This is a genomic window from Campylobacter sp. RM16190 (genome assembly GCF_012978835.1).
Lineage (GTDB): Bacteria > Campylobacterota > Campylobacteria > Campylobacterales > Campylobacteraceae > Campylobacter_A.
Genome location: NZ_LIWS01000008.1, coordinates 1 through 90,585, shown reverse-complemented (window position 1 = coordinate 90,585; position 90,585 = coordinate 1). Strand labels below are relative to the sequence as shown.

Below are 90,585 nucleotides of genomic sequence, written 5' to 3'. Positions count from 1 at the left end.
CACGAAGATCTTTATACGAAAGATTATGCCGAGATTATGAGGCTGTTTTTGAAAGAGATAAATATCACTCCAACTCTTATCGTCGGACACTCGTTTGGCGGAAAGGTTGCAACCTTGCTTAAGCCTGCAAATTTAGCTCTTTTAAGCAGTGCTGGCATAGTTACCAAAAAGCCGTTTTTCGTGAGGTTTAAAATCGCCGTTTTTAAAATTTTAAAAGCTCTTGGATTTGGCTTTTTATATAAATTTTTTGCCACAAAAGACGTAAAAGGCATGAGCAAGCAGATGTATGAAACACTTAAAAACGTAGTTAATGAGGATTTTACAAATAAATTTAAAGAATACAAGGGCAGGGCGCTTATATTTTGGGGGGAAGACGATAGTGCGACTCCGTTAAAAAGCGGCGAGAGGATACATAGCCTCATCTCAAACAGCGATTTTCATCCGCTTAAGGGCGATCACTTTTTCTTTTTGCTTCATGCAAGATACATCAGCGGAGTTATCGATTCCGAGCTAAATTTAAATGAGAAAGAGGAGCTAAAATGAGCGAGAATTTAACTGAAATTTTAACAAGCGGCGGATTGATTATTACTCACTCTTTATTTACTCTTGCGATTGGATTTTATCTTATCACCTGCTTGCAGTGGTTTTCGTACAAATTCGAGCGGGTGCTGTTCCACTTCACAAAGCCTGCCTGGCACGTATTTTTTGCGATAATTCCTGTTGTGCTTTACTATACGACGGGCAAGTTTTTTTGGATATATTTTTACTTTGCGATGGTGCCAAGTCTATATCTTTGGCATAAAAGGCTTGATAAGAAGCTAGTTTTTACTCCAAGAGTTAAGCGATTTTTCATTATACTTATAATCGCCTTGGTGCTTGAAAATATATTTTGCTACATCTCGGTTAAGTGTCAAAATTTAGGCGTTATACTTCCGCTTGCAATTTCATTTATACTTAGCTTTATGCTTGAGAAGATGAATTTTAAGATGTATGAAAAAGCGGCTTTTAAAAAGCTTGAAAACATGAAAGAGCTTAAAATCGTTCTGATAACGGCAAGTTTTGGCAAGACAAGTATTAAAAATTTCTTGTTTGAAATTTTAAAAGATGACTTTAAGTGCCACAAAACTCCTCGCAGCGTAAATACTCTAGCAGGCTTGATCCAAGACGTAAATTCAAATCTTGCTAGCGATACGCAAATTTATATCGCAGAAGCAGGAGCTAGACTGAAGGGCGATATAGCTGAAATTACCGCGTTTTTGCGTCCTCAAATCGTAATCGTAGGCGAAATAGGGGCTCAGCACATAGAATATTTTAAAACTCTTGATAATATCCGCGCAACCAAGCTTGAAGCGCTTGGATCAAATCGACTTGAAAAAGCCTTCGTGCATAGCTCAACACTGGCAAAAGAGAGCGAAAAAATAGAAATTTTTGATAAGAATTTAAATGAGATAGAAGCGAATTTAGAAGGCGTAAAATTTAGCCTTGACGAGTTTAAATTCAGCTCCCCGCTACTTGGTAAATTTAACTGCGCAAATTTAGCAGCCTGCATAAAAATAGCTCTTTATCTAGGGCTGAAAGCGGACAAAATACAAAACCTAATATCCAAGCTTAAAAACATCGAGCATAGACTGCAACGCATTGATGCAGGGGGTAAAATCATCATAGATGATAGCTTTAATGGAAATTTTAACGGTATGAGTGCATCTTATGAGCTTGTCGCAAGCTATGATGGCAGAAAAGTGCTTATAACGCCAGGAATAGTAGAGAGTACTTCGGAAGATAATGAAAAACTAAGCAAGATCATAAATGAAATTTTTGATGTAGTGATGATATCAAGCTCTTTAAATGCGGCTTCCTTGTTAAAATACCTAACAAAACCAAAGATAATCATCATAAAAGATAAGTCAAAAATGCAAGAAATACTAGCTCAAAAAACCAAAGCAGGGGATCTGATACTATTTTCAAACGACGCGCCTAACTTTATGTAATAAATTTGGGCTTTTATAAAGCCCAAAAATTGATTATAAGGCACGTTAAAAACTACCTTAAAAAGCCAATACTTTCCAAAATCTTTAGAAAAATAGAGCTAAAATTTCAAAGATAAATTTTTCATTTGCATTTTTGTGTAAAAGTTCGTTTTTTAGGCAAAAATTTAAAAGCACTGTGTTTATATCTAACACACAAATTACTTCAGATTTCTCAAGCCAGAAGAGCTCATTTATAATCTAGCTTCACTATTGCCAATCATCAATTATGACTGATATAGTGTGTTATGTTGGTGTTTCTTAAAAGCAGATTTTGGTTTTAAGCAAAAGAGAAATTCCTCTGCATACACATCAACACATCCAACAAAAAGTTGCATTTTACTCATTGCGTTTTATGCTGTTTTATTTTATGATAAAATCTATAAAAAGGTTAAATGCAAACTATTTTCATCATTTTGTATTGAAAACTATAATTTTCAAATTAATATTTATATTTTCAAGATACGCTTTTCGAATATAAATCAAAGCTCTATATATACGATATTTTATAAACTTTACATTTTGTATATTTTAAATTTATCCATTAAATTTAATGTGATATTTTACGCTTGATTTCATATATTTTTCTATATATTAACAAAAACCTTCTCTTTTATAAAATTCCTAAAAATTAAATTTATGCAACTAATGATAAAATAAACTTTGAAAAAACTAAGGAGATTATTAAAATGGAAATAAAACATATCGAAGAGAGCTACGATAGCATACCTTATGTATCACAATCTTTCAAATATTCCCACCCTTATAAATTAGAAGCTATAGCAAAACTTTTGTTGCTTGATCCACCTAATGCTTCAAAAGCAAAAATTTTAGATATAGGATGTTCTTTTGGCGGAAACCTGATACCTTTTGCTCTGAATAATCAAGAAGCAACGTTGGTTGGAGTTGATTTATCCGGTACTCAGATAGAAAAAGGAAATAAGATAATTAGCGAACTTGGAATAGAAAATTTAAAACTATATCAAAAAGATATATGCGAAATGAGAGATGAATTAGGAAAGTTTGATTACATAATAGCTCACGGTGTATACAGCTGGGTTCCAAAAGAGGTTCAAGACGCTATTTTAAAGACCATAAAAAATTTACTATCCCCAAATGGAATCGCTTACGTATCTTACAATACATACCCTGGGTGGAAAAACAAGTCGATTATAAGAGATTTTATTGATATTTTTATGCCAAAAAATAAATTTTCCCCGCAAGAACAAGTTAAATTTTTAAGAGAAAATCTGAAATTTCTAAAAAGTTATATGAGTGCTATAGGTTTTTCTGACAAACAAAAAAACCTTATAAGCACCATAGACAGCTTAGATACGAATGATGACAGCTATATATTTCACGAGTATTTTGAAATTTTCAATGATCCTTGCTTTTTTTATGAATTTATAGAACATATAGAAAAATACGAGCTTGGCTATCTTGTTGATTCCAATCTAATATTTTCTTTAAATAACACACATGATCAGCAACTATCAAATATAGTTAAAAATTTTAATAATATGGAGCCAAGAATAGCCATAGAGCAATTCTTTGATTTTACGACAGGGATGTCCTTTAGAAGAAGTATCATAACACATAAGGAAAATTTAGCGAAAGCAAGACTTGATAAAACATTTAGTAAAAAAGTTTTAGATGAGCTAAATTTACTCGGATCATTTACGATTAAGGACAATAAAATATTTGATTCGAAAAATAAAGAGATAAATAGTAGAGTGATAAAAATAGTAAATATTTTAAACTCATCCTTCCCTTCTACAATCTCTATCAAAGATATTGTAGGGATGTTTGATGAAAATGATAAAAATCAAGTTTATGCAGATATTGTATCGCTGATCATTAACGATAGCGTGGATATACTACCAAATCCCATAGTTTGCGTTAAATACAACCCCGGAAAAAGCAAAATAAAAGATATCTATAAAAGATACATTAAATATTTTTTGAATAACGATGAGCGAATAATATCATTTTCCAACTATCTAAACGAAATAATAGGAAAATTTGCCAAAGAAGAATTTGAGATAATGCTAGCCTTTGACGGACAAAACAGCATAAAAGATATCAAAAGACTACTGAAAGAAAAAAATATACAGATGCAAAGAAGAAATGAAAAAGGAGAGCTTGAAATAGTAGATAAAAATGAAGCAGTAGACATCTATATAGTCGGACTCATTGAAAAGATGGTCAGAAATAATATGTTTGAGTTAATTTAGTCCTTATGTTTTTTTGGATAGTCAAAAAACAAAGCGCGATTTGAATGCTCTTTAATATCTTTAAAAGAGCATTCAAATTCTATACAAAATATCCCGCAAGTAGGGATATTGCCTATTACGGCATCGCTTAGAAGTTCGCAAATTTCAGTTATAGTGTCATTGTGCGATACGATAAATACGCTATTTAGCCTATCATCAAGCCCTCTTATAAACTCAAGCATATCGCTCACACTAGCCTCGTAAAACATATCTATAAACTCTATTTTACCTTTAAATTTAACAGCGTCAGCCATCTTGCTAGCAGTTTTTGCGCAGCGTTTTGCAGGGCTTGAAAAGATCGCATCCACCCTCACCTTATGCTTTTTAAGCCTATCGCACATCAAAGCCAAATCTTTCTTGCCTCGTTCGTTTAGATCTCGCTCAAAGTCGTTTTCATAGTCTTTTTGAGCTGCTTTTGCATGCCTTATAAAGTAAATTTTTTTCATATTCACTCCTATTTATACGCCCTATTTTTGGCTATTTGCTTGATGCGCTCTATCTCTAAAGCGCTAAATCCGGACTTTAATCTAGCCTCTTCGTTTAGCTCCCTGCTTTGCATAAATGAATTTGGATAAATTCTCTTAACGATAGCGATATATTCGTTTGGATCAACGTTTCTACGCTCACACTCAAATTTAAACCACCTATCGCCCTTGCTGACATGTGAAATTTCTTCATCCAAAATCACTTGCAAAATCTCTTTTAAAGCAGCTTTCGTATCGTCATTTTCAAGTTTTTTAAGCATAAAAGCATTTGCATCAAGTCCGTTTGCCTCCATGTATCTTGGAAGCACAGCCATACGCTCAAGCAATGAGTTTTCAGTCATCTTAAGTGCTATAAAAAGCCCGTTATGAACTTGTATATCACCGTATTTTACACCAAAATTTTGCATATATTTTTCAATCATCTCAAAGTGCCTTATCTCATCTTCAGCCACCTCAAGCCAGTCGTCATAATAACGCCTAGGAAGACCTCGGAAGCGATAAGCCGCATCAAGCGCTATATCTATGGCGCTATATTCGATATGAGCGATCGAGTGAAGGAAGGCTGCGTCTTTGTTTTGTTTGCTTGATTTTTTATCCAGATTTTTCATCTCCACGACATCACAAAATTTAGCGTAACTAGGCTCCTTAAGAGGTAAAATTTCGCCATCATCCACTATATCATAATGTCCCGCCTTGTAGCCGTCGTAAAAATTTTTAAATGTAGCAAATTTCTTATCCTTATCGCCACATCTTAAAATTTCGCCAAGCTCTTTAAAAAACCTCATAAAACTCTCGCTTTCATTATCAAATACCCAACGCCAAAGCCGATTATGTGAGCGTACCAAGCTATATTTACTCCCATCATCAAAGGCACAAAACTCATAAGCAAGATAGCTATCAAAAGCCCTTTAGCGCTACTTCTATCAAGAAATGCCATGATGCCAAGAAGCACGCTTATGGCTCCGCTTGCTCCGACTAAATTTATAAAATTTCCGTTAAATTCATAGACAAAATAGATATAAACGAAGCTTAAAAGCGAAGTAGTTATGCCTCCAAGCAGATAAACTAGGCTAAATTTTAAAGCTCCAAGTTCGCGTTCCAAAATAGAGCCAAACTGAAAAAGAACCGCCATATTCATAAGCAAGTGAGTTAAATTTCCATGCATAAACATCGAGCTCAGTAGTTGCCAGAAAAAATTTTGATCTAAAAGTAGCAAATTTAGCCCGAAAACCAAATTTAAATCACTATCTTGAATAATGAAATTTATAAGAAAATATACCAAGCAGTTAAAAGCTATCAAAAAAGAGGTTACATACAATCAAAATCCTTTTAAAAGCCTTTAAATTTTAACTCTGCCAAAGCCTGCAAATCTATTTGAGCTAAGATATGTAGAGCTACATTTTTTACAGCTTACCACATAGGAATTTATCTTTTTTCCGCCTGCTTTATGCTTATTTTTTTGAGAAAAATTTATGACTCCTTTTTTACTTTCCTTCCCGGAATGATGTATAAATTCTATAGTTCCATCGCTATATATATCGCTTACTATGCCTATATGCGTAATTATTTTTGTCTTTTTGTAGTTTTTTGTTTTGCTTGTAGTGTTGTTAAAAAATATCAAATCTCCTACTTTTGGATTCTCTTGAAAAATCATATCCTGATTTTTATATAGATTAAAAATAGCCTCCGATTTAAAACCATATTTAGTATAAAACTTTTCTAAATTAGCCTCTTTAAAATATATATTGTTATTTTTTTTATTTATTAAAGATACAAACCCAGAGCAGTCTTTGCCACTTTTCTTTCCAATATATTCATTTATCATTTTTGAAATATACGATGCCTTGGCTGCATAATACACTCCGGTATGATCAAATTCTGCAAATTTAATATGGCTTTGCTCATCTTTTATTTCTTCTATTGTATCTGGTGTTCGTTTTTGATCTAAATTCGGAGTTAAGTGAGAACAACCTGATAGAAAAAAGCAGCTTAACATTGTGGCTAAAATAGACTTTTTAAATTTCAATTTACATCCTAAGTTTTTATTAAGCGATTAAAATTATATAGATAATTGGGTAAAAAAGGCTTTAAATGTCTTAAATTTTCTTTTTATAAGTTAAGTTGCGTTATAATCGCTATCTTATAAGGATTTAATTATGTTTTATTTGGAAATAGAAGGAAATAGTAAATTAAGCGGAGAGGTCGCTATAAGCGGTGCTAAAAACGCGGCATTACCGCTTATAGCATCAACGTTGATAATAAAAGATGATGTAGTACTAGAAAATATCCCAAATGTTGCAGATATAAAGACTCTTGCGACTTTACTTGTAAATTTAGGTGCGAAGTGTGATTTTTTAGACTCTCATATACTAAAAATCAATACAAACAATATAAACTCTACTAAGGCAAACTACGATATAGTCCGTAAAATGCGCGCTTCCATCTTGGTTCTTGGACCCTTACTGGCCAGATTTGGACATTGCGAAGTAAGCTTGCCCGGAGGTTGCGCCATAGGTCAGCGTCCGATTGACCTTCATCTAAGTGCGCTTGAAAAAATGGGTGCAAACATAGAAATAAAACAGGGCTATGTAGTAGCTACCGCGCCAAATGGCTTGCACGGAGCCGATATTGTATTTGATAAGATTACGGTCACAGGAAGCGAAAATATCATAATGGCGGCCGCCTTAGCGCACGGTACCACACGTCTTACAAACGTAGCAAAAGAGCCTGAGGTAGTGCAGCTATGCGAGGTTTTAGCAGATGCCGGAGTGTATATAGAAGGAATCGGGACTAATGAACTTACTATTAAGGGCACGGGCCAAAACCTCATAACCTCTAAAAATATAAGAGTAATTCCAGACAGAATAGAGGCTGGCACCTACCTTTGCGCAGGTGCTATTACAAATTCTAAAATCACAATAACAAATGCCAATGCAAGTCACCTAAAGGCTATATTAACCAAATTTAACGAGATGGGCTTTGGCATAGATATTAATGAAGACAAAATAACCATACTTCCTACGGATAAAATAAAGCCTGTAGAGATAGTAACAACAGAATATCCCGGCTTTCCAACCGATATGCAAGCTCAATTTATGGCTCTTGCGCTAATTGCAGACGGAGTTAGTGTGATTGATGAAAGATTATTTGAAAATCGTTTTATGCACGTAAGCGAACTTAGCAGAATGGGCGCTGATATACGTTTAAACGGACATATAGCAAGCATATATGGAGGAGAGAAGCTAAACGCAGCAGATGTCATGGCTACTGATCTTAGAGCCTCTTCAGCCCTAGTATTAGCAGCTCTTGCAAGCGATGGAACAAGCAAGGTGCATAGAATTTACCATCTTGATAGAGGTTATGAAAATTTAGAAATAAAGCTCGCAAAACTTGGGGCTAAAATAAAAAGATTGGAAGAATAATAATGATAGTAAATGAAGCCTTAAAAACTATATTTGATAGTGTAAAATCGAGTAATAATAGTGAATTTGTAAGCATATCCATGGCAGTAGGAGAAATTTTAGCCGAGAATATAATCGCCGTAAAGGATTTGCCTGCATTTGATAACTCGGCGTTGGACGGCTATGCTATGAAATTTGCCGATAAAAACAAACCTCTAAAAGTTATAGACGCTGTTTTTGCAGGAGATAGCAAAGATACATCGATAAAAGATGGCGAGTGTATAAAGATAATGACAGGCGCAAAAATGCCAAAAGGTGCAGATACCGTGGCTAGACTTGAGGATGTTATCATAGAGGATGAAAAAGTCATAGTAACCGATAAAACAAGAGCCTATGATGCATTTAGGCATAGAGGAGAAGAGGTAAAAGTAGGAGATGAGCTTATCAGCGCAGGCACCAGACTGGCTCCAGCTCATATAATGATGCTCGCGGCTCAAGGCATCTCTCGTGTAAAAATATTGGTAAAGCCAAAAATAGGTATTTTCTCAAGCGGAGATGAGATAATAGAACCTTGGCAAACAGCCAATGAGAATCAAATTTATAACGCAAATGCCGAAGCAATAGCTGCCATACTGTTAAATTTCGGTTTCAAAAGTAGCTATTTGGGGATAATAAAAGATGATTTAAACGAGACTATAAATTCGTTTCAAAATGCAAATTTTGATGTGATTATTTGTTCTGGTGGGGCTAGTAAAGGTGAAGCTGACTATATGAAAACCGCTCTACTTTCGCTTGGTTTCAAAGAACTTTTTGAACATATAAATGTTAGACCTGGTCGCCCATGCAAGGCATACTCTAAAGATTCAAAATTAGTTTTTATACTTCCTGGAAATCCTATGGCAGCCTTTTTACTCGCATTTTTGCTTGTAGTGCCATTTTTAAACGGCAAAAATTTGATGCAAGTTGAAGCGGAAGCCTATCAGGATCTAAAGATAAAGTCCGGACGTCAGAATATAGTATTAGGAACGCTAAAAGATGGTAAATTTCATATAACAGATAACAATAAATTTGGTTCAGGTATGATATTGCCTCTAGTAAAAAGTAACGCCATCCACCTTTCTGATTTCGATCAAAACGAGATAAAAAAAGGTGATAAGATTTTTATTTATAAAATTTCTTGACAAACGGTGATGATTTTGATAAAATTGCGACTTCTTATCCGCGGGAATAGCTCAGGGGTAGAGCACAACCTTGCCAAGGTTGGGGTCGCGAGTTCGAATCTCGTTTCCCGCTCCATCTTTTTTTTAATCTTTTTTTCTGTATTTTTATCCGCTAACTCTATTGCTTTAAACCCTATGTATTGCATAAATAGTGACTCTATAACCCTTAAAACATTAGGATATGATGGAAAAGATGAAGAAATTTTAAATTTAAACGGCAATAAGGCAGCTAAAATAAGCTCAAACCAGATAGCCAGTATCGCAAAGTCTCGCCTTATTAATTTTGAAGACAAAAGCGGTGGCGAGATGATTTTTGTAAAAGATTGTAGTGAGATTGAGAAACTTCAAAAAGAGTTTTTAATAGCCGTTACAAAAGAGTATCCTGATATCAAATTTATCAAATTTCCTGAAATTTCGGCACAAAACGAATTTCCTAAAGACTTCTCATCCTATAATCTAGATCAAATTTATATTAACTCTTTAAATAACTCAAAAGGAACCTTTAGAGCTATATTTAACGCAAACGGCATACAAAAAACATTTTTTTTCAGATATGAGTTTAAGGCTCTAATGCCTGTTTTAAAAGCTGTAAAAAATATCTCAATGAGGCATATTTTGGGCATTGCTGACTATAAAATGGATATGGTAAATTTTGATAATTTTTTAAAAGATTCTTTTACCAAGATTCCGTCATCAAGACTAATATCAAAACAAAACATTAAAAATGGCGAAATTCTTTTAAAAAGACAGTTTGAGTTTTTAACTCTTGTAAAAAGAAATGATAATATTCAAGCTGTTTTAAACGATGGTTCTTTAAGTGTAGTGATAGAGGTTAAAGCTCTTGAACATGGAAATTTGGGCGATATTATCAAAGTAAGAAGCAAGGATAACAAAACTTTTTATGCTACAATCGTATCTAAAAAACAAGCGATCATAAGATGAGAAAAATTCTAGTAGGCATTAGCGGGGCAAGCGGCGTAAATTTGGGCGTTAAGCTTGCTAATGAGATAGCTAAAACAAACGAGTGTCACGTCATCATAAGTAAAAACGCTAAACTTGTGCTTGAAAAAGAGCAAAAGCTAAATTTGGCTATCAAAAACGCTAAAATTTACGATGACAGCGATATCTCAGCCTCGCTTGCTTCAGGCTCTTTTGGCATAAAAGCTTCCATCATAGCCCCCTGCTCTATTAACACGTTAGCAAAAATTCACGCAGGCTTTGCCGATACGCTTATAACTCGTGCCGCAGCGGTTGCTCTTAAAGAGCGAAGAAAGCTAATACTTGGAGTTCGAGAGATGCCGTTTTCTACGATCGCACTTGAGCAGATGGCAAAGCTTTCAAGCCTAGGTGTTATCATTGCGCCGCCTATTTTAGGGTATTATGCCGACATAAAAAGCGTAGAAGATATGGAAAATTTCATCATCGGCAAGTGGCTTGACGGGCTTGGTATAGAAAATCAAATTTATAAAAGATGGGGCGAAGAGTGAAAAAATCTTGCATATATCCGGGAACCTTTGATCCTATCACAAACGGACATATAGACGTTATCAAGCGCGCTACAAAAATTTTTGACAAGGTGATCGTAGGGGTTGCTAAAAGCGAGAGCAAGCAGCCGTATTTTGATATCCAAAAGCGTGTTGAGATGGCTAAGATCGCAACTGCAAATTTAAAAAATGTAAGTGTTATCAGCTTTGATAATCTTCTTGTGGATTTTGCCAAGAGTCACGATATAAACATCGTCATACGCGGGCTTAGAGCGGTTAGCGACTTTGAATACGAGCTTCAGATAGGCTACGCAAACGCCACGCTTTGGGATGAGTTTGAGACCGTTTATCTCATGCCAAGCCTTAAAAACGCCTTTATATCAAGCTCTATCGTGCGCTCGGTTTTAAGGCATGACGGCGATGTGAGCAAGCTTGTGCCAAATGAAATTTTAGAAATTTTAAAGGAAAAAAATTAGATGTATGTGCTGTTTGAAGGGGTTGATGGGGTCGGCAAAAGCACTCAGATAAGAAGAGTTGCGAAAATTTACGAAAACTCCGTTATCACTCACGAGCCCGGCGGAACTAAGCTTGGCGAGAAGCTAAGAGAAATTTTGCTTGGCAAAAACTCGCTTAGCAAAGAGGCTGAAATTTTGCTGTTTTTGGCCGATCGTGCCGAGCATTTTGATAAAATTATAAGCAAAAACGAAGATAAGATAGTTTTAAGCGATAGAGGATTTGTCTCGGGCATGGCTTACGCCATGGCAAATGAAAGCCGTGCGGGTAAAGCCTGCGATGAAGCGTATGTGCAAAAATTGCTTGAGTTTAATAAATTTGCCCTGCGAAGTAATTTACCTGATAAGATAGTGTTTTTTGAGGCGAATTTAGAGCTTTTAAACTCCCGCGTTTTTTCTCGTAAGCTTGATCATATAGAAAGTCGCGGGGCGGATTATCTGCTAAACGTGCAAGAGTGCATGAAGCGCGTTTTAAGCTTGCTTGATATAGAAATTTTAACTATAAACGCAAGCGATGAGATGGATAAAATAACAAATTTGATAAAGGAATTTATAGATGATTAGCGCATTAAGAGGGATGAAAGATCACCTGCCTCCAAACGGGCAAACCTACGAATATATCATTAAAATTTGCGAAGAGGTGGCGAAAAACTACGGATATAGCTTTATCATGACGCCTCACCTTGAGCAAACCGCGCTCTTTAGGCGAAGCGTGGGCGAAAGTAGCGATATCGTGGGCAAAGAGATGTATCAGTTTATCGACAAGGGCGAAAACGACGTCTGCTTGCGCCCTGAAGGCACGGCAGGCACGGTTAGAGCGTTTATAGAAGCAAAGCTCGATAGAGCCGGAGGCGTTAGAAGATACTTTTATCACGGCTCGATGTTTCGCTATGAGCGCCCGCAAAAGGGTCGCTTAAGGGAGTTTCATCAGTTTGGCTGTGAGTGCTTTAACGAACCAAGCGTCTATGAAGACGCAAGCGTGATCTTGATGATAAATGAAATTTTTAGCAGGCTTAACATCAAAACCTCGCTTAAGATAAACTCGCTTGGCGATAGCAGCTGCATGCCCGCTTACCGCGAGAAGCTGCTTAAATTTCTAAGCTCGTATGAGGCTCTCATTTGCGAAGACTGCAAAAGGCGCAAGGATACAAATCCTATCCGCGTGCTTGACTGTAAAGAGCAAAAATGCCAAGAAATTTACAAAGACGCACCTTTAATAATCGATAATTTAAGCGCAGAGTGCAAGGCTGATTTTGATAAATTGCAAGAAATTTTAACCGCAAACGGCATAAAATTCGAGATAGATTCAAGGCTCGTGCGCGGGCTTGACTACTACTGCAAAACGGCTTTTGAGTTCATAAGCGACGAGATAGGAAGTCAAAGTGCGGTTGCAGGCGGCGGCAGATACGATAAGCTGGTTGAGTATCTTGGCGGCAAATCAAGCTACGGGGTCGGCTTTGCCATGGGAGTTGAGCGTATAATGGAAATTTTAAGCTCAAGAGAAAATAGCACCGACAGAGAGGGAATTTACATCTGCGCGCTTGATAAAGAAGGTCTTGATATCATTCATCAAGCCGGTATAAATTTAAGAAAAAAACACAAGACAAACATATCTTATGAGGCTAAAAATTTACAAAAACATCTTAAAAACGCTGATAACCTAAATGCCGAAATTTTTCTTTGCATGGGCGAAAACGAGCTTAAAGAGGGTAAAATTTGGTATAAAAATCTAAAAAATAAAGTTGAAAAGACAATAAATTTAAATGAGCTTGAAGGAGTGCTAGGTGAATAACTACGGTTTAAATTTATGGGGTGATTCAAATTTTATCATCGAAAACGGCAAGGTATGCATAAACAACGGCTCAAAGCCCGCTATCATAGATATCGTAAAAGATATTAGAAGCGAAGGCTATAGAGGACCATTGCTGCTTCGCTTCCCGCATCTAATCAAAAAACAAATTCAGCAAATTTATTCAAATTTCAAATCGGCGATTAAAGAATTTGACTACAAAGGCGACTTTAACGCCGTCTATCCGCTTAAAGTAAATCAATACCCTGGCTTTGTAAAAAACCTGGTTAAGCACGGCAAAAGCTACGGATACGGGCTTGAAGCGGGCTCTAAAGCGGAACTTTTACTTGTAATGGCTTACAATAACGAAAACGCTCCGATAACGGTAAACGGCTTTAAAGATAAAGAGATGATAAATATCGGCTTTATCGCTGCTGAAATGGGTCATAATATCACTCTTACGATAGAGGGATTAAACGAGCTTGAAGCTATCATAGCTACGGCAAAAGAGCGCTTTGCGCCAAAGCCAAACATCGGACTTCGTATCAGGCTTCATAGCTCGGGTTCGGGAATTTGGGCAAAGAGCGGCGGTATAAATTCTAAATTCGGACTAACCGCAACCGAGCTTATTGAAGCCGTAAATTTGCTAAAAGAGGCGAATTTGCTTGATTGCTTTAATATGATCCACTTTCATATCGGCTCTCAGATAACCGAAATCCATCCGCTTAAAAAGGCGCTAATAGAAGCGGGCAATATATATGCAGAGCTACGAAAAATGGGAGCAAAAAACCTTAAAGCGATAAATTTAGGCGGCGGTCTAGCGATAGAATACTCGCAGTTTAAGGAAAATTCAAGCCGCAACTACACCCTAAGCGAATACGCAAACGACGTGGTTTACCTGCTTAAAACCATCGCAAATCAAAAAAATGAGCTTGAGCCGGATATATTTATAGAAAGCGGTCGCTTCGTAGCCGCCTCTCATGCAGTGCTCGTTGCGCCCGTGCTTGAGCTTTTCTCTCAGGATTACACAGAAGAAAAGCTTGCACTTAAGAAGAAAAATCCTCAGCTCATAACCGAACTAGTCGATCTTTTAAACACGATAAAAGCGTCAAATGCGATGGAGTATCTGCACGATAGTATGGATCATATGGAAAGCATTTTAACGCTATTTGACCTTGGATATGTGGATCTGGTTGATCGCTCAAACGCTGAAATTTTAACCCACCTTATCATCAAAAAAGCGGTAAAAATGCTTGGAACTAAGCAAAATAATCCGGAGCTTTTAAAGCTACAAGAGGAAGTTCAAGAAAGATACCTTATAAATTTCTCGCTATTTCAATCGCTGCCTGATTTTTGGGGACTTAAGCAAAATTTCCCGGTCATGCCGCTTGATAGGCTTGATATTCGCCCCACCCGCTCGGCCTCGCTTTGGGATATCACATGCGATAGCGACGGGGAGATTGGATTTGACGATGAGTTTAATCCTCTCTTTTTGCATGATATTGATGTGGAAAAAGAGGAGTATTTCTTGGGATTTTTCATGGTCGGAGCCTATCAGGAGGTGCTTGGCATGAAGCACAATCTCTTCACTCATCCTACCGAAGCGACGATAGATATAGAAGAAAACGGCTATAAAGTGGCTCACCTGCTTGAAAGCCAATCGATCCTTGATATCATGGAAGATCTTGACTACGATATATACGAAATTCAAGACACCCTAAGCGAACGAATTGAGAAATCAAAACTAGTAAATGAGACTCAAAAAAAGCAAATTTTAGGCGAGATGTATCTCTTTTTAAACGATAACGGTTATCTAAAAACCATATCTTAAATTTCACAAAAAGGAAAAACATGCTGTCAAATAGAGTTCAAGTATTAAGCGAATCGCTTACCATAGCTATCAGCTCACTTGCTAAAGAGATGAAAGCAAAAGGCGAAGATGTCGTCAGTTTTTCGGCGGGCGAGCCGGACTTTGACACTCCAAAAGCTATAAAAGACGCAGTCGTAAAAGCCCTTGATAAGGGATGTGGCAAATACACTGCGGTTCCGGGCTCTCCTGATGTCTTAAAAGCTATCGTTTCAAAGCTGGAGCGTGAAAACGGGCTAAAATACGAGACAAGCCAGATCATAACAAACGTAGGCGCCAAGCACTCGCTTTTTAACATCTTTCAAGCGCTGATAGATGACGGCGACGAGGTTATAATCCCAAGCCCTTACTGGGTGAGCTATCCTGAGATGGTGAAATTTAGCGGCGGTGTGCCTGTTTATATAGATACTTGCGAAAAGAGCGGATTTAAGATAACGCCTGAGCAACTAAAAGCGGTAATCACGCCAAAGAGCAAAATTTTAGTTCTAAATAGTCCTTGCAATCCGACAGGTGCGATATATAGCAGCAAAGAGCTGCTTGCTCTTGGCGAAGTTTTAAAAGATACCAAAATTCTCATAGCAAGCGATGAAATTTACGAAAAACTTAGCTACGACACTCCTTTTACCGCAGTTGCAAGCGTGAGCGAAGATATGTTTAAGCGCACTATCACCATAAACGGACTAAGCAAATGCGGAGCTATGCCCGGCTGGAGATTTGGCTATATGGCAAGCGTGATACCTGAGCTAAACGCCGCGGTTAAAAGGCTTCAAAGCCAAAGCACAAGCAACATAAGCTCGATCGTCCAAGAAGGAGCGATAGCAGGACTTTCCGGAAAAGCCGATGAAGATATGGCCATGATGAGAGCGGAATTCATCAAACGCAGAGATAAAGCGTGCGAGATGATAAACTCCATAAACGGACTTAGCGTGCTTAAGCCCGAAGGTGCGTTTTATCTATTTGTAAACTGCTCTAAGGTTGAGCCTAATTCTATGAAATTTTGCCGTCGCTTGCTTGAAGAGGCGAAAGTAGCTTGCGTGCCTGGAGTTGGATTTGGTATGGACGGATACTTTAGACTAAGCTTTGCAACAAGTATGGAAAATATCATAAAAGGCATAAGTAAAATTGCGGAATTTGTCAAAAATTACTAATATTTAAAGATGCAAAATGACCAATGTAACTATAAATGGCGCAAATTTTAAAATTCAATCCAAAACTATGGATGAGCTTAAGAGTGAAATTTTTAGCAATAAAGAGCTATATCAATTTTTAAAGAAATTTAGTGCTGAAAATCCGGATATCTTTATACTCAATGGCTTTGCAACCAGTGAAAATTTAGATATAAAAGATGGTGCAAATATTGTGCTCATAAAACGCGGAGTTATGCCTGAAGCTGGAATTTTACGTTCTATGATAGAGGCTAGAAACACACCTGAACTAAATGACGCGCTCAAACATAGTTGCATTGGAGTAGCCGGACTTGGTGGACTTGGATCAAATATAGCTATTAGTCTGGCACGTGTAGGGGTTGCTAAGCTTGTACTTGTTGATTTTGATGTAGTTGAACCTAGCAACCTAAACCGCCAATATTACTTTATAAAACATATCGGAATGAAAAAAGCTGAAGCTTTAAAAAGTATGATTAGCGAAATTAATCCGTTTGTAAATGTAATTACTCATGATATTTTTTTAGATAGCTCAAATGTCGCGGAAATTTTTGCACCATGCTCCATAATCTGCGAGGCTTTTGATAATGTCGCAAGCAAAACTATGATAGTAAACGAAGCCGGAGCGAGCTTAAAAGATAAGCAAATTATCGCTGCCTCCGGAATGGCGGGATATCATAGTTCAAATTTAATAAAAACAATAAAATTTGCTAAAAATGTTCATATATGTGGTGATCTAAACAACGCCGCAAAAGCAGGACAAGGACTAATGGCACCGCGCGTAGCGATTTGCGCTAACCACCAAGCAAACCTTGCAATCCGCCTTATGATGAATTTAGAGGCGTAATAAATTAAACTTTTTGCACCGTGTGAAAAGTTTAATTTTTCTACTTTTTAAAAAACCTTAATATCTTGGCTTGTATTTTAAAAAACTCGCTAAGCTCTAGTATAGGGTAAGTACCGGCATATTTTTTACCGCCTTCTAGACTTTTTGAGACACCTCCTCGTGCGGCAATTTGAGCAAAATCACCTACTTTTAGATGCCCTGTAGTGCCGCTTTGTCCGCCCATTACGACGTTTCTGCCTAACTTGCTTGAGCCTGCAAGACCGGTTTGCGCTACTATAAGGCAGCCTTGCCCTAGTTCGCAGTTATGACCTATCTGCACAAGATTATCTATCTTTGTGTGGCGCTTGATGATAGTCGGCTCAAACACACCACGATCTATCGTCGTGCACGAACCTATCTCTACGAAATCTTCTAAAATAACATTTCCGTTATGATAAATTTTTATATGCTCGCCCGTTTTTGTGTGCGCATAGCCGTAGCCGTCCGAGCCTATAACCGCATTTGCGTTTATGTGGCACTCATCGCCGATCACGCAGTCGTTATACACGACTACATTTGGATGGATTATGCAGTTTTTGCCGACCTTTACGTTATCACCCAAAAAAACTCCCGGCATTAGCACACTGCCCTCGCCCACCGTTACGCCCGAGCCTATATATACGTTTTGCATTACTTTGGCGCTCGGTGAAATTTGAGCCTCTTTTGGCGAGCTTGCAAAAAGCTCTTTTGCGAAAAATTTGCTTAAAATCGCAAATGCCAAATGAGCGTTTTCCACGACTATCGCGTGTATATTTTCAGGCACGAATTTCTTTAAATTTTCACCTACCAATATCGCTCCGGCTTTAGAATTTGCGATAAATTTTGCGTTTTTTTCGCCGTCACAATAGCTTAGTTCGCTATTTTTTGCATTGGCAAGCGAATTTAGCGCAGTTATCTCGCGCTCTTCACCTTCAAATTTCAGCTCTAAAATCTCATAAATTTCACTTAATTTCATCACATATCCATAAGCACCGACCCACCGCAAACGATGTCGATCGGATTGTATTTTTTGATGGCTTTTAAGAAATTTTTAACTCTAATCGTATCGTCAGCCACCATAACAACGATAAAATTTTCATTTGTGTTTGCAACTATGCCGTTATAAGCCTTAAGTATCGCGTCAAGTCCGCCGAAATTTTCACTTAGCGGAATTTTTACGAGCGCCATCTCTTTTTCGACAAATTCGCCCGTTTCTATAACCTTATAAGTAGGTATGAGCTTGTGAAGCTGCTTTACGATCTGCTCTAACACCTTCTCATCGCCCACCGTTACGATGCTAAGGCGAGATAAATTTGTCTCAGGTATCGGCGCAACGGTAAGAGTGTCGATGTTATACCCACGCCCTGCAAAAAGCCCGGAAATGCGCGAAAGCACGCCGTGTTCGTTAAGAACGATGACTGAAATTACTCTTCTTATACTCATCATTTATTCCTTGCTTTTTAATATCATATTATATATCGCAGCCCCCGCAGGCACCATAGGAAGGACGTCTTCAAAGCGATCGACCCTAACGTCAAGCATAGCCACCTTGCCAAGCTTTATCGCCTCTTTTAGCGCCTTTCTAAACTCATCTTTCGTGCGGCAGACAAACCCTACTCCGCCAAAGCCCTCTACGATCTTTACGAAATCAGGCTGCACGCTAAGATCGGTTGAAGAGTAGCGCTTCTCGTAAAAAAACGTCTGCCACTGGCGCACCATACCCAAAAAGTTGTTGTTTAAGATGATGTTTATTACCGCGATACCGTTTTCCGCTGCGGTCATTAGCTCTTGGATGTTCATTAGAATCGATCCGTCGCCCGTAAAATTTATAACTGTTTTTTTAGGATCTGCGCACTTTGAACCGATCGCCGCAGGCAAGCCATATCCCATAGTGCCAAGCCCGCCGCTGGTTATAAGCTGTCTTGGACGAGAAAACGGATAAAACTGCGCCGCCCACATCTGGTGCTGACCTACGTCGGTTGATACGATCGTATCATCGCCCGCTATCTTGGCAGTCTCTTCTATAACCCACTGCGGCTTTAAAATTTCATCGCTATCGCTGTATGCAAGCGGATTTAGCTTGTCGTAGCGAGAGAGGATATCTTTCCAGTCTTTGATATTTTCAGGGTTTACTTCGACCTTTTCTATGAGCTCTTCAAGGACGAAATTTAGATCACCAACTATCGGAAAATGCGCGTTTACTATCTTTGAGATCGAGCTTGGATCGATATCCACGTGAATTATCTTTGCGTATCTTGCAAATTCGCTTAACTTGCCCGTTATCCTATCATCAAACCTCGCTCCAAGCGCGATAAGTAGGTCAGTCTCACTTAGCGCCATATTTGCAGCATAGCTTCCGTGCATACCTGCCATCGCAAGTAAATTTTCATCATCATAAGCCAAAACTCCAAGTCCCATGAGAGTCTCTATCGCAGGAATTCCTGTCTTTTTAGCAAATTTTCTTACAAGCTCGCTGGTGCTTGACGCTACCACTCCGCCGCCTAGATAAAGTAGCGGTCTTTTTGCCGCCGATATCGCTTCGGCAGCCTTTTTGATCTGCTTTGCGTTGCCTTTGTATGTAGGCTTATAAGTTAGCATTTTTATCTCTTGTGGATAATCAAAATCGCCAATCGCAGCGGTTATATCCTTTGGTATATCCACATGCACGGGACCCGGGCGACCTGAGCGAGCGATGTAAAACGCCTCTTTTAAGATTCTTGGAAGCTCTTCGATGCTATTTACTAAGTAGTTGTGTTTCACACAGGGGCGAGAAATTCCCACCGCGTCGATCTCCTGAAAGGCATCTGTGCCTATGAGCGAGCTTGCGACCTGACCGCTTATAAGCACGATAGGAATGCTATCAGAATACGCCGTAGCAAGCCCTGTAACGGCATTTGTAAATCCCGGACCACTCGTTACAAAAGCCACTCCGACCTTGCCGCTTGCTCTTGCGTAACCATCAGCCGCGTGAACGGCAGCTTGCTCGTGGCGCACTAAAATATGCTTAAAATACTTTTGCTTGTAAGTTTCATCATAGATGTTAAGCGCCGCACCGCCAGGGTAGCCAAAAACTATCTCAACGCCCTCTTTATGCAAGGCTTCGCTGATCATCTGCGAGCCGGAAATTGCCTTTATCATAACAACGCCTTTTTTGAATTTGTTTAAATTATAAGCTTTATAGCTTTAAAAAGGCGTAAAATGAAATTTGGATTTTAAATTTTAACCCTCGTTTTGTTACGATATTGCAAGGGGTTTATAAGAATTTGGATAAATTTATCTGTTTGCGGTTGGTCGTTTTAGATTTTATGATTTTAGAGCAAATTTATATTTCGGGCAGAACCTGCATAGTTTAATTTAAATTTTAAAGCCTGCCCGTTGAGCGCACTCGGTCTAGGATGACCGAGCATAATGGCCAAAAATAAATTTTAGCCAAACCAAGCGATCAAAAAGGCCAGATAGCCTCCATAAGCTTCGTTCCCCACGGCTTTCTCGTTGATTTATCCACATCGCCTTCGGTTTTATATAAAATTTTTGCGTCCGCGATATACTTTGAGTCTATTTCATTTGAATTTGATATATCATAAGGGCGTATGACGCCGCTTAGCTGCACGATCTGCTTTTCACCATTTATAAGAAGTTCTCTTGAGCCTTCTATAAAATAATTTCCGTTTTCAAGAACTTTAATAATACGTGCTGAAATAGTCGTTTTAAAGCTCTCAACTCTACTATTTGATGCAGCACCGCTAAATTCATTTCCTCCACCTGCACTAAAACCTATATCGCCAAGTTTATTTAGCTGACTCGCTACCGTAGATAAAGGGGCTGAGCCTGCGCTAAATACGCCTCCCGAAAGCTTTATAGTGCTATCTTTATTAGTATTTCTTTTACCGCTTGAGCTTTGATTTGCGCTTTCGCTTATAATTACGGTCACTATGTCATTAACATTCATAGCTTTTCTGTCTGAAAACAAAGGATTATCACCCCTTCCAAACAAACTTCCCGTATTTGGTTGATTATTTATCTGCTTTGCCGGCAATTGCTCTACATATACTGGCGGTTTCATGTCTATCTTAGGATCCGCGCTTGGCACACAACCACTAAAAATAAGCGACACACAAACAAAAAATAGATAAAATTTAGCGTTCATAAAATTTACCTTAATCTGAATATTTATGATAAAATTAAGCAATTAAAGTTCCACTAATACTTAAGGAGAATAGATGAAATCTAAAGGAATTTATCTAATAACTGCCAATTTTTCAAAAATTTATGAAATTATATCAGCAAAATTAAAAAATGTAACCGTATTTGAGCCTATCGGCGGATTTATATGCACCAAAGAGGCTGCGGTAGCATTTGAAAACGGTCATGAAAAAGAGCTTATAAAAAGCATTATAAAAGAATTTAACGAACTACAAAAAAAACATGATCTAGTGGTAGTTAGAGCCTTTGAAGCATTCTCAAATTTGGGGAAATTTGAGTTAAATTTACTTCTTGCCAGGCATCTTAACACTCCTGTTTTTAGTGAAAAAAATCTAAAAGCCCTAAATATCAACTCAAATTTAGTTATAAGTTCAAATCTGGACGAGGTTTTGGACGCGCAGCAGAGCATAATAACTCCTTTTAGATTTGAGAATTTACTAATAGAAACGGCAAGTAAAGACAAAAAAATGGTCGTTTTACCCGAGAGTAACGATGAGAGAATTCTAAAGGCTAGTGAGCTTTTAATGCAAACCAAAGCCGTAAATTTAACCCTTCTTGGAGACGAAACCGCCGTAAAAAGCAGAGCCGATGAGCTTGGTATAAATTTAAGCGGAGTGAAATTTATAAATTTAGAAAAAAACGTATTTCAAGAGAGCTTTGCAAAAGAGCTTTACGAGCTTAGAAAGCATAAAGGAATGAGTCTGGAAAAGGCAAAAGAGCTGATCTTAGATAAAACCTACTTTGGCACTATGATGGTGCAAACCGGGCTTGCCGATGCCATGGTAAGCGGAGCTAGCACAAACACCGCAGATACCGTTAGACCGGCATTTCAAATCATAAAAACAACTCCTGATAGCCCATTGGTATCAAGCTCATTTGTAATGTGTATGGGCGAGGAAATTTTAATATATGCAGATTGCGCCGTAATACCAAATCCAGATGCTAATGCGCTAGCTCATATAGCAATCTCATCTGCTAAAACAGCGGTTGAGTTTGGAATAGAACCCAGAGTCGCCCTACTCTCATACGCCACTGGAAATAGTAGCGAAGGAAGCGACACAGATCTAGTCAAAGAGGCAAAAAAGATCATTAACGAGCTTGAACCTGAGCTTAAGGTTGAAGGACCTATACAATATGACGCAGCAATAGATATTGGAGTGGCTAGAAAAAAGATACCAAATAGTGATGTGGCGGGACGTGCTAATGTATTTGTATTTCCAAATTTAAATTCAGGCAATATAGGCTATAAGATAGCCCAAAGAAGCGGTCATTGCATAGCCATAGGACCGATTTTGCAAGGATTAAAAAAACCTGTAAATGACCTAAGTAGAGGATGCCTGGTAGATGATATCATAAATACAGTTTTAATAACAGCAATACAAGCAGGAGAGAAAAAGTGAAAATTTTAGTATTAAATTCAGGTAGCTCATCCATAAAATTTCAACTTTTTAACATGAAAGACAATCACGTCATAGCAAGCGGACTTATAGAAAAAATAGGAGAAAGCAACTCTTACGCCAAGTTAAAAGATATAGCTAAAGATATAATTTATGAGAAAAATTTGGCTATAAAAGATCACCACGAAGGGCTTGAAGTGATGACAAGTCTTTTTGTGGCGTCAAATATACTGCACGATTTAAGCGAGCTTGACGGAATCGGACACAGAATAGTACATGGCGGAGAAAGTTTTACCGAGTCTGCTTTAGTGAATAATGAGGTCATCGCTAAAATAGAACAAAACTCAATACTCGCCCCGCTTCATAACCCTGGTCACTTAGCCGGCATAAGAAATGCGATGCAAGAGAGCGGAGAAAAAGTGCCTCACGTAGTCGTATTTGATACCGTTTTTCATCAGACAATGCCAGAATATGCCTATAGATATGCTCTACCTTACGAACTTTGCAAGCGATTGCACATACGCAGATATGGCTTTCACGGCACATCTCATCACTACGTTACAAAAACCGCGGCAAAAATGCTTGGCATAGAATATGAGAAATTTAACGCCATCTCGCTTCACCTTGGCAACGGCGCTTCGGTTTGTGCGGTCAGTAACGGCAAAAGTGTCGATACTTCGATGGGTCTTAGCCCACTTGAAGGACTTATAATGGGCACAAGAAGCGGCGATATGGATCCTGCTATAATAACTTATCTGCTAAATTTGGGCGAGCTAAAGGCTGATGAGATCGATGCCTTTTTAAACAAAAAGAGCGGGCTACTTGGAATCTGCGGCTCAAACGACATGAGAGAGGTAGTAGCCAAGATGGAGCATGACGAAAGAGCGCACCTAGCCTTTGAGATGTTTTGCTACCGTATCAAAAAATATATCGGAGCTTACTATGCTGTGCTTGGGTGTGTTGATGCGCTTATCTTTACAGGCGGTATCGGAGAAAATGCACCATATAGTAGAGAGAAAATTTGCGGCGATTTAGCGCATCTTGGCATAAATATAGATCATAAATTAAATTTTGCTAAAGCAAGCGGAGCTAGGTGTATAGACGCTGACAAAGCATCTATAAAAACTTTAATCATTCCTACAAACGAAGAGCTTGAGATAGCACTTGAAACAAAAAGGGTGATAGAAAACAATTAAAATACGTAATTATGACAAAATAAATCTAAATTTAAGAGAACTAAATGAATAAAATCACTTGCGTTTGTCTGGGAACAAGAAATATGAAGAAGGCTCTGGAGTTTTATAGGGACAAATTAGGATTTAAAACTAACTTCAAAGAGAGTAATCCAAATGTTGTATTTTTCGATACTTTTGGAACAAAATTTGAGTTATTCCCACTTGAATTGCTAAGCAAGGACATTAATGAATCCAGCCCGCCGACAGGTAGCGGTTTTGCGGGAATTACGCTTGCTTATAATGTAAAGAGCAAAAAAGAGGTAGATGAGGTTATTGAGCTAGTAAGAAAGGCGGGAGGAGTAATCGTAAAAGAGCCGCAAGATGTCTTTTGGGGCGGATATCATGCCTATTTTACAGATTTGGACGGCTATTACTGGGAAGTGGTGTGGGGTCCTGATTTTAAATACGATGAAAACGGATTATTAAAATTTTAGTAAAGATAGAAAATATCATCTCAAAACACAATCTCATTTTATTGTTTCGCAAACTAATACAAGATGATTCCTGTTTGCTTTTTAAAAGAGATATTTTACTATGTATTTGAGAAATTTAGGCTAGCCAAGATAGCTAGCCTAGCGCCTAAAAGGCTAAATTTTATAGATATTTGCAGGTAACGCTTGTCTGGCGCAAGTGCCTACAAGCCAGTCGTTAAGGCTAAATTTGCCTTTGCGTTTTGGATCAAGCAGGCCAAGCAGGTTGTGATTTATACCAACCTCGGTTCCCTCTATCCTAAGAGCTGGTTTGCCGTCTATATAGTGGGTTCTAGCTCCAAATTCGGTATGTCCAAAGCCGTGTTCAAGGCTTATAACGCCTTTTGCAACGCCGTTTGTTACAAATGCCGTGCCTTTTGCGCTTGCGTATGGAGTTACTATTTTTACCTCATCGCCCGTTTTGATATCCTTCTCTTTTGCTATATCTTCGCTGATACGCACGAAATTTACGGGATGTATACTTCTCATCCTATCGCTCATTATAGTGTAGTAGTGCTGCGCGTTTGATTTTTTCGAGCTTACCAGATACTTCCACTCGGATTTCGGGAAGAATTTTTCAAGCGGAGTTCCATCGCTTGCTACCGGCTTCATCAGCGTAGGCGTACCCGGCATGTATTCGCCAGTGATAGAGTGGCGATGTCCACCAAGCGGCTCGTAGTATATCGAGGCGGGATTTGGCGCAGGCACTTTGACAGTTGCCTTATCGCCCTTATATGCAGTCGTATAATCATCGTATCTTCCGCCTTTTGCAAGCACGTGAGCGACCTTTGCCACCTCTTCTTTTTTGAGATATTTTTCTATCTTTGGCATAACTCTGTGAATTTTACTAAGCTCGGCATCTTCCTTGCTGATGTCGCTTACCGCTTCGCCGTCAAAGGCTAAATTCGCAAGTGCGGCTGCATAAAACTGCTCTTTAGTGTCAAGGTCCATAGTATTGCCGTCTTTATCCTTAAACGCACCTTTGCCAAAGCCTTTTAGCCCAAGCTTTTTAGCGATAGTGATATAAAATAGCTCCACGTCTATCGGTGTGCCGTTTTTATCCCTATCTTGTCTTGGAGTTACCGCAGGATAGCGCACGACCGAGGTTTTGGTTATAGTTCCCCAAAGTGCGTTTGGCATACCCCAGTTTTCTAAATTTAACCCGTCAGGCACTATGTAGTCGGCATAGGCATTTGTTTCGTTCATAAATGCGTCTATACCGATAAATAGCGGCAGATCTCTGCTATCTTTTAGAGAGTCTTTCACCGCCGTTTCAAGCCCAGCTTGTCCGTAGATGACGTTTGTCATGTAGTTTATAAAAATTTTAGCCTTATAAGGATATCCGACAGCATGACTTGTAAGAGTTTCATTTATAAGCGGCATAGAGATAGGATACCAAGGTTGAGTCGCAGGATAGCCCGTGCCACCTGCTGCTACTTTGCGCTTAAATTCCGAGCTTGTCTCGTAGTATTTGCCCGAGCGGGACAAATTCACACCGCTTGGCTTATATGCGCCGTCAAATTTCTCAAGCTCATATCTACCGCTCATAAATTTATGCGTGCCTGCGCTTGCGTTTACGTTTCCGCCCTTGTAGCCGTAAGTGCCCATGAGTGTATTTAAGCAAAGTATCGCGTAAGTACTCATTGCAGCTTGCGTGTGCATCATGCCGCCGTGCACGTTCGTGCTTACTTGGCGACCGTTTTTTGTGAAATTTTCACAAAGCCAAAGTATATCGTCCATACTTACACCACAAAGCTCTGAATACTCTTTCATGGTGTGCTTGAAGGCTGATTCTTTAAGAAGCTGCATAGAGCTTTTTACGGCTACTTTTTTGCCATCTATTTCTATCTTGCCTTTGTAGTATAGTTTGGCAGGCTCGTTTACTTTGTAGCTTTGGATTTTACCGCTTTGCGAGCATACTTGCCACTCGTCATTAACTCGCGCAAATTTGCCGTAATCTTTATGTCCTTTTTGAGTTATGACTAAATGAGTTGCATTACACCAGTGAATTTCACCAGCCAGCTTGGCTTGCTCTAAATTCGGCTGGATAAGGTAGTTTGTAGCGTATTTTTCATTTTCGATTATCCATCTTATCATCGCCATAGCAAGCGCTGAATCCATACCGGGCTTTATGCCTATCCAACGAGCCTTATCGCTTGTGGCGTATTTGATAGAATTTGAAACCGTCGGATCGATGACAGCGTAAGTAAATCCGTTATCTTCGCTTCTTGCGTAAGACACCATCTTAGCTTGCTTTTGGAAAGGATTTCCGCCATTGCCGGGTGCCGTTCCCCAGTAAATGCTAAATTTAGAGTGCTCATAATCAGGCTTAGTATGAGCAAATCCGCCCGCGTTGTGAGCTATCTTGCCGCCCGCTCTAAATCCGCCGCCGCAAATTCCGCCGTGCGAGTAGTGATTAACGGTACCAAATGACTTTTTCATAAATCTATCGACAATATCGCTTCTACCGTCATATAGATAAAAGCTTAAAAGCTGGTTGCGTTTGGTGCCGTATTCGGGATTTTCAGGATCGATTAGCTCATCGGAGTAGATAGCACGAAGACCGTCTACGTGTCCTTCTCCAAAGAGATCGCCACCCTCGACGACCTCTTCTATGAGCTGCTCAAAGCTGATAGTCTGCCACTTGCCCTCGCCTCTTTTACCGACTCTTTTAAGCGGAGAGAGAATTCTAATCGGCGAATAAAGCATCTCAGGAAGCATAGCGCCCCTAACGCAAACGGTAGCTCTCTGATCGTCATTGCCGCTTCTGGTCGTAGCTATTAGCGCATCGTTTATAGAGGTGTTGTAAGGCATCCAGTGGAAATTTGCAAGCGGATGGAAAGGATTTCCCACAGAGCGAAGAACGCGATCGTTTTTATCGTCTATATGAAGCCTAAGACCGCATTTTGTGGTGCACCCGTGACACATAGAAAATACTATGGAGTGTCCTTCATTCATGACGACTTTGCCGTCTATTACTTTAAATTCAGGCTCATGGGAATTTCCTTGAACCTTATAATCATCTATCTTTTCATCTTTACTTGCAACGGCAGCCATAGGAAGAGCCGAGGCAATCATAGCTTTTTTAATAAAATCTCGTCTTTGCATCTTTAGCTCCTCTTAAAGTGTTATCTCTTCGTTCCAATGAACGACTCGTTTATAGCCTGCTTCCTTCTCCGCTTCTACGTCGTTTTTGGTTAAAACCTCGCTAACTCCGTAGTAAAACACTTGCGGATTTGTATTTTTCGGACTATCTATAACCATAGTCTCGTGAGTTGCTAAAAATTTTCTGATATTTGAATTCGGATCGTTTAAATTACCCATTATACGGCTTCCGCCTACACAGGTTTCCACACAGCTTGGAAGAAGTCCCGCACGAAGTCTATGATCACAGAATGTGCATTTATCGGCTTTTAGAGTAGTCGGATTAAAGTATCTTGCGTGATACGGACAGGCCTCGACGCAAAGCGCGCAGCCTATACACTCGCTGCTGTTTATCTTAACGATACCGTTGCTTCTTTGATGACTTGCGCCGGTTGGACACATATCGATACAAGCAGGGTTTTCGCAGTGATTGCAAAGTCTTGGAAGTGAAGCCATAGCAGCTCTTTTGCCGTCTTTTGCGTAAGCTTCGTATTCTGAAACTATAGTTCTAAACATCCCTGCGGGAACGTCATTTTCCATAGCACAGTTCATAGTACAGGATTGACATCCGATACAGCGCGTAAGGTCTATCACCATACCAAAGCGCTCCCCTTTACCCTCTTCAAACTTAGTCGGTGCGGCTTTTAAAGCGGTAGCCGCAACAAACAGTCCCGCAGCAGCCATAAAGCTGCGACGCGAATTACAGGTTGATTGCATTCTTTTCCCCTTTATCAAAAAGTTTAAAACTTGAGAAATTTAACATAAATTAACTTAAAGTTATTGTTAAATTTAACTTTTTATTTTAATTATATTTTCAGGTGTATAAATTTGATATAATTTCCATTATTTAAAATTTCGCAAGGAAAACATTTGAAATACCCGCTTGATTGTAAAGATAGTTTTGAAAAGTCATTTCTTTTTTGGCTAACGAGATACGTTAAATTTAAGCTAAGTTCGCTTTCAAACAAAGAGCTAAGAGATCCAAAAGCTCTTGCTAGCGTAAATTATTCCTTAAGCCGTAGCGTAAGGAGCATAAACGAGCTTGACGGACTTGTAAAATCAGCCAGAAACGCAGGACTTACCGGTATAAATACCTACTTTAACCCACTTAAAAAAATTTATGAGACGCTTTGCTTTTACGAGCTTGAGAGCTTAAAACAGATAGACGAAGAGCTTTTAAGCGAAATTTTAGCTAGCACGACGGGCGGACTAAGTGATGCAAGTAAGAAAAACTACAGAATTTCGGTTATAAATTTCTTTTCGTTTTTAGATAAGCAAAACGAAGAGGACGGCAGAGCCCACATATACGACATCTCACTTAAAAACTGGGGCGGCATAAGCGGAACGAGGGGACAAAAACTGCCTGAATTTATGAGCGAGGAAGAAGTTAAGAGGTTTTTAGAGGCTATCGAAAATAGCGACTTTAAGGTAAATACAAACAGAAACAAGCTCATCATAAAGACGATAATATTTACGGGAATTCGCGTGAGCGAGGCTCTGAATTTAAAGCGCAAGGATATAACGGAAGATGGCGATCTTTATACCATAAGAATTCGCGGCAAAGGCAACAAATACAGAATAGTAATGATAAAGCGCCATCTTATCGAAGCCCACCTTGACGCTATCGCGATAAACTACATAAACAAAGAAGGCTATCTCTTTATAAACAAAAAAGGCACGCGGCTAACGCAAGCTTACGTAAGTAGGATAGTGGAGCAAATTTTGTTTAAAGCAGGAATTCGCAAGGAAAAAAACGGCGCTCACATGCTTCGCCACACCTTTGCGACAATGCTATATAAAAAACAAAAAGATCTTGTGTTAGTTCAAGAAGCGCTCGGGCATGCAAGCTTAAATACATCGCGAATTTATACGCACTTTGATAGCGAGAAACTAAAGCTAGCCGCGAAAGTGGCAGAGGATCTAAACAGAAAGTAAGAATGAAATTTAGGCGATTTTTATAAATTGCATTTCGGTAAAGCTATGTGCATTTGAATTTTTATCATCTAAAAAACTTAAAAAATTATTTGTTGCTTACGAATCAAAGTGTTTCAAATTAATTTTTAAATTTAACCCATTTTAGCATAAGAATGTTTTTTACTTTCTATAAAATTTTATCTTGAGATACCAAGAAAAACTTTAAATAGACAGGCATAATATAATTAAAAATTTTTAAGTCAATTTTAACTAAACAGAAGATATTATCGCCGAATAATTTTATTTAAGGAGCGTAGAAAATGAAAAGTTTAATCAAAATAGGTTTGATAACCTCTTTGATATCAGCGACAGCAATGGCTGAAAGTGGTTTTTTGTTTGGATTTGAAGGTAACTACAATTTTAAATCACAAACTGATTTTAAATATAGCAACACTACATCTAAAGTAAAGTTTGACGATAAAAAATATGGACTGATCGGTCTAAAGCTAGGCTATGATTTTGGCTTAGTTAGAACTTATGCCGGATATTACTTTATTTGCAAAAAAATAGATGCAAAAATAGAAACAGACGGACACGGTGACTTAAGCTTTAAGCATAAAAAATACATTCTGGGTATTGATTTTACACCTTCTATAACAGACAATATCAAACTAGTAGTTGGCGGATATGGTGGTCTAGAGCAAATGACTTATAAAGCAAATGGAAAATTTAGTGGAGGATATATAAGTGAAAAAAGCAATTTAAATAGCGCTGTTGTAGGTGGCAAAGTAGGCTCTATTGTAAGCTCCGCGATCTTTAATCCAAATTTAAACAATGCCGAACTAGAATTTGGCATAAAAGGCGACTACGCAAAGTTTAGTAAGCATGAAGCCAAACATAGCAGTGTTGGCGCATATGTAGCCCTGAATATTAAATTTTAAATTTTGAGCCGATTAAAAACCGGCTCAAAATTCTCATTTTTTTACGATTATATTAATTTTTTCTTTATCACTGCCAACTATGATCTCATCACCACTTTCAAGCTCGTCTTTTAGTATCATATCGGCTAAACGATCTTCAACAAGCTCATAAAGTGCGCGTCTAAGCGGTCTAGCGCCATATACTATATCAAATCCGGCTTTGGCTATAAATTTCTTAGCCTCTTCATTCATGCTAGCCTTAATGCCGCGATTTAGAAGCGTCTTTTCAAGCTCTTTAAACATAATTGCTACGATTTGAGCAAGCCCTTCTTCGCTTAGCGGATTAAAGATGATAGTATCGTCAAGTCTGTTTAAAAACTCTGGCTTAAAGTAGCTTTTCAACTCGTTTTTGACAGCCTCTTCCCTCTCTTCACCCTTTAAATCCATGATAAAATTTGAAGCGATATTTGAAGTTAGGATAATGATCGTATTTTTAAAATCAACAGTAACACCCTTATTATCCGTCGCTCGCCCGTCATCCATGATACCAAGCAGGATATTAAATACATCTTTATGCGCCTTTTCTATCTCGTCAAATAGTATCACGCTATAAGGACGCCTTCTAACGGCCTCGGTTAGCTGTCCTCCCTCATCGTATCCCACATATCCCGGAGGCGCTCCAAGCAGGCGGCTCACGCTGTGCTTTTCCATATATTCGCTCATGTCAAAGCGTATAAGCGCCCTTTCGTCATCAAACAAAAATTTAGCCAGAGCCTTAGCCGACTGCGTCTTACCCACGCCTGTTGGACCAAGAAAAAGAAACGATCCTATCGGACGAGAACCTTCATTAAGCCCCGCTTTATTTCGTTTAATAGCTCTTGCCAAAGCGTGAAGCGCAGGATCTTGACCTACCACGCTATCTCTTAAATGATCCTCTATCATCAGATATTTTTGCTTCTCGCTCGTTAGCATCTTTGAAACCGAAATTCCCGTCCATTTGCTTAAAATTCCCGCAACAAGCTCTTCATCAACTTGATTTTTAAGCAACACGCCCGCCTTTTTCATCTCTTCCCACTTTACCTCAAGCTCTTTTTGGCGATTTGAAGCGTCTAAAATTTTGCCGTATTCTATCTCGGCAGCCTTTTGAAGATCGCCGTTTCTACGAGCTATCTCAGCCTCGTTTTTAAGAGTTTCTATCTCTTTTTTTGCATTTGAAATTCCGTTAAAGACGCTCTTTTCATTTTCAAATTTCACTTCAAGAGCTTGCTTTTTCTCGTTTAGATCGGCAATTTCTTTCTCTATCTCTTTAAGACGCTCTTCGTTTTTAGCCTCATCTTCCATCTTAAGCGCCTCTTTTTCAACCTGCAAGGTAACTATCTCGCGCTTAATCTTAGCCAGCTCATAAGGCTCGCTTTCTATCTGCATCTTAAGCTCGGCAGCTGCCTCATCGATTAAATCTATCGCCTTATCGGGCAAAAAGCGGTTTGAGATATAGCGGTCGCTTAGCTTTGCAGCCGCTACCAAAGCGCTGTCGGTTATGCTTACGCTATGGTGAACCTCTAAACGCTCCTTTATACCGCGCAAAATTTGCAAGGCCTCATTTACGCTTGGCTCTTTTACGTCAATAGGCTGAAATCGGCGCTGAAGCGCGGCGTCTTTTTCAAAATATTTCCTATACTCTTTTAGTGTCGTTGCACCCACGGCATGCAGCTCTCCTCTTGCAAGCGCAGGCTTTAGGATGTTTGCCGCGTCCATACTTCCCTCGCTCGCTCCCGCACCGACGATAGTATGAATTTCATCGATAAAAAGTATGATATTGCCTGCGCTTTTTACCTCGTTTATGACGGCCTTTAGCCTATCTTCAAATTCACCCCTATACTTTGCGCCCGCAATAAGAGCGCTCATATCAAGCGCGATAACTCGCTTGTTCATAAGACTTACGGGAACGTCTTTTGAAACTATCTTTTGAGCTAGCCCTTCGACGATAGCCGTTTTTCCAACGCCCGGTTCGCCAAGCAAGATAGGATTATTTTTGCTCTTTCTTATTAAAATTTGCATCATCCTAGTTATCTCTTCATCTCGTCCAATAACCGGATCAAGCTCGGCGTTTATAGCCTTTTTGGTTAGATCGATACCGAATTTTTCCAAACTATCAAGAGTTTCGTCGCTTGTTTGAGTGTCTATCTTGCGCCCTGCTCTAATGGCTTCTAAACTCTTTTTGATCTCAAGAGCATCGGTAAATTTAGCCAAAATTTCTCTTATCTCTTTAAGCTCTAAAGCAGAAATTATCCAAGTATCAACCGCTATAAAGCTATCGCCCATACTTACCATAAGAGCCTTTGCGCTCTCAAGCGAATTTAAAAGCTCGCGAGAAATTTGGATATTTTCTTTGCTTACGTTTGAGCTTGTCGCAAGGCTTGAAATTTTGCTTTTGACCTCTAAATCAACAGCATTTTTTGAGATTGACATCTGATTAAAGACTTGATTTAGTATGGAAGCCGAGTCCGTCACCAAACCCCAAAAAATGTGCAAAGGCATAACCTGCGGATTTTTAGCGTGCAAAGCTAAACTTATACCGTTTTCAAGGGTTTCTTGCATCTGTGCAGTTAAGCTTTCGCCTATGTTTGCCATATTATCTCCTTATTTAGTTTTATATTATTTATATTATATAACTTTAGTGAAGTATTGTCAAGTTTCATTAGTATATGCATTGCATATAAATATATAAATTTGGTTATAATTTGTTTAAAATTTAACACAAAATTTATATAAATCAATCTTTTAATTTCTAAAATTTAAATCCCTAATAGCTTAAATTTAGCCACTTTTTATACAATTTTTTCTATAATTAAGCCTATTTAATATATAGGAGAATTCTTTGAGTAGGAAGGGGATTTTTTTCACTTCAGGACTGATTTCTATAGCACTTACCGCCACATTAATCACAGCAAACCTGAATGCAAAAAACAATGAAGATGATGCGAGCGCAAGAGTGGAAGCTCTCTCTAAGCTTACAAAGACAATATCAACGATTGAAAAGTACTATGTAGACGACATGAAATTTAAAGAGATTGTGGATAAGGCGATCGAAGGGCTTTTAAACAACCTTGATGCGCATTCTGGATTTTTAAACGAAAAAGCCTTTAAGGATATGCAAGTTCAGACAAACGGTGAATTTGGAGGACTTGGTATCACGGTAGGCATTAAGGATGGCGCACTTACGGTTATATCGCCTATTGAAGGCACTCCTGCCGATAAAGCTGGTGTAAAAAGCGGAGATATCATCTTAAGAATAGACGGCAACGCAACCCTTGGCACGACAATAGAAGAAGCTATAAACAAGATGCGCGGCAAGCCTAAAACGCCTATAACCATAACAATAGTAAGAAAAGGCGAGCCAAAGCCGTTTGACATCAAACTGATTCGCGATATAATATCTGTAGAATCAGTCTATGCAAAGATGATAGAAAATGAAAATATACTCTATCTTAGAGTAACAAATTTCGATAAACATGTTACTCAAAAAGCTGAAGATTTTATTAAAAAATATCCAAAAGCGGAAGGTATTGTTCTAGATCTTCGTAATAACCCCGGCGGACTCCTAAACCAAGCGGTCGGACTTACAAATTTATTCGTAGATAGCGGAATAATCGTCTCTCAAAAAGGAAGAAATTCAAGTGAAAATTCAGAATACAAGGCATCAAGAAGCAACAAAATAACAAATCTTCCTTTGGTTGTTTTGGTAAACGGCGGAAGTGCAAGCGCTAGCGAGATTGTAAGCGGTTCTCTACAAGATCATAAAAGAGCTGTTGTTGTAGGAGAAAACACATTTGGTAAAGGAAGCGTGCAGATAATATTACCGGTAGACGGAAAAGAGGCGCTAAGGCTTACTATAGCTAGATATTACCTGCCAAGTGGACGAACAATACAAGCGGTAGGCGTAACTCCTGATATAAAAGTATTTCCTGGCAAGGTTCCTCAAGAGGAATCGAGTATGTTTGCGATAAAAGAGAGTGAATTAAAAAAACATCTTGAAAATGAGCTAACAAAAATCGCAGACCATAAGCAAGATACAAATTTAACAGCTAAAAAAGATGAAGCAAAAGAAGATAAGACTATACTGGCTCAAGCAAAAGTCAATGAGGACATGCAGCTAAAATCTGCTATAGATGCTATAAAAGTGTTAAAAATCAAATAACCTAAGGAGAACAGGATGGAGAAAAAAGAGTTAGTCTATGAAGGAAAAGGCAAAAGGATGTACGCGACTGATGATGCGGATCTTTTAATAGCCGAGTTTAAAGACGATTTAACGGCTTTTGATGCCCAAAAAAGAGGAAACGAGGCTGGAAAAGGTGCTCTAAATAATAAAATTTCAACGCAACTTTTTAATCTTTTAAAAGAAAAAGGTATAGAAACCCACTTAGTAAAAACACTAAACGATACTGAACAACTGATTAAAAAATGCAAAATAATCCCTCTTGAAGTGGTGGTAAGAAATATAGCTACAGGTTCACTTACTAAGCGCCTGGACATACCTGACGGAACGGTTTTGCCTTTTGCCTTGGTTGAGCTATATTACAAGGATGATGCGCTACACGATCCTTTGGTAAATGACGAACACTGCCTGGCTATGGGACTTGTAAAAAGCGAAAACGACCTTGATAGACTAAAGCATTTAGGTAGAGAGATAAACTCTGTATTGTTTAAATTTTTCGCGGATAGAAAGTTAAAACTTGTTGATTTTAAAGTCGAATTCGGCGTAGATAAAGATGGAAATATTATACTAGCAGATGAAATTAGTCCTGATAGTTGCAGATTTTGGGATGCCGATACAAATGAAAAGCTTGACAAAGATAGATTTAGACAAGATATTGGAAATGTAAAAGTAGCCTACGAAGAGGTTTTAAGAAGAATTTTATCATAAAGGTTATAGATGAAAGCTATAGTAAACGTATCACTTAAAAATGGAGTTTTAGATCCTCAAGGAAAGGCTGTAGAGCACGCACTTGGCTCGCTCGGATTTAACGGCATATCAAACGTAAGAGTTGGAAAACAAATCGTCCTTGATATAGACGCCAAAGATAAAGATGAGGCCAAAAAAGCTCTTACAAATATGTGTGAAGAGCTTTTGGCAAACACAGTTATAGAAGATTACGAGATCATAGTATGAAAGTCGCCATAGTCTTATTTCCCGGAACAAACTGTGAAACGGATACCGAGTATGCTTTTGAAATTTTAGGATGCCAAACGGAGATAATTTGGCACAAGCAAGATGAGATAAATGCAGATCTTATAGTGCTTCCCGGTGGCTTTAGCTACGGAGACTACTTAAGAACGGCTGCTATCGCTAAATTTTCTCCAGCCATGAAAGCGGTGTTAAATCACGCTCAAAAAGGTGGATACATCTTAGGAATTTGCAACGGATTTCAGATGCTTTGCGAGCTAAAACTGCTTGCAGGAGCTATGAGAAGAAACGAAAATTTAAGCTTTATCTCAAAGTATCATCACCTTAAAGTCATTGCAAATTCAAACAAATTTCTTTCAAATTTAGAGGTCGGCGAGATAGTAAATGTCCCGCTGGCTCACGGTGAAGGAAATTTCTATACTGATGAAGATACTTTAAAAAGCATGTATGACAACGAGCAAGTGCTTTTAAAATATTGTGATAAAGATGGAAATGAACTGAATCCAAACGGCTCTATAGATAGTATTGCTGGAATTTGTGATAAAAATAAAAAGATTTTCGGACTTATGCCACATCCTGAGCGAGCATGCGAGAAAATCTTAGGTGGAGATGACGGACTTAGGATGCTTAAAGGGCTAGTTTGTTAAAACACATCGCCCTATTTTTGATAGCCGTTTTTGCTATCGCTCAAGAACCTAGTATCTTTGATATGATGGGAGGCGAAAGAAGCGAAAAGGTTATCAAAAAGGCTCCACTACAAACTATAGCTCCCACAAACGAGCCTGAAATCAATATATCTGAAACTCAAATTTATCAGACGGTAGAGCCGAGTCAGCTTATAATCACAACCTCTAATATACCAAAAGAGGTCTATGCTGGCGAGATTTTTAAATTCGGAATTACCGCCAATACTCAATCAAATATAGTCGTAGATATCAAAACAACTGTATTAGAAAATGAAAATTTAAAATGGTTGAATAAAAATTTACAATGGGAAAATATCGGCAACGGAATTTACAAAAGTGAGATATTTTTAGAGGCTAACTCAACAGAGCAAAAAAATACTAAGATAACCATAAATTTAAAAAGAAATGGTGAATTTTTCCAAACTGCAAACACAACTATCAATCTACCAAGCTTAAAACAGATAAAAAGCGATCAAAATTATAGCCACATAGTAGCAAACTCGCTAGAAATCAAAAAACATAAAACAAACAAATTTGATGATAAAAATTTAATTATGATAGTTGAGCTAGTCGGCAAAAATACCAACATAACAGACTTTTGGCTAAATGACCCTGCAATATTAAAGCAGGGAGTTGATTCCGTAAGTGGAAATTTTAATTCGCATAGCGGTTTTTATTTTGCAATTTTTACTCCCGAAAAAACTTCTCTGGATTTTAGCTATTTCAATCTAAAAAACAAAAAGCTAGAAAGCTTTTCTCTTCCTGTCATAGTCGAAGATGACGAAATAAGCACTCAAATCGGACTAAATCCAAAACAAAGCAAATTTGAAATTTACAAAGATACAGCCGGATATATTCTACTGGCAACTTCCTTTATTTTGTTTTTAATCAAAAGAAATAGTATATTTTTAGTATTGACACTGATTTTTGGAGCTTATGGAATATATAGCTATAACCCTTTGGGGAATGCGGTGCTTAAAAAAAATGTAAGTATAAAAATTCTCCCTACTCAAAATTCAAGCATATTCTTTACGACTGAAAATGAAGAAAAAGTAGAAATTTTAGGAGAAAGAAAAGAATTTAAAAAAGTCTTGCTAAATGATGGCAAGGTTGGCTGGGTGTTAAAAGATGATATTATCAAGAATTAAAGCCGCCTATTTCGCGGTTGAATTTACAATCAGTATTTTTTTAGTTGTGTTTTTTATGTGGCTTTTTAAAAATAACATTCGCACTATAAGGCGTATTTGGGCAAGAACACAGAGGTTTTTTGGATTTTACTCTATAAAAATCGAAGGAGAATTTAGCCAAGACGCCAATATGATTATTATGAATCATCAAAGCATGCTAGATATAGTGGTTCTAGAAGAAGTGCATCCTAAAAATCTTTGTTGGATAGCCAAAAAAGAGATAGGAGAGATACCTGTAATAGGCAAAATTTTAAGCTTGCCAAAAATGATCGCCGTAGATAGAGAGAGTAGACACTCTTTGGTAAAATTGGTAAAAGAGGCGCAAGATCGGATAAATAACGGGCGCGTTTTAGCTATTTTTCCTGAAGGAACTAGATCTCAGACAGATACGCTTTTGCCCTTTAAAGGTGGAGCAAAAATAATAGTAGATAGGCTAAATTTAAAGGTACAGCCTATAGTTATAGTCGGAAGCGATATAATGGATGTTAAAAATTTCAGCTTCAAAAACGGCGAGATTAAAATAATATGCCTTGATTTGGTTGATACAAGTGATAAAAATTGGCTAGAAATTACACGCGAAAAAATGCAAAAAACCCTTGATAAAGAGCGAGAAAGTCTTAAAAGCTAATACGCTGCTATTTTAACTACATAAAAAAGGAATAGTAATGAAAAGAATTTTTCTTATTCTATTTCTATTGTTTAAAATTTCAGTTGCAGATGAGATAAATTTTGATATTTTTTACGACCAAAACATATCAAATGAAGAGGTTGACAAAGAGCTTGATAAACTACTTATAGTTTTAAACAAAAATCAAAGTTTAATAAATAAAGAGTTTGGAGATGGTGAGCGAATTTTTTCATTTTTTATAATAAATAGTAAAGTAGGAAATACGGGTAAATTTGATTTTGGGCGCATAGAAAAAGTGCTAAAATTTAAGCCTGATTTAAATTACGATATGTATCAAATAAAAAACACTTCTCCGCTTCATATGGCTATGGCTTTAGGTTTTAACAATGAGACAAAAAACAGAATAAGCGAATATGAAATTTTAAACCTCATTAAAATTTTAGTCAAAAACGGAGCCGATGTAAAGGCTAAGGAGCTTTTAGTCACAGCTTATAATATTAATCGATTTAAAATTTTTAAATACTTTCTTGATAGCGGCACAAAAGATGCTACCAAAATTATGTTTTCTATAGCCGCCGACATGGGAATATTTATGGGAAATAACGGACTTTCCATAAATAAAAATAAGCTTGAAAATAGCAAAGAAAGAGAGTTTATAACAACAGATAAATTTAAAAATTTTTATGAAAGCAAGATAAGGTTTCTAAAAGAAGCTCTTAAATTTGTAAAATTAAACGAATTTGATCTAAAAGATATTGAGATTTTTATAATAGTAAATTCTATTTTGGACAATGACAAGGCTATTCAAATTCTACTTGACAATGAGCTTTGTAAGCTTGCAAATATTTGTGATTTTTTAAAAGAGACCGCAAGGCATTATAATAGCAAAAAAATATTAAAGCTACTAAAATAATATAAAACAACTTTAACATTGATATTATTCATATCAAGTTTATTGAATTTATATTATGATTTATTGAAAAAATTAGCAATTTATAGTATAATCTGCCAAAAAAATTAAATAAAAAAGGAAAAATATGGCAAAAAAAGCAGATAAATTTGAATTTCAAACTGAAGTGAACGAGCTTTTAAATCTCATGATTCACTCACTATATTCAAATAAAGAGATTTTTCTAAGAGAGCTAATATCAAACGCATCAGACGCTCTTGATAAGTTAAACTACCTTTGTTTAACAAACGATGAATACAAAACTTTAAATTACCTACCTAGAATTGATATTAGTCTGGATAAAGATAAAAAAACACTTACAATCAGCGATAATGGCATAGGAATGAATAAAGAGGATTTAATAAACAACCTAGGTACTATTGCCAGAAGTGGAACAAAGAACTTTGTCAAAGAACTTAGCGGTGAAGCTAAAAAAGATAGCGCACTTATCGGACAGTTTGGAGTTGGATTTTACTCAGCATTTATGGTTGCCAATAAAATAGAGGTTTTAAGCAAAAAGGCTCTTGAAGATAAAGCCTTTTTATGGAGCTCTGACGCCAAAAGTTATGAGATAAAAGAGAGTCAAAAAGATATTCACGGAACAACCATAACCCTGTTTTTAAAAGATAGCGAATTTAGTGAATTTTACCGCATAGAAGGTATTGTAAAAAAATATTCTAACCATATTCCGTATCCTATCTTTGCTGATAAAGAAGATTATATCCCGCCAAAAGACGGAGAAAAAGAGGGAAGCTATGAGACAAGAAACGTTCAGATAAACAAAGCCTCAGCCCTTTGGAAGCTAAATAAATCAAATATCAAGGCTAATGAATACAATGATTTTTATAAACAAATCAGCCACGACAGCACAGATCCTTTGGCATATTTTCATACCAAGGCGGAGGGAAAGATAGAATACACTACTCTATTTTTTATCCCGGCCACAGAGCCGTTCGATCTATTTAGAGTGGATTATCAAAGTGGCGTCAAGCTATATGTAAAAAGCGTATTTATAAGCGATGACGCAAAAGAGCTTTTGCCGCCATTTTTAAGATTTGTAAGAGGAATAATAGATGTTGAGGACTTGCCGCTTAACGTAAGCCGTGAAATTTTACAAGAAAATAAGATAATGGCAAATGTAAAAGATCAGAGCGTCAAAAAAATCTTGACAGAGCTTGCTAAAATAAAAGACAAAGATAGAGAAAAATACATAAAATTTTACAAACTATTCGGAAAAGTGCTTAAAGAGGGACTATACGGGTTTAATAACGACAAAGAGCAAATTTTAGACCTTGCACTATTTAAATCCAGCAAAAGAGATAGTTTGGTAAGTTTAAAAGAGTACAAAGAGCAGATGAAAGAGGATCAAAAAAGCATATATTATATAAGTGGAAACAACGAGTCTATGCTAAGAAATTCACCTCTTCTGGAAAGCTTTAAGAAAAACGATATAGAAGTCTTAATAATGGACGAGGAAATTGATACTATAGTAATGCCTATGGTGTATGAATTTGACAAAACTCCTATCAAGCCTGTAAATCACTCCGATATCGATAGCGAAATAAAAACCGAAGAAGATAAGATTGACGAGAGCAAGCACACTGAAATTTTAGTAAAAATGCGCGAAATTTTAAAAGACGATGTTAAAGACGTTAAGCTTAGCTCCAGACTTAGCGACTCGGCTGCTGTTTTGATATATGATAAAAACGATCCTGACTTTTCTATGCAAACTATATTAAAGCAGATGGGTCAGACAAATTTGCCAAAAGTTAAACCGATTTTAGAGATAAATCCAAATCATGAAATTTTTGAAAAATTGAACAAAAACGAGGCTATGATCTATGATATATCTACTCTACTTCTTGATATGGCAAAGATCAATGAGGGAATGAATATAGAAAATCCTTTAGAATTTAGCAAAACCTTAACTAGAGTAATGCTAAAAGCACTATAAAAACTACTATTTTTAATTTTGGTTATCTTAAATTTTGAGTTTTTAAGATAACCAAAAATTTAGTTATAAATTTCTATTTCTTTAAGCAAAAGATAATACTCCTGGTAATATAATAAAGATAGATTAATTTAATGAAAATATTTATTTTTGAAAATAATCAAAGGAGTGCCAATGTCGCTATTTCAATCAAAAGGCTTTCAGCGTCTTTTGATGATTTTAAGTATAGCTTCGATACTTGTTTTAGGATATATCTTCCTGCAAATGCGAAGCGTGTCAGAAGACTTAGTAGGTGCTGCACAAAAACAGCTTACATCATATAAATTGGCTGACGAACTTAGGCAAAGTTCTGATGACTTGACCAGTCTTGTTAGAACTTTTGTAGCTACTAATGGAAATCCGATTTATGAAAAACAATACAATCAAGTATTGGATATAAGAAATGGAAAAATTCCTAGACCTGATACGAAAGAGCAAATTTCTCTAAAAGATCTTATGCAAAAAGAGGGATTTACACAGGATGAATTTAAGAAGTTGGAATCTGCTGAAGGAAAATCTACAGATCTTGCCAAGCTTGAAATAAAAGCTATAGATATTATTAAAAAATACGGTTCTAAAGATGAAGCTATGGAGCTTGTATTTGGTAAAACCTACAATGACTACAAAGCTGAAATTTCTAAACCTATAGATGAATTTTTCGCTTTAGTTGAGCAAAGAACAACACAAAGCTTTGAGTTTTTTAAAGATAACCTGACAAACCTTCAAATTATATTCTTGACTTTATTGATAGTAACGATCATACTTGTAGCTCTGCTTGCATATGTTAGCGAAAAGGTTCCAGAAGGGCTTCTTGGAGCAAAAGCATCAAAGATAGAAGAAGTTGTCAAAGAGGTTTCAAAAGGAAATTTAGCAGTAGCTATAAAAACAGACAATCCAAACAGTGCAATTGGGCTTTTAAAAACAGCTGTTGATAACTTAAAAGCTCTAATAAGCGAAGTTAAACATCTCTCTGCAGAAAACTCATCAGTCTCATACGAGCTATCCGCAGCAGCTATTCAAACTGGAAAAAACGTTGAAAACTCATCAAATATAATTCAGGAAACTACAAATAAAGCTACAACTATAAAAGAGCAAATCGAAAATTCTATAGAAGAGGCAAAAAAGAGTAAGGCCGATATGGAGGCTGCGAGTAGCGGTATCATAGAAGCAAATAACGCCATAGAGCATCTAAGCAACAAAATTCAATCCAGTGTCGAAGTTGAGCTTGATCTAGCAAGCAGAATTTCTCAACTTAGTAGCGACGCAGAGCAGGTAAAAGGCGTATTGGCTGTAATAAACGATATAGCAGATCAGACAAATTTACTAGCGCTAAATGCAGCTATCGAGGCAGCAAGAGCTGGTGAGCATGGACGCGGGTTTGCAGTAGTTGCCGATGAGGTTAGAAAACTGGCCGAAAGAACTCAAAAAAGCCTAGTGGAGATAAATGCTACAATAAATATTATAGTGCAAGCTATATCAGACTCAAGCGAGAAGATGAACTCAAATTCTAGACAAATAGGAGAGCTTACTTTAGTGGCGGATGAGGTTAGAGACAAGATAGTATTTATGAGCAATAGTATGCAAAAAGCCATAATTATGTCTGATGCCAGAGTTGAAGACTATATAAAAACCGGTGATAATATAAAGCAAATTATCTATGGAATGTCAAATATCAACAACATCTCATCCGAAAATACAAAGAGTGTCGAAGAGATAGCAAACGCGACAGATCACTTAAATAAAATGACAGAGATACTAAATAATAAACTTTCTGAGTTTAAAACTTGATATTTTATGGTCTCTTACTGAGACCATAAAAATTTATATTTTTTCCTTGGCCATTCCAGCTTCTATCAAAAATCTACTTGGTTGATAAGTAACTCTTTTTATCTTATCGTATTTTGCATAGCTTAGATATAGCTCATCTCTTGCTCTAGTAACAGCAACATAAAACAGCCTTCTCTCCTCTTCCAAACTTCCACCCATACCCATGAGCTTTAAATTCGGAAAGCGATTTTGCGCAAGATCGACTATAAAAACCTGATCAAATTCAAGCCCCTTGCTAGCATGCACACTTAAGAGATTTACACCCTCACCTTCACTCATCTCATTACTGCCAAGAGTTATGAAGTTATAAAATTTTTCCAAATCACTGTAGTTTTTACTAAGCTCACTTAATATTTCAACTTTAGCCATGATTTTTTCTATAGCTTCTGTTTTTAAGCCCTCATCAATATTTCCATTTTTCATTGTAGCTCTTTTGGTAGCTAAAAAATCAACTATAAGAGAGTAAATTTTGCTATTTTTAATCTCGTTGATTAAAGAATTTGGTCTAGAAAGACGTCTTGCATGAAGTAAAAAATTATAAATTTCATATAAAAATATTGCCGCATTTTCATTTAATTTTTCCATTTTAAGTATCGGATGAGAGAAAAATTTATCACTAAATTTAAGCTTAGAAAACCTTGACATCTCACCTATTTCACTAAATTCGTCAAAAAGCCCCAATTGATAATTTTTTTTCTTTTTTTCAAAGGCATTTACTTTATCGTCAGGATTTAAAAACCCGTCTATCAAATTTCCGTGCCCTACTTTTACAATCAGATCAAACATCTCCTTACTAAGAGCGGCTCCAACGCCCTTAGCATATTCACATACATGAATAAAGGCCATAATATCTTTTGGGTTTATTAAAATCGCGTATATATCCATTAAAGCTCTTATCTCCCTACTTTCAAAAAAGCCAATTCCGCCTTTTCGCTTAGAGCTTACTCCTCGCTCTTTCAAAGCCACCTCAAGCCCATCGGCACTTGAGTTATTACGAAAGATTATTGCAATATTTTCTTTACTAAATTTTGAATTTGATATTATCTCGGCAATATTTGAATACTGGTTAAAAAGCTCATCATAAACAAGAAGCTTTGGTGATGGTAAATTTCCCTCTCGGCTTACAATCAGTTTTTTATCATACAAACGAGGATTGTTTGAGATCACTTTATTTGCAAGGGCTAGTATACTTGAACTACTGCGGTAATTGATATTTAAAGCATAGATGCTAGCGTCTTTAAACCTATCTTTAAAAGAGCCGATTATCTCTATATTTGCACCGTTAAAGGCATAAATACTTTGATCAAAGTCGCCTACGCAAAAGAGGCTTTTTGTATTAAAAGCATCTATTAAAGAGCCTTGCAGAGTATTTGTGTCCTGATATTCGTCTATTAAAATTTCATCATATTTTAAAGGCGCTCCCTTTCTTAGCTCGTTTCGCATTTTTATAAGCAGATCGTTAAAGTCCACATAGCCAAATTTCGCCTTCTCTTGTTCAAACTCATTTAAAATATCATCATAAACTTCAGCATATATAGACTGCTCTTCATTTCTAGCCTTAAACCACTCATAAAAACTCTCTTCATTGCTTGAATTTTGATAAAGTGAATATAGATCGTATAGATAAGCTCCACCATACGCCTTAGCTTCGCCCAAATGTTGAAATCTGCGCCTTTCCACAAGACTTTTTAAAAGAGTTTTTAACTCGCTTGGCTGTTTTAATACTATATTTTTTTCAAGAGATTTTAAAAGAGAGTAAGATACAGAGTGAAATGTGCCAGCAGTAATTTTAGAGGTAATTTTTTTGTCAAAATAACGCTCTAGCCTCTCTATCATCTCACTTGAGGCCTTGTTTGTAAAGGTTAAAAGCAAAATTTTACTAGGATTTACTCCTAAATTTAATAGATGCGCTATCCTTGCAACGATCGTTGAAGTCTTGCCTGTGCCTGCGCTTGCTATGATAAGATTGTGCCCAAAAGGCGCAGTTGCGGCACTGTATTGATCCGAATTTAGTCTTGAAAGTGGCATTTATCCTCTCTTAAAAAAGATTTAATTATACGCTAATTTAAATTTAAAGCTTATAAAATTTAAAATGACACTGACACTTTTAACATATTTATAAGAAAATTTTAAGTAAAATCGAGGCTAAAATCCAAAATACGGAGAGAGTTTTGCAAGTAGATAAGTGGGTGTTTTACGCTTGCGTCGCACTAATAACTATAGGTATTATTTTTTCACTCTCTTTGCCTGTTTTTACCGTGCTTTTTTTTAACTATGAACCATATCACTTCTTTTATAGACAGCTGGCGGTCGGAGCTTTAGGTATATTTGTCATCTGGGCTCTATCGCAGTTAAATCCAGATAAGTCACTAGTATGGATAGGCTTTGGACTATTTATCCTATGCGCTCTTGCTATGGGTGTTATGCATGCACTTCCAAGCTCTATGGTTACGGATGCGGGAGGCGCAAAAAGATGGATTAGGCTACCTGGATTTTCACTCGCTCCGGTTGAGTTTTTTAAAATAGGCTTTGTCTATTTTCTTGCATGGAGCTTTGCAAGAAAGATTGATGATAGCAAAAAGAGCTTAAAGGAAGAATTTAACCTAATACTTCCGTATTTATTTTTATTTTTGATAGTTGTTTATCTAATAGCAGTCCTTCAAAACGATCTTGGTCAGGTTATAGTTTTGGCTCTTACTCTTGTAATGATGGCTCTTTTTGCAGGAACTAGCCTTAGGCTTTTTGGGATAGGGCTTTTTGGAGCGGGCATGCTTGCCACAATCGCAATAGTAACATCAGAGCATAGAATTTTACGTATTAAATCATGGTGGGGAACTATACAAAATATAGTGCTTTCAATACTGCCTGAAAATATGGCAAACGCCTTAAGAGTAGCAGATGTGCCTGAGCCATATCAAATTTCGCACTCGCTAAACGCGATAAAGCACGGCGGATTTTTCGGAGAAGGGCTTGGCGCAGGAGTATTTAAACTAGGCTTTTTAAGCGAGGTTCATACCGACTTCGTATTAGCGGGTATAGCTGAAGAGATTGGTGTATTAGGAATATTTGGTATCACTTCAATAATCGTATTTTTACTATATAGAATATTTAAAATTTCATCAAGAAGCGAAAATAAGGTCTATCATCTATTTTCACTAGGCATAGGGCTTTTGATATCATTTTCTTTTCTTATGAACTCTTACGGAATTACTTCCATAACCCCTATTAAAGGTATAGCGGTACCATTTCTAAGCTACGGAGGAAGTTCTATTTTAGCACTTTGCGTGGGTATAGGGATGGTTTTGATGATAAGCAAAAAGGTATCAAACTAAATGATAGTAATATGCGGTGGTGGCACCGGAGGACATCTGGCTATCGCAAAAACCCTCAATGAAGAGATTGCAAGTCGTGATATAAAAACCATCTTCATAGGCTCAACTAACGGACAAGATAGGCAGTGGTTTGAAAATGATCAAAATTTCAGCTCTAAATTTTTCCTGCCTAGCCAAGGAGTAGTTAACAAAAAAGGCTTTAATAAGCTTATTTCACTTTTTAATATCGTAAAACTAGCTTTTAAATGCAGGCAAATTTTTAAGGATAATAAAGTAAAGGCCGTAATAAGCGTAGGTGGTTACAGTGCAGCGCCTGCGGCATTTGCAGCCATTATATCAAATATACCGCTTTTTATACACGAACAAAACTCCATAGTCGGAAATTTAAATAAAATTTTAAAACCATTCGCAAAAGAGTTTTTTAGCTCATACGATGAGCCTAAATTTGACTATCCTGTAGCGGATAAATTTTTTGACACCTCGCGAGAGAGAAAAGAGCTAAGAACTATAATATTTCTAGGAGGCTCTCAGGGCGCATCGGCTATAAATTCACTTGCTTTAAATCTAGCTATGATATTAAAAGAAAAAAATATAAAAATAATTCATCAATGCGGTAAAAATTCGCTTGATAACTTACGAGAAGAGTATAAAAAGCTTGGATTTACAGATAAAACTTTAGAACTTTTTGACTTCAGCAAGGAGATAGAGCTAAAGATGAAAGAGGCTGATTTAGCCATAAGCAGAGCTGGTGCTGGCACACTATGGGAGCTTTGCGCAAACAATTTGCCAGCCATATTTATACCTTATCCTTATGCGGCAAATAATCACCAAATGTATAATGCAAAATTTTTAGTAGATCAAAATTTAGCCAAATTTTGCTTTCAAAAAGACAACAAAATAGATAAAAACGAGATTTTACAACTAATAGAATCTATAAATTTAAGAGAAGTTTCATTGAATTTAAAGCATCAAATATACAAAAACAGTGCAAAAAAAATCATAGATGAAATCTTGTTTAAGATAACTTCTCTCCGATAGAATTTACCTTAAGCTCTTTTAGTTCATACGCTAAATAGTGGTATATAAGCTCCTCGGTCTTTAGGCTTTTATCGCTAAATATAGGATTTATCATAGATATTATCCTATCTGTCATTCCTGCGATCTCGACTAGCAGGAGTTGATCATGTCTTTTTTTAGCTATCTTGATACTATAGAGAAAAAACTTATATAAAACTTTAAATTCGCTCAAAATTACATTTGATATGATATTAGCCCTTATTTTTAGAGTTTCATCTATTTTTTTTTGGAATTCAACTAGATCTTTAAGTATATTTTTTATAGTTTTCATCTCTTTGGTATTTTTTTGTATCCATCTTTTAGAATCGGCTTTAAGCAAATTTCCATATTCTAAAACAAAAAGATCTATAATTTTTTTTATATTTTTAGAAGCTTCTTGAAGCTTACTGCTAGTCTCAAGACTAACTCCCTTTTTTTCGGTTTTGATTGAAATTTTTCTAATGATTTGATCAAGATATAAGCTAATATTATAATAGTATTCTTCATTATCGAATACATTTGCAAAATACATACTATCTTTGCTCTCTAAAATATCATGCACTTTAATGGAGTCAACCAAAGTACTAAATTCGGCAATACTCATCTGAGTAGCCTCTTTTGCAATCTCTATATTTAAGAGTAATGCAAGTTCAGACTTTATATCATTGATGTTTTTTAATATTGAAGGATAATCCATTTTGTCCACCTATCCTCTTTGGAGCTTATGTACTAATTCATCATACTCTACATTTGATTCTTTTAAAATTTTATCTAATAATTTACCAGAAGCTTCCATTCCGCCTGTTTTTTCAGCCTCTAAAAGCTTTTTATATATACTTTCTATGAATTTTACGCCATCCATATTGGGCCTTCTTCTCACAGAGTGATATCCCACTATTTCACCGTTCTCATCCACAGATGCAGTTACATTTGCAAAAACCCAATAATATCCGCCTTTAAAACTCTTATTCTTAACAAATGCAAAAATCTCTCTTTTCGACTTAATTCTATCCCATAAAAGCTTAAAAACAATGCGAGGCATATCCGGATGCCTTATGATATTATGAGGCTTTCCTAAAAGATCACTCGCTCTGGCTCCGACTATTTCTAAAAACGGTTCATTACAATAGGTTATCTTTCCTTTTGTATCCGTTTTAGAAACTATAAAATCATTCTCTTTGACAAAATACTGCTTCTCTTCTTGCATCTTACAAAAAATCCCTTAATTAAAAGAAAAACTTTATAATAAAGAAAAATTATACCCAATATAAAATATAAATTTTATAAATTTTTAATAAAGCTAATCAGCATTTGCTTATTTTTACCATCTTCCGCTAGCTCCGCCTCCTCCAAAGCTTCCACCACCTCCGCTAAAGCCTCCGCCGGAAGAGCTGCTTGAACCCCCACCACTTGAACTGCTAAAACCTGAGCTAGAAAAATCACCTCCGGATCTTCTTTTTTTTGAGTTATTCATCTTTTTAACCATAGGATAAATGAGTATAAAAAACGCTCCAAGCAGAGCAAAAGAGACTAAAACCGTATCGGTCTTTAAAAACATATCCAAAAAAGAAGACGAAAACACTCCTGCAAAAGCCGACATAAAAGATGTTAAACCAATGTCTTTTAAGAACTTAATTTTAAAAATTACACCTATAAAAAGCAAGGCAAAGCCGCCGACTATCATAATAGTAGTAAAGCTAAAAAACGTATCCATCTTAGGATCCGTCACATAATCATTACTGCTATCTTCATCTATGAAGTTTAGTATCTTATCTATTCCATCTAAGATGCCTTGTTCTAAATTTCCATCTTTAAATTTAGGGATGATTACTCTTTGTATTATCTCATGGCTTATGGCATCCGTTAATGATCCTTCTAAACCATATCCTACTTCTATGCGAATTTCCTTTTCATTTGGAGCTACTACTAACAATACTCCATTGTTTTTATCTTTTTGTCCTATGGACCACTTTCTTGCAAGTTCTAAGGAGTAGCTTTCTATACTTTGTCCTTCAAGTGAATTTAAAGTAACTACTACTACTTGATTTGTTGTATTTGTTTCATGGTTTGCAAGAATTTTAGTTAAGTTTTCTCTTGCTGTTTGGCTTAGTATATTTGCTTCATCTACTACTCTGCCGGTGAGGGTTGGGAGTGAAATTTCACCCGCAAACAAAGATAAAAAAGCCGATAAAATCAGTAAAATTTTCTTCATCTCTAAGCTCTTAAGCCTCTTTTGCCTTCTTTATACCAAACAAAGAGTTTAAAAAGCCCAAATTTACGTATCTGCTGCCATCCTCTCTCATCTCTATACGCATAGTTAAAAGTGTAAATACAAAGACGATGCCAAAAAATAAAAAAGAAGGCAAGCCGTAAGACAAGGCTTTCATTAAAAATACGGTTAGCATGCCTGAGAGCACAGAAGACATACCGACTTGAGTCAAAAAAAGAAGATTAAACTTATAACTCACAATCCATAAAACAAGCCCTCCAAATATCGAGATCGCAAGCATAGCGATAGTAGCATCTTCATAAGGATGGGTTGTGTAGTCATTGCTCTTATCATCATCCATAAATTCTAAAGTCTTGATGACTCCTAGCTTAAAAGCGCCGTCGATATTTCTTTCGCTCAGTTTAGCCTCTATAATATCTGATGTTATCGAATCGCCTTTAAGCCAGTCGCCATTCGTAACGATAATCGCTCTTGAATTTAGATAGTCTCGCGAGTCGTAAGATACAACCAAAACAGCCGTCTTATCGTCTATATTCCAGTGTTTTGCAAGATTTTGAGCGTAAGAAGTGATGTACTCTTCTTTTTTTAGTTTTACCGCAACCACTATGAGTTTGTTGCCGTATTTAGACTCATGCTCACTTATCCTCCTGCTAAGATCGCTCCTAGCAACTTCATTTAACAGACCTGATTTATCTATGACAGCGCCTGAAAGCTCGGGGAAATTTGACTGAGCAAAGACAAAGCTAAAAACAACCATTAAAGATATCAAAATTTTATTCATAACAACCTCTTTTATACTAACTCTACCACTTGCCGCTGGCTCCGCCGCCGCCAAAGCTTCCGCCTCCACCGCTAGCGCCACTGCCGCTACTGCCTTCGCTTTCAACGAAGTACTTATAGCTATCGACTCCTTCTTTCCAGCCGTATATTAATTTTTCATCAGGTGTATTCATAATCTCTTTTAGTACATAAGGAAAAACGGCTACTATACTTACTAAAATGGCTAATGTTTTATATATTATAGGATCTATCGGTGCGCTGATAATAGCTCCGACAAAGCCTCCTAGCATAATCGAGCCAACTATGCTAGAGCCCACATCGCCTATAACTCTGCGTCCGCTTAGCCTACCTATAAATATAAAAATAGAACAAGACGCTATCAAAAAGGCGATAACTAGCAAAACATTATCCACAAATGCTTGCTCTTTTACTACATCGTTGCTTGCATCTTCATCCGTAAAGTCTAAAATTCTGGCAACGCCTTCTAACACTCCCTCTTCAAAATCACCGCTTTTAAAATTCGGGATTATTACCTTTTCTATTATACTCTTGCTTGCGGCATCGGTTAAAACTCCTTCAAGTCCGTATCCAACCTCTATGCGCACCTCTTTTTCATTTGGAGCTACTACCAACAAAACTCCGTTATCTTTATCCTTTTGCCCGATCTCCCATTTTCTTGCAAGCGCTAAAGAGTAACTTTCTATGGAGTAGTTGTGAAGCGATTTTAGGGTTACGACTACGATTTGATTGGTAGTTGCTTTTTCGTGGGCTTCAAGTGTAGCTGTTAAGCTATCTTTTGTGCCTTTGGTTAGTATATTTGCCTCATCCACAACCCTGCCCGTAAACTCAGGAAGTGAAATTTCAGCCGAAAAGAGTGACATAAAAGCTAGTAAAACAAATAATATCTTTCTCATAATAACCTTGTTTTTTGGGTCAAATTTGTAGCTAATTGCAAATTTGACCTATATTTTGTGTAAATTTTATAAATTTACCACCTACCGCTGGCTCCGCCACCGCCAAAGCTTCCACCGCCGCCGCTAAAGCCGCCTCCTCTACTTCCACCGCTAAATCCGCCGCTACTGCCGCCCGCATAGCCGCCGCTCTTTAAAAGTCCTCTTGGCATCTTTCTTATGCTGTTAAAGACAAATATAAAAATTGCCACTGTTACAACCGCAGCTACTATTATAGAAAGCATAACGGAACCGGTAAATGCACTGACAAGAACTCCTATAAAAAATCCTAGCAAACTAGACACTAACACAGAAGTAGCAATGTCGCTCACAATCCTATACTTAATTAACTTGCTAATAAAAACTAGGATAAGCGAGCCTCCTACCATACTAGCAAATAGAGTAAAAAACATATCTTCCATAGGATCTGTCACATAATTATTATTAGCATCATTGTCTATAAAATCAAGTATTTTATAAGTTGCTTGCAATACTCCTTGATCTACATCTGAATTTTTAAATTTCGGAACAATAATCCTTTGTATTATACTGCTAGCCGTTGCATCTGTTAAAGAGCCTTCAAGCCCATATCCTACTTCTATACGAACCTCTCTTTCATTTGGAGCAACGACAAGTAACACACCGTTATTTTTATCTTTTTGACCGATACCCCAATGTCTTCCAAGCTTTAAAGAGTAAGACTCTATATCTTGACCCTGTAAAGAGTTTACCGTAACTACTACAACTTGATTTGTAGTGTTTTTTTCATGGTTTGCAAGAATTTCTGTGAGCTTATCTTTTGTCTCTTGTTTTAAAATTCCGGCTTCATCTACTACTCTGCCTGTAAGCTCAGGGAATTTTATATCCGCAGCAAAAATAGTTACGGATATAAATAAGAGGGTTAAAATTTTTTTCATAATAGCTCCTTTGGGTTGCTATTTAAACGAAACTTCCGGTGTCTTTTGCTCGCTTTCACTAGCCTCAAAAGTCTCTTTTATCTTAGCGTCAGGATGAAAAATTTGTGCTACAAATTTACCAGGAAAAGTTCTTAGCACTAAATTATACTCCTTAACTGCAGCAATATAGTCCATTCTAGCTACGGCGATGCGGTTTTCAGTGCCCTCAAGCTGAGACTGAAGAGCTAAGAAATTTTGATCGGCTTTTAACTGCGGATAGTTTTCACTAATAGCCATAAGTCTTCCAAGTGCTCCACCGAGAGTTTTTTGAGCCTCTTCAAATTCTTTAAGCTTTCTTGGATCCTCAATAGTACTAGCATCTATCTTCATCTGCGAAACTTTACTTCTAGCCTCTGTAACCTCAGCAAATACACCCTTTTCGTGAGCCGCATATCCTTGCACCGTGTTAACTAAATTCGGTATAAGATCGGCACGCCTCTTATACTGGTTTTGTACCTGCGACCACTTCTCTTTGGTTGTCTCGTCAAGTGTCGGAACTTGATTGTAATACTTTAAGAAAATTCCTCCGAAAATCGCAACTACGACTAAAAATCCTGCTAATCCTTTCATCTTAAACCTTTCTTAGTGATTTTATTTTTACTTTTGCTTCACTTACTCACAAACACTACAAATGCGAGCTACCAATGATTTTAAAAATTCGCCAACTCATCGCAGCCTGTTTTATTTCCCAAATCGCAACCTAACTTAAAGTATTTTTTAGCTTCAGCCTCATTTTTTTCGATTAAACCACCTTTTAAATACAAAAACCCTAGTCCCGTGCAGCCTGCGGCAAGTTTATATTCGCAAGACTTTACAAAATACTCAACAGCCTTAGGATCCTTTTGTGCTGCATACGCAAAGCCTAAATTTCTGCATGCTTCGCCACTTCCACCATCGCAAGCCACCGCCATAAATTCAGGACTATTAATGACCTTGCAAGCATCTTTGGATTTACCGCTTGCGCAAGCCTTGCTAATAAAATTATAAGCTTTTAGTATATCTTTTTTCCCGTATTGATCGTCTTTATATATAATCCCTAAAACCAAGCAATCTTGAGGTCTTTCTCCTTCGCAAAGAGACTCTAAAACTTTAATGGCCTTTTCCACATTTTGGCTCACGCCTTTGCCCTCTCTATAAGAATATGCCAAATTTCGGCAAGATAGCCCGTGGTTTTTCTTGCAACCTTGCTCCCATAGTTCAAAGCTTTTTTTGTAATCATTAGCGCCGAAGTAAAAATTACCTAAATCATTGCAACCGTCAAGATCGCCAAGATCGCAAGATTTTTGCGCGAAAAATTTCTCTTTGCTTATTTTGTAAGCCTTATTGCATGATACGGAGTCGCCGCCTTCACATGCGGTTACATATCTGGAAAAATCAGAACCTTCCTGAACTTGTCCTCCGCCACTATCTTTTCCGACTTTAGAGCAGCAATCGCTTCTGCCTGTTTTATCGCAGCATTTTTGATAGGCTTGTTGGGCTAAAGACTGATCTTTTTTTACTTTTCCACCAAAGCCGAATTCATAAATTTTACCCGCCTCGTAGCAAGCCAAATCGTTATTTTTATTAAAACAACTGGCGTGAAAAAACTGAATCGCACTTACCATATCGCCTTTATTTCTTGCATTAACTCCATTGGCGTAATCTTGCCCCGCTTGCACGAAAGAAAAACCTAGGCATATCGCTAAAGCCGAAAAAATAAGCCTTTTCATAAAATCTCCTTAAGATAAATTTAAATACAAGGCTATTATATCGTAATGCTACTATTATGTTTATAAAATATTTAATGATTGTATAAAATTTTTAAGAAAATGGTGCGCTCGAAGGAATTCGAATCCCTGACCTTTTGAACCGCAATCAAATGCTCTATCCAGCTGAGCTACGAGCGCACAATATAATTAAGTAAGGCTCGAAGTATAACCAAACCTTTCTTAAATCTTTCATAAATTTCTAAAAAGCCCTTATAAATTTACAAATTTCACCATAAAGTCTTAAATTTTATAAAATTTAATCATCAATAAAAAATCTTTATGCTATCGTTATAAAGTTTAAATTTAAGATCACAAATTTCATAAAAAATATTTTGAGATAATTGAATTATGATAAAAAGTCGTAAGATTAAGGAAAAGAAGTGATACATAAAATTCTAATCGCCAACCGTGGTGAAATAGCCGTACGAATTATTCGCGCCTGCAAAGACCTACACATCAAAAACGTAGCCATCTACACAAAGCCCGATCAAGACTGCCTTCACGTAAAAGTTGCCGACGAAGCTTATCAGATAGGTATAGATCCGATCAAAGGCTATCTTGATGCAAAGCGCATCGTAGAGGTCGCAAAGGCATGCGGAGCGGACGCTATACACCCAGGATATGGATTTTTAAGTGAAAATTACGAATTTGCAAAAGAGGTGCAAGACGCTGGGCTCATATTTATCGGTCCAAATGCGGACGTGATACGCAAAATGGGTAATAAAAACATAGCTCGCTATCTAATGAATAAAAACGGAATTCCCGTAGTTCCTGGCACTGAAAAGCTAAATAACGAAACCATGGAAGACATCAAGCTTTTTGCCGAAAAGATCGGCTATCCCGTTATATTAAAAGCAAGTGGGGGCGGGGGCGGAAGAGGAATTCGCGTCGTGTGGAAAGAAGAAGAGCTTGAAAGTAGCTTTGAAAGCTGCAAACGCGAAGCTAAGGCGTTTTTTAATAACGATGAAGTATTTATGGAAAAATACGTCATCAATCCGCGCCACATCGAATTTCAAATAGTGGGCGATAAATACGGCAATATCATTCACTTAGCCGAGCGTGACTGCTCCATACAGCGCAGACACCAAAAAATTTTAGAGATCGCGCCAAGTCCGAGTATAAGCGAAAATTTACGTAAAAGCATGGGTGTTACTGCGGTTGCTGCTGCAAAAGCGGTTAATTATACAAATGCAGGAACGGTTGAGTTTTTACTTGATGATTACAATAACTTCTATTTTATGGAGATGAATACAAGAATTCAAGTCGAGCACGGCGTAACCGAAGAGATAACGGGTGTTGATCTTATAGTGATGCAAATAAGAATAGCCGCAGGCGGCATACTTCATATGCAACAAAGCGATGTCGTTACTCAAGGCTTTGCCATAGAAGCTCGTATCACGGCTGAGGACGCGTGGCAAAATTTCATCCCAAGCCCGGGGCGAATTTCAGGCTACTACCCCGCTCTTGGCCCTAGCGTGCGCGTGGATAGTCATCTTTACAAAGACTATCAAATTCCGCCGTTTTACGATAGTTTGCTTGCAAAGCTTATCGTTCGTGCGACAAGCTACGATCTAGCGGTAAATAAGCTAAAACGCGCGCTAGATGAATTTACCATAGAAGGCGACGTAAAAACGACGATCCCGTTTTTGCTAAGCATTAGCAAGGAGCGTGACTTTAGACGTGGATTTTTTGATACTTCATACACAGAAACCAAGATGCCGTCATTGCTTGAAAATATGAAAACAAAAGATAATGAGAGCAATGAAGAGGTAATAGCTGCAATAACTGTGGCAATCCAAAAAGTAAAAGAGAATAGAAAGCTAAAAGAGGAACTTTAAATGAATGATTTTTTCGATAGTTTAAAAGATATAAAAAAAGAGATGATAAAAGAACTCGGCGAGACACCTAAAAAAGAGGTTAAAAAGCATGTCGTGAGCAAAGAAGAGGCTATCGCTCACAAAGAGCAAGCACTTCGCGATGAATTTATGAAATACGTAAAAGATAGCGACATAAGGAAGATATGATAATCCCGTTTTCCACGCTTCCAAGTCTATGCCCATACCTTAAGGATAGAGACTCAAGGATGGAGTATAGTTATATAAGTGATTGTGATTTTGATACAAATGACGCGATGGTAAAACATGGCTTTAGGAGATTTGGCAGATATTTTTCTAAGCCAAATTGTAATAACTGCCAAGAGTGCGTCAGTATAAGAGTTGATGCTCAAAATTTTAAATTTAGTAAATCCGTTCGCAGAACAATTAAAAAAAATACAAATACTTCTATATTTATTTCAGATCCGATTGTAGACGAAGAGCATCTAAGACTGTATAAAAAATATCATAAATTTATGGAAAAAAAGAGAGAGTGGAAGTATTACGAACTTGACCTAGTAAAATACTATGATCTTTATGTAGCCGGATATGGAGATTTTGGCAAAGAGATCTCTTACTATGTAGATAAAAGGCTTGTCGGAGTTGACCTTATAGATATTATAAAGGGTGGAATTTCATCAATTTATTTTTACTACGATCCTGATTTTGCCTATCTATCTTTAGGAAAATTTTCTATATACCAGCAAATTTATCTAGCATTAAGACTAAATTTGCGTTGGATATACTTAGGATATTATGTCAAAAACTGCCCTAGCTTGGTATATAAAAATGAATATAAGCCTTATGAAGGTTTGAAAGAATATGTAAATCTTGATAAAGAGCCTATCTGGGAGAGTCTGGAACGCTAATTGCTTTTTATTAAAAATAGCCAATTTTGGAGATATTTTAATGAATATAAGGCAAACTTTAGAATCTTTAAGCATCGAAACAAGCGACGGCATACTTTTTTCCGAACTTCAAGCAATGATGAAAAAAAATTTCACTAAGACTCTTGGAAAAAAGGATAAGATTATCTCATTTTACGATGAAAATGAGATAATTCAGAGAAAATATTTTTTTAAATTTATTACTAAAATTTATAACCAAACACATAAAGACGAGCTAAATATCAAATTTGCAGAATACATAACAATCAAACTACTGTATAAGCAAGAAAATTCTCTGAAAATTACCATCTTTGCAGATATCGAATTTGTAGATAACGAGGCAAGATTTAGATTTGATAGATCAAACGCTTTATTTATAAGCTATATTGCTCAAAAATTTAAAAAATCTCAAATTTTTATAAATGACGATCAAAATTACCTTATCATAAAAATAGCCAATGCGAACGAAACATCAGGATTTGATGAACTCTTTGATAAAAGTGAACATATGAGATTTTGCACATATTTTAGATACGACAAAGATAAATTTATAAAATTTAAACGTGAAGCCAATATTCAAAATTCACAAAAATTTGTTCGCAGATTCTCAGCCTTAGCAGACTTATTTTCAGAACATTTTAAAACACTTGAATGTGGGCAAAATAGTGATTTTGAAAGTGTTAGAAGCAGATATCTTGAGCTTGTCAAAATTTATCATCCAGACCGTCATACACAAAAGTCTGAAAAAATAAAAAAAGAATATAGAGAAAAATTTGAAAAAATTCAAAACGCTTACGAGAGCTTAAAACCGTATTTTAAAGAGCAAGAGATATTTGTAAGTGCCTAGCCTTGCATCATATATATTCTTTTTCTTTCGCTAGAGCTACCTATATTTAAGGCTTTTCTATACTTTGTGATAGTTCTTCTTACCATAGTTACACCAAATTTTGATTGTATGAGCTCTAAAATTTTAAGATCGCTTAGAGGCTTTTGCGGATTTTCGTTTTTCACAATATCAGTCACAAAATCCTTAATTGTGGAATTTGAGACTTCTTCATCAATAGCTGCGGAAAAAAAGCTTTTTATAGGCACCAAGCCTCGCGAACACTGCAGATATTTATTTGAGATCGCCCTAGAAATAGTGGATGGATTCCTGCCAAGATCATCGGCAATATCTTTTAGCTTCATTGGCTTCATATCTCCACCGAAAAAATAATCATATTGATATTCTACTATCATTAAAGCTATTTTTCTAAGAGTTGCTTTGCGCATATCAAGGGCATCTACAAGATCTTTTGCTTCTTTTATACGACTACTTACAAACTCATTTTTAGTATCAAGACCTTCTGTATCAAGTAAAATTTCAGGGTAAAATTCATCATTTATACCTATCTCTATTCCGGCACTGCCACTACTTATAAAAATATCTGGAATTTTTGCTACTTGATCGCTTAAATACTCAATTGCAGGAGGATTTTTAAACTTACGCACTATAGCAATAGCCTCATCATACCTGTTGATTTTAGTAATCCTGTCTAAATTTTCAAAATTTTCTATTATAAATTTAGCACTCTTGTATAGCTCGTCATCAAGCTCAAATTCATTAAGCTGAAACAAAAAACTCTCTTTATAATCATACGCCCCTACACCACACGGCTCAAGATAGGCAAATCTGCTCCTAACGCGCTCCACTTCATCTCTATCAAACCCTGTAAAAATTTCATCATTCCACTCAAAATATCCCTCGTCGCTAAGGCACTCTACTATCTTTTTTGCGATATCTTGAGATTTTTTCGTAGGGAAAAGAGGTTTATCTATTTGAGATATTAGCTTATCATACAAACTCTCTTTAAAAATAGTATAAGTTTCAATACTGTCACTAACTGAATTTTTAGAAATTTCAGTAAAGTAGTTCTTTTTAAAATAGTTTTGACTTCTATGTTCTATAGTTACAAATGGATTGTCTGCGACAAATGGCTCCAGCGTCTCTTTTAACTCTTCAATGCTTGAACTAAGTATAGGAAGCCAGCTTCTAAGAGTGGCAGATAACTTACCTTTTAAGGCAAGCGACTCTGTTTGACGCAACATATCATAAACTTATTCTAAAAGCCTAAATTCTTCGCCAAGATAATGGGTCTTAACGAGTTTATCGTTAGCCACCTCTTTGGCATTTCCAAAAGCCAATAAAGAACCGTCTTTTATAACATACGCTCTATCGCAAATCGCCAAAGTTTCACGCACATTATGATCGGTTATTAATACGCCTATTCCCAAATTTTTAAGATCTCTTACTATATTTTGAATATCAAAGACGGCTATAGGATCAACTCCAGCGAAAGGCTCGTCAAGAAGTAAAAATTTAGGCGTTATCATCAGGCTTCTTGCTATCTCACAGCGCCTTCTCTCACCTCCGCTTAGGCTCACTCCCTTTCTTAGACGAATCGGCTCAATATTTAGCAGATTTAACATTTCATTGACTTTTTTTTCTATGATATCACTGTCTTTGTATAAAATTTCAGCACCAAGAAGCAGATTCTCTTCTACGCTTAGATCTTTAAATATGCTTGATTCTTGAGGCAGATACCCTATGCCCATCTGTGCGCGTTTATGAAGCGGAACATTTGTAATATCGACATCATCAAGCAGTATATTTCCGCTACTTGGAGTAATTAATCCACAAATCATATAAAAAGTTGTCGTCTTGCCGGCCCCATTTGGACCAAGCAGACCCACAACTTCTCCGCTTTTTACCTCAAGAGAGATTCCTTTAATTATATTTGATTTTTTAATAGTTTTTTTTAGCTCTTTTATCTCAAGTTTATGCACCGAAAACCTCGTATTTGCGCCCTCTTTCATGAGGTGTAATTAAAATTTTAACATAAGCGATATTAAATTTTTTAAGCATATCCTCAAGCTCATCATCACCCCACTCTACTAAGTGTAGCCCTTCTTCAAAAAAATTTTCAAATAGTCCGTTTTTTAAAATTCCTTCAAATCCATTTTGAAAAATATCATAGTGAAATACGTTATTTTCATATCCTTGCATAACAGAAAAAGTAGGAGAAGTGACATCAGAATCTATACCGCGAGCCTTGGCGATAGCTTTTACTAAAGTAGTTTTGCCACTAGCCAGATCGCCTTTTAATATTATAACTCCCTCTTGTGGGAGAATTTTAGTAATCTCGTCAAGCTCGTTTAAATTCAGAATAAATTCTCTCTTCATAACTCTTTTACATACTCGCTTTGGGCTGATTTTGGGATACTTTTTGTAACAGGGATGGCTAAAACCTCGTAGCTTACTTCTTTGGCTAGAAATTTGATCGTGATCTTGTCACCTATCTTAATCTCCTTGGCAGGCTTTGCTACGACTCCGTTTATGCTTACTACGCCACTTTTACACATATCTTCACTGACCGCACGGCGCTTTGTAATGTTTACTGTATTTAAAAATTTATCTACTCTCATTGTAAGATTTTATCCAAAAATCTCTTAAACACAAGAGTAGATATGGTTATTTGTCGTAGTATTTTAAAAGATCTTGCAAATTTAGCGGTATCACACTACCATGAGTCTGGTTTTTGTAAATTTTAAATCTATATGAAATATTACTATTTCTTAAAATTTCAGCCAAATTGCTAGCCTTCAATAAGCCTTCTTTATCAGTTTTTCCGGCTCTTTTTTCAAGCTCTCCTATGCTTAAATTTACAAATTTAGCCTTTATTTTATCTCTAAATTTACCATTTAAAACAGCTTCTTTTAAAATAAGCGAATCTCCCCACCATAAAGATGGAGAGGCTATAAAGAAATCATCAAACAACTCTTCATTTTTAAGCATAGCAAACAGAGTAAAAAGTCCGCCAAAAGAGTGTCCATAAAGTGTCTTTTGACTCTCTTTTGTGTCAAATTTAAACTCAACAAAGGGCATTAAAATCTCTTTTATAAATTTATAAAATAGATCAGCTCCTCCGCCTTTGACAAATTCGTCACCAAGAGTCTTTGGGGTATAGTCTCTTGTGCGTCTTTTCCTATCATAGGCTAAATTTGTATCGTATCCTATAGCTATTATGAGAGGTGGCTCTTTAGTCGGCCTATATAAATTTAAAATCATAGGAAACTGTGCATTGGCATCAAGCATATAAATAACATTTTTATAGCTCTTTTTACCTTTTGGAATAGCCTGAAATATCCGATAATTTTCACCATTGTTAGCTTTTAAATTTGAAATTTCAATGTCGAAATAATTATAGACAAAGCCCTTTATGGGCTTTACATTTTGATTCGGCGCACCAGCTAAAAAACCAAATCCTAACATAATGTATAAAAATACTCTAACTACCATTTTGCATTAATCTTAAACAAAAATCTTCTTCCCTCTTCAGGATACCAGTAGTAATTGCCATCATCAGCCAAGCCCTCATCATATCTAACATTGTCAAATATATTGTAGGCGGTAAAATTTAAAGATAGATTATCATTTATGCTCCAATTCACACCGATATCCGCAGTAAATAGCTTTTTATTATTTTCGCTTACCTTATTTCCGGGACCAAATTTTACGCTAGTTAGCTCACTTTCGTAGTTTGCTCCTATAAATGTCGAAACCTTATTAATTGGTTCATAAGTGATAATCATATTGGCCTTATGCTGAGGAGTTGCTGTTAAAGACTTACCATCCAGCCTAGAAAGCGTTGTTTGATCGAAGCTAACATCGCCTTTAGGTGTACTTATAATAGGATTGCCGGTTTTTATTTTGGAGTTGTTGTATGTGTATGATGCACTTAAATTTAGCTTTTGGTTTATATCGTAATCGCCGCCAAGCTCAATACCCCAAACATCGGCTCCGTCTATATTAAAATAGGTTCCCCATCCTGGACATTTTACATGAGGTGCTCCTGTGCAACCCTCGTATGCGGGAATTTTGTTTAGATTGCTTCCATCAGTATCTAAAATTTTATTTTTAAACTCGTTTTTAAACAAAGTTACATTTGCACGAAAGTCGCTACCGTTATCGTAATGAGTAGCGATCTCATAAGTGGTACTCTTTTCAGGCTTTAAATCTTTATTTCCAAAATCAACTATTCTCCATCCACCCTGAATAGTTCCCACCTCAGGCGAAATTTGATTTATATTAGGACTTTTATACCCGGTTGCCACTCCGCCTTTTATAGTCCAGTTATCGTTGATATTATAAACTGCATAAATTCTAGGAGAGAAGTGACTACCAAAATACTGGTTATGAGTCCATCTTCCACCAAAAGTCAAATACAAACTATCCATTAAAATCTCCCACTCATCCTCTAAAAATAGAGCGTGCTCTTTCATAGAGTATTCGGCAGGATTTTTAAGTCCAGATTTTAATGCGTTTGAAACTATAAAAGTAGTCTCAACAGCTTGCTTACTAAAATCATATCCAAATGTCAAGGTATGAGAGTCCAAAAAGGTACTAAATTTAGAATTAAAATTATTATTTTTTACGGTCGCAGGTGCAAGGCTATCAAACAGACTTGTTCTCTGAGTCTGATCATAGATATAGCTTATATCAGCATTTAAAATATTAAAATCGCCAACATACCCCAAGCCATAGCTATATCTATCATAATCATAGTTATTTATAAGCTTGTTTGTTTTTAAAGTAGCCGTTTTGCCTACCGTTCTTGAGTAATCATGCATATCTTTTGAACCTAGCAAATAAAATTTATTATGCTCATCGGGGGTTATCCAAATTTTAGCACTTAAACTCTTTTTATCGCTTCGCTGATATCCGCCTTTATACTCATCTTCATCTCTTAGTTTCTTATATCCCCAAAGTTGAACAGCTAACTTATCATCTAAAATAGGCGCATTTAGATAAAAATCCATCTGTCTATGATCGCCTATTCCATCGTGATTTTGTAAAAGATATGAAAATCCTACCGATCCGCTAAATTTATTAGCACTCTTTTTTGTTATTATATTTATAACTCCACCTACTGCATCACTTCCATATAGCGAACTCATAGGACCTCTTATTATCTCTACTCGCTCTATCGCATCGACAGGAGGAATGAAATTGGAGTTCATATCACCTGCCCCACCCTTTGGATTGGCAGCACTAGAACTTACTCTTTTCCCGTCTATTAGTATTAATGTTTGAGAGCTTTCCATGCCTCTTATCGAAATTCCGCTAGCAGGACCATCTTCTCCTCCCACCATACTAACTCCAGGAGTCTTATTTGCTATATTGTGCAAAGATTTAAAGACTCCTTGAGACAATTTTTTATTATCAATCACAGAGACACTTGCCGGAGCCTCTTTTATATCTTGCTCAAATCCTCCGGCAGTTACTACTACTTGATCAAGCTGAATTAATTCCGCTCCAAGCAGATAAGAAGAACTAGCAATGCAAGCAAAAGCTGCTGCGGTCTTTTTAATTTTAAGCATACAAACCTCCATTTTAGAATATATTCCAGTGAGAAAATAGTAACTAATTTGTAATAAATTTAATATTAATTATCATTATATTACGGAGCGGTTGATAGTTTTTATTTACTCAAATATTTAGTAAAAATTAATTAAATTTAGCTAAAATTACAAATCTAATTTTCAAAGGATTTTATGATGAAAAAAGATGTTAAAAAGGTTGTTTTGGCATACTCAGGCGGTCTTGACACAAGCATTATTTTAAAATGGCTTCAAGATGAGTACAAATGCGAAGTTATAACTTTTACCGCCGATATCGGTCAAGGCGAAGAACTTGAGCCTGCAAGAGTAAAAGCGCTTGAACTTGGCATAAAACCTGAAAATATCTTTATAGAAGATTTGAAAGAGGAATTTGTAAGAGATTTTGTATTTCCGATGTTTAGAGCAAACGCCATCTATGAGGGCGAATATCTGCTTGGTACATCCATCGCTCGACCGCTTATAGCAAAAAGACAAGCAGAGATAGCGGCAAGTATAGGAGCCGATGGAGTAAGTCACGGCGCAACAGGAAAAGGAAACGATCAAGTTAGATTTGAGCTTGGATACTACGCCATAGGAGATAATCTTACTATAATTGCTCCTTGGAGAGAGTGGGATCTAAACAGTAGAGAAAAACTACTAGCTTATGCGGAAAAAAACGGTATCAAGATAGAAAAAAAACCGGGCAAAAGTCCATACTCTATGGATGCAAATTTACTCCACATAAGCTATGAAGGCTTAGTGCTTGAAAATCCAGCCAATGCACCAGAAAAAGATATGTGGAGATGGACAGTCGATCCGAAAAACGCACCAAATGAGAGCGAAATCATAGAGATAGGATACGAAAAAGGCGATCCCGTAAGCATAAACGGCAAGAGATTAAGTCCTGCGGAAATTTTGGCCGAGCTTAACCGCCTTGGTGCAAAACACGGTATAGGAAGACTTGATATAGTAGAAAATCGCTCGGTAGGCATGAAATCTCGCGGTTGCTACGAAACTCCGGGCGGGACGATAATGCTAAAGGCTCACCGAGCCATAGAGAGTATAACTCTTGACAGAGGAGCCGCTCACCTTAAAGACGAACTCATGCCAAAATACGCCGAATTAATCTACAACGGATACTGGTTTTCGCCTGAGCGAATAATGCTTCAAGCGCTAATAGACAAAAGCCAAGAAAACGTAAATGGAAGCGTAAAAGTCGAGCTATACAAAGGAAATGTAATCATACTAGGCAGAGACAGCAAGAACGATAATCTCTTTAGTGAAGCGTTTTGTACATTCGAAGAAGATAACGTTTATGATCAAAAAGATGCCGACGGGTTTATAAAGCTAAATGCGTTAAGGTTTATTATAGGGCGCAAAAACGGGCGTAAATTTAACTAAAATTTAAATTAAATAAGGATAAGCAATGAAAGTATTACTGATAAAAGACGTAAAATCTCTTGGCAAAGCAGGAGAGATAAAAGAGGTAAAAGACGGCTATGGAAACAACTTCTTAATAGGCAGAGGCCTAGCAAAAGCTGCAACTCCTGATGTGCTTCGCCAATATGAAGCGGCTCAAAAAAGGAAGGCAGAAGAGCTAAAATACGAACTTGCGAATTTAGAAACCCTAAAAGAGCAACTTGAAAATATAAAGCTGGTTATCAAAAAACCGCTTGGCGCTAACGGCTCGCTGTTTGGTGCCGTTACAAAAGACGAGATCGCTCACGCCCTTGAAGAAAAGCACAATCTAGCCATAGACAAAAAGAGCTTTGATACCGACGGACATATAAAATCAACAGGAATTTTTGACGTAGATGTGAAGTTAGGACATGGAATTCACGCCAAGCTTAAGCTAGAAGTCGAGGGCGAATAGTGTTTCATGCAACAACCATACTAGCCTACAAAGGCAAAAATAAATCCGTGATCGGTGGAGACGGGCAAGTAAGCTTTGGCAACACGGTTCTTAAAGCAAATGCCGTTAAAATTCGCAAAATTCATAACGGCAAGGTTCTAGCGGGCTTTGCAGGAAGCACTGCCGATGCGTTTAATCTATTTGATATGTTTGAAAACAACCTAGAGCACGCTAAAGGCGATCTACTAAAGGCTGTGATAGAATTTAGCAAAGAGTGGCGTAAAGATAAGTATCTACGCAAACTTGAAGCGATGATGCTAGTGCTAAATCGCGATAAAATTTTTCTGCTAAGCGGCACGGGCGATGTTGTCGAGCCTGAAGACGGCAAGATAGCAGCCATAGGAAGCGGAGGAAATTTCGCACTTTGTGCAGCAAGAGCACTTGATAAATTTGCACAAATTGACGAAGAAGAGCTTGTAAAAGAGAGCTTAAAAATAGCAGGAGAAGTCTGCATATACACAAATACAAATATAAAAACTTATGTTTTAGAATAAAGAGAGAGTATGAATTTAACCCCAAAAGAGATAGTGAAATTTTTAGATGATTATGTAATCGGTCAAAAAGACGCTAAAAAAATCATAGCAATTGCACTTAGAAACAGATATCGCAGAATGAAGCTTGAAAAATCGATGCAAGATGACATTGTACCTAAAAATATACTTATGATAGGCTCAACGGGCGTCGGTAAAACCGAGATAGCACGTCGTCTTTCAAAGATGATGGGCTTGCCTTTTATCAAAGTAGAGGCAAGCAAATACACCGAAGTTGGTTTTGTCGGGCGCGATGTGGAGTCTATGGTAAGAGATCTGGTTGCGGCTGCTATAAGTCTTGTAAAAACCGAATTTAGAGAGAAAAATCAAGATAAAATCGACGAGTACGTAGAGGATAAGATCATAAAAAAGCTTCTTCCGCCGCTTCCAACCGGAGCAAGCGAAGAGAAAAAGGTTGATTATGAAAGAAGTTATGAGAAGATGAAAACAAGGCTTAAAAACGGAGACCTTGACGATCTAAACATCGAGATCGAGATCACGCAAAGTAGCTTTGACGCGGGAGCTAATGTGCCACCCGACATGGCTCAAATGCAAGAGAGTTTTGTAAAAATCATAGGATTAAGCAACAAAACCGTAAAAAAAGAGATGAAAGTAAAAGACGCTAAAGAGGCTCTTAAAAACGAAGCTAGCGATAAAATTTTAGATATGGAAAGTATCAAGGCTGAAGCTTTAAGAAGGGCTGAAAACGAAGGTATCATCTTTATCGATGAGATTGATAAAGTCGCCGTTAATTCCGGAAATTCAAGTAGGCAAGATCCAAGTAAAGAGGGGGTTCAAAGAGATCTTTTGCCTATAGTTGAAGGCTCAACCGTAACTACAAAATTTGGCGTTATAAAGACAGATCATATACTTTTTATCGCAGCGGGTGCGTTTCATATAAGTAAGCCAAGCGATCTGATACCTGAGCTTCAAGGAAGATTTCCGCTTAGAGTCGAGCTAAGCAGTCTTGACGAGGATGCGCTTTATCAAATTTTGACACAGCCAAAACATTCGCTTTTAAAACAATATGAAGCGCTTTTAAAAACCGAAAATGTCGAGCTTAAATTTCAAGATGAAGCTATAAGAGCCATAGCCAAAATAGCCCAAAATGCAAATGAGAAGATGGAAGATATCGGCGCAAGAAGACTTCACACGGTAATCGAGCGAGTTATAGAAGATATAAGCTTTGAGGCTAGCGAAAATAGCGGAAAAACTATAGAGATTGATAAAGCGCTTGTGGAAGACAGGCTGGGAGATATAATAAAAGATCAAGATCTAGCAAGATACATACTATGAAATCAGGCTTTGTAAGCATAATCGGCAGAACAAACGCGGGCAAAAGCTCACTACTAAACTGCCTACTCAATGAAAAAATCACAATCGTTTCACACAAACAAAACGCGACAAGGCGCAAGATAAGCGGTATCGTGATGAACTGTGAAGATCAGATAATCTTTACCGACACACCAGGACTTCACGAGAGTGATAAAACGCTAAACAAACTAATGATAAACGAAGCTATAAAATCAATGAGCGATTGTGACGTGATTGTATTTTTATCCTCGGTTCATGACTCAACGCAGGAGTATGAGAAATTTTTAAATTTAAAGCCTGCGGTGCCTCATATCTTGGTTTTAACAAAGGTTGATGAAGTTTCAAATGATAAAATTTTAGAAAAAATATCTGCATACTCCAAATTCCAAGATAAATTCGTAGCCTTACTGCCTTTCAGTATAAAAAAACAGACTTACAAAAAGCCTCTGCTGGATGAAATTTGCAAGCTTTTGCCTGAGCATGAGTACTTTTACGATCCGGAGTTTTTAACACCCACTAACGAAAAAGAAATTTATAAAGAATTTATACTTGAGGCGATATATGATAATTTAAGTGATGAGCTACCCTACTCTACCGATGTGATCATAGATAAAATTAAAGAAAAAAGTGAAATTATAGAAATTTTTGCCTCAATAATAACCGATAAAGAGATACATAAATCAATGATTATTGGAAAAAATGGCGAAACAATTAAGAGAATCGGAATAAATTCACGAAAAACGATATCAAAATTAACAGATAAAAAAATATTTTTAAAACTTATAGTAATTGTTAAAAAAGACTGGCACAAGGATGGAAAAATCATAAACAAAATAAATAACTATTGATTTTTAATTTGTTTTTTATTAAAATGGTAAGTGTTATTTTATATTTTAAAGTGATTGCAATATGCCAAACAAAAACAAAAATAAGAAAAGTGGGAGCGGTATAGTATCTATAGATGCATATACCCAAAATTCATATATATTTTTAAACAACGAATTCTCAGAATGTAATATAGAAAAAGTAAATAAAAATAGTTTTTTTATATCTTACTTAAAATATAAAGAATTGATGATAGGCTCGGTAGAGATACCTGGTGGAAGCGAGGATGCAGATATTCCAGATCTCATTACAATTAAAGCCTATGAAGAATTTGACTTAGATACATCCAAAGAATATAAAATCACATATAGCGAACTTGAGCACACTGGCTCTGAAAATAGAATTTTTAACCTTTTTGTAATAGAAAATGCAATAATAAACCAAATATTTTCTCCAATAGCAAGAAGAGTCTCTTATATAGACTATATTGTAGCTGCTCCGCTTATGTTTGCAGCTCCGTATAAAAAGAACCTTCTGTCGTCACAAAACATAGATGCATTTTTGGTTATGCAAAATGACGATGCTTTCATATCTGTATATAAAAACGGCGATTATCTACAGTCAAGACCACTAAGATACTCTATAAAAACAATTAACGATAAGTTTTCTGCACTGCGTGAAAACAGAGTTGACGAGCTTGAATTTGAAAAAATTCTAAAAGACACTGAAGATGATAGAGATAAAGAGTTTTTATCTCAAATTTTTGATGAAATTTCATACTATATAAGTGATGTTTTAAATAGCTTAAGTAGAATTTATGGTATAAAAATTCAAAATTTATTTGTATTAAGCGATATTGATATAAGTAAATTTTACAACTCTTTAGAGAGCAAGATAGGCATACCTGTAAATTCTTTTGATCTTAAGATATCTATAAACACAAAAGAGGTTCAAGTAACTGGCTTTCATGCTCTTATGTCTGTATTTGCACAAGACTACAAAGAAACAAATGATAACAATTTTAACTTTTCTCTATTTTTAAGACCACCGCCACTATTCAAAAGAAATAGTGGAAAATTGATTCTATATATAGCGGCTGGATTTTTATTAGCATTTTTATATCCATCATATCAATACATATATGGCTTTATTACAGAACAAAACACTAATATGCTAACAGATGAGTACAATATAGCCCATGCGGAAAAAGTAAGGATAGAGTCTGCATTGACAAGACTGGCCAACGAATATCAAAATACAAAAAAAGTTTTTGATGAAGAGAACGAGAAGATAGACTTTAGAAAGAGCCTATTAACTGAAATTTATGATAAAAAAGCAAACTATCCTATGAAAAGTATAGTTCTTTATGAGCTTACAAAACTTATTAGCGAAAAAGATATAAAGGTTGGTAAAGTTGTAAATACGGATAAAAATATGACTATAATGCTACTTAGTCAAAATGAAAAACAACTAACTGAATTTATCGAAAATGTAAGCAAGCAGGTGAAATACTCTATAACAACACAAGAGATTATTTTTGACCCAAACAAGCAAAATTCGATGTACGAAAGTAACGTCACGGTAAAGATAAAATAATGAAAAAAGATAATATTCTAGTAAAAATAGACACTTATTTTGATAGTAAAAAGGATAGTGAAGTATCTATGATGCTTCTTGGAACACTTGTTATAGTAGCTTTTTTAACATACCTAATTACATGGGATCCTGCTCAACAATATTATGAAACAACATTGAGTCAAAATGAAGAAATATCAAGAAAGCTTAATGATACAAATAACTATTTAGCTTCTGTTACTGTAAACGGGGATATGAATTTTAAAATAAAAGAGCAGCAAAACAGACTAAATTCTTTAAACAAAGAGCTAGACACAGCAAAATTTACAAACCAATACTTTGACAATAAATTGCAAGAATTATCATATCTTCTTTTTAACGAACAAAATTGGGCTAAATTTTTAGATAGCTTGGCATTTTTAGCTAATAAAAATAGCGTTAAAATAACAAAAATTTCAAATGAGTTTAAAAATCCTACTCCAAAAAAAATAGAACAGGTGCTTGATATAAAAATAGACCTTGAAGGCAGTTTTAAGGATATTGTAGGCTATATAAATTCTATTGAAGAATCCGATTTAGTTGTAGATGTTAATCATATGGATATTAATTCTACCAAAAAAGACCTAATAGGAACTGTTGGTATCTATGTATGGGGGATGAAATATTAATGAAATTTTATAAAATAATACTACTTACTTCTGTGTCTTTTTATATTGCTCTTGCAAATAACTCAACTCAGGAGAAGCCTAATATTGAGCAAACACAGGGGCAAATTCAAAAGATTCTTGCTCAAGACAATGAGACAAAAAATTCTGACATTCAAGAGTATGACAAGATGTTTCAGTCAATAAATACGCCCAGAAAAGGTCTTAACGAAACCAATATAAACAAACTACAAGATCCTTTTTTGGTACCAAAAAGGTCAAAAATTATACATGATGACAATGCTAGTTCCGGAGAAGCTCTCGGCTTGCATGCTATATTTAATGATAGAGCAAAAATTAATAATAAATGGTATAAAGTCGGCGAAAAAGTAGGAGATTATACACTTAAAAAAATAAAGGCATCAAGTGTGATGCTAGTAAATAAAGATCAAAATTTAGAACTAAATATTACAAAAGGAAGAAATAATGTTGGTATTAAGATTAAATAAATTTATAGCCATAATAGCTTTAATTCTTTTTTCAACATATCCGGCTTTGGCTAAGGATAGTTGCGATAAAAGAATTTTTAACTTAAAAATAAGCGAACAGGTATCCATACAAGAAATCTTAACGCAACTTTCTGATATATGCCATTTTAGCGTTATCACAAAAGACCAATTCGCCAAAAATGCAATAAACGAAGAGATATCGGGAATCAACATAAAAGATATGACTCTTAATGAAATTTTCAATATATTGTTACATGAAAAAAATATATACCATACCTTTGATAAAGGAATATTAAGAATTTCTGCACTGCAAACAAAAACATTTAAAATTGATTATATAACATCTATTAGAGAGGGTGCTGCTATTACTAAAGCATCTGTAGATTCTGCGCCTATTGAAGTAGGAAATGATCAGGATGACGGCGATGTTTCAGATATTACAAAAGGTGGCGGAAAGCTAGATAACGTAATCAGAAGTATTGAAAGATTCGATTTTTGGGAAAAACTTGATTCTGAAATCAAAGCCATATTAAATAACACCACAGAGAGTATTGTAGCCCCGGATCCTATAATAAATGCTAACGCGGGACTTGTTACAGTTACAGGAACCGCTGCTCAAATAAAAAGAGTATCAGAATATATTGATGATCTTCAAAAAAGATTAAAAAAACAAGTACTTATAGATGTATCTATAATATCTGTTGATCTATCGAATAGTTACACAAAGGGAGTTGATTGGAGCAAATTTAATATAGGTTTTAAGACGGGTCTTTTTAATAGATTTATACCTATAAGCATGGAAGAAACAATAGAAAAAGACTCCAGTGGCAATCCTATTGTAGTGCCAAAATTTAAATATGGAACAACTCCCGGAAATACAATACATTGGTCAAGCAGAAATATTGATCAAGGAAATTTAAGAGGGGGATTGTCTCAAAATCTAAATCTAATACCCGGATTTACTTTCAATCTGGATGGGGTAATCAACTTCCTTGAAGTAAATGGAAAGACAAAGATAGTATCAAGTCCAAAGATAGCTACTCTTAATAATCAACAAGCCCTTATCTCTGTTGGAGATAACATAAACTACAGAGTCCAAGAAGAGAGTACAAACAACAACGCATTAAGCGGAAAGACAACTGTAACTTACAAACAATACTCAGTTTTTATAGGAATTTTACTAAATTTACTTCCTGAAGTTTCTGACGATAATAAGATTATGCTAAGAATCAATCCTTCATTAAGTAGCTTTAAATACAACGAGGACGACACAAGACAGACTACTACTATAAGAGAGATAGCTCCGGATACTATCCAAAAGAAACTTTCAACAGTAGTTCACGTAAATAGCGGAGATACAATAGTTCTTGGTGGGCTAATAGCTCAAACCAAAGGCAAAGAAAACACAAAAGTACCTTTCTTGGGTGATATTCCAGTTGTTGGAAATGCATTTAAAAGCACAAAAGATCAACTTAGAACAACAGAGCTTGTGTTTATAATAACACCTAGAATCATAGATATATCATCACCTACTCCAGTAAAACAAACTCTTAAAGATTTAGGATTTTCAAGGTCAACATATGAGCAGCAATAGATATACTATAATAAAAAATTTGTTTACCGAAGATAGCAATGAAAACGAGTATATACATTTAGATAAATCTGTTGCGGCATATAAAAAGATTATGAACCTTATAGAAAAACCTGTAAAGCTTATAGTGTTTTATGGAAAACCTGGCGGCGGAAAAACTTTTTTATTAAAAAAGATAGTAAAAGATCTTAAAGATCGAGATGATATCATATTTTTTTCTTATCCTTTTTTTAATGAATCTGAATTTATGAGTTCTCTCTATGAAGCAATATTCAAAGAAGAACCGAAAGACAAAGTAGAGACATATGAGCAGTTCGTTAAAATTTGCAATACAAAATTTGACGAGAATAATAAAAAAATATTTACAGTATTTTTAGATGAAGCTCAACTCTATCCTGAAATTTTAATAGAAAAAATCAGACTCCTTTCAGATAGTGGATTTTTTAGATTTATATTTACTGTTCGCAAAACGGATAATGGAGATATATTGACAAAGGACTATTTTCAGGCTAGAATTTGGGAGAGTATAGATATAGGTTCTATTGATATTAATGATATGAGAGTTTATTTGGAAAGTAAATTACAGGCTAAAAAATTTGATTATCAATTTTTAAAATTTACAGACGAGCAATTTGAATTAATAAGTCGATTAATCAAAGGTAGCCTAACAATGCTTAATAAGTTGATGTTTAACTTTTTTGAGCTCTATGAATATTTTGAAGAAAATCAACCAACCGTTATTAGTACTGATACTATGAATACTAAAATTTTAGAGATGTCTGCCATCAGATCGGAGCTTATAAATGCTTGAAGTACAAGAGATATTAGAACTTGAAAGAAAATGGAGAGTTTATGATAAACAAAGAAAAAGTAGCAAAGGCAATAGAGATAAAAAATATCAAACCTATATGCTTGTAGCACTACTTGCCGCATCTGTAACTACCGCCTCGCTTGTATTTTTTTATTTTGAAGATATGTCTATAAATATTGCAAAAAATAGCTCTTCGACATACGAGATAAAAAATACCACAATAAATCAAACAAAGCCATCAGAAGTTATAATAAAAGATACTCTACCTGCCACAGACAACAATACATTAAATGTTGGCAGCAAAACAGATAATGAGTCTACCGTAGAGACCAATGATATTAATGACATACAACAATCCTTGGCAAAAAATGATCTTGATCAAACAACTCAGGAGTTAAAAGCTACTGATCAAGACACAATAGAAATGGCATCAGGCGAAATGACTGGAATAAGAAAACAGGTTATACTTAGCGCACCTACAGAAGAGACCATAAATTTAAATGCAGAAAACGTTAGTCTTAAGAATGATAACTCTATAGATAGCCAAAAGGTATTTAAATTTGAGATACAATCATCGAATTTAGATATATCTGTAGATGAGTTAAAAACAAAATTTGATAAGTCAAACAGCTCTGATTTAGCTGTGCTTATAGCTAAAAAATACTATGATATAGAGGATTATAAAAATAGTGAAAAATGGGCTCTAATAGCAAATGAGCTAAATAGCGAAAATGAAGAGAGTTGGGTAATTTTTGCGAAGTCCAAGTATAATTTAGGGCAAAAATATGATGCAGTTAAGGTACTTAGAATTTACAACGACAAAGCAAACTCAAAAGAGATTGAAGATTTAATAAAACATATTGAAAGTAACGCTATATAAAATTTGTATTTTACCGTTAATCAAGTTTAATAATTTTTTATAAATTTGATTATATATTAAGGAGTATTAGCATAGTGTATAAAACTTAATATATTAAATTAGAATTCATTTTTATAGCAAGTCAAAAAGGAGTATAAAGTGGCAGATATAATTTATGATTTATTTTTATCTACTGCTTTTAAAAATAATATAATATCAGAGCAACAAAAACAAGATATAGAAAAACTACTAAATGAAAAGATAAAGTTTGAACAAGCAATAAAAGATATATCCGCAGATATATCAGAACAAAATATTATGAATATATTAGCGGAGCTATACAGAACTCAAAGGATAAGACTATCCAATATAGTCGAAAAATTTATTATAGATTTAACAGAATTTTTAAAATTTACTGCAAAAAAATTTGATCTTGACTACATAGATCTTGATACTATAGATATAGACTATAGATTGTCTGAAAAAGTATCATTGTTGCAACTCAAAAAACACGAAGCTCTTCCTATAAAAGAGGATGAAATAAGAGTTTATGTAGCTTTTAAGAACCCTTTTGATATCGAGGCTCAAGACAAACTACAAAATATATTCAGTAGAAAGCTTCTAAAAGTAGTGGTATCAGATCCGTCCCAAATAGATAAACATCTAAGTAAAATAGAGCTTAGCGAAAGTGTTAAAGGCATAATTGCAGATATTAGGAAAGAACTTTCAAGTACTGCGACTGCAGGAAACGAGGAGAGTTCTGGCATATTAAAACTTATTGAAATTATTTTAAAAACATCTATTTTAGGCAGAGCTAGTGACATACATATAGAGCCTACCGAAAATAACTGTATAGTTAGAAGTAGAATTGATGGTATGCTTACAGAGACATTTATTTTTGACAAAGACATATTCCCGCCAATGGTATCTCGTATGAAGTTACTTTCAAATATGGATATCGCCGAGAGAAGAAAGCCTCAAGATGGTCGTTTTTCTGCCCAAGTAGCAGGCAAAGAGTATGATTTTCGTATCTCTACCTTACCTATTTTAAATGGTGAGAGTATAGTTTTACGTATTCTTGATAAATCGAAGGTTCTTATTAGTCTTGAAAATTTAGGAATGCACCCTGAAAGTTTTGCTAAATTTAATAAGGCAATGAAGGCTCCATATGGTATCATATTGGTTACCGGACCTACTGGTTCAGGCAAAACCACAACTTTATATGCTGCATTAAACGATATAAAAAGCATTGAAACAAAAATCATTACAGTCGAGGATCCTGTAGAGTATCAATTAAATATGATACAGCAGGTTCACGTAAATGAAAAGGTTGGTCTTACGTTTGCTTCGGCTCTTAGATCTATATTAAGACAAGACCCGGATGTTATAATGATAGGAGAGATTAGAGATCAAGAGACGCTTCGTATAGCTATACAAGCGGCACTTACGGGTCACTTGGTTTTTTCTACTCTACACACAAACGATGCAATCAGTGCTGTAACTAGAATTGTGGATATGGGTATTGAATCTTATTTAATTAGTGGATCATTAGTGGCTATAGAGGCTCAAAGACTTGTTAGAAAACTATGCCCTTACTGTAAACAAAAAACCGCTCTTCCTTTAAAGATGCAAGAGCAGTTTGAAAGCTATCTACCGCAAGATTATCAATTTTATAAGCATGTAGGTTGTGAAAAATGCTCACAAACAGGATATATGGGACGTGAAATGATAAGTGAAATTCTACCTATTAGCGATACTATAGCTAGCATGATAGCAAACGGAACCACAAAAGAAGAGATAAAAAAAGTAGCTTACGAAGAGGGCTTTATAGACATGTTTAAAGATGGGGTTATAAGGGCTGCAAAAGGCATAACTACAATAGATGAAATTTTAAGGGTTGCTAAAGTATGAAATATTTTGAAGTCGAATATATGTCAAAGGGCCGTCGCCAAAAGATGGTACTTAAAGCAAACAACCAAAATGAAGCAAAAAATGCTGCCAAGCTTAAAAACGCAGGCGCTATAGTAAAAATTGGCGAGACAAAAACAATACCTCTTGAAGAGCAATTTCAAGATATTATTTCTAAGATTCAAAATTTCTTCCAAGGCACTAAGGTCAAAGTACCAAATTTAGTAGCAGCTATAAGACAGCTAAGTGTTATGACAAATGCCGGAATTTCGATTCATGATAGTATTAAAGAAGTAGCAAATGCCACAGATGATAAAAAACTAAAATTTATATTCTCTACTCTTAATGATGATCTAAATCAGGGACAAAGCTTAACTGATTCTATCTCAAAATTCAGATCAGAGCTTGGAGATGTAGTTATAGCAATGGTAAAACTTGGAGAAAATACCGGAAATATGGCAGAATCGCTTGCTAAGTTAGCTGAAATTTTACAAGAAGTTTGGGATAATCAACAAAAATTTAAAAAAGCAATCAGATACCCTATTATTGTAGTATGCGCTATAGCGATAGCTTTTTTAATATTGATGATATATGTTGTTCCTAAATTTAAAGAGATATTTGAGCAGCTTGGTGCAAATTTACCGCTTCCTACCAGGATACTGCTTGGAATTGAAAGTGCATTAAGCAATTATGGTCTATATATTCTAATAGGCTTTATAGCTACTATATATGCGATAAAGTATATGTACAGAAAAAGTGATGATTTTAGATCAGGCTTTGATAAATATATGCTCAAAGTTTACTTGATAGGAAAAATTATCTTTTTTTCGACTATGAATAGATTCAATCTAATATTTACAGAACTTGTAAGAGCCGGGATTCCTATAGCGGAAGCTCTTGATACGGCAACTCTTACAGTTTCAAATCAAGAGATCAACAAAAAAGTATCTACGGTAAAAATAGGGGTTCAAAGAGGAGTTCCGCTCACGGAAGCTTTTAGAGACACTGAGCTGTATGAAAATATGCTTATACAGATGATAAGCGCGGGAGAGCAAAGTGGAAATATTGATGGAATGATGGAAAAGGTAACCGATTATTATAAAGTAAAATTTAACGATATTGTTGATAACATTTCAGCATACATAGAGCCTATTTTAATTGGTTTTATAGCTGTCATGGTAGTATTTTTAGCACTTGGTATATTTATGCCTATGTGGGATCTGGCTAGTGCCGTAAAAAATTAAACTAAAAAGAAGAAAAAATGAGTTACACATCAAATGGTTCAAAAGAGCGACAAGTAAGTAGTGATGCTTTTTTGGTCTCAAAGACGGATACAAAAGGAAAAATAACATATTGTAATATGCCTTTTGCAGATATTGTTGGAGCTAAAAGTTCAGAACTTATAGGCAAACCGCATAATATAGTAAGACATCCTGATATGCCAAGAATTATTTTTAAATTTTTATGGGAATACATTAAAAACAAACAAGAAATTTTTGCATATGTCAAAAACAGAAGTTTTGACGGATCTTATTATTGGGTTTTTGCAAATGTTACCGCATCAATCGATGAAAAAGGCAACATCATAGGATATTACTCCGTACGCAGAAAACCAAATCCTAAAGCACTTGAAATAATAATACCTTTATATCAAAGGCTTTTGGATGCAGAAAAAAGTGGTGGAATAGATGCTTCAGGAAAACTGTTGACGCAAATTTTACAAGAAAAAAATACAAGCTATGATGAGCTAATGAATAACTTACAAAGACTATAAAAGGAAAAATTATGTTTTTTGGCAAAAAAGTAAATTATGATGAAATTTTAAGCGTTATCTCACAAGCTAGAAACGGTATTTTAGAACCTAGAATTTTGGATATAGATCCAAATGAACCTATAGGACAAATTGCACTTGGAATCAATGACCTTCTAGATCAAATAGAAGCTTTGCAAAGAGAGATGGGCACATGCGTAAAATCAGCAGAAAATGGAATAGCCTATAGAAATATATTTGTAGAGGGTTTTAGAGGACTTTTTAAAAGCAATGCAGAGTCTATGAGTGAAGGCGTTGAGGGTATTAAAGCCGGACAAAAAGGTAAAACAAGAGGAGTTCTGTCAGAGAAATTTAGCGAGCTTGGCAATGGAAATAGTGGCATTGTTGATGTTCAAAATGATCTTGATCAAAGTATCAAAAACTTAACAGAGATAGCTACTATGGCTCAAGAGACATCGAACAGGGCTAGCGAAAGCATAGTAGCGGTAAATGAGCTTAGTTCTAATATGAGTGATTTAGAAAATCTTATAACAGACTCGAGTGAGGCTATAAGAAACCTTACAAACAGAACTGATGAAATTTCATCAGTTGTAAATCTAATTAAAGATATAGCAGAGCAAACCAACCTTCTAGCCTTAAATGCAGCTATAGAAGCGGCACGTGCGGGAGAACACGGACGAGGATTTGCCGTAGTAGCAGATGAGGTGAGAAAACTAGCTGAAAATACACAAAAAGCAACAAGTGAAATAGGAATAAATATCCAAACACTTCAACAACAGACAAACGAACTAAACGATAACTCAAATAAAATAACACAGATAGCCCAAGTAGCAAATGTAAGTGTTGCAAATTTCAGAGAGGCTATTAATGTATTTAGCCAAGGCGCTACAAAAACCGCTAAAATTTCAAAATATGTAGAAAACAAGACAGTGGGAATAATAGGAAAAATAACGCAGGTAACATATCAACAAACTGCATACAATAACGTCATTAACGAAAGAGGAAATGACGAGGATATGCAAAGGCAATCTGATAATATGAGAAGCTGGTATGAAAATGACTGCAAAAATTACTTTAGCAACTCAAAGAGTTATGACAAAATAAAACTTCCTGCAGAAGAGATGAGTAGTTTGATTTACAAAAATCTACAAGAGTCCGAAAATGGCTACTCCATGAAAGATATTTCAAAATTTGTAGATAGATTTACAAAACTAAAAGAGCTTAGTAGCAATACGTTTAAGATTATTGATGCTATGGTTGAAGAGAGCATACCAAACGATAAAAAATAATTTAACTACAAAAAGAGATTTTAAAAATCTCTTTTTGTAAATTTACGTGTTTAAGAAAGAAGCTTTTTAGCACAATCGCTTATACTTTTGCCATCGCTTCTAGCGCCGATTTTTTCTTTTGCTATTTTCATTACTGCACCTATATTGGCTCCGCTTCCAAGCTCAGCTATTATCGCTTCTATCTCGGCTCTTAGCTCATCCTCGCTTAGCTGTTTTGGCATGTATTCGCAGATAATCTTTATCTCGTTTTCTTCATTTTGCACCAAATCATCCCGGCCGCCTTTTTTATACTGCTCGACAGAGTCAATTCTACGTTTAATCTGAGTTTGGAGTATTGCAAGTACTTTTTCATCGCTCATCTGGGCTCTCTCATCAACCTCAACCTGTTTTATTGCAGAGTTTATAAGTCTTAATGTATCACGCTTGAAGTTGTCTTTTTCTTTCATAGCAGTCTTAATATCTTCTAAAATTCGCTCTCTAATAGTCATGGTATTATCCTTTAAAATTTGATTTTAGATTATAACAATTGTAAATTTAAAGCAAAATTTAATATAATCGTCTTAAAAAGGACAAAAAATGCTTCTTGGTGTAAATATTGATCATATAGCTGTTTTAAGAGAGGCACGTAAAGTAAACGATCCTGACGTTCTGCTGGCTAGTTTTGAAGCCTATTTAGCAGGCGCCAATCAGATAACTATTCATCTTAGAGAAGATCGTCGTCATATACATGAAACAGATGTAAAAAATATTATCACTCACTCAAAAATTCCTGTAAATTTAGAGTGTTCTATTGACTCTGAGATAATAAATTTAGTTTTAAAATTAAAACCTTCAAGAGCTACGTTAGTACCGGAAAAGCGCGAAGAGCTAACTACCGAAGGCGGATTAAATTTAGAAATACCAAACTTGAAAGAAGTTACAAGAAAGCTTCAAGAAAACGAGATAGAAGTATCTCTTTTTATAGATCCAACCGAGGAGAGTATCCAGCTGGCACATGGACTAAAAGCAGATTGGATAGAGCTTCATACAGGCGCATACGCAAATACTTATCTAATGCTAAACTCGAATCTAGCCAATACAAACTACTCAATTAAAGAGTTACAAAAAAGCAGAAAAGAGCTAAAAGAACTTATAAATTTAGAGCTTGATAAGATAAAAGAGTCCGCTAAATTTGGAGAATATTTGGGGCTAAAAGTAGCTGCCGGACATGGATTAAACTACCAAAATGTAAAAGACATAGCGTCGATCCCAGAAATTAAAGAGCTAAATATCGGACAAAGTATAATTGCCAGAAGTGTTTTTGTAGGACTTAAACAAGCCATAAAAGAGATGATAGAGTGCGTAAAATAGCAATTAGCCTAGGCGATATTAATGGCGTAGGACCTGAAATTGCACTAAAAGCTCATGAAGAAATTTCTAAATTTGTAACGGCAATCTACTGCATAAATAAAGACTTGTTAAGCCTTGTTGCTAAAAAGCTAAATCTTAGCATTCCAAGTGATATGAACTTTTATGAATGTGGAAAGTGTTTTGATATAAAGCCCGGCAAAATTAGCAAAAACAGTGGTAAATTTTCGTTTGACTCTTTTAAAAATGCCATAAAACTAGCCAAAAAAGGCAAGGTAGACGCGATAACAACTCTACCAATCAACAAAGAAGCTTGGAGTAAAGCTAAAGTGCCTTTTGTAGGCCACACAGATTATCTAAAGCATAAATTTAAAAAAGATGCGATAATGATGCTTGGATGCGACGAACTTTTTGTGGCACTTTTTACTGATCACATAGCCCTTAGTAAGGTGTCAAAAGAGATAAAATCAAAAAAATTTTATAAATTTCTCATATCACTTCAAAAATGCACAAAATTTGAAAAAATAGGAGTTTTAGGATTTAATCCTCATGCAAGCGATAACGGAGTACTTGGCGGTAAAGAAGAAAATGAAATAAAAATAGCCATAGAAAAAGCTAACATATATTTTAAAAAAGATATTTTTATAGGCCCTCTTGTTCCAGATGCAGCCTTTAATCCAAGCTCTCTTAAAAATTTAAACAGACTAGTAGCTATCTATCACGACCAAGGACTAGCACCGCTTAAAGCGCTTTACTTTGATAAAAGCATAAACGTAAGCCTAAATTTACCAATAATTAGAACAAGCGTTGATCATGGAACCGCATTTGATATCGCATATAAAGGCATTGCTGACACCTCAAGCTATATAGAGGCGATCAAATTTGCAATAAAACTGTGCGATAGTTAAAATCATGTTTTATACGCAAATGTCTTAAATTTTGGCTATTTTAAAAAAATTATAGATATAATTATTGCACTTTGACTTATTCTGGAGGTCACCTTGTCACGCGATAATCTGTTCGCATTTATTCTATTTTCAGTAGCTACTATAGGATTTTTTATCTGGGGATACGAATACATCCCGTCTCATCATTTCTTACTATTTTTAATAGCCAGCATATTTGGTATATTTATGGCGTTTAATATCGGTGGCAACGACGTTGCAAACTCCTTTGGAACAAGCGTAGGAGCAAAGACGGTTACAATCAAGCAAGCTCTTATAATAGCTGCCGTATTTGAGCTAAGTGGAGCTATTTTCGCCGGAGGAGAGGTTACAAAGACAATTAGAGAGGGTATTATACGCTTTCCTGAAACCGGGATAGACCCGATGCTTTTCGTGCTTATTATGATGTCAGCACTATTAAGTTCTGGATTATGGCTATTTATCGCTTCTAAAAAAGGGCTTCCGATATCAACTACTCACTCTATAGTAGGAGGCATTGTAGGAGCTGGGCTTACTATGGGTTTTATGACAATGGACGGAAAAGAGGCGTTGGGTATGGTATCTTGGCAAGGTATTGGCAGGATAGCTATTAGCTGGGTCATCTCTCCGCTTCTTGGAGGAATTTTATCTTACTCGATATATAGCTATATAAAAACAAGAATTATAAATCCGACTAGAATTTCTACGATTGAGCTTAAAAAGCTTAAAAAAGAGAGAAAGAGCTTCAAGGAGCAGTATCTAAGAGATCTAAAAACAAAGCCAGTAGAAGAGCAGATAAGAATATTAAGCAAAATAGCGATAATAGACGAAGAGAATATAGACGCTGAAAAAAGCGAATACAAGATGGCTATAAAATCTATGAAAGAGCGCGAAAAAACAATAGATACCTTTAGAGCTATGAGAAAGCATATCCCTATCGTAGCAGCAGTAGGAGCGATTATAATATCTGCGATGATGCTATTTAAGGGGCTTAAACATCTAAATTTTGATGTAGGACTCATAGGAACTATCTGGATCATATGTGTTATAGGTATAGTAACATACCTTGCAACCTTGGCAATGATAAATGTAATGAGTAAAAGCGATGCCGAAAAAAGCACAAATAGAATTTTCTCTTGGTTTCAAATTTTTACAGCCTCATCATTTGCCTTTTCCCATGGAGCAAACGATATAGCAAATGCTGTCGGACCTTTTGCAGCTATTTTAGACGTATTAAAAACCGGAAGCATAAACGCTACTGCACCTATTCCAAATATAGCCATGATAACGTTTGGTATCGCACTCGTTGTAGGACTCTGGTTTTTAGGCAAAGAAGTTATCATGACCATAGGATCTAAACTTGCAGAGATACTGCCAACCACTGGTTTTAGCGCCGAGCTTGGAGCTAGCGCTGTGATACTCTTTGCTACAAAGCTTGGTATTCCTGTTTCATCAACACATATTCTAATAGGAGCTGTTCTTGGAATAGGAGTCTTTAATAAGGATGCAAACTGGGCTATGGTTAAGCCTATCGTGCTTGCTTGGGTTATAACTCTACCGATAGCTGGTGGATCGGCAGCGATAATTTATATGGTGCTTAAAAGCCTGCTTGGGCTATAAAATTTCATTTTGATACTACAAATTTGAGGCAAAAGAAGCCTCAAATTTTACCTCTTATCTTTTTTAAAGAATTCTGTTATTAGTTTAGTATTGCACTCTTCTAAATGATACTTCTTACCACCGTCACAGCGGGTTGAAGATATTCTTGATTGACTACCAACTGCTTTTATAAGACTCTCTACCATTATGCCTTTATATCTAACCATAATATATATATTATCCGCCAATATCTTACCTGTGTTTCTATCTTTTATAATTCCTCCATAGTTAAATTCTATTCCAAGTAAATTATCAAATATAGTTGTTATATTAGGTTTAAGTTCCATCGGTCGACCATGAGGATCTTGGGTTAAAATCTCAATAGGAGCTATCTCATCTTCTGAAATTTCTTTACGGGCTATACATTTATCTTTGTAGATCTCTTTGAGGTTTTTCATTCTAGCAGTAATGTACTTTATTACTTTCTTCGGTATTTCTATATTGGCTACAGAAATATTTCTATCTTGAATTAGTATCTCTACATCTTTAATGATTTGTTTCTCGTCTTTTTTGTTTGAATGCAGTTCGTTATAAAACCTTTCTAGCTCATCAGGAGTTATTAGGCTGTTTGAGATGTTTTTTAAAAAGGTTTTAACGCTTATCTTAGTGGACAAATAACACTCTTTGGCTCCATCATTATCAAGATAAATTCTAAAATACTTACCGTTTGTGGCATTGTTTTCGCTTTTTTCTTTATAGTCTATAAAATCCACATAGCCGTTCATTAAAGATATAAAATTTGCATCGGTTACGTTTTCGGGAAAATTGAATAATCTAGTTGTAGTAGGATATAATACAGGGAAATTATATATATTATCCTTCATAATTTTACTCTCTCCCAAATAATAAGCATTTATACTAGGCTCGTCATAGATATTTATATTTGCATACTTATAGCTATAATAATAACCAACAATCCAAATTACCAACAAATCTCCAAAAAACACTAAAAACCATATAAGAAGCGCTCTTAGCTTACGTATGCCTTTGGGTCTGATTAAAGCCATAAAGAAAGTTACGATAAGAAGTATTAGGATTATAAAAAAAGGAGTTGCTTCATGCATATTAGTCCTTTAGCAAGCGGGCAAATTCGCAAATTTACCCGCTTAAATCGGAATTTAATCTATCTTAAAATTCTCTATCTCATTAAAATTTAGATATCTATAAATTTCATCCTCTTTGCCTGCGATTTTATGAGGAACTATCCTCATATACTCTTCCACGCTCGGAAGTCTTCCAAGCAGAGCGCAAACCGCAGCAAGTTCTGCGCTTCCAAGATAGACCTTCGCGCCAAGCCCCATTCTGTTGTCAAAATTTCTAGTCGAAGTCGAAAAGACCACGGCGTTATCCTCGACTCGAGCTTGATTTCCCATACAAAGCGAGCAGCCGGGCACCTCTATACGCGCTTTTATGCTTCTAAACACGTCATAGTACCCCTCACGCTCAAGCTTATCCTTATCCATCTTCGTAGGCGGCACAACCCAAAGGCGCGTAGGTATCTCGCCCTCGCCTCTTAGCACTTCGGCTAAAGCGCGGTAGTGTCCGATATTTGTCATGCAGCTCCCCACAAAGACCTCATCGATCTTCTTAGCACGTCTTTCATCGGCTAAAATTTCACTAAGAGTCGCCACATCGTCAGGATCGTTCGGACAAGCAAGTATCGGCTCGGTTATCTCGTCTAAATTTATCTCTATCACTTCGGCGTACTTGGCGTTACTATCGGCTTTTAGGAGGGTTGGATTTGCCAACCACTCACGCATCTTGTTAGCTCTTCGCTCAAGAGTCGCCCTGCTTTCATACCCTGCTTTTATCATCGCTTCAATGAGAGTTATATTTGATCTTATATACTCTATCACCGGTGCTTTATCAAGAGCCACCACACAGGCAGCTGCGGAGCGTTCGGCTGAAGCGTCACTTAGCTCAAAAGCCTGCTCTACCTTTAGACTCTCAAGCCCTTTAATCTCTAAAATTTTGCCCGCAAAGATGTTTCTTTTATTTTTCTTTTCTACGGTTAGTAGTCCTTGCTTAATAGCATAATAAGGTATCGCATTTACAAGATCTCTGAGCGTAACACCTCTTTGAAGCCTGCCTTTAAATCGCACTAAAACGGACTCGGGCATGTTTAAAGGCATTACGCCAAGCACCGCCGCAAACGCCACAAGACCGCTTCCTGCAGGAAAGCTTATGCCGATAGGAAAGCGCGTATGACTATCGCCGCCCGTTCCAAGGGTATCCGGAAGCACCATGCGATTTAGCCACGAGTGTATGACTCCGTCTCCTGGTTTTAGACTAACTCCGCCGCGAGAATTCATAAATTTCGGCAGAGTCTTATGCGTAATCGCATCGCTTGGCTTAGGATAAGCAGCCGTATGACAAAAGCTCTGAAGCACAAAATCGGCCGAAAATCCAAGGCTTGCAAGCTCTTTTATCTCATCTCTTGTCATAGGCCCCGTGGTGTCTTGACTGCCTACGGTCAAAGTCAAAGGCTCGACGTAAGAATTTGGCCTTACACCCTCTATGCCGCACGCCTTGCCTACTATCTTTTGAGCCAGAGTAAAGCCAAATTCGCCCTCATCCTTAGGCTGTGTAGGCTTAGTAAATATATCCTCAGCACCTAAATTTAGTGCCGCTCTAGCCTTCATACAGAGCCCTCGACCGATGATAAGCGGTATACGCCCGCCTGCTCGAATTTCATCAAGTAGGGTATTTGGCATAAGCGTAAAGCGACTTACGACCTTACCCGCTCGCACTATCTCGCCTTTATACGGATAAATTTCTATCTCATCGCTCGTCTCGAGCAAGCTTACGTCAGCGATTATAGGTAGTGCGCCGCTATCTTCTGCAGTGTTAAAAAATATCGGAGCGATAGTCGTGCCAATAACTATGCCGCCTGTTTTTTTGTTTGGCACGCCCTCTATCTCGCGACCAAGATGCCACTGGATGGAGTTTATGCCGCTTTTTCTACTTGAGCCGGTACCCACCACATCGCCTGCGTAAACTACTTCACGTCCGCTTTTTTTAAGCTCTTTTATCTTCTCAAGGCTTCCGGGCTGTCTTCTAATAAGCATGGCATTAGCATGAAGCGGGATATCAGAGCGAGTAAATGCCTCACTGGCCGGGCTTAGATCATCGGTGTTCGTCTCGCCTGGCACCTTAAAGACAACCGCCTTTATAACCTCATCAAGCGGTTTGCGCGACAAAAACCACTCGGCATGTGCCCAAGAGTTGATAACCTCAAGCGCAAATTCGTTATTCTTGCTTAAATTTAGCACGTCATTAAAATAATCATGCACGAAAATCGTCTCTTTAAGCACTTCACAGGCAGCCTTTGCCACTGCTTTATCGCTATTTTGAAGCGAGGCTATAAGCACGATCACGCTATATCCGCCAAGCATGGGCTTTAGCATGCTTACCGCGCTTAGCTTATTAATGCCTGAAATTTTAAGATCGTGATTTATAATCTCGTTTAAAAATTCAGCCTTTATCTTAGCCGCGTCATCAACGCCCGGATTTACTCTTGTAGCAAGCAAATTTATAAGCTCGGCTTGCCTTTTATCGCCCGCTTTTAAAAGCTTGCAAACTTCCTGTGTCTGTTCTACGCTTAAATCAAGCGGTGGAATACCAAGCAATGCCCTTTCATCAACGTGTTTTTCATACTCTTTAAAAAAATCCATCACTTATCCTTTATCTTTAATTTTCTTGGTTTAAATTTGCTAAATTATGCTTAACATATTGCTTAATACATTAACTATTTAGCCCTATTTTATCCAAAAACGCATAAGAAACTAAACTAAAATTTGCTAAATTTAAAAGCATCAAAACAAAAGGAGTAAATTTGCAAAAAGCCTACTTCAAATCCCCTGTCGGCATCTTAGAAATTTGCGCAGACGAAAACGGAATTTGCGAGCTAAATTTCGTGGATAAATTTGTAAAAACAGAGGTCAAAGATGAAAATTTAAAGCTTTGTTTAAAAGAGCTTGATGAGTATTTCAAAGGAAATTTGCGCGAGTTTAAATGCAAATTTCAAATTTCAGGCACTCCTTTTCAAAAAAGCGTATATGAAGCGCTGCTTAAAATTCCTTACGGAAAGACTATAACCTACGCCGAGCTTGCTAAAAATATAGACAGACAAAAGGCTTGCCGTGCGGTCGGCTCTGCAAACGGCAAAAACAAAATCCCTATCATCATCCCTTGTCACCGAGTGGTTGCCGGCAACTCACTTGGCGGATACTCAGGCGGCGAAGGCTTAAAAACAAAAATTTGGCTAATAAATCATGAAAACAAAAAAATTAGTTTTTAAAAAGCTTTACTTCATCACAATAAAAATATATTTTATAGATTCAGCTTCATACTGTACATAAGTACAATATATTAATGTCGCATTTCTCGATATAATTCACACAAAATAAAATTTAATAAGGATTCATATGTCAAATTTAGTAGGTACTATAAAACAACTATCTGGTAATGTTGTTGCAAGAGACTCTTTAGGCAACGAGAGAATTTTGAAAGTAGGCGATGAACTAATGATTGGCGAAAGAGTAGTAACCTTGTCTCCTGACGCTAAAGCTATTATTGTTAGCCCAAATGGCACAGAAATAACTATACTGGGAAATGATGAACTTGTTTTGGATGAATCTTTAATAGATTCTGGCTCTAATAGCAATGTATTAGCCGACATAAACGATTTGCAAAAATCTATACTGGAAGGACAAGGACTACAAGATTTAGAAGCTACTGCGGCAGGCGGTGGCGGATCTATCAGCGCAGAAGGAATCAGTCTAGGAGGAACCAGCTTTACAGATTCTGGGTATATAAGCAATGTATTTAGGTCTTTTGGAGATTTAGACAATTCACCACAATCAGATACAAATATATCAGGTGTAAACTCTAGCCCTATTCCTAACACAACAGAATCAAACAATCAATCACCTATAAATCCTGAACAACCAAATCAACATGAACAACCAAAAGGAATAGAGCTGCCTTCATCTGTATATGTAAGAGAGATGGCATCATACACATCTACAAGCACAAACAATGATATGAGAAGTAATATTGAAACAACTTCAACAGCCGATAATTCAGGTACACAAATCAACGGAGCAAACACTAACTATTTTAAAGCTTTAAACAGTCAGTTGGATAAAATAGACAATAACTCTGAAGCTCACAATAAAACCGATGGTTTTGAAGTGGAAAACAAAAGTAATATATCTAATTGGTTTAGTGAAATAGTATGAGAATATAATCTTGAAAAAGGCGTAGTCCAAAAGGGTGATGATAAATTCGATAAAGCCTTTATTGATGGCGAATTTATCAAAGAGGGCGGTTGGTATTCAAAGACAAGCGAAAAAGGAACTGTTATTTTTGGTTCTGACGAGGCAAAGCCTCTGGTAATAACAAATTCAGTAAATGAAGCAAAATACAATGCTTTAGAAAACAGAGTAGTCGTATTAGATGATCAGGATACAAATCCCGTGAGAGTATTTGGATCGGATAAAGCGGATAATATCACCATAGATGGCGTAACCGTTGATTTTATCTCTACTGGAACAGGAGATGATGAGATAACTTTGAAAAACGGAGCTAAGATAACAAACGATATTAACACCGGAGACGGTAAAGATACCATATCTATAGATGGAGAAGGCACAATAGTTAAAGGCGATATCTTTACAAACGATGGTGCGGATACTATCACAATGACAAACAAATCTACTGTTGATGGCAATATAAATACAGGCGACGGAGATGATGTTATAAATATGGATGGAGAGGCGAAAGTAGGAGCTAGTATCTATGGTAGAGATGGCGATGATTATATAACTTTAGATAATAAATCAATACTAGGTAAAAAAATAAAAGTAATGGGAGACGATGGCAAAGAACGAGAAGTGGCAGTTAGTGGAAATATAGAAGCAGGAAAAGGAGCAGGAGAGATAAAAATACTTGGAGGCTCTCTTATAGAAAAGGAAATTAGAAGTGGAATAGAGCGAGAGATTGTAGAAAAAGGAGATACTCAGGATAATCATAATTTCGCAGGAAATGTAAAAGTAACTATAAAAGATTCAGTAGTCAATCAATCGCTAGACCTAAACGGATTAGGAGACAGAGAGATAACTTTAGATAATTCTACTGTACATGGTACTATATATGCGGGACATTATTCAGATTCCAAGATTACAGTTAAAGATTCTAAAGTAGGATTTAAAATAATAGGAGAAGGCGGCAAGGATACTATCATAGTAGATAATTCCACAATAGGAGCAAACCCTAAATTTAAAGATGAATCTAGTTCTGTTGTCTTAGGAGACGGAGGCGGATTCAATGATGGAGACGATACTATAGAAATAAAAAATAACTCCATTATTCAAGGTGGCGTTGAAGGGGGTGGTGGCAAGGATACTATAACTGTTTCTGGAAAATCGACCGTAGTAAAGGATAAGGTTTCAGGTGGCGAGGGTGATGATACAATAAATGTTGAAGAAGGAGCAAACGTATATTATGAAAAAATTACTCCAGTATATAAAGATGTCTACACAGGACCTAAGCCTGATAATCTTCTTCCTGAGCCAGACTTGCCTGATATTTATAGTGATGAAGAGTATGAAGAGTTTAGTAAAAAAGGTATGAAATATGGGAGCACAACAACAAAGTTTGGGAAGAATTTTCTAAAACCGATACTTATAAAAACAACTTAGTAAAAAAGTTTTTATATAATGAATTAAAAACAACAGGCAGTATTGAAGGTAACGATGGAGATGATAAAATAAATGTTACTAGCAAATCTAAAACACAAAGTATTTATAGCGGCGATGGAGATGATACAATAAATGTTACTAGTAAAGCTGAAGTCAGAGATATTAATAGCGGAGAAAATGACGATAAAGTAAATATAAATTCCGGAGCAAAAATTAATACTATTTATTTAGGAGAAGGAGAGGACGGAATAAAAGTAGAAGGAGAAGGGACAAAAGTAGAGCAAGGCATAAATGGCTTTGGAAAAAACACAGTAGAGATTAGTGATGGTGCTGATGTATATGGTGTATTTTTACAAGGAAAAGGCAACGACACTGTAACTGTAATAGGAACAAACGGAACAAATACAGGAACACAAACAATTGTACGGGAACATATTATAACTGGCAACGGAAACGATGAAATTAAAATTGAAGGCGGTGCACTAGTAGGCAGGATTGATAGTGGAGGACCTCTAAGTAATGCCGGAGAAGATGATGATAAAGTAACCATAACCGGCGAGGGAACACAAGTCATTTATAGTAATGCTCGCGTAGAGACAGGAGGAGGAAACGATACTGTTGAAGTCTCAAAAGGTGCATCAGTAAAACACGGGGTATATCTTGGCAAAGATGACGATACTATCATAGTGGACAGTGCTACTGTAGGAACTATAACTCTACCTAAAACTACATACTCTATAGCAGGTGATGCAGGAAAAGATACGATAGTAATAACTAATGAATCTACAGTTCAGGGTATATCAGGCGATACTGATTATGGTTATTACGGCATACCTAAAGGCGGGGATTCAGACGTAATAGTAATAGAAAACGGATCGAAGGTAGAGCTTGTCAATGGCGGCGAGGGTGATAATGATGTATTGGTTGCCGAAACTAATAATTCACAAATAGATAATAAAATGAAATTTGAAACAGAAATTAATTTTACTGAAAAAGATGGTAATGTAAATATAGATAGTATTTCAGGAAAAGATACGATAGATTTGTCTCATTTAAAACATATAAATAATAACAACATCAAATCTATTAAGCTGCCTGAAACAGACAACGCGAAACTCAATATAACCGCACAAGATGTATTGGATATAGATAAAGCTAATGGCAGTGAAACACTTACTATAATAGGTGGAAGTGGTGGTGATCATGTAAACAAAACCGATGACTCTAAATGGGATCCTAATGGAAATCAATATTCTACATCAGTTACTGATGAATCTGCAACTAAAACTGTAATTATTAAAATAGAAGATATCCCTACCGACAATATTAATTTATAGGAGTCTATAGATTTTAAAGGCCTTGT

The 90,585-nt window shown here is 36.3% G+C and carries 83 protein-coding genes, 2 tRNA genes and 1 pseudogene; 56 read left to right on the top strand and 30 right to left on the bottom strand.

Annotated elements, in window-relative coordinates:
- From CDOM16190_RS08740 to CDOM16190_RS08730, 3 genes are all read left to right on the top strand, one after another.
- Nucleotides 1–543: alpha/beta fold hydrolase (locus tag CDOM16190_RS08740; protein WP_249934151.1), on the top strand; the 543-nt coding region annotated here is incomplete at its 5' end.
- Nucleotides 540–1,988 (top strand): Mur ligase family protein, encoded by a 1,449-nt coding sequence (locus CDOM16190_RS08735; RefSeq protein ID WP_170020187.1) that lies wholly within the window; start codon nt 540–542, stop codon nt 1,986–1,988. The genes CDOM16190_RS08740 and CDOM16190_RS08735, both read left to right, overlap by 4 nt.
- Nucleotides 1,989–2,713: 725 nt before the next feature.
- On the top strand, nt 2,714–4,258 hold the full coding sequence (locus CDOM16190_RS08730; protein WP_170020185.1) for a methyltransferase regulatory domain-containing protein: 1,545 nt from the start codon (nt 2,714–2,716) through the stop codon (nt 4,256–4,258).
- Here the strand turns inward: CDOM16190_RS08730 and CDOM16190_RS08725 are convergent.
- Genes CDOM16190_RS08725 through CDOM16190_RS08710 form a run of 4 tightly spaced genes read right to left on the bottom strand, consistent with a single transcriptional unit; the run spans nt 4,255 to nt 6,808 of the window.
- Nucleotides 4,255–4,743 (bottom strand): SixA phosphatase family protein, encoded by a 489-nt coding sequence (locus CDOM16190_RS08725; RefSeq protein ID WP_170020184.1) that lies wholly within the window; start codon nt 4,741–4,743, stop codon nt 4,255–4,257. The genes CDOM16190_RS08730 and CDOM16190_RS08725 overlap by 4 nt on opposite strands.
- 8 nt (nt 4,744–4,751) lie before the next feature.
- Complete coding sequence (locus CDOM16190_RS08720; protein WP_170020182.1) at nt 4,752–5,567, bottom strand: ferritin-like domain-containing protein; 816 nt, start codon at nt 5,565–5,567, stop codon at nt 4,752–4,754.
- Entirely contained in the window at nt 5,564–6,100 is a 537-nt protein-coding gene (locus CDOM16190_RS08715) for a rhomboid family intramembrane serine protease (protein ID WP_170020180.1), read from the bottom strand. Before CDOM16190_RS08715 ends, CDOM16190_RS08720 begins: the two co-directional genes overlap by 4 nt.
- A 21-nt stretch (nt 6,101–6,121) precedes the next feature.
- A complete protein-coding gene (locus tag CDOM16190_RS08710) occupies nt 6,122–6,808 on the bottom strand; it encodes an NlpC/P60 family protein (RefSeq protein ID WP_170020178.1) in 687 nt (228 codons plus the stop codon).
- A 130-nt stretch (nt 6,809–6,938) separates the two neighbouring features.
- On the opposite strand from CDOM16190_RS08710, the gene murA reads away from it, so the two are divergent.
- The 11 genes from murA (at nt 6,939) to thiF (ending at nt 17,065) form a co-directional block, all read left to right on the top strand.
- Complete coding sequence (murA, locus tag CDOM16190_RS08705; RefSeq protein ID WP_170020176.1) at nt 6,939–8,204, top strand: UDP-N-acetylglucosamine 1-carboxyvinyltransferase; 1,266 nt, start codon at nt 6,939–6,941, stop codon at nt 8,202–8,204.
- A gap of 2 nt (nt 8,205–8,206) precedes the next feature.
- Complete coding sequence (locus CDOM16190_RS08700; RefSeq protein WP_170020175.1) at nt 8,207–9,364, top strand: molybdopterin molybdotransferase MoeA; 1,158 nt, start codon at nt 8,207–8,209, stop codon at nt 9,362–9,364.
- Between the two features lie 40 nt (nt 9,365–9,404).
- Nucleotides 9,405–9,479: transfer RNA gene (locus CDOM16190_RS08695), tRNA-Gly, on the top strand.
- A 59-nt stretch (nt 9,480–9,538) separates the two neighbouring features.
- Entirely contained in the window at nt 9,539–10,345 is an 807-nt protein-coding gene (gene flgA, locus CDOM16190_RS08690; protein WP_170020173.1) for a flagellar basal body P-ring formation chaperone FlgA, read from the top strand.
- Nucleotides 10,342–10,890: a UbiX family flavin prenyltransferase gene (locus CDOM16190_RS08685; protein WP_170020171.1), complete on the top strand. Its 549-nt coding sequence runs from the start codon at nt 10,342–10,344 to the stop codon at nt 10,888–10,890. The genes flgA and CDOM16190_RS08685 overlap by 4 nt, the downstream gene beginning before the upstream one ends.
- Nucleotides 10,887–11,363: a pantetheine-phosphate adenylyltransferase gene (gene coaD / locus CDOM16190_RS08680; protein WP_170020169.1), complete on the top strand. Its 477-nt coding sequence runs from the start codon at nt 10,887–10,889 to the stop codon at nt 11,361–11,363. Before CDOM16190_RS08685 ends, coaD begins: the two co-directional genes overlap by 4 nt.
- Nucleotides 11,364–11,963 (top strand): dTMP kinase, encoded by a 600-nt coding sequence (gene tmk, locus CDOM16190_RS08675; protein ID WP_170020167.1) that lies wholly within the window; start codon nt 11,364–11,366, stop codon nt 11,961–11,963. It abuts the gene before it with no gap.
- The gene (gene hisS, locus CDOM16190_RS08670; protein ID WP_170020165.1) at nt 11,956–13,191 is read left to right on the top strand and encodes a histidine--tRNA ligase; all 1,236 of its coding nucleotides are present in this window, start codon (nt 11,956–11,958) and stop codon (nt 13,189–13,191) included. Before tmk ends, hisS begins: the two co-directional genes overlap by 8 nt.
- Nucleotides 13,184–15,019 carry a biosynthetic arginine decarboxylase gene (gene speA / locus CDOM16190_RS08665; protein WP_170020163.1) on the top strand — a complete coding sequence of 612 codons (1,836 nt, stop codon included), beginning with the start codon at nt 13,184–13,186 and terminating at the stop codon, nt 15,017–15,019. The genes hisS and speA overlap by 8 nt, the downstream gene beginning before the upstream one ends.
- A 20-nt stretch (nt 15,020–15,039) precedes the next feature.
- Nucleotides 15,040–16,203, top strand: coding sequence for a pyridoxal phosphate-dependent aminotransferase (locus tag CDOM16190_RS08660; protein WP_170020161.1), 1,164 nt, complete (start codon nt 15,040–15,042; stop codon nt 16,201–16,203).
- A 67-nt stretch (nt 16,204–16,270) separates the two neighbouring features.
- The gene (gene thiF, locus CDOM16190_RS08655) at nt 16,271–17,065 is read left to right on the top strand and encodes a sulfur carrier protein ThiS adenylyltransferase ThiF (RefSeq protein WP_502707522.1); all 795 of its coding nucleotides are present in this window, start codon (nt 16,271–16,273) and stop codon (nt 17,063–17,065) included.
- 40 nt (nt 17,066–17,105) lie between these two features.
- Here thiF and lpxD read toward each other — a convergent pair whose 3' ends face one another.
- From lpxD to flgH, 4 genes are all read right to left on the bottom strand, one after another.
- Nucleotides 17,106–18,059 carry a UDP-3-O-(3-hydroxymyristoyl)glucosamine N-acyltransferase gene (lpxD, locus tag CDOM16190_RS08650; RefSeq protein ID WP_170020157.1) on the bottom strand — a complete coding sequence of 318 codons (954 nt, stop codon included), beginning with the start codon at nt 18,057–18,059 and terminating at the stop codon, nt 17,106–17,108.
- A complete protein-coding gene (gene ilvN / locus CDOM16190_RS08645) occupies nt 18,059–18,520 on the bottom strand; it encodes an acetolactate synthase small subunit (RefSeq protein WP_170020193.1) in 462 nt (153 codons plus the stop codon). The genes lpxD and ilvN overlap by 1 nt, the downstream gene beginning before the upstream one ends.
- A gap of 9 nt (nt 18,521–18,529) precedes the next feature.
- On the bottom strand, nt 18,530–20,218 hold the full coding sequence (locus tag CDOM16190_RS08640; protein WP_170020191.1) for an acetolactate synthase large subunit: 1,689 nt from the start codon (nt 20,216–20,218) through the stop codon (nt 18,530–18,532).
- 307 nt (nt 20,219–20,525) lie between these two features.
- The gene (gene flgH / locus CDOM16190_RS08635; protein ID WP_170020155.1) at nt 20,526–21,230 is read right to left on the bottom strand and encodes a flagellar basal body L-ring protein FlgH; all 705 of its coding nucleotides are present in this window, start codon (nt 21,228–21,230) and stop codon (nt 20,526–20,528) included.
- A gap of 73 nt (nt 21,231–21,303) precedes the next feature.
- On the opposite strand from flgH, the gene pta reads away from it, so the two are divergent.
- Genes pta through CDOM16190_RS08620 form a run of 3 tightly spaced genes read left to right on the top strand, consistent with a single transcriptional unit; the run spans nt 21,304 to nt 24,352 of the window.
- Nucleotides 21,304–22,686 carry a phosphate acetyltransferase gene (gene pta / locus CDOM16190_RS08630; protein ID WP_170020153.1) on the top strand — a complete coding sequence of 461 codons (1,383 nt, stop codon included), beginning with the start codon at nt 21,304–21,306 and terminating at the stop codon, nt 22,684–22,686.
- Entirely contained in the window at nt 22,683–23,879 is a 1,197-nt protein-coding gene (locus CDOM16190_RS08625) for an acetate kinase (RefSeq protein WP_170020151.1), read from the top strand. Before pta ends, CDOM16190_RS08625 begins: the two co-directional genes overlap by 4 nt.
- Nucleotides 23,880–23,923: 44 nt before the next feature.
- Nucleotides 23,924–24,352: a VOC family protein gene (locus tag CDOM16190_RS08620; protein WP_170020149.1), complete on the top strand. Its 429-nt coding sequence runs from the start codon at nt 23,924–23,926 to the stop codon at nt 24,350–24,352.
- A gap of 153 nt (nt 24,353–24,505) precedes the next feature.
- Here CDOM16190_RS08620 and CDOM16190_RS08615 read toward each other — a convergent pair whose 3' ends face one another.
- Both CDOM16190_RS08615 and CDOM16190_RS08610 read right to left on the bottom strand, forming a co-directional pair.
- The gene (locus tag CDOM16190_RS08615) at nt 24,506–27,496 is read right to left on the bottom strand and encodes a molybdopterin-dependent oxidoreductase (RefSeq protein WP_170020147.1); all 2,991 of its coding nucleotides are present in this window, start codon (nt 27,494–27,496) and stop codon (nt 24,506–24,508) included.
- Nucleotides 27,497–27,508: 12 nt separating this feature from the next.
- On the bottom strand, nt 27,509–28,249 hold the full coding sequence (locus CDOM16190_RS08610) for a 4Fe-4S dicluster domain-containing protein (RefSeq protein ID WP_170020144.1): 741 nt from the start codon (nt 28,247–28,249) through the stop codon (nt 27,509–27,511).
- 153 nt (nt 28,250–28,402) lie between these two features.
- Here CDOM16190_RS08610 and CDOM16190_RS08605 point away from each other — a divergent pair, with 153 nt between their 5' ends.
- The gene (locus CDOM16190_RS08605) at nt 28,403–29,467 is read left to right on the top strand and encodes a tyrosine-type recombinase/integrase (protein ID WP_170020142.1); all 1,065 of its coding nucleotides are present in this window, start codon (nt 28,403–28,405) and stop codon (nt 29,465–29,467) included.
- Between the two features lie 299 nt (nt 29,468–29,766).
- Nucleotides 29,767–30,387: a hypothetical protein gene (locus tag CDOM16190_RS08600; protein ID WP_170020141.1), complete on the top strand. Its 621-nt coding sequence runs from the start codon at nt 29,767–29,769 to the stop codon at nt 30,385–30,387.
- A 33-nt stretch (nt 30,388–30,420) separates the two neighbouring features.
- Here the strand turns inward: CDOM16190_RS08600 and CDOM16190_RS08595 are convergent, their stop codons facing one another.
- Entirely contained in the window at nt 30,421–32,997 is a 2,577-nt protein-coding gene (locus CDOM16190_RS08595) for an ATP-dependent Clp protease ATP-binding subunit (RefSeq protein WP_170020139.1), read from the bottom strand.
- Nucleotides 32,998–33,259: 262 nt separating this feature from the next.
- Here CDOM16190_RS08595 and CDOM16190_RS08590 point away from each other — a divergent pair, with 262 nt between their 5' ends.
- From CDOM16190_RS08590 to CDOM16190_RS10970, 9 genes and pseudogenes are all read left to right on the top strand, one after another.
- Complete coding sequence (locus CDOM16190_RS08590; protein WP_502707521.1) at nt 33,260–34,564, top strand: S41 family peptidase; 1,305 nt, start codon at nt 33,260–33,262, stop codon at nt 34,562–34,564.
- A 15-nt stretch (nt 34,565–34,579) separates the two neighbouring features.
- Nucleotides 34,580–35,290 (top strand): phosphoribosylaminoimidazolesuccinocarboxamide synthase, encoded by a 711-nt coding sequence (purC, locus tag CDOM16190_RS08585; protein ID WP_170020135.1) that lies wholly within the window; start codon nt 34,580–34,582, stop codon nt 35,288–35,290.
- Nucleotides 35,291–35,299: 9 nt separating this feature from the next.
- A complete protein-coding gene (purS, locus tag CDOM16190_RS08580) occupies nt 35,300–35,536 on the top strand; it encodes a phosphoribosylformylglycinamidine synthase subunit PurS (protein ID WP_170020133.1) in 237 nt (78 codons plus the stop codon).
- Nucleotides 35,533–36,198: a phosphoribosylformylglycinamidine synthase I gene (purQ, locus tag CDOM16190_RS08575; protein ID WP_170020131.1), complete on the top strand. Its 666-nt coding sequence runs from the start codon at nt 35,533–35,535 to the stop codon at nt 36,196–36,198. The genes purS and purQ overlap by 4 nt, the downstream gene beginning before the upstream one ends.
- The gene (locus CDOM16190_RS08570; protein ID WP_170020129.1) at nt 36,192–37,385 is read left to right on the top strand and encodes an SH3 domain-containing protein; all 1,194 of its coding nucleotides are present in this window, start codon (nt 36,192–36,194) and stop codon (nt 37,383–37,385) included. The genes purQ and CDOM16190_RS08570 overlap by 7 nt, the downstream gene beginning before the upstream one ends.
- The gene (locus CDOM16190_RS08565) at nt 37,366–38,052 is read left to right on the top strand and encodes a lysophospholipid acyltransferase family protein (RefSeq protein WP_170020127.1); all 687 of its coding nucleotides are present in this window, start codon (nt 37,366–37,368) and stop codon (nt 38,050–38,052) included. Before CDOM16190_RS08570 ends, CDOM16190_RS08565 begins: the two co-directional genes overlap by 20 nt.
- Before the next feature lie 37 nt (nt 38,053–38,089).
- Entirely contained in the window at nt 38,090–38,965 is an 876-nt protein-coding gene (locus tag CDOM16190_RS08560; RefSeq protein ID WP_170020125.1) for a hypothetical protein, read from the top strand.
- Between the two features lie 124 nt (nt 38,966–39,089).
- Entirely contained in the window at nt 39,090–40,955 is a 1,866-nt protein-coding gene (gene htpG, locus CDOM16190_RS08555; protein ID WP_170020123.1) for a molecular chaperone HtpG, read from the top strand.
- Nucleotides 40,956–42,284: 1,329 nt separating this feature from the next.
- A pseudogene (locus tag CDOM16190_RS10970) lies at nt 42,285–42,779 on the top strand (methyl-accepting chemotaxis protein); the annotation flags it as partial.
- 33 nt (nt 42,780–42,812) lie between these two features.
- Here CDOM16190_RS10970 and CDOM16190_RS08545 read toward each other — a convergent pair.
- A complete protein-coding gene (locus CDOM16190_RS08545) occupies nt 42,813–44,846 on the bottom strand; it encodes an ATP-dependent helicase (protein ID WP_170020119.1) in 2,034 nt (677 codons plus the stop codon).
- Nucleotides 44,847–44,989: 143 nt separating this feature from the next.
- Between CDOM16190_RS08545 and CDOM16190_RS08540 the strand changes: the two genes are divergently transcribed.
- Together CDOM16190_RS08540 and murG are read left to right on the top strand one after the other, a co-directional pair.
- Nucleotides 44,990–46,150: a peptidoglycan glycosyltransferase FtsW gene (locus CDOM16190_RS08540; RefSeq protein WP_170020117.1), complete on the top strand. Its 1,161-nt coding sequence runs from the start codon at nt 44,990–44,992 to the stop codon at nt 46,148–46,150.
- Nucleotides 46,151–47,188, top strand: coding sequence for an undecaprenyldiphospho-muramoylpentapeptide beta-N-acetylglucosaminyltransferase (gene murG, locus CDOM16190_RS08535; RefSeq protein ID WP_170020115.1), 1,038 nt, complete (start codon nt 46,151–46,153; stop codon nt 47,186–47,188).
- Here murG and CDOM16190_RS08530 read toward each other — a convergent pair.
- The 9 genes from CDOM16190_RS08530 to CDOM16190_RS08485 form a co-directional block, all read right to left on the bottom strand.
- Nucleotides 47,166–47,912 (bottom strand): imidazole glycerol phosphate synthase, encoded by a 747-nt coding sequence (locus tag CDOM16190_RS08530; RefSeq protein WP_169974569.1) that lies wholly within the window; start codon nt 47,910–47,912, stop codon nt 47,166–47,168. The two genes, murG and CDOM16190_RS08530, sit on opposite strands and share 23 nt — an antisense overlap.
- Nucleotides 47,913–48,413 (bottom strand): PAS domain-containing protein, encoded by a 501-nt coding sequence (locus CDOM16190_RS08525; RefSeq protein ID WP_169974568.1) that lies wholly within the window; start codon nt 48,411–48,413, stop codon nt 47,913–47,915. It abuts the gene before it with no gap.
- Nucleotides 48,414–48,527: 114 nt separating this feature from the next.
- Entirely contained in the window at nt 48,528–49,418 is an 891-nt protein-coding gene (locus CDOM16190_RS08520) for a TPM domain-containing protein (protein WP_170020113.1), read from the bottom strand.
- A 10-nt stretch (nt 49,419–49,428) separates the two neighbouring features.
- Nucleotides 49,429–50,322, bottom strand: coding sequence for a TPM domain-containing protein (locus CDOM16190_RS08515; RefSeq protein ID WP_170020111.1), 894 nt, complete (start codon nt 50,320–50,322; stop codon nt 49,429–49,431).
- Entirely contained in the window at nt 50,240–51,130 is an 891-nt protein-coding gene (locus tag CDOM16190_RS08510) for a TPM domain-containing protein (RefSeq protein ID WP_170020109.1), read from the bottom strand. Before CDOM16190_RS08510 ends, CDOM16190_RS08515 begins: the two co-directional genes overlap by 83 nt.
- Before the next feature lie 74 nt (nt 51,131–51,204).
- The gene (locus CDOM16190_RS10580; RefSeq protein ID WP_211437435.1) at nt 51,205–52,083 is read right to left on the bottom strand and encodes a TPM domain-containing protein; all 879 of its coding nucleotides are present in this window, start codon (nt 52,081–52,083) and stop codon (nt 51,205–51,207) included.
- A gap of 18 nt (nt 52,084–52,101) precedes the next feature.
- Nucleotides 52,102–52,692 carry a LemA family protein gene (locus CDOM16190_RS08495; RefSeq protein WP_170020107.1) on the bottom strand — a complete coding sequence of 197 codons (591 nt, stop codon included), beginning with the start codon at nt 52,690–52,692 and terminating at the stop codon, nt 52,102–52,104.
- A gap of 80 nt (nt 52,693–52,772) precedes the next feature.
- On the bottom strand, nt 52,773–53,831 hold the full coding sequence (locus tag CDOM16190_RS08490; RefSeq protein WP_170020105.1) for a tetratricopeptide repeat protein: 1,059 nt from the start codon (nt 53,829–53,831) through the stop codon (nt 52,773–52,775).
- Between the two features lie 100 nt (nt 53,832–53,931).
- Nucleotides 53,932–54,008: transfer RNA gene (locus CDOM16190_RS08485), tRNA-Arg, on the bottom strand.
- A 242-nt stretch (nt 54,009–54,250) separates the two neighbouring features.
- Between CDOM16190_RS08485 and CDOM16190_RS08480 the strand changes: the two genes are divergently transcribed.
- From CDOM16190_RS08480 to CDOM16190_RS08465, 4 genes are read left to right on the top strand one after another with little or no spacing between them, the layout of a single operon-like run.
- The gene (locus tag CDOM16190_RS08480; protein ID WP_170020103.1) at nt 54,251–55,708 is read left to right on the top strand and encodes an acetyl-CoA carboxylase subunit A; all 1,458 of its coding nucleotides are present in this window, start codon (nt 54,251–54,253) and stop codon (nt 55,706–55,708) included.
- Nucleotides 55,709–55,894: a hypothetical protein gene (locus CDOM16190_RS08475; protein WP_169974559.1), complete on the top strand. Its 186-nt coding sequence runs from the start codon at nt 55,709–55,711 to the stop codon at nt 55,892–55,894.
- Nucleotides 55,891–56,613: an arginyltransferase gene (locus CDOM16190_RS08470; RefSeq protein ID WP_170020101.1), complete on the top strand. Its 723-nt coding sequence runs from the start codon at nt 55,891–55,893 to the stop codon at nt 56,611–56,613. Before CDOM16190_RS08475 ends, CDOM16190_RS08470 begins: the two co-directional genes overlap by 4 nt.
- A gap of 40 nt (nt 56,614–56,653) precedes the next feature.
- Nucleotides 56,654–57,478 carry an adenylosuccinate lyase gene (locus CDOM16190_RS08465; RefSeq protein ID WP_170020100.1) on the top strand — a complete coding sequence of 275 codons (825 nt, stop codon included), beginning with the start codon at nt 56,654–56,656 and terminating at the stop codon, nt 57,476–57,478.
- Here CDOM16190_RS08465 and CDOM16190_RS08460 read toward each other — a convergent pair.
- The 6 genes from CDOM16190_RS08460 to CDOM16190_RS08435 are packed head-to-tail and all read right to left on the bottom strand — an operon-like array spanning nt 57,475 to nt 63,051.
- Nucleotides 57,475–58,719 carry an RNA polymerase factor sigma-54 gene (locus tag CDOM16190_RS08460; RefSeq protein ID WP_170020098.1) on the bottom strand — a complete coding sequence of 415 codons (1,245 nt, stop codon included), beginning with the start codon at nt 58,717–58,719 and terminating at the stop codon, nt 57,475–57,477. The genes CDOM16190_RS08465 and CDOM16190_RS08460 overlap by 4 nt on opposite strands.
- Before the next feature lie 9 nt (nt 58,720–58,728).
- Complete coding sequence (lptB, locus tag CDOM16190_RS08455) at nt 58,729–59,457, bottom strand: LPS export ABC transporter ATP-binding protein (protein WP_169974550.1); 729 nt, start codon at nt 59,455–59,457, stop codon at nt 58,729–58,731.
- Complete coding sequence (gene tsaE / locus CDOM16190_RS08450; protein WP_170020096.1) at nt 59,450–59,854, bottom strand: tRNA (adenosine(37)-N6)-threonylcarbamoyltransferase complex ATPase subunit type 1 TsaE; 405 nt, start codon at nt 59,852–59,854, stop codon at nt 59,450–59,452. Before tsaE ends, lptB begins: the two co-directional genes overlap by 8 nt.
- Nucleotides 59,851–60,096, bottom strand: coding sequence for an RNA-binding S4 domain-containing protein (locus CDOM16190_RS08445; protein ID WP_170020094.1), 246 nt, complete (start codon nt 60,094–60,096; stop codon nt 59,851–59,853). Before CDOM16190_RS08445 ends, tsaE begins: the two co-directional genes overlap by 4 nt.
- Nucleotides 60,097–60,142: 46 nt before the next feature.
- Nucleotides 60,143–60,970, bottom strand: coding sequence for an alpha/beta hydrolase (locus tag CDOM16190_RS08440; protein ID WP_249934150.1), 828 nt, complete (start codon nt 60,968–60,970; stop codon nt 60,143–60,145).
- Nucleotides 60,964–63,051: a TonB-dependent receptor domain-containing protein gene (locus CDOM16190_RS08435; protein WP_170020092.1), complete on the bottom strand. Its 2,088-nt coding sequence runs from the start codon at nt 63,049–63,051 to the stop codon at nt 60,964–60,966. Before CDOM16190_RS08435 ends, CDOM16190_RS08440 begins: the two co-directional genes overlap by 7 nt.
- A 177-nt stretch (nt 63,052–63,228) precedes the next feature.
- On the opposite strand from CDOM16190_RS08435, the gene CDOM16190_RS08430 reads away from it, so the two are divergent.
- The 15 genes from CDOM16190_RS08430 to CDOM16190_RS10860 all read left to right on the top strand — a co-directional run bounded on the left by CDOM16190_RS08430 (nt 63,229) and on the right by CDOM16190_RS10860 (nt 78,589).
- Nucleotides 63,229–64,452 (top strand): argininosuccinate synthase, encoded by a 1,224-nt coding sequence (locus CDOM16190_RS08430; RefSeq protein WP_170020090.1) that lies wholly within the window; start codon nt 63,229–63,231, stop codon nt 64,450–64,452.
- A gap of 25 nt (nt 64,453–64,477) precedes the next feature.
- The gene (gene rplI, locus CDOM16190_RS08425) at nt 64,478–64,924 is read left to right on the top strand and encodes a 50S ribosomal protein L9 (protein ID WP_169974540.1); all 447 of its coding nucleotides are present in this window, start codon (nt 64,478–64,480) and stop codon (nt 64,922–64,924) included.
- A complete protein-coding gene (hslV, locus tag CDOM16190_RS08420) occupies nt 64,924–65,457 on the top strand; it encodes an ATP-dependent protease subunit HslV (RefSeq protein ID WP_169940748.1) in 534 nt (177 codons plus the stop codon). The genes rplI and hslV overlap by 1 nt, the downstream gene beginning before the upstream one ends.
- A 9-nt stretch (nt 65,458–65,466) precedes the next feature.
- Nucleotides 65,467–66,789, top strand: a complete 1,323-nt coding sequence (hslU, locus tag CDOM16190_RS08415; RefSeq protein WP_170020088.1) for an ATP-dependent protease ATPase subunit HslU — start codon at nt 65,467–65,469, stop codon at nt 66,787–66,789.
- Nucleotides 66,786–67,655 (top strand): GTPase Era, encoded by an 870-nt coding sequence (gene era, locus CDOM16190_RS08410; protein ID WP_170020086.1) that lies wholly within the window; start codon nt 66,786–66,788, stop codon nt 67,653–67,655. Before hslU ends, era begins: the two co-directional genes overlap by 4 nt.
- A 61-nt stretch (nt 67,656–67,716) precedes the next feature.
- On the top strand, nt 67,717–69,228 hold the full coding sequence (locus CDOM16190_RS08405; protein WP_170020084.1) for a hypothetical protein: 1,512 nt from the start codon (nt 67,717–67,719) through the stop codon (nt 69,226–69,228).
- On the top strand, nt 69,228–69,875 hold the full coding sequence (locus CDOM16190_RS08400) for a type 4a pilus biogenesis protein PilO (protein ID WP_170020082.1): 648 nt from the start codon (nt 69,228–69,230) through the stop codon (nt 69,873–69,875). The genes CDOM16190_RS08405 and CDOM16190_RS08400 overlap by 1 nt, the downstream gene beginning before the upstream one ends.
- Nucleotides 69,857–70,360, top strand: a complete 504-nt coding sequence (locus tag CDOM16190_RS08395; RefSeq protein ID WP_170020080.1) for a hypothetical protein — start codon at nt 69,857–69,859, stop codon at nt 70,358–70,360. The genes CDOM16190_RS08400 and CDOM16190_RS08395 overlap by 19 nt, the downstream gene beginning before the upstream one ends.
- Nucleotides 70,338–71,954 carry a pilus (MSHA type) biogenesis protein MshL gene (gene mshL / locus CDOM16190_RS08390; RefSeq protein ID WP_170020078.1) on the top strand — a complete coding sequence of 539 codons (1,617 nt, stop codon included), beginning with the start codon at nt 70,338–70,340 and terminating at the stop codon, nt 71,952–71,954. The genes CDOM16190_RS08395 and mshL overlap by 23 nt, the downstream gene beginning before the upstream one ends.
- On the top strand, nt 71,941–72,762 hold the full coding sequence (locus CDOM16190_RS08385; protein ID WP_170020076.1) for an ATP-binding protein: 822 nt from the start codon (nt 71,941–71,943) through the stop codon (nt 72,760–72,762). Before mshL ends, CDOM16190_RS08385 begins: the two co-directional genes overlap by 14 nt.
- Nucleotides 72,755–73,642 carry a transformation system protein gene (locus tag CDOM16190_RS08380; RefSeq protein WP_169974522.1) on the top strand — a complete coding sequence of 296 codons (888 nt, stop codon included), beginning with the start codon at nt 72,755–72,757 and terminating at the stop codon, nt 73,640–73,642. The genes CDOM16190_RS08385 and CDOM16190_RS08380 overlap by 8 nt, the downstream gene beginning before the upstream one ends.
- Before the next feature lie 138 nt (nt 73,643–73,780).
- On the top strand, nt 73,781–75,532 hold the full coding sequence (locus tag CDOM16190_RS08375; RefSeq protein WP_349304370.1) for a GspE/PulE family protein: 1,752 nt from the start codon (nt 73,781–73,783) through the stop codon (nt 75,530–75,532).
- A complete protein-coding gene (locus CDOM16190_RS08370) occupies nt 75,529–76,773 on the top strand; it encodes a type II secretion system F family protein (RefSeq protein WP_170020074.1) in 1,245 nt (414 codons plus the stop codon). Before CDOM16190_RS08375 ends, CDOM16190_RS08370 begins: the two co-directional genes overlap by 4 nt.
- 17 nt (nt 76,774–76,790) lie before the next feature.
- Nucleotides 76,791–77,303, top strand: coding sequence for a PAS domain-containing protein (locus tag CDOM16190_RS08365; protein ID WP_170000800.1), 513 nt, complete (start codon nt 76,791–76,793; stop codon nt 77,301–77,303).
- Nucleotides 77,304–77,314: 11 nt separating this feature from the next.
- Nucleotides 77,315–78,589: a methyl-accepting chemotaxis protein gene (locus CDOM16190_RS10860; protein WP_170020072.1), complete on the top strand. Its 1,275-nt coding sequence runs from the start codon at nt 77,315–77,317 to the stop codon at nt 78,587–78,589.
- Nucleotides 78,590–78,639: 50 nt separating this feature from the next.
- Here CDOM16190_RS10860 and CDOM16190_RS08355 read toward each other — a convergent pair whose 3' ends face one another.
- Nucleotides 78,640–79,077, bottom strand: a complete 438-nt coding sequence (locus CDOM16190_RS08355) for a GatB/YqeY domain-containing protein (RefSeq protein ID WP_170020070.1) — start codon at nt 79,075–79,077, stop codon at nt 78,640–78,642.
- 88 nt (nt 79,078–79,165) lie between these two features.
- Here CDOM16190_RS08355 and CDOM16190_RS08350 point away from each other — a divergent pair, with 88 nt between their 5' ends.
- From CDOM16190_RS08350 to CDOM16190_RS08340, 3 genes are all read left to right on the top strand, one after another.
- Nucleotides 79,166–79,939, top strand: coding sequence for a pyridoxine 5'-phosphate synthase (locus CDOM16190_RS08350; protein ID WP_170020068.1), 774 nt, complete (start codon nt 79,166–79,168; stop codon nt 79,937–79,939).
- Nucleotides 79,927–80,844: a 4-hydroxythreonine-4-phosphate dehydrogenase gene (gene pdxA, locus CDOM16190_RS08345; RefSeq protein WP_170020066.1), complete on the top strand. Its 918-nt coding sequence runs from the start codon at nt 79,927–79,929 to the stop codon at nt 80,842–80,844. Before CDOM16190_RS08350 ends, pdxA begins: the two co-directional genes overlap by 13 nt.
- Before the next feature lie 93 nt (nt 80,845–80,937).
- Nucleotides 80,938–82,479: an inorganic phosphate transporter gene (locus CDOM16190_RS08340; RefSeq protein WP_170020064.1), complete on the top strand. Its 1,542-nt coding sequence runs from the start codon at nt 80,938–80,940 to the stop codon at nt 82,477–82,479.
- Nucleotides 82,480–82,526: 47 nt separating this feature from the next.
- Here CDOM16190_RS08340 and CDOM16190_RS08335 read toward each other — a convergent pair whose 3' ends face one another.
- On the bottom strand, nt 82,527–83,582 hold the full coding sequence (locus CDOM16190_RS08335) for a hypothetical protein (protein WP_170020062.1): 1,056 nt from the start codon (nt 83,580–83,582) through the stop codon (nt 82,527–82,529).
- Between the two features lie 54 nt (nt 83,583–83,636).
- On the bottom strand, nt 83,637–86,192 hold the full coding sequence (locus CDOM16190_RS08330) for a bifunctional aconitate hydratase 2/2-methylisocitrate dehydratase (RefSeq protein ID WP_170020060.1): 2,556 nt from the start codon (nt 86,190–86,192) through the stop codon (nt 83,637–83,639).
- A gap of 161 nt (nt 86,193–86,353) precedes the next feature.
- Between CDOM16190_RS08330 and CDOM16190_RS08325 the strand changes: the two genes are divergently transcribed.
- From CDOM16190_RS08325 to CDOM16190_RS08310, 4 genes are all read left to right on the top strand, one after another.
- Entirely contained in the window at nt 86,354–86,818 is a 465-nt protein-coding gene (locus CDOM16190_RS08325; protein ID WP_170020058.1) for a methylated-DNA--[protein]-cysteine S-methyltransferase, read from the top strand.
- 127 nt (nt 86,819–86,945) lie between these two features.
- Nucleotides 86,946–87,761, top strand: a complete 816-nt coding sequence (locus CDOM16190_RS08320; RefSeq protein WP_170020056.1) for a retention module-containing protein — start codon at nt 86,946–86,948, stop codon at nt 87,759–87,761.
- Between the two features lie 237 nt (nt 87,762–87,998).
- The gene (locus CDOM16190_RS08315) at nt 87,999–89,222 is read left to right on the top strand and encodes a hypothetical protein (protein ID WP_170020054.1); all 1,224 of its coding nucleotides are present in this window, start codon (nt 87,999–88,001) and stop codon (nt 89,220–89,222) included.
- A gap of 686 nt (nt 89,223–89,908) precedes the next feature.
- Nucleotides 89,909–90,559, top strand: coding sequence for a hypothetical protein (locus CDOM16190_RS08310; RefSeq protein WP_170020052.1), 651 nt, complete (start codon nt 89,909–89,911; stop codon nt 90,557–90,559).
- The last annotated feature ends 26 nt before the right edge of the window (nt 90,560–90,585 follow it).

Bases quoted from the DNA above. Each gene is read 5' to 3' on its own strand.
- CDOM16190_RS08735 (WP_170020187.1), top strand. From the start codon at position 540: ATGAGCGAGAATTTAACTGAAATTTTAACAAGCGGCGGATTGATTATT.
- CDOM16190_RS08730 (WP_170020185.1), top strand. From the start codon at position 2,714: ATGGAAATAAAACATATCGAAGAGAGCTACGATAGCATACCTTATGTA.
- CDOM16190_RS08725 (WP_170020184.1), bottom strand. From the start codon at position 4,743: ATGAAAAAAATTTACTTTATAAGGCATGCAAAAGCAGCTCAAAAAGAC.
- CDOM16190_RS08720 (WP_170020182.1), bottom strand. From the start codon at position 5,567: ATGAGGTTTTTTAAAGAGCTTGGCGAAATTTTAAGATGTGGCGATAAG.
- murA (WP_170020176.1), top strand. From the start codon at position 6,939: ATGTTTTATTTGGAAATAGAAGGAAATAGTAAATTAAGCGGAGAGGTC.
- CDOM16190_RS08700 (WP_170020175.1), top strand. From the start codon at position 8,207: ATGATAGTAAATGAAGCCTTAAAAACTATATTTGATAGTGTAAAATCG.
- flgA (WP_170020173.1), top strand. From the start codon at position 9,539: ATGTATTGCATAAATAGTGACTCTATAACCCTTAAAACATTAGGATAT.
- CDOM16190_RS08685 (WP_170020171.1), top strand. From the start codon at position 10,342: ATGAGAAAAATTCTAGTAGGCATTAGCGGGGCAAGCGGCGTAAATTTG.
- tmk (WP_170020167.1), top strand. From the start codon at position 11,364: ATGTATGTGCTGTTTGAAGGGGTTGATGGGGTCGGCAAAAGCACTCAG.
- hisS (WP_170020165.1), top strand. From the start codon at position 11,956: ATGATTAGCGCATTAAGAGGGATGAAAGATCACCTGCCTCCAAACGGG.
- CDOM16190_RS08660 (WP_170020161.1), top strand. From the start codon at position 15,040: ATGCTGTCAAATAGAGTTCAAGTATTAAGCGAATCGCTTACCATAGCT.
- thiF (WP_502707522.1), top strand. From the start codon at position 16,271: ATGGATGAGCTTAAGAGTGAAATTTTTAGCAATAAAGAGCTATATCAA.
- lpxD (WP_170020157.1), bottom strand. From the start codon at position 18,059: ATGAAATTAAGTGAAATTTATGAGATTTTAGAGCTGAAATTTGAAGGT.
- flgH (WP_170020155.1), bottom strand. From the start codon at position 21,230: ATGAACGCTAAATTTTATCTATTTTTTGTTTGTGTGTCGCTTATTTTT.
- pta (WP_170020153.1), top strand. From the start codon at position 21,304: ATGAAATCTAAAGGAATTTATCTAATAACTGCCAATTTTTCAAAAATT.
- CDOM16190_RS08620 (WP_170020149.1), top strand. From the start codon at position 23,924: ATGAATAAAATCACTTGCGTTTGTCTGGGAACAAGAAATATGAAGAAG.
- CDOM16190_RS08615 (WP_170020147.1), bottom strand. From the start codon at position 27,496: ATGCAAAGACGAGATTTTATTAAAAAAGCTATGATTGCCTCGGCTCTT.
- CDOM16190_RS08610 (WP_170020144.1), bottom strand. From the start codon at position 28,249: ATGCAATCAACCTGTAATTCGCGTCGCAGCTTTATGGCTGCTGCGGGA.
- CDOM16190_RS08600 (WP_170020141.1), top strand. From the start codon at position 29,767: ATGAAAAGTTTAATCAAAATAGGTTTGATAACCTCTTTGATATCAGCG.
- CDOM16190_RS08595 (WP_170020139.1), bottom strand. From the start codon at position 32,997: ATGGCAAACATAGGCGAAAGCTTAACTGCACAGATGCAAGAAACCCTT.
- purC (WP_170020135.1), top strand. From the start codon at position 34,580: ATGGAGAAAAAAGAGTTAGTCTATGAAGGAAAAGGCAAAAGGATGTAC.
- purS (WP_170020133.1), top strand. From the start codon at position 35,300: ATGAAAGCTATAGTAAACGTATCACTTAAAAATGGAGTTTTAGATCCT.
- purQ (WP_170020131.1), top strand. From the start codon at position 35,533: ATGAAAGTCGCCATAGTCTTATTTCCCGGAACAAACTGTGAAACGGAT.
- CDOM16190_RS08565 (WP_170020127.1), top strand. From the start codon at position 37,366: ATGATATTATCAAGAATTAAAGCCGCCTATTTCGCGGTTGAATTTACA.
- CDOM16190_RS08560 (WP_170020125.1), top strand. From the start codon at position 38,090: ATGAAAAGAATTTTTCTTATTCTATTTCTATTGTTTAAAATTTCAGTT.
- htpG (WP_170020123.1), top strand. From the start codon at position 39,090: ATGGCAAAAAAAGCAGATAAATTTGAATTTCAAACTGAAGTGAACGAG.
- CDOM16190_RS08545 (WP_170020119.1), bottom strand. From the start codon at position 44,846: ATGCCACTTTCAAGACTAAATTCGGATCAATACAGTGCCGCAACTGCG.
- murG (WP_170020115.1), top strand. From the start codon at position 46,151: ATGATAGTAATATGCGGTGGTGGCACCGGAGGACATCTGGCTATCGCA.
- CDOM16190_RS08525 (WP_169974568.1), bottom strand. From the start codon at position 48,413: ATGCAAGAAGAGAAGCAGTATTTTGTCAAAGAGAATGATTTTATAGTT.
- CDOM16190_RS08520 (WP_170020113.1), bottom strand. From the start codon at position 49,418: ATGAAGAAAATTTTACTGATTTTATCGGCTTTTTTATCTTTGTTTGCG.
- CDOM16190_RS08510 (WP_170020109.1), bottom strand. From the start codon at position 51,130: ATGAGAAAGATATTATTTGTTTTACTAGCTTTTATGTCACTCTTTTCG.
- CDOM16190_RS10580 (WP_211437435.1), bottom strand. From the start codon at position 52,083: ATGAAAAAAATTTTAACCCTCTTATTTATATCCGTAACTATTTTTGCT.
- CDOM16190_RS08495 (WP_170020107.1), bottom strand. From the start codon at position 52,692: ATGAAAGGATTAGCAGGATTTTTAGTCGTAGTTGCGATTTTCGGAGGA.
- CDOM16190_RS08490 (WP_170020105.1), bottom strand. From the start codon at position 53,831: ATGAAAAGGCTTATTTTTTCGGCTTTAGCGATATGCCTAGGTTTTTCT.
- CDOM16190_RS08475 (WP_169974559.1), top strand. From the start codon at position 55,709: ATGAATGATTTTTTCGATAGTTTAAAAGATATAAAAAAAGAGATGATA.
- CDOM16190_RS08470 (WP_170020101.1), top strand. From the start codon at position 55,891: ATGATAATCCCGTTTTCCACGCTTCCAAGTCTATGCCCATACCTTAAG.
- CDOM16190_RS08465 (WP_170020100.1), top strand. From the start codon at position 56,654: ATGAATATAAGGCAAACTTTAGAATCTTTAAGCATCGAAACAAGCGAC.
- CDOM16190_RS08460 (WP_170020098.1), bottom strand. From the start codon at position 58,719: ATGTTGCGTCAAACAGAGTCGCTTGCCTTAAAAGGTAAGTTATCTGCC.
- tsaE (WP_170020096.1), bottom strand. From the start codon at position 59,854: ATGAAGAGAGAATTTATTCTGAATTTAAACGAGCTTGACGAGATTACT.
- CDOM16190_RS08445 (WP_170020094.1), bottom strand. From the start codon at position 60,096: ATGAGAGTAGATAAATTTTTAAATACAGTAAACATTACAAAGCGCCGT.
- CDOM16190_RS08440 (WP_249934150.1), bottom strand. From the start codon at position 60,970: ATGGTAGTTAGAGTATTTTTATACATTATGTTAGGATTTGGTTTTTTA.
- CDOM16190_RS08435 (WP_170020092.1), bottom strand. From the start codon at position 63,051: ATGCTTAAAATTAAAAAGACCGCAGCAGCTTTTGCTTGCATTGCTAGT.
- CDOM16190_RS08430 (WP_170020090.1), top strand. From the start codon at position 63,229: ATGAAAAAAGATGTTAAAAAGGTTGTTTTGGCATACTCAGGCGGTCTT.
- rplI (WP_169974540.1), top strand. From the start codon at position 64,478: ATGAAAGTATTACTGATAAAAGACGTAAAATCTCTTGGCAAAGCAGGA.
- hslU (WP_170020088.1), top strand. From the start codon at position 65,467: ATGAATTTAACCCCAAAAGAGATAGTGAAATTTTTAGATGATTATGTA.
- era (WP_170020086.1), top strand. From the start codon at position 66,786: ATGAAATCAGGCTTTGTAAGCATAATCGGCAGAACAAACGCGGGCAAA.
- CDOM16190_RS08405 (WP_170020084.1), top strand. From the start codon at position 67,717: ATGCCAAACAAAAACAAAAATAAGAAAAGTGGGAGCGGTATAGTATCT.
- CDOM16190_RS08400 (WP_170020082.1), top strand. From the start codon at position 69,228: ATGAAAAAAGATAATATTCTAGTAAAAATAGACACTTATTTTGATAGT.
- CDOM16190_RS08395 (WP_170020080.1), top strand. From the start codon at position 69,857: ATGGGGGATGAAATATTAATGAAATTTTATAAAATAATACTACTTACT.
- mshL (WP_170020078.1), top strand. From the start codon at position 70,338: ATGTTGGTATTAAGATTAAATAAATTTATAGCCATAATAGCTTTAATT.
- CDOM16190_RS08385 (WP_170020076.1), top strand. From the start codon at position 71,941: ATGAGCAGCAATAGATATACTATAATAAAAAATTTGTTTACCGAAGAT.
- CDOM16190_RS08380 (WP_169974522.1), top strand. From the start codon at position 72,755: ATGCTTGAAGTACAAGAGATATTAGAACTTGAAAGAAAATGGAGAGTT.
- CDOM16190_RS08370 (WP_170020074.1), top strand. From the start codon at position 75,529: ATGAAATATTTTGAAGTCGAATATATGTCAAAGGGCCGTCGCCAAAAG.
- CDOM16190_RS08365 (WP_170000800.1), top strand. From the start codon at position 76,791: ATGAGTTACACATCAAATGGTTCAAAAGAGCGACAAGTAAGTAGTGAT.
- CDOM16190_RS10860 (WP_170020072.1), top strand. From the start codon at position 77,315: ATGTTTTTTGGCAAAAAAGTAAATTATGATGAAATTTTAAGCGTTATC.
- CDOM16190_RS08355 (WP_170020070.1), bottom strand. From the start codon at position 79,077: ATGACTATTAGAGAGCGAATTTTAGAAGATATTAAGACTGCTATGAAA.
- CDOM16190_RS08350 (WP_170020068.1), top strand. From the start codon at position 79,166: ATGCTTCTTGGTGTAAATATTGATCATATAGCTGTTTTAAGAGAGGCA.
- CDOM16190_RS08335 (WP_170020062.1), bottom strand. From the start codon at position 83,582: ATGCATGAAGCAACTCCTTTTTTTATAATCCTAATACTTCTTATCGTA.
- CDOM16190_RS08330 (WP_170020060.1), bottom strand. From the start codon at position 86,192: ATGGATTTTTTTAAAGAGTATGAAAAACACGTTGATGAAAGGGCATTG.
- CDOM16190_RS08320 (WP_170020056.1), top strand. From the start codon at position 86,946: ATGTCAAATTTAGTAGGTACTATAAAACAACTATCTGGTAATGTTGTT.